The sequence below is a fragment of the Calothrix sp. FACHB-168 genome, from assembly GCF_963889195.1.
Classification (GTDB): Bacteria; Cyanobacteriota; Cyanobacteriia; order Cyanobacteriales; family Nostocaceae; genus Aulosira; species Aulosira anomala_A.
On the sequence record NZ_CAWPNJ010000021.1, the window covers coordinates 57672 to 147049 of the forward strand.

The 89378-nt window shown below is 41.5% G+C and carries 59 protein-coding genes, 5 tRNA genes and 2 pseudogenes; 21 read left to right on the top strand and 45 right to left on the bottom strand.

The window, feature by feature from the left end:
- Positions 1-111: 111 nt before the first annotated feature.
- On the top strand, positions 112-3411 hold the full coding sequence (gene rpoB, locus AACW45_RS13600; RefSeq protein WP_190633134.1) for a DNA-directed RNA polymerase subunit beta: 3300 nt from the start codon (positions 112-114) through the stop codon (positions 3409-3411).
- 112 nt (positions 3412-3523) lie between these two features.
- Positions 3524-9565 (top strand): annotated as a pseudogene (locus AACW45_RS13605) (DNA-directed RNA polymerase subunit beta'').
- A 55-nt stretch (positions 9566-9620) separates the two neighbouring features.
- On the opposite strand, the gene AACW45_RS13610 reads toward AACW45_RS13605, so the two are convergent.
- A complete protein-coding gene (locus tag AACW45_RS13610) occupies positions 9621-11138 on the bottom strand; it encodes a cellulase family glycosylhydrolase (protein WP_373462089.1) in 1518 nt (505 codons plus the stop codon).
- A gap of 519 nt (positions 11139-11657) precedes the next feature.
- Between AACW45_RS13610 and AACW45_RS13615 the strand changes: the two genes are divergently transcribed.
- Positions 11658-12476, top strand: a complete 819-nt coding sequence (locus AACW45_RS13615; RefSeq protein ID WP_190633138.1) for a hypothetical protein — start codon at positions 11658-11660, stop codon at positions 12474-12476.
- A gap of 452 nt (positions 12477-12928) precedes the next feature.
- Here AACW45_RS13615 and AACW45_RS13620 read toward each other — a convergent pair whose 3' ends face one another.
- On the bottom strand, positions 12929-13717 hold the full coding sequence (locus AACW45_RS13620) for a hypothetical protein (RefSeq protein ID WP_242045653.1): 789 nt from the start codon (positions 13715-13717) through the stop codon (positions 12929-12931).
- 215 nt (positions 13718-13932) lie between these two features.
- Between AACW45_RS13620 and AACW45_RS13625 the strand changes: the two genes are divergently transcribed.
- From AACW45_RS13625 to AACW45_RS13655, 7 genes are all read left to right on the top strand, one after another.
- Complete coding sequence (locus tag AACW45_RS13625) at positions 13933-15675, top strand: carbohydrate porin (protein WP_190633139.1); 1743 nt, start codon at positions 13933-13935, stop codon at positions 15673-15675.
- A complete protein-coding gene (locus tag AACW45_RS13630) occupies positions 15672-18029 on the top strand; it encodes a tetratricopeptide repeat protein (protein WP_190633140.1) in 2358 nt (785 codons plus the stop codon). The genes AACW45_RS13625 and AACW45_RS13630 overlap by 4 nt, the downstream gene beginning before the upstream one ends.
- 170 nt (positions 18030-18199) lie before the next feature.
- Positions 18200-19459: a glycosyl hydrolase family 8 gene (locus AACW45_RS13635; RefSeq protein ID WP_190633141.1), complete on the top strand. Its 1260-nt coding sequence runs from the start codon at positions 18200-18202 to the stop codon at positions 19457-19459.
- A 136-nt stretch (positions 19460-19595) separates the two neighbouring features.
- Complete coding sequence (locus AACW45_RS13640; RefSeq protein ID WP_190633142.1) at positions 19596-21953, top strand: cellulose biosynthesis cyclic di-GMP-binding regulatory protein BcsB; 2358 nt, start codon at positions 19596-19598, stop codon at positions 21951-21953.
- Positions 21954-22046: 93 nt separating this feature from the next.
- Entirely contained in the window at positions 22047-24659 is a 2613-nt protein-coding gene (gene bcsA, locus AACW45_RS13645; protein ID WP_190633143.1) for a UDP-forming cellulose synthase catalytic subunit, read from the top strand.
- Positions 24660-25003: 344 nt separating this feature from the next.
- Entirely contained in the window at positions 25004-25549 is a 546-nt protein-coding gene (locus tag AACW45_RS13650; protein WP_190633144.1) for a GIY-YIG nuclease family protein, read from the top strand.
- A gap of 451 nt (positions 25550-26000) precedes the next feature.
- Positions 26001-27056 (top strand): S-layer homology domain-containing protein, encoded by a 1056-nt coding sequence (locus AACW45_RS13655; RefSeq protein WP_190633145.1) that lies wholly within the window; start codon positions 26001-26003, stop codon positions 27054-27056.
- A gap of 338 nt (positions 27057-27394) precedes the next feature.
- Here AACW45_RS13655 and AACW45_RS13660 read toward each other — a convergent pair whose 3' ends face one another.
- From AACW45_RS13660 to AACW45_RS13670, 3 genes are all read right to left on the bottom strand, one after another.
- Complete coding sequence (locus AACW45_RS13660) at positions 27395-27829, bottom strand: CAAD domain-containing protein (protein WP_096648046.1); 435 nt, start codon at positions 27827-27829, stop codon at positions 27395-27397.
- A gap of 757 nt (positions 27830-28586) precedes the next feature.
- Positions 28587-29042 carry a pentapeptide repeat-containing protein gene (locus AACW45_RS13665; protein WP_190633146.1) on the bottom strand — a complete coding sequence of 152 codons (456 nt, stop codon included), beginning with the start codon at positions 29040-29042 and terminating at the stop codon, positions 28587-28589.
- A 309-nt stretch (positions 29043-29351) separates the two neighbouring features.
- Positions 29352-30218 carry an alpha/beta fold hydrolase gene (locus tag AACW45_RS13670; protein ID WP_190633147.1) on the bottom strand — a complete coding sequence of 289 codons (867 nt, stop codon included), beginning with the start codon at positions 30216-30218 and terminating at the stop codon, positions 29352-29354.
- Positions 30219-30443: 225 nt separating this feature from the next.
- Between AACW45_RS13670 and AACW45_RS13675 the strand changes: the two genes are divergently transcribed.
- Genes AACW45_RS13675 through AACW45_RS13685 form a run of 3 tightly spaced genes read left to right on the top strand, consistent with a single transcriptional unit; the run spans position 30444 to position 32862 of the window.
- Positions 30444-31259: a DUF1206 domain-containing protein gene (locus tag AACW45_RS13675; RefSeq protein WP_190633148.1), complete on the top strand. Its 816-nt coding sequence runs from the start codon at positions 30444-30446 to the stop codon at positions 31257-31259.
- A 12-nt stretch (positions 31260-31271) separates the two neighbouring features.
- The gene (locus AACW45_RS13680; RefSeq protein ID WP_190633149.1) at positions 31272-32426 is read left to right on the top strand and encodes a glycoside hydrolase family 10 protein; all 1155 of its coding nucleotides are present in this window, start codon (positions 31272-31274) and stop codon (positions 32424-32426) included.
- Between the two features lie 19 nt (positions 32427-32445).
- Positions 32446-32862, top strand: a complete 417-nt coding sequence (locus AACW45_RS13685) for a DUF2358 domain-containing protein (protein ID WP_190633150.1) — start codon at positions 32446-32448, stop codon at positions 32860-32862.
- Between the two features lie 25 nt (positions 32863-32887).
- Here AACW45_RS13685 and AACW45_RS13690 read toward each other — a convergent pair whose 3' ends face one another.
- The 3 genes from AACW45_RS13690 to AACW45_RS13700 all read right to left on the bottom strand — a co-directional run bounded on the left by AACW45_RS13690 (position 32888) and on the right by AACW45_RS13700 (position 36868).
- A complete protein-coding gene (locus AACW45_RS13690; RefSeq protein WP_190633151.1) occupies positions 32888-33880 on the bottom strand; it encodes a metal ABC transporter solute-binding protein, Zn/Mn family in 993 nt (330 codons plus the stop codon).
- A 482-nt stretch (positions 33881-34362) separates the two neighbouring features.
- A complete protein-coding gene (locus tag AACW45_RS13695; RefSeq protein ID WP_190550806.1) occupies positions 34363-35394 on the bottom strand; it encodes a hypothetical protein in 1032 nt (343 codons plus the stop codon).
- Positions 35395-35581: 187 nt separating this feature from the next.
- Positions 35582-36868: a hypothetical protein gene (locus AACW45_RS13700; RefSeq protein ID WP_190633152.1), complete on the bottom strand. Its 1287-nt coding sequence runs from the start codon at positions 36866-36868 to the stop codon at positions 35582-35584.
- 180 nt (positions 36869-37048) lie between these two features.
- Between AACW45_RS13700 and AACW45_RS13705 the strand changes: the two genes are divergently transcribed.
- The gene (locus AACW45_RS13705) at positions 37049-37528 is read left to right on the top strand and encodes a hypothetical protein (protein ID WP_096646928.1); all 480 of its coding nucleotides are present in this window, start codon (positions 37049-37051) and stop codon (positions 37526-37528) included.
- Between the two features lie 194 nt (positions 37529-37722).
- Here AACW45_RS13705 and AACW45_RS13710 read toward each other — a convergent pair whose 3' ends face one another.
- The 21 genes and pseudogenes from AACW45_RS13710 to murA form a co-directional block, all read right to left on the bottom strand.
- Positions 37723-39930, bottom strand: a complete 2208-nt coding sequence (locus AACW45_RS13710; protein WP_190633153.1) for a GumC family protein — start codon at positions 39928-39930, stop codon at positions 37723-37725.
- 732 nt (positions 39931-40662) lie between these two features.
- Positions 40663-40734, bottom strand: a tRNA-Gln gene (locus AACW45_RS13715).
- Positions 40735-40858: 124 nt separating this feature from the next.
- A complete protein-coding gene (locus tag AACW45_RS13720) occupies positions 40859-42193 on the bottom strand; it encodes a hypothetical protein (protein WP_190633154.1) in 1335 nt (444 codons plus the stop codon).
- Between the two features lie 209 nt (positions 42194-42402).
- The gene (locus AACW45_RS13725; RefSeq protein WP_190633155.1) at positions 42403-43566 is read right to left on the bottom strand and encodes a glycosyltransferase; all 1164 of its coding nucleotides are present in this window, start codon (positions 43564-43566) and stop codon (positions 42403-42405) included.
- A complete protein-coding gene (locus tag AACW45_RS13730) occupies positions 43567-44820 on the bottom strand; it encodes a glycosyltransferase family 4 protein (RefSeq protein ID WP_190633156.1) in 1254 nt (417 codons plus the stop codon).
- A gap of 2 nt (positions 44821-44822) precedes the next feature.
- The gene (locus AACW45_RS13735; protein WP_190633157.1) at positions 44823-45977 is read right to left on the bottom strand and encodes a glycosyltransferase family 4 protein; all 1155 of its coding nucleotides are present in this window, start codon (positions 45975-45977) and stop codon (positions 44823-44825) included.
- 39 nt (positions 45978-46016) lie between these two features.
- Entirely contained in the window at positions 46017-47225 is a 1209-nt protein-coding gene (locus AACW45_RS13740) for a glycosyltransferase (RefSeq protein ID WP_190633158.1), read from the bottom strand.
- Positions 47226-47240: 15 nt separating this feature from the next.
- The gene (locus AACW45_RS13745) at positions 47241-48020 is read right to left on the bottom strand and encodes a class I SAM-dependent methyltransferase (protein WP_190550785.1); all 780 of its coding nucleotides are present in this window, start codon (positions 48018-48020) and stop codon (positions 47241-47243) included.
- Between the two features lie 183 nt (positions 48021-48203).
- Positions 48204-49355, bottom strand: a complete 1152-nt coding sequence (locus AACW45_RS13750) for a glycosyltransferase family 4 protein (RefSeq protein WP_190633159.1) — start codon at positions 49353-49355, stop codon at positions 48204-48206.
- Between the two features lie 34 nt (positions 49356-49389).
- Entirely contained in the window at positions 49390-50334 is a 945-nt protein-coding gene (locus AACW45_RS13755) for a glycosyltransferase family 2 protein (RefSeq protein ID WP_199331125.1), read from the bottom strand.
- A gap of 87 nt (positions 50335-50421) precedes the next feature.
- A complete protein-coding gene (locus AACW45_RS13760) occupies positions 50422-51348 on the bottom strand; it encodes a glycosyltransferase (protein WP_190633160.1) in 927 nt (308 codons plus the stop codon).
- An 86-nt stretch (positions 51349-51434) separates the two neighbouring features.
- Positions 51435-52580: a polysaccharide pyruvyl transferase family protein gene (locus AACW45_RS13765; RefSeq protein ID WP_190633161.1), complete on the bottom strand. Its 1146-nt coding sequence runs from the start codon at positions 52578-52580 to the stop codon at positions 51435-51437.
- An 89-nt stretch (positions 52581-52669) separates the two neighbouring features.
- On the bottom strand, positions 52670-53779 hold the full coding sequence (locus AACW45_RS13770; protein WP_190633162.1) for a nitroreductase family protein: 1110 nt from the start codon (positions 53777-53779) through the stop codon (positions 52670-52672).
- A gap of 85 nt (positions 53780-53864) precedes the next feature.
- Positions 53865-55349 (bottom strand): lipopolysaccharide biosynthesis protein, encoded by a 1485-nt coding sequence (locus AACW45_RS13775; protein WP_190633163.1) that lies wholly within the window; start codon positions 55347-55349, stop codon positions 53865-53867.
- A gap of 396 nt (positions 55350-55745) precedes the next feature.
- Entirely contained in the window at positions 55746-56528 is a 783-nt protein-coding gene (locus tag AACW45_RS13780; protein WP_242045654.1) for a WecB/TagA/CpsF family glycosyltransferase, read from the bottom strand.
- Positions 56529-57453: 925 nt separating this feature from the next.
- Positions 57454-57675: a hypothetical protein gene (locus AACW45_RS13785; RefSeq protein WP_190633165.1), complete on the bottom strand. Its 222-nt coding sequence runs from the start codon at positions 57673-57675 to the stop codon at positions 57454-57456.
- A gap of 531 nt (positions 57676-58206) precedes the next feature.
- A tRNA-Leu gene (locus tag AACW45_RS13790) sits at positions 58207-58290 on the bottom strand.
- Between the two features lie 59 nt (positions 58291-58349).
- Positions 58350-59450, bottom strand: coding sequence for an alpha-hydroxy acid oxidase (locus AACW45_RS13795; protein WP_277880389.1), 1101 nt, complete (start codon positions 59448-59450; stop codon positions 58350-58352).
- A 156-nt stretch (positions 59451-59606) separates the two neighbouring features.
- On the bottom strand, positions 59607-60479 hold the full coding sequence (locus tag AACW45_RS13800) for a M48 family metallopeptidase (RefSeq protein ID WP_190633166.1): 873 nt from the start codon (positions 60477-60479) through the stop codon (positions 59607-59609).
- Between the two features lie 87 nt (positions 60480-60566).
- A pseudogene (locus AACW45_RS13805) lies at positions 60567-61855 on the bottom strand (RNA-guided endonuclease InsQ/TnpB family protein).
- A gap of 128 nt (positions 61856-61983) precedes the next feature.
- Positions 61984-63363 carry a UDP-N-acetylglucosamine 1-carboxyvinyltransferase gene (murA, locus tag AACW45_RS13810; protein ID WP_190633185.1) on the bottom strand — a complete coding sequence of 460 codons (1380 nt, stop codon included), beginning with the start codon at positions 63361-63363 and terminating at the stop codon, positions 61984-61986.
- 308 nt (positions 63364-63671) lie between these two features.
- Here murA and AACW45_RS13815 point away from each other — a divergent pair.
- Positions 63672-63753: transfer RNA gene (locus AACW45_RS13815), tRNA-Leu, on the top strand.
- Positions 63754-63982: 229 nt separating this feature from the next.
- Positions 63983-64765, top strand: coding sequence for a TrmH family RNA methyltransferase (locus AACW45_RS13820; RefSeq protein ID WP_190633168.1), 783 nt, complete (start codon positions 63983-63985; stop codon positions 64763-64765).
- A 5-nt stretch (positions 64766-64770) separates the two neighbouring features.
- Here the strand turns inward: AACW45_RS13820 and AACW45_RS13825 are convergent, their stop codons facing one another.
- From AACW45_RS13825 to AACW45_RS13835, 3 genes are all read right to left on the bottom strand, one after another.
- Positions 64771-65094, bottom strand: coding sequence for a hypothetical protein (locus AACW45_RS13825; RefSeq protein ID WP_313933777.1), 324 nt, complete (start codon positions 65092-65094; stop codon positions 64771-64773).
- A 98-nt stretch (positions 65095-65192) separates the two neighbouring features.
- On the bottom strand, positions 65193-65630 hold the full coding sequence (locus AACW45_RS13830) for an acyl-CoA thioesterase (protein ID WP_190633169.1): 438 nt from the start codon (positions 65628-65630) through the stop codon (positions 65193-65195).
- A gap of 98 nt (positions 65631-65728) precedes the next feature.
- Positions 65729-65983, bottom strand: coding sequence for a hypothetical protein (locus AACW45_RS13835; RefSeq protein ID WP_190633170.1), 255 nt, complete (start codon positions 65981-65983; stop codon positions 65729-65731).
- A 258-nt stretch (positions 65984-66241) separates the two neighbouring features.
- On the opposite strand from AACW45_RS13835, the gene AACW45_RS13840 reads away from it, so the two are divergent.
- Entirely contained in the window at positions 66242-66559 is a 318-nt protein-coding gene (locus AACW45_RS13840) for an S-layer protein (protein ID WP_242045655.1), read from the top strand.
- Positions 66560-66973: 414 nt separating this feature from the next.
- On the opposite strand, the gene AACW45_RS13845 is transcribed toward AACW45_RS13840, so the two are convergent.
- Both AACW45_RS13845 and AACW45_RS13850 read right to left on the bottom strand, forming a co-directional pair.
- A complete protein-coding gene (locus AACW45_RS13845) occupies positions 66974-68326 on the bottom strand; it encodes a tetratricopeptide repeat protein (RefSeq protein ID WP_190633171.1) in 1353 nt (450 codons plus the stop codon).
- A gap of 348 nt (positions 68327-68674) precedes the next feature.
- Complete coding sequence (locus AACW45_RS13850) at positions 68675-69493, bottom strand: type 1 glutamine amidotransferase (protein WP_190633172.1); 819 nt, start codon at positions 69491-69493, stop codon at positions 68675-68677.
- Positions 69494-69915: 422 nt separating this feature from the next.
- On the opposite strand from AACW45_RS13850, the gene AACW45_RS13855 reads away from it, so the two are divergent.
- The gene (locus tag AACW45_RS13855; RefSeq protein WP_190633173.1) at positions 69916-70317 is read left to right on the top strand and encodes a hypothetical protein; all 402 of its coding nucleotides are present in this window, start codon (positions 69916-69918) and stop codon (positions 70315-70317) included.
- A gap of 278 nt (positions 70318-70595) precedes the next feature.
- On the opposite strand, the gene AACW45_RS13860 is transcribed toward AACW45_RS13855, so the two are convergent.
- Positions 70596-71942: a MurT ligase domain-containing protein gene (locus tag AACW45_RS13860; protein WP_190633187.1), complete on the bottom strand. Its 1347-nt coding sequence runs from the start codon at positions 71940-71942 to the stop codon at positions 70596-70598.
- A gap of 331 nt (positions 71943-72273) precedes the next feature.
- On the opposite strand from AACW45_RS13860, the gene AACW45_RS13865 reads away from it, so the two are divergent.
- A complete protein-coding gene (locus AACW45_RS13865) occupies positions 72274-72858 on the top strand; it encodes a thylakoid membrane photosystem I accumulation factor (protein ID WP_190550271.1) in 585 nt (194 codons plus the stop codon).
- A 221-nt stretch (positions 72859-73079) separates the two neighbouring features.
- Positions 73080-73688 (top strand): hypothetical protein, encoded by a 609-nt coding sequence (locus AACW45_RS13870; protein WP_096648033.1) that lies wholly within the window; start codon positions 73080-73082, stop codon positions 73686-73688.
- Positions 73689-73972: 284 nt separating this feature from the next.
- Here AACW45_RS13870 and AACW45_RS13875 read toward each other — a convergent pair.
- From AACW45_RS13875 to AACW45_RS13905, 7 genes are all read right to left on the bottom strand, one after another.
- Positions 73973-74046 (bottom strand) — tRNA-Glu (locus AACW45_RS13875).
- Positions 74047-74406: 360 nt separating this feature from the next.
- Positions 74407-74478: transfer RNA gene (locus tag AACW45_RS13880), tRNA-Gly, on the bottom strand.
- 116 nt (positions 74479-74594) lie between these two features.
- Positions 74595-75785, bottom strand: a complete 1191-nt coding sequence (locus tag AACW45_RS13885; protein ID WP_242045656.1) for an SDR family NAD(P)-dependent oxidoreductase — start codon at positions 75783-75785, stop codon at positions 74595-74597.
- A 66-nt stretch (positions 75786-75851) separates the two neighbouring features.
- Entirely contained in the window at positions 75852-76943 is a 1092-nt protein-coding gene (locus tag AACW45_RS13890) for a pentapeptide repeat-containing protein (protein WP_190633174.1), read from the bottom strand.
- 63 nt (positions 76944-77006) lie between these two features.
- Complete coding sequence (locus AACW45_RS13895; RefSeq protein ID WP_242045657.1) at positions 77007-78191, bottom strand: vWA domain-containing protein; 1185 nt, start codon at positions 78189-78191, stop codon at positions 77007-77009.
- 67 nt (positions 78192-78258) lie between these two features.
- Positions 78259-79260, bottom strand: coding sequence for an ATP-binding protein (locus AACW45_RS13900; RefSeq protein WP_190633175.1), 1002 nt, complete (start codon positions 79258-79260; stop codon positions 78259-78261).
- A 907-nt stretch (positions 79261-80167) separates the two neighbouring features.
- A complete protein-coding gene (locus AACW45_RS13905) occupies positions 80168-81346 on the bottom strand; it encodes an HhoA/HhoB/HtrA family serine endopeptidase (RefSeq protein ID WP_190633190.1) in 1179 nt (392 codons plus the stop codon).
- Positions 81347-81596: 250 nt separating this feature from the next.
- Here AACW45_RS13905 and dnaA point away from each other — a divergent pair, with 250 nt between their 5' ends.
- On the top strand, positions 81597-82979 hold the full coding sequence (dnaA, locus tag AACW45_RS13910; protein ID WP_190633176.1) for a chromosomal replication initiator protein DnaA: 1383 nt from the start codon (positions 81597-81599) through the stop codon (positions 82977-82979).
- Between the two features lie 828 nt (positions 82980-83807).
- Here the strand turns inward: dnaA and nblS are convergent.
- The 3 genes from nblS to purD all read right to left on the bottom strand — a co-directional run bounded on the left by nblS (position 83808) and on the right by purD (position 88848).
- On the bottom strand, positions 83808-85697 hold the full coding sequence (gene nblS, locus AACW45_RS13915; protein WP_190633177.1) for a two-component system sensor histidine kinase NblS: 1890 nt from the start codon (positions 85695-85697) through the stop codon (positions 83808-83810).
- A gap of 414 nt (positions 85698-86111) precedes the next feature.
- Complete coding sequence (locus AACW45_RS13920; protein ID WP_242045658.1) at positions 86112-87368, bottom strand: RNA-guided endonuclease InsQ/TnpB family protein; 1257 nt, start codon at positions 87366-87368, stop codon at positions 86112-86114.
- A 202-nt stretch (positions 87369-87570) separates the two neighbouring features.
- Positions 87571-88848: a phosphoribosylamine--glycine ligase gene (gene purD, locus AACW45_RS13925; protein ID WP_190633178.1), complete on the bottom strand. Its 1278-nt coding sequence runs from the start codon at positions 88846-88848 to the stop codon at positions 87571-87573.
- Between the last annotated feature and the right edge of the window lie 530 nt (positions 88849-89378).

Genomic DNA, 89378 nt, shown 5'->3' on the forward strand with positions numbered 1-89378 from the left:
GGTGGCGTTTAAGGAGAAGTTCCCAAACAGCTACGGACACTGGCTAGCGGTGGGAACCGTCAAAAAGCAGTGTCCAATGGTAAGTTTAACCAGGTTGACAAAGGTAGAGGCATGACGAACGAAAATTATATGGAACCCGCCTTTCTGTTGCCCGACTTGATTGAAATCCAGCGTTCTAGCTTCCGTTGGTTTTTAGAAGAAGGGTTAATAGAAGAACTTAACTCCTTTAGTCCGATTACAGATTACACCGGCAAACTAGAACTGCACTTTTTAGGTCAAAACTACAAACTTAAAGAACCAAAGTACAGTGTCGAAGAAGCCAAACGGCGGGATAGTACATACGCTGTACAAATGTACGTCCCCACACGTTTGTTGAACAAAGAAACCGGGGATATCAAAGAACAAGAAGTATTTATTGGCGATTTGCCCTTGATGACCGATCGCGGCACCTTTATTATTAACGGAGCCGAGCGAGTGATCGTCAACCAAATTGTGCGATCGCCTGGAGTTTATTACAAATCAGAAATTGATAAAAACGGTCGCCGTACCTATTCAGCCAGCTTAATTCCTAACCGGGGCGCATGGCTAAAATTTGAAACAGACCGTAACGATCTCGTGTGGGTACGGATTGATAAAACCCGCAAACTCTCAGCCCAAGTACTTTTAAAAGCTCTAGGTTTATCAGATAACGAAATCTTTGATGCCTTACGCCATCCTGAGTACTTCCAAAAAACCATTGAAAAAGAAGGGCAATTTTCGGAAGAAGAAGCCCTAATGGAGTTATATCGCAAATTGCGTCCTGGTGAACCACCCACAGTCTTAGGTGGACAACAGCTATTAGATTCGCGATTCTTCGACCCCAAACGTTACGATTTAGGGCGTGTCGGACGTTATAAGCTCAACAAAAAATTACGGCTGTCGGTTCCCGACACCATGCGCGTCTTAACTCCTGGGGATATCTTAGCCGCAGTAGACTACCTGATTAACCTAGAATATGACATCGGTAACATCGATGACATTGATCACTTGGGTAATCGCCGAGTCAGAAGTGTCGGTGAATTGCTGCAAAACCAAGTCCGGGTAGGTTTAAACCGCCTAGAGAGAATCATTAGGGAACGGATGACTGTATCCGATGCTGAAGTTCTCACCCCAGCTTCCCTAGTTAACCCCAAACCCCTAGTAGCTGCAATTAAAGAATTCTTCGGCTCCAGCCAATTAAGTCAGTTCATGGATCAAACCAATCCCCTAGCAGAACTGACTCACAAACGCCGTCTATCTGCTCTAGGCCCTGGCGGTTTAACTAGAGAAAGAGCCGGGTTTGCAGTCCGGGATATTCACCCCAGCCACTACGGACGGATTTGTCCCATTGAAACCCCAGAAGGCCCCAACGCGGGATTGATTGGCTCTCTAGCCACCCATGCGCGGGTAAACCAATACGGCTTTTTAGAAACACCCTTTAGACCGGTGGAAAATGGTCGGGTAAGGTTTGACCTGACGCCAGCATACATGACAGCCGATGAAGAAGACGACTTGCGCGTTGCTCCTGGTGACATTCCTGTTGATGAAAATGGCATGATTATTGGGCCTCAAGTACCAGTACGCTATCGTCAGGAATTCTCCACCACCACCCCAGAACAGGTGGACTATGTAGCAGTATCACCAGTACAAATTGTATCGGTAGCTACTAGTATGATTCCCTTCCTGGAGCATGACGACGCTAACCGGGCGCTGATGGGTTCCAACATGCAACGGCAAGCAGTACCCTTGCTCAAGCCAGAACGTCCCTTAGTCGGCACAGGACTAGAAGCCCAAGGTGCAAGAGACTCCGGGATGGTAATCGTCTCCCGTACCGATGGCGATGTGGTTTATGCTGATGCCACAGAAATCCGTGTCCGGGTCAAAAACACCACAACTGAAATTAAATACACCCTTTCCAAGTATCAGCGTTCCAACCAAGATACTTGCCTCAACCAAAAACCCCTAGTCCGGATAGGCGAGCGTGTAGTTGCCGGTCAGGTATTAGCTGATGGCTCCTCCACAGAAGGTGGAGAATTAGCACTTGGTCAAAATATCGTCGTTGCCTACATGCCTTGGGAAGGCTACAACTACGAAGACGCGATTTTAATTTCTGAAAGATTAGTTCAGGATGATGTTTACACCTCAATTCACATTGAAAAATATGAAATTGAGGCCAGACAAACAAAACTAGGCCCTGAAGAAATTACGCGAGAAATTCCCAACGTTGGGGAAGATGCTTTACGCCAACTAGACGAACAAGGAATTATTCGCATTGGTGCATGGGTAGAAGCTGGGGATATCTTAGTTGGTAAAGTTACACCCAAAGGTGAATCTGACCAACCCCCAGAAGAAAAACTACTGCGGGCGATTTTCGGTGAAAAAGCACGGGATGTGCGCGATAACTCTCTGCGAGTGCCCAACGGTGAAAAAGGTCGCGTCGTCGATGTGCGTTTATTTACCCGCGAACAAGGGGACGAACTCCCACCAGGAGCCAACATGGTAGTCCGGGTGTACGTAGCGCAGAAACGCAAGATTCAAGTCGGCGACAAAATGGCAGGACGCCACGGTAACAAGGGGATTATTTCCCGGATATTGCCGTTGGAAGATATGCCTTACTTACCAGATGGTTCTCCAGTAGACATTGTTCTCAACCCCTTGGGCGTACCCAGCCGGATGAACGTCGGACAGGTATTTGAATGTTTATTAGGCTGGGCTGGTCAAAACTTGGGCGTGCGGTTTAAGATTACTCCCTTTGACGAAATGTATGGGGAAGAGTCATCGCGCCGGATTGTACATGGCAAATTGCAAGAAGCAAGGGATGAAACCAGCAAGAATTGGTTATACAACCCTGATAACCCAGGCAAAATCATGGTATTTGACGGACGTACAGGCGAACCCTTCGACCGTCCGGTAACCGTGGGTGTAGCTTACATGCTGAAGCTGGTGCATTTAGTGGATGACAAAATTCACGCCCGGTCTACAGGCCCCTACTCCTTGGTTACTCAGCAACCCTTGGGTGGTAAAGCTCAACAAGGTGGTCAGCGCTTCGGAGAAATGGAAGTGTGGGCATTGGAAGCCTTTGGTGCAGCTTACACCTTGCAGGAATTGCTGACTGTTAAATCTGACGATATGCAGGGACGGAATGAAGCGCTCAATGCCATTGTTAAAGGTAAAGCAATTCCTCGACCAGGAACGCCAGAGTCCTTTAAGGTATTGATGCGAGAACTGCAATCCTTAGGTTTAGATATTGCCGTCCACAAAGTAGAAACCCAAGCAGATGGCAGTTCCTTAGATGTGGAAGTCGATTTAATGGCAGACCAATCAGCCAGACGCACACCACCGCGACCAACCTATGAATCTCTTTCCCGTGAATCACTGGAAGATGATGAATAGAGGCTAGGGGCTAGGGGCTAGGGGAGGTAGTCATGACTAATCACCAATGCCCCATGCCCAATTTTCAACAAAAAACTAAATATACTCATAACTCAAAACTCAGCACTTAAGTATGAGAAACGCCCAAACCAATCAGTTTGACTACGTAAAAATCGGCTTGGCATCACCAGAACGCATTCGGCAATGGGGCGAACGCACCTTACCTAACGGTCAAGTTGTTGGTGAAGTTACCAAACCAGAAACTATTAACTACCGGACTCTCAAGCCAGAGATGGACGGTTTATTCTGCGAACGCATTTTTGGCCCAGCAAAAGACTGGGAATGTCACTGCGGTAAATATAAAAGAGTGCGCCACAGAGGTATTGTTTGTGAACGCTGTGGTGTAGAAGTTACAGAATCACGAGTGCGGCGTCACCGCATGGGATATATCAAGCTGGCAGCACCAGTAGCTCACGTTTGGTATCTCAAAGGGATTCCTAGCTATATTTCCATCCTGCTAGATATGCCTTTGCGGGATGTAGAACAAATTGTCTATTTCAACTCTTATGTTGTTCTTAGCCCAGGCAATGCGGAAACTTTAACTTATAAACAGCTATTGAGTGAAGACCAGTGGCTGGAAATTGAAGACCAAATTTATAGTGAAGATTCCCAACTACAAGGCGTAGAAGTAGGTATTGGTGCTGAAGCACTGTTGCACTTACTAGCTGATATTAATTTAGAGCAAGAAGCCGAAAGCCTGCGGGAAGAAATTGGCACGGCTAAAGGACAAAAGCGGGCAAAGTTAATTAAACGCCTACGGGTAATTGACAACTTCATCGCTACTGGTTCCAAACCAGAGTGGATGGTAATGGCGGTGATCCCGGTAATTCCCCCAGATTTACGCCCAATGGTGCAACTGGATGGCGGTCGGTTTGCTACCAGCGATTTGAATGATTTGTATCGTCGGGTAATTAACCGCAATAATCGTCTGGCACGCCTCCAAGAAATTTTGGCACCAGAAATTATTGTCCGCAACGAAAAGCGGATGTTGCAAGAAGCAGTAGATGCTTTAATTGACAACGGACGCCGGGGACGCACCGTAGTCGGTGCCAATAACCGTCCTTTGAAATCCTTATCGGACATTATTGAAGGTAAGCAAGGACGTTTCCGGCAAAACTTGTTAGGTAAACGGGTTGACTACTCCGGTCGTTCTGTAATTGTGGTGGGGCCAAAATTAAATATCCACCAATGCGGTTTACCCAGAGAAATGGCGATTGAGCTATTTCAGCCCTTTGTGATCAATCGCTTAATTCGTAGCGGGATGGTCAATAATATCAAAGCTGCGAAAAAACTGATCTCCCGTAATGACCCCAGCGTATGGGACGTACTGGAAGAAGTGATTGAAGGACACCCAGTACTACTAAACCGGGCACCAACACTGCACCGCTTAGGGATTCAGGCATTCGAGCCAATTTTGGTAGAAGGTAGAGCGATTCAACTCCATCCCTTAGTCTGTCCAGCATTTAACGCTGACTTTGACGGTGACCAAATGGCGGTACACGTCCCCCTGTCTTTAGAAAGTCAGGCAGAAGCCCGATTATTAATGCTGGCTTCTAATAATATCTTGTCGCCAGCAACCGGTAAGCCAATTATCACACCCAGCCAAGACATGGTTTTGGGAGCATATTACCTAACCGCAGAAAACCCAGGTGCTACCAAAGGGGCGGGACGGTATTTTGCTTCTCTCGATGATGTAATTATGGCTTACCAGCAAGAGCAAATTGACTTACACGCCTATATCTACGTGCGGTTTGATGGTGAAGTCGAATCAGACGGGCCAGATACAGAAGCGCTAGAAGTTACAGAAAATACCGATGGTACCCGGACTCTGCTGTATAAATACCGCCGAGTCAGAGAAGATGCCCAAGGGAATTTGTTGTCTCAGTATGTCCGCACGACGCCAGGTCGCGTGATTTACAACAAGGCAATTCAAGAAGCACTAGCTAGTTAGAAAGTCAAAAGTCAAAAGTCAAAAGTCAAAAGTATTTAACTACTGACTACTGACTACTGACTACTGACTACTGACCATTGACCATTGACTAAGGACTATTGACTAATGACTAACGAAAAGGCAGTTTTTCGCAATCGCGTAGTTGATAAAGGTCAATTGAGAAATTTGATTTCTTGGGCCTTTGTAAATTATGGTACGGCGCGTACCGCAGTGATGGCGGACAAATTGAAAGACTTGGGATTTCGCTATGCTACTAGGGCAGGGGTGTCTATCAGTGTAGACGATTTGATGGTACCACCTTCTAAGCGATCGCTCTTGGAAGCTGCCGAAGAAGAAATTCGCGCCACAGAAGCCCGCTATCAACGTGGTGAAATTACAGAAGTAGAACGCTTCCAAAAAGTAATTGATACCTGGAACGGTACCAGTGAAGCCCTGAAAGATGAGGTAGTCGTTCACTTTAAAAAGACCAATCCCCTCAACTCCGTATACATGATGGCATTCTCCGGCGCACGGGGTAACATCTCCCAAGTCCGGCAGTTAGTAGGGATGCGGGGACTGATGGCAGATCCCCAAGGGGAAATTATTGACTTACCCATCAAAACTAACTTCCGTGAAGGACTCACCGTCACCGAATACATTATTTCTTCTTATGGTGCGCGGAAAGGCTTGGTAGACACAGCCTTACGGACGGCTGACTCTGGTTATCTCACCCGGCGTCTGGTGGACGTATCCCAGGATGTGATTATCCGCGAATTTGATTGTGGTACTACCAGAGGTATTCCCATTCGGGCAATGGTAGAAGGTGGCAAAACAAAAATTCCCCTAGCTACACGTCTACATGGACGGGTAATAGCGGAAGATGTGCTAGATCCTAAGACCAAAGAAGTGATAGCCCCGCGTAATACCCCAGTTTCCGATGAATTGGCGGCAAAAATTCAAAAATCTGGGGTAACTGAAGTCCTCGCGCGATCGCCTCTGACTTGTGAAGCAGCCCGTTCCGTATGTCAACATTGCTACGGCTGGAGTTTAGCCCATGCCAAAATGGTGGACTTGGGCGAAGCTGTGGGAATTATCGCCGCTCAAAGTATCGGTGAACCTGGTACTCAGCTAACCATGCGGACATTCCACACAGGTGGTGTATTTACCGGGGAAGTCGCCCAACAAGTACGTTCCAAAACCGATGGTACTATCCGCCTACCCAGGAAATTACGCACCAGACCCTACCGTACCCGCCACGGTGAAGATGCTTTATTTGTCGAAGCCAACGGCGTAATTGTCTTGGAACCGAAAAAAGATAGTGCTGATAGCACAGGCGGAAACCAAGAAATTAATGTTACCCAAGGTTCCACACTATACATCACCGATGGTCAGCAGGTAAAAATTGGGCAGTTACTTGCAGAAGTCGCCCTTGGTGGACGGACAACCCGTGCGAATACGGAAAAAGCGGTAAAAGATGTAGCCACTGACTTAGCAGGTGAAGTCCAATTTGCCGAAGTTGTCCCCGAGCAAAAAACAGACCGCCAAGGCAACACCACCACTACAGCCGCACGCGGTGGATTGATTTGGATTTTATCTGGGGAAGTGTATAACCTGCCACCTGGTGCAGAATTGGTAGTGAAAAATGGAGATGCGATCGCCTCCAATGGCGTACTCGCAGAAACCAAACTCACAACCCTACACGGTGGTACAGTCCGCCTACCAGAAGCTACTCCCGGTAAGAGTACCAGAGAAATTGAAATTATTACCGCTTCTGTAGTCTTAGACCAAGCCACAGTTACCGTTCAAAGTTCCCAAGGACGCAACAGCTACCTAGTTTCCACTGGTAATAACCAAGTATTTAACCTCAGAGCTACCCCAGGCACAAAAGTGCAAAATGGTCAAGTAGTAGCGGAATTAATTGATGACCGCTATCGCACCACCACCGGGGGCTTCCTGAAATTCGCTGGCGTTGAAGTTCAGAAAAAAGGTAAAGCCAAGCTGGGTTATGAAGTGGTACAGGGAGGTACCCTGTTGTGGATTCCCGAAGAAACCCACGAAGTTAACAAAGATATCTCCTTGTTACTGGTAGAAGACGGACAATTTGTCGAAGCTGGTACAGAAGTTGTCAGGGATATCTTCTGCCAAAACAGTGGTGTGATTGAAGTTACCCAGAAAAACGACATCTTGCGGGAAGTCGTAATTAAACCAGGTGAACTGCTGATGGTAGACGATCCCGAAGCAGTCATCGGTAGAGATAACACCTTTATTCAACCTGGTGAGGAATTCCAAGGTACAGTCGCCACCGAATTGCGCTACATCCAGTATGTAGAGTCTCCCGAAGGGCCTGCTTTATTAAGCCGTCCTGTAGTAGAGTTTGCCGTTCCCAGCAATCCTGATGTACCTTCTACTACATCAGTGAGTCAACAAACTGGACGTTCAATTCAATTGCGGGCAGTACAAAGACTACCTTACAAAGATTCTGAACGTGTCAAGTCTGTGGAAGGGGTAGAACTGCTACGTACCCAACTAGTATTGGAAATCGAGCAAGAAGGCGAACAAGACCACAACGCTTCTCCTTTAGCCGCCGATATTGAATTACTACCCGATCCAGACAACTCAGAAGTTCAGCGCTTACAGCTGGTAATTTTGGAATCCTTGGTAATTCGTCGCGATATCACGGCTGATGCTACCCAAGGTAGTACTCAAACTTCCCTGGAAGTACAAGATGGATTAACCATCGCCCCTGGTGCAGTCGTCGCCCGTACCCAAATCTTGTGTAAAGAAGGGGGTATTGTGCGGGGCGTCCAGAAAGGTACAGAAACAGTACGCCGTTGTTTAGTCTTGCGTCCAAGCGATACTATAACAGTGAATACTAGTGCCCCAGCAAAAGTCAAAGCGGGTGACTTGATTGTAGCTGGTACGGAAATTGCTCCTGGCGTCTTCAGTGAAGAATCTGGACAGGTTGTAGGCATCAAAAATGCTGCGGCTACAGCAACAACTCAAGATTCTGCCCTGAGTACACAAAACTATACAGTTTCTATCCGTGTTGGTCGTCCCTATCGAGTCAGCCCTGGTGCTGTATTGCAAATCGAAGATGGCGATTTAGTACAACGCGGTGATAACTTGGTGTTGCTGGTATTTGAACGTGCCAAAACTGGGGACATTATCCAAGGTTTACCCCGGATTGAGGAACTACTAGAAGCCCGTAAACCCAAAGAAGCTTGTATTTTGTGCCGTCGGGCTGGGGAAGTGAAAGTAGTTTACGGCGATGGTGATGAAGCGATCGCAGTTAAAGTAGTAGAACCTAATGGAGTAGTCACCGATTATCCTCTCGGCCCCGGACAAAACTTAGTGGTAACAGATGGTTCCCATGTAACAGCAGGACAACCCCTCAGCGATGGCCCTTCCAACCCCCACGAAATTTTGGAAGTCTTCTTTAGCCTGGGTTCAGAAGATGGCGTCTACGCTTGTGCTAGCCATGCTTTACAGAAAGTGCAAACATTCCTGGTGAATGAAGTACAGTTGGTATACCAATCCCAAGGTATTGATATTGCCGACAAACACATCGAAGTGATTGTTCGCCAAATGACTAATAAAGTCCGGATTGATGATGGTGGCGACACCACCATGCTTCCCGGTGAGTTGGTTGAATTGCGCCAAGTTGAGCAGGTGAACGAAGCAATGGCGATTACAGGCGGTGCTAGAGCGCAGTATACCCCTGTATTATTGGGTATCACCAAAGCATCCTTGAACACCGACAGCTTTATTTCTGCTGCTTCCTTCCAAGAAACCACCAGAGTCTTAACCGAAGCCGCCATTGAAGGTAAATCTGACTGGCTGCGGGGGTTAAAAGAAAACGTAATTATTGGACGATTGATTCCTGCTGGTACTGGGTACAATGCCTATGAAGAAACAGGAGCAATTGATGACTATGCTGCTTTAGAAAGTAGCAGTGTCTTAGATGAAGTTGACGATCCTTTAGACATGGTGCTAGACGATCGCACAGCACGTGCCTACAATCTAGATGCACCTTCTCTCACCGAACATACATTTGGCAGTAGACGTGCAGAACGTTCTATTCTCGATGACGATGACTTGATAGCTGATGAAGTCATCGATCTTGTAGAAGAGGAAGAAGACGAGTACGAAGAAGATGATGATGACGATGATTTTGATGAAGAATAATCTTCAAAACTAATAGTTAATTTAGGCAAAAGAGAATTCTCTTTTGCCTTTTTTATTATTGGGTAATTTTCACTTCTATATTTTGTAATTGGTAATCTGTACCCAATTTTTGCGCGCAAAAACCAATATCCCGCGATTGATTTGGTTCAATTACCCTTGCCCAATCCAAAGGAGTGACAATATATTCTGTACCTTGCTGTTGAAAATTAGCGTTCCAAGAATTATTAATCCTAGCTTGATTCATCCGAAATGTCAGTTGCCAGTTGTTCGCTTTACTATTGCTGGAATTGAAAATTTTCAAGTTAGCACAAAGTCCTGTTTCCCAATTAGCATAAATATTCGTCGTGACTTGTAATTTTGCTGTATTTGTAAAAGTTGCAGGTATAGGGGGATTGGGAGATGCGGCGACATTCTGGTTATTAACTGCCATCGATGGTAGCAGTTGAGATAATAATTGCTGCTTGGCGCGATCGTAATTTTGCCAGTCATCGAGTAAGATACCCCCTGTATCAGCGCTATTCGGATTCCAACTCCAGTAGGCGAAGCTTAAATTATGCTTCTGGATGTATTTCACAAATTCATTTTGCCAAATACCTTCTGGAGAAATATTGTCTACTTGTCGTCCCCCAAACTCGCCAATTAAAATTGGTGCAATATTTTGAGTAGAAATATAGTTAAAGCCGATTTGCCAACGCGGAATGAGATTTTTGGGAAAGTTAGACTCGGAGAAGTAAGGCTGATTGAAAACTCCCGGGCCATATTCATGGGGAGAATAAACTAATTTACGGCGATTAGTTAAGCGTACTGGATAGCGCTTGACACCCTCTAGATTACCACCTTGCCAATGATGCTTGAGTTTTTGACCAGGAACATTGTTTTCGACGCCTTCAACGATAATTAACCAGTTAGGGTTAATACTGAGAATGGCATTACCTGCACGTTCTGCTGCTAGTCGCCAATCGGTAGCTAAGTCGTTAGTACCCCAGCTAGCGCGTCCATGCGGTTCATTTTTTAAGTCTGCACCAATGACGTTAGTTTGATTTTTATATCTTTCTGCTAACAGTTTCCACGTATCAATCCAGTCGGCTTCTGTAAAGCCGTCTCCATACCACAGTTCGGGAATCCTTTGATCGTTGAGGCGATGGCTATCAAGCAGAATGAATAATCCTTGTCTTTCTGCTTCTTGCACAATCAAGTCCATCACTTCTAACGGCGTTTTGCCTTGAAATTCGATATTGCTACCAATATTAAATTCAACACCATTGATATCAGGCGCTCTCAATCCTGCCACAGAATAAGGCAAGCGAATCAGATTGTACCCCAGCATCTTCATCTGGGCAAGCATCTCTTTATAATCGCGCTGCCACAACCCATGAGGTACATGTGTCTCTGTTTCCATCCCAAACCAGTTGACGCCTCGCAATAGCACCTGCTTACCTCTAGCATCAACAATCTTTGCACCCAAGGTTGACAGTGGTAGTTGGATTGCAATCGCCGCACTAGCTACATTGAGATGGCTTTGAGCAGGTAGTTGGATCAAACTCCCCAGTAAGCACAATAATAAAGTTGACAAAAATAAAATAAATCTTTGATAAAAAATGAATTGTTTTTGTGTATTTTTCAACAAGAAATATCGCATATTTTTGATGATTTACTTACGTAGATTCACTATCTGTTAAAAATGGTTATAGCCACGAGCGAGAGGTGATTACGAATTAAAAATTATCCATAAAAGTACTATCTCCTAGAGAGATATCCTTAGCATCTAATGTTCCCTATTTTGTCAGAAATTTATCATCATCATATCCTGAAAATATATATAAAATAAGCTTTATCAAGCTTTCTCTGTATATTTATGAATCTTTTGATACTAGTACTACAGTAATTAAATTTACGAAAAATTTAATTAGTTCTCCGAGTTCTTCATGAGTCTCATATTGCATATTAAGCATTAAGAGAATAATTTGGATACTAATGCAGTAAAAATTATTCACTAACTGCTGAACAGCTATCAAAGCTAAATTTCATCAGTAGTAATACCATGCTGCAATTTACCTCTTGTTTTTGTAGACAAACAACCCAAATTTCCTCTATGTCTCTATCTGCATTACAGAAATTCTTTCTACCACCAATTGTTGCTTCCTGCGGTGTATTTTCAGTAATGTCATTTCCTCTAGCTACACTAGGGGAAAAGCAAATAGCTATTAAATTTCAAGAAGAACCTATTTTTTACGGCAAACTGAGAGATGTTGCAATTCCCTATGTCATCTTATCAACCACAATTAGTATAGGTGCTGGGATATCAGCAGCTGCTGTCTGTGGATGGAGACACTCTTCTCGCAAATCCGCAAAATATGAGCAAAAATTAACTTATTTAGAGCAACACATACAGGAAAAAGACGCCTTACTTAAAGAGCTAAAGCACTCAGAATCTCGCCTACAAATATCTGGATTGAAGGCTTTCTTGGATGATGACGTACCTTTAAATCAAGCTCTTTTTGCTAACACCTTACCTAATACCTTTTCCGAACCTGTTGTAGTGCAAACTCAACCAGTAGTATATCAACAGCCTGTTAATTCTCTACCCCCTGTTGTCAACCAAGACAATAATCACAAAACTGTGAAAACTGCTGCTGCAACTTCTAAATTTGCATCTGCGCAAACCTTCCTCAGCTATTCTCAAAATCACACAAACAATCGACCAGAAGCTGCTACTGCAAATCCAGTCAGTAAAAGCACGATTACAGCCAGTGAGTTTGAAGAGTTACAAAAACAACTCAGAGAAATGATGTTGCAAATGCAAAAAATGCAGCAAAATTTGCAATTTATTCCTCAAGCACCAAATCCTGCGCCAAAAACACCAAATAAATTGCAAGCTTTCTATGAAGTTTCCACTAGTAATCCGTTTTAATCATTAACTTACAATAATCAAATAAGCTGCATAAAAGCAGCTTACTTGATAATCTTGATTGGATTATGACTTAAGCAATTAGCATAGTTATCAATCAAGATTATGTTTGTCAAGAGAACATAGGGAAAGTTTGTCAGATATACTCAGATCGCTTTTAAGTTGTTCCACATTTAACTTGCATATTAATTCGATGAGACTGTTGATCGTTGACCGTTGACCGTTGATAGTTAACAGTCAACAATCACTACGAGTAGTTATGTAATTTAGATGTGCATTACCTGACAAAGATATCTGAGTACAATCTACCTAGATAGCAATCCTACGAATATTGACAGCCTCAACTATCAATTAAAAGATAATAGCCTCAGTCCTTGTGATTTATATTTAGTTACTTTAGTGAAACACACCCCACCTAAATCTAATTAAGGTGGGGTTATCATCAAAATTTCTGGTTAACGCAGAAATTCAGCAGGAAGCATAGAAGCATTAGTCTGTCTAGTTTTAGCTGGTGGTATTGATGTCGTACTCGCAATTCTCGGTTCTGGGAGAATTTGATATCGATTTCCCCAGCCACCATTCATCTCTTCTGGTAATAAACGCGGTGGTGTTGTTTTACCTGTAGGTAGAGGAAGCAATAAAGTTTGACTTGCTTGTGCATACTTTTCACCTTCATTAGTGAAGCGCACTAACTTACCATTCAGTTCTGGAGTGACTAGCTGTGGCGTTTCTGCAGATTTTTGATTATCTGATTGTTCCCACTGACCAGCCGGATCGAAAGTTGCAATAAAGGTCACGCCACTTTCAGGTGTAAGTTTCATCTGTGCTTGATTCCCTTGCCAAACTTCCTGAAAACGACCATCTGGCGCGACTTCCCACAACTTCAGATCGGCTTCCCACTTTCCTTGTTTAACTTCAACAATTTGGCGCGCCAGAATTGAAAGTTGAGTACTGTTACGAGAGTTCAATAATACTCCTGTTTGTCCTGCTGTCGGACGTAAATAGCGGACTGCGGCGACACTAATGCGACTGGATTCAGGTAAATTTGTATTGCCAGTAATTTTGTATAATCTATTACTTTCTGTAGATTGAACATTTTGAATCTCTAACTGGGTTTCTACTGATGCTTTTTTTTCGCAACCGTAATTACTAAACAACAGTATGAGACCAATAATTGCTAAAGGAGAAGCGGAAAATGAGTCTTGCATTTTCTGGCACAAAACTTGTAAATTAAGTATTTTCATGGATAAATTGGGCTGAAGTGGTTCTTTACCTTTTTAGTTAAGGTTTTTATTTATTCTGCCCAATTTACTGACAAAAATTGCAAGGTTTATCAACTTTTTACAAAACGTTTTTAGCAAATACAAAGTTTGTCAATATTGATGTTATTACTCAGATTATTTGCTAAAGTAGCAACATTAAATAAAGTAAAGACTTACTAGTAAATCCAACTAGGCTCATGAGCCAAAAAGTATTCAATAGTCCGAGACTTACTTGTTCAAAACAGCCCCAAAAGGTGTACTTACTGCTGAGTAATCTCGCAGTCTCGATTTTTTGGGTATTGGCTGTGAGTGAAGCATCGTTAGCCCAAGTGAACGTGGTTCAACCAGAAACTAACGATCTGCATCTAGGTGATACAAACTTGTTACCAGTACCGCCATCTTCCGTACCTGTGGGGAAAGCAGTACTGGGATTACAAACAGTACCTCCGCCACCAACAACAGATAGGGTAGATGGGATAGCTATTGCACCTATTGGTAATCCTTTACCAGTAGTAGCAGCGCCACCAGTTATCAATCTCCAACAACAGGAGAGTGGCTTTATTCAACAGCAGGTGAGGGGAAGAAGTAATTCTGCTCAACCCCAGGTACAAAAGCCGAAGACTGTATTGCAAACAGCAGTAGGTGGAGATAATTCTGACTTTGGTTTGGGATTGGTGAAACAGGGAGAAAATCCACAGCCACAACTACCGCCACTTCCCGGCCAAGTTGTCGCCCAAGAATTTACCGCACCAACAACACCAACATTTAACCAAGTACTCAATTCCCAAGTAGCTCCCTTACCACCGCTTCCTGGGACAACCAGCAGCATACAATCTAACGTCTCCACCCCGACGCCTACTTTTAATCAATTACTGACTACGCCGACTCCGGCTGCACCCATACAACCAAAAACCATTGTTAGTCAACAACGGCCTCAGTTTACTAGCAGTGCTTTAAAAGAACCCTATTTACAAATCCAAGGCGTCTATGTGACTCAAGGCGGTGATACTTCAGCAAGGGCGAGAGTCACGGGAGTCTATCCCATCTCTCCGCAAGCCTTATTTGGTGCAACTATTGACTTAACTAGTGAAGGTAGCAGCTTTGATGATTCTAGACGCGAGGGTTTGAACATCAACGAGCTTTATTTAGCCACCTCTATCGCCGGTATACCGAATCTGCGATTTGTGGTAGGTCAAATGGATTTAACCTCTTATTTTGACCGGAATAGCTTTGCAAAAGATGGTGCTAGCCAATTCTTTAACCCCGTATTTCAAACCAACCCCGCATTAGCCGCCACGGGGATTGCTTCTCGTCCTGGCTTGTTAGTTAACTGGAGTGTGACTGACAATATCGAAGCTAAAGCTGCTGTTTTCTCTTCATCAGACAAAATCAGTGACTTTTCCTTAGATGGCTTTGCGGGAGAAGTTGGCGTTCGTTATGGTAACGCGATTATTCGGGGTACTTATGCTTCCAATCGCGATGGTGGTGTTCGGGATAGCTTTGCCGAAAGTTACAGCATTGCTAGAGGAAATAACCAATTTGGGCCTATTGAAAGCGATCGCGAAGAAGCATATGGTTTGAATGCTGAAGTCTTTATACCCAATTTAAAATTAGGCCTTTTTGGCCGCTATGGTCGCTATGAAAACCGCGACTTAGGACAAGGTGCAGATACCTATGTTTTAGGAGCCACCTTATTAGATTTATTTACGCGAGACGATCGCCTGGGACTAGCTTACGGACGAGCCTTATCGAACGAAAGCCTGCGTCGTAGCGATCAATCTCGACCAGATGTAGTGGAACTTTATTACGATTTTCAACTTATTCCCAATCTGCGTCTAGGTTTTACCGTTCAAGGACGGGATAATTTCTCGGAAACAGTTGTAGGTGTGAGAGTAAAATCCGAGTTTGATGTGACTCCAAGAGGGAGAAATGCTCGATGAGGCAACATAAACAAGGCAAAAGCCAAAAGTCAAAAGGTATATGCATTCAATATCTTTCTCTTTTGACTTTTTCATTGCCCCTTTTTACTTATTTAATAGCTGTGCCACCTTTAGGCAGCATTGCCTCTGCCCAAGCACAAAATGTATCGGCATCTGTAAAAAAGGGTTTTACCTTGTTCAATCAGGGGTTAGTCAATGATGCTATTAGTACGTTTCAACAAGTACTTAAGAAAGAACCCTCTTCTTTACAAGCAAGGTTAGGATTAGCGATCGCCTATCGTCACGCCGGACGCATTTCCGAAGCCTGGAATGCCTATCAACAGGTACTAGCGATAGATCCGAATAACTCATTAGCTTTAAAAACTGTCGGGTTGTTAGGTACTTACCGTCCAGAATGGCAAGCACAGGGGATTACAGCTTTAACAACTCTTCTCAAGTCAAATCCCAACGATATCGAAGCTCTTGGTTACCGCGCCCAACTCTATTCTTACCAGGGAAGGTTTGCCGAGTCCCTCGCAGATTATCGACTGGTACTAGCTAATAACCCCACGCCAGAAGTCGTCATTGGTGCGGCGCAAGCTTATAGCTACAGTAACGATTTTCCTAAAGCTTTGGAGTTATTTAACCGCTATCAAAGTACGGGTAAACCCATAGTTGGCTATGCGGCTGTAGCTTACGGTCGCACTTTAAGAGAAACTGGTGATAGTAGAGGGGCGGTACAAGTTTTAGAAGCCCAGTTAAAGCGCTCCAGTAGCCTAGATGCCCTAGCTATAGAGACTCGTAAGGAACTAGCTATTGCTTACCTTGCCAATCAACAGCAAGCACAAGCCTTAGCCATATTAGATCCATTACAAGGTAGAGCCGATGCGATTTTACCCTTAGCGCGATCGCTCAATGAAATTCGCAAGCGGGTCAACAATCCTACTCTGACACAGCAAGTTATCAGTCTCTATAATCAGGCTCTCAGTAATAATCCCAATCCTTCCCCCACATTACTACGAGAAGTTGCTGATGTTTTTAGCGCCTTTCCCCAAGGAAGACAAACATCTCTGAAATTGTACCGACAAATAGCTTCTCAATTTCCAGGCGATCGCGGTTTGCTAGTACAGCAATTAGCCTTGGAATCTCAACTAGGAATGGTGGGTAAAAATGAACTCAAGCAACGTTTAGCGGGTATTTTGCAACCGCTACCCACAAACTCTGCCCAACTACAGCAACTAGCTAACGCTTTAGTTAGTATCAATACTCCTGATGCCGAATTTCTACCTGTTTACCAAGCTATTTTGCGATCGGGAGTCAATGCACCATTCTTGAATTTTCGGATAGCTCAGATGTATATCCAGCAGAATGACCTGAATGGTGCTAGGCAAGCCTTAGCCGCTTATACAGCTAGCAATACAAATTCCCAGGATCTAGCACCACAATTGCTGGCAGCAGAAATTGAGCGCCGGGAAGGTAATTTAGAAGCTAGTGCCCGACGCTACCAAGCCATACTGACTGCTCGTCCTGATAGTAATGATATTATTGACGGCGCTTTGCGGGGACTGGCTGGTGTGCGGTTGCAACAAAAAAATCTTGATGAAGCTGTAGCCATATATGACCAATTAATCAATCGCAATCCTCAAGATTTACCAACTCAATTAGGACGCGCCAGTATTGCCTATCAAGCTAAACGGATTTCCCAACCAGAAGCAGAAGCAGTTTTGAATAATTGGTTAGCAACCCAACCGGCAACTAATACACCTTCAGAACTATATAGTTTGGCGGGCGTGCTACCTGCCGACCCCCAACGAGAAGCTTTATATAATTACCTATTGCAACTCGATCCCAGTTATATCCCTCTGCAACTGCGCTTAGTGCAGGTGATAGCCCAACGCAATCCTGCTCAAGCGCAAGCTAGGGTCAAACAGTTAATTGCTCGTTTAGCTAATAACTCAGATGCCTATCAGTTACAGGCAGAATTAGCTCGTGCTGTTGGTAATTTGGATTTAGCCAGTGTGGCTTATGAAAATATTCTGGCACAGCAACCAGATAACATTGATGCCTTGGCAGCATTGGGCGGAATTCAGTTTGAACAACACCGCTTTGAGTCAGCCCAGGAAATTTACAATCAGGTGTTGGCACAAAAGCCAGATGATAAAGATACCAGACGGGCTTTAGCTGGATTGAGTACGGTTCTCGATCAACCCTTATCAGCATTAACCCAGCTAGAAAAACTACAAATGGAAACTATGGCTCAAGGATCTGTAGATACAGATATAGATCGCCAGATGCGACAAATCCAAGAAGACTTTCTGCTGCGGCGAGGGTTTCAACCTGCTTGGGAAGATTCACAACGCAGAAGTAAAAATTAGCGATCGCCCAGATTTCTTTATCAAAGATTAGCAATGCGTAGTTAATTGTGAACCACTTGAGGGGAAAAATAAGTGCAGGTTTCGTGAGTATAAATAACCAAATATCTAGGTTTTCTTTGTTCACTTCCTGCACCCTTTGTCAACGTTTCACAAACCAAACAGTTCTTAGGATGCGGTACCTCTCAAAACTGGCAGTAATTGTCTGCCCGCTCGGTCTATCAGCTTGTGTCTTAGTAGTGAATCCCAAAACACCAAACGATTTACCTACTCCAGTACCAAATGTTACTCCTGTAGATGGTAGCGATCAAAAGTCAGTATTTTTGGCTGCTTTACCTGAATCAACCCCAAATCGACAATTACTAGTTGAAAGCTGGGATAGCTACCGCCGCAAATTTATTCAAGGTGATGGACGAGTCATTGATTATGAAGCGAGCGATCATTCCACTAGTGAAGGTCAAGCTTATGCAATGTTGCGAGCTGTGTTCATTGACGATCCAGAAACATTTGCTCTGACTTTAAAGTGGGCAGAAAGTAATCTGCTAAGGCAACAAAATGGCAAACCTACAGATAATTTGTGGGCTTGGAAGTGGGGCAAAAAGCCAGATAATAGCTGGGGTATTATCGATAGCAACTTTGCCAGTGATGGTGATATAGATGCCATTACCGCCTTGATTTTGGCCTCACGGCGTTGGCAACGTCCAGAATACATGGAACTGGCGAAAACCAAATTACGAGATTTGTGGAACCTGTCTACTATTTCTGGAACTGAAGGTAAACGCTATCTGCTACCGGGCCCCACAGCCGCCTTTGTCCCCAATGAATCCACCCTCTATCTCAACCCTTCATATCTTGCTCCTTATGCTTTTCGCATATTTGCCCAAATTGACCCTGGACGGGATTGGTTGAGTTTAGTCGATAGCAGTTACCAAATTTTGGAAAACTCTGCACGGCTGTCTACTGTGGGTTTACCTAGCGATTGGGTAGCGTTAGATCTCAAAACCAATCAATTCCAAACTATGCCAAACTCTAGTGCCCTCAAGAGTTTGTATAGTTTCGATGCTTACCGCGTTTGGTGGCGGTTATCACTGGATGCTGTGTGGTTCAATTCACCCCAAGCCCAGCAATATTTACAGCAATCTACTCAACACTTACAAAATCTATGGACGCAAAAATCCTATCTTTCTGCACGTATAGATCTCCAAGGAAATCAATTAGTAGATTACGATGCTACATCTCAGTACGCCATGTTCTATGCGGCCATGCGCTTGGTTAAACCTTCAATAGCATCAGAAGTACTGACAAAAAAATTGCTACCGCAATACAAGCAAGGAATTTGGGGAGAACACTCTGCTTATTACACCCAAAATTTAGCTTGGTTAGGGTTATGGTCTCCAGATTCACTACCAAGGGAACTGATTCTAGGTAAGTAGCCCCAAGTTTGTAGTTTAGCCATCAAACAGAGGAGTGGAAAGCGATCGCGCATATGTAAATACTAACTTATCTCGTATTGTTTCATAAGTAATTAATTAAACACAAAAACTAAGAAAATCTACCATACGGCATACCATGAAGCAGTTGTTTCATCTTTTACCCACTGGCACAACAATAGTCGTTGCGACTTCCTGCTATTTATTGTTTCCTGATGCATTAGCCAGGGTTAATGCTCAGAGCAAAGCTGACAACCAGCAGCCAGTTATTTTATTAGCGCAAGCAGATACAGAGGCTAAGAGTACACAAAAGTCACCAGCCAACTCTTTATCCGAAGCAACTGATGCCAAAAATCTCATCACTTACAATCTAGAATTTAATCGCAGTCCGGTTGTTGGTAACCGGATGCGTTTACGAGGGGTTTATTCTGAAGGTCGCCTCGCTTTTACCCGTCCCCGTAATTGGAAATTGGATAAAGGACAAGTCAAAGCCTTAATCCGCTTTCAACATTCTCCAGCTTTATATGCCAGTCGCTCTAATTTGACAGTGCTACTCAACGGTACCAGCGTCGGTAGCGTACCACTTAACCGCAAACAGTCGCAAATCGGTCAAGTGTTGTTAAATATACCGTCAAATTTAGTTCAGGACTATAACGAATTAACAATTGTCGCTCAACAAAGCAACTCTCTAGAATGCAGCAATCCCAATAGTCCAGATTTGTGGACAGAAATTCTGCCCGATTCTAAATTGATTTTTAACTTCCAACAGCAGCCAATTCCCCTCAACTTTAGTCGCTATCCTTATCCTGTCTTTGATGAACTGGGCTTAGATACCAACCAAATTGTTTATCTGCAACCTAACCAAGTAAGTCAAACTTGGCTAACTCCAGCAGCTCGCTTACAAGCTTCTCTAGGAAGAACAGCAGATTTTCGCCCCATGCAAACAAGCTTGGTATCGGATGTATCAGATGTCAAGGCAAACCAACGCTTAGTCATTATTGGGACTCCCAGCGAACAACCTGCTCTGGCTAGTTGGAAGAATTTACCTTTGAAAGTTGTTAGCTCTCAAATTCTCGATCGCGATAATAATCCCATACCTGAAGATACTGGTGTATTGCTGATTACCCGCACTGAGAAGAGTAACGCTCCCGTATTAATTGCGACTGGCAATAGCAGCCAAGCTGTAGCCAAAGCAGTACAGTTTCTCACACAGCCTGACGTGCGGAAAATGGGTACAGGTCAGGTAATTTTAGTTGATAAACTTCAAGATACAGCCACACCTGGAACCCGCCAATGGCCGCGTTATTTACCAGAGAAAAATACATTCCAACTCAGCGAGATTAAAACCCAGGTAAACGGTCAACCTTTTACTGATGTGACTGTACGTGGTGCAGCTGCGCCAGCAATTGATATTGATTTTCGGGCTTTACCTGACGATCGCTTTCTGCGCGGTAGTTCAATGAACCTGGTTTATAGCTATGGGCCGCAAATGAACCCCAGAACCTCAGCCATAGAAGTACTGCTAGATGGGGTATTCATCGGTGGTGCGCGTCTGGATTCTGAATCTGGTGCAAATCGCAAAAACCTGAAAGTTAATTTACCAGAAAACCTGGTTAAGCCTAACTCTCGACTGCAAGTGTTTTTCCGGATGAATTCGCGAGAACCATTCGATCAACAAAACTGTCTCCAACCACCGGATCAACAACTCACAGGGACGGTGCATTCGGATACTAGTTTTGACTTGCGACGAGAAATTTCCGCAGATTTACCAGATTTGAATTTGTTGAAATTTGGTTATCCATTGGCTGCACCTCAAGATTTATCGAACACCGCGATCGTTCTACCCCAAAACCCCACAGCTACAGATGTGTTAACTTTGCTAGCTTTGAGCGAACGCTTAGGAAGAATCAGCCAAGCAGATACGGTCAAATTAGATGTTTATACTCCAGATTCATTACCAGAAACAGTCCGCAAAAATAACAATTTAGTGGGAATTGGTACTAGAGAAAAGTTTCCCCTTCCTGATGTATTTCAATCTGGTGGCTTGAATTTGAGTCAAGCATTTTCTCGCTTATCCGCCCAAGCAACGGTGCAAACTCCACAGGACGCCCAAGGGATGATTAAGCAAATTATTTCCCCTTGGAATAAAGAGCGCGTGCTTCTGGCTTTGACAGCTCAATCGGATACTGGTTTAGAAAGAGTGCGTCAAGTGTTCAATCAAGATCCGTGGTTCTTCCAACTCAAAAAAGACACGGTGCTGATTAGCAGCGATCAAAAAGACCCCAATCCCTATGATGCTGATGCTTACCAGCTAGATTTTTTCCAAAGCGCGCCAAAGGTGAATCGCATCGAAAAGACCACGCTCTTAAGTAAGGTGTCGCGACTCATCCAAGAAAATTGGCTATTACTACCTCTAGGAATTGTGGGTTTATCGGTGCTGCTTTACGGCATTTCTCAGTTGTATATCAAGCGGCTAGCTAATTCGGAAAAGAAATAAAAAATTCCCATGCACGCAGGAAAAACTAAAAATTCTCTGCGTGCAATGACAAATGCTCTCTCAAATCTCACATCCAAAATTTAACATCAGATAATGTCTTCTTCTTCTTATAGACCACCGCGTAAACCAGGCGATCGCCAGCGCCCTAAATTAAGTAACTGGTTGATTGACCTTACCCCTAAATTCTTTGAGCGTCATCTTGAAAAAGTCGGTCTCAAACAGTTAAAGTGGCTGGCTTTGCTGCTATTAATAGTTTCCGTGCCGTTAGTTATTACGCCGATACAAGTTTGGCAGCAAGGTGCAGTTGCTGTTTTTTTAATATTACTTGGTCAGTTAGTTGTCCAAGCAGAAAATGAAGAATCTTCTCCCGAAATCAGCCAGTATTATCATTTATTTATGATCTGGCTGAGTTTGGTGACAACACTGCGTTATTTATACTACCGTCTCAGCTATACGCTTAATTTTGACGGTTGGGTAAATAGTATTGCTTGTTTGCTGCTATTGACGGCGGAACTTTATGCTATTTTGACCTTGGTATTGGCATATTTTCAAACTCTGAAAATTAAAGAACGTCAACCTGTTAATTTATCTAATATCCCAGAAGCTGAATGGTTTAGCGTTGATATCTACATTCCGACTTACAACGAAGATGTGGAAATTGTCCGCAAGACGGCGTTAGCAGCCTTGGCTTGTGACTATGCTCTTGGGAAAAAGAAAGTTTATATTCTTGATGATGGTCGTCCGGAAAGATATTCAGAAGGCGATCCGCGTCGAGAAAAGTTCCGCGCCAGACGGGAACAAATCAGGCAAATGTGCCAAGAACTCGGCTGCATCCACATGACGCGGAATAATAACGAACATGCTAAGGCGGGTAATATTAATACCGCGTTTTACAAAACTGATGGGGATTTGGTGCTGATTTTAGATTGCGACCACATTCCATCGCGCCAATTTCTACTGCACACCGCAGGCTTCTTTTATGACCCGAAAGTCTCCTTTGTGCAAACGCCTCACTGGTTCTATAATCCCGACCCCTTTGAGCGGAATTTGCTCACCGATGGTAAAATTCCGGTGGGTAATGAACTGTTTTACAAAGTACTGCAAAAAGGTAATGATTTTTGGAATGCTGCCTTCTTTTGCGGTTCAGCAGCATTGATTCGGAAGTCCCACGCTTTAGAAGTTGGGGGAATTGCTGTAGAAACCGTGACAGAAGACTGTCATACTGCTTTGCGGTTGCATTCCAAGGGTTACAAGTCGGTATACTACGACAAAATTATGGTGGCTGGTTTAGCACCAGAAACCTTCTCTTCTTATGTAGGGCAACAAGTACGTTGGGCCCGGGGAATGGCACAGATATTGCGGTTAGAAAACCCTTTATTTAACCCTAAACTGAAGTTAACATTAGCCCAAAGGATTTGTTATTTCAGCGCCACGTCGCACTTTTTATATGGATATCCTCGATTAATATATGCGATCGCTCCTACCCTATTTTTATTATTTGGCATTAACTCCGTCCAAGGTTTAGGTTTAGAAACTTTAGCTTACGCTATCCCCCATATACTTCTCTCCCTATCGGCCAATTACATCATCTACAAACAAGTCCGCTTCTCGTTCTGGAATGAAATTTTTGAATTTGCAATGGCTTTCCAGGCTGGGTGGGTAACTATGTTGGCGCTAATTAATCCCAAGATGGGGTCGTTTAACGTCACGGATAAAGGTGTGTCTGTTAATAAACGTACCTTTGACTGGCAATCAATGCGCAGTCTGTTGTTAGTGACGTTAGTGGTAGTTGCTTCTTTAGTGGCTATCCCCTATTGGCTATTGCTACGGCCTGAAGATTGGCAAGCTGTGCTAGTCAATACCATGTGGTCTATTTTAAACCTGATTTTACTGGTAGCTGCTTTGTTAGTTGGCTTTGAACAACCGCAAATCCGTTCTGCACACCGATTACAGCGACGCCTAAATGTGGTTATTTCTAGTAACGACCAAGTAGTAATGGGGGAAACAATCAATATTTCCGAAACTGGGGCGTTAATTTCTTTGGAATCTTGGCCGAATTTAGCCGATGAAGTCGAAATTGAGGTGATGGGCGACTTTACTGCTAGCGCTACCCTCACAGCCAGAATTATCCGGATTTCTCCGTATAACGATACAGAAACCCATTTAGCAGTTGATTTTATCAATACTACTCCGGCTCAACTGGATGCTTTGACTTTGGTGTTGTACTCGGATGTCCGAGAATGGTATTCCCAAAAACGCCAATATATAGATCGGCCAATGGCTTCCTTTGGATTTTTGGCGACTAGTTTGCGGCGTTCTTTACGGGATATCAAACAACCCAGTCGCAAAAAGGTGCGCAAACAAGTCCAAACTATCGGTCAACTTTATTGGGATGGTCATTTTTTCTCTGGAGTCGCCACAGAATTAGGGGTAACAGGTTTACGCTTGGAATTAGAAGATACAAAAGCTGTATCCTCTAACCGCATATTACGAGAGCATGATTGGCATACTATGCGCACAGTCAAGCCTTTGGTGGGATTGCTGTTGAATCGGGATGGAGATGAGCTTTCATCTAGCCGATTTGTGGCAGAAATTACCTCGGTAGAAGAACAACCCAACGGTAAAATTGCGATCGAGTTGAATTTCCCGGATAAATTTAAGCAGCGCCAAGACATCAAAATTAAACAACTTTTACAAGTCTTGTAGTTACAACTACAGAACGACCATAATTTTAGCTTCTAGTCAACACAAAGCGCGCTTTAGCACCAGCTAGAGCCGCTTTTTCATATTATTTTTTAGTTTATTGCTGTGGGGACTATTATTAAGTACCTTAATCCCATACACTGATTTTAGAGTATATAGCAATCTGTTAAGGATTTGTGAAATATTAGATGTAGGGTTCTTGACAGTCAACAGTCAACAGTCAACAGTCAACAGCCAAAACCAATATTTTTAACAGATAAAATAGGATTGCTATATTAATGTGTATCGCTACTAATTTTAAATTAACCAATTATCAAATTTAGGCTATAAAAATACGAATTGAATTTATGAGTAATGAGATAAATCTTCCTTTATTAGAAACGCTGGAATATGTTACTTACATTGACGAAGATGGACAATTACCTGAACAATTTCAGGGGAAAATAGGAGTATATGCTATCTTTGATCAAGAAAAATTATTGCAATTTGTAGGTTATTCTCGTGATGTTTATCTAAGTTTGAAACAGCATTTAGTACGTCAGCCACAAACATGCTATTGGGTTAAAGTTCAAACTATTGACAGACCAAACCGCACTCTTTTAGAAAGTATCGAACAGGCTTGGATTACTGAGAATGGTAGTTTACCTTTAGGTAATGGAGAACATAAAAGTCAGTGGGTACAGCCTATTGATGTTAAAGCAAAAATGACACCTGAAGAACAAGAAAAATATCAAAATCCTCTCAATGATGAAGTGACACAAATAAAAATTCTTAAAAATGTAGCGCGGCGAGTAGAGGCTGAGATTTTAGCTGTTTTAGAAGCCCGTGGTTGTCAAACACAAATCCGCTTTAATCCTAAGTTGAAAGAAGAAGGATTGCTGGATTTGAAATAGTTGGTAATTTGTATGGCTGTCCGCAGGTTCTGAATATATTTGTCGCTCACTCTCTCCAAAGTTAAGCCGCGCTTAACTTTTGTTGGGGTGAATCTCTGTATCGCCGCTATCCTCCTCACCCGTAAAAGTTGGCGGGAGTAATACCAATTCCAAAAAAAATGAGACAGATGCGTAGGTTAGGTAGAAGGTGGTGAAACCCAATCATTACAAGACGTTGGAGTGTTGGGTTTCGTTCCTCAACCCAACCTACATCCATCCTCCTCATCGGTAAAGGTTGGCGGGAGTAATCCGGAGGTTTAGATGGGAGCTGGGGGAGATGAGGCTTGTTGCTTATGAGGTAACATTTTATGCAGATGATGCAGCCAAAAAGATCCTGAAAATTAATTTGGGTATTAAGATTTGATTGTTCAATAGATTTTAGATACCTATTTCTCCCTAGTAGGGTGCTACGATGACAAACACGCCACCTCCCGATCCTGAGTCATCTTCAAAAAATCCCCTTGGCTTTGATGAATTTATCGCCGTTCTGGTTGCTTTTAGCACGATTGGCGTGATTCTTTTTTGGTCGCTGTCTCGTAAGGATTCAGACTGGAATGTAGGTGAGATATTTTCTTTATCTCCCGCTACTTCACCCAATATTCAGCAAAATCCAGGGTTACCTTCTCCTGTTCCCCAAGTGCAGCCTAATACAGAAACAGAGACTGTACCATCACCTGTACCGACACCTAATGTTGAATCTAGTACGGCACCATTAACTAGCGATGAGGTACCTTCTACCTCTGTTTTACCACCAATTGCGATCGCTCCTGTTACTCCGGCGCAAGTACAAGCACCTTTGTCTGCTAGCAAACCTTTGACACCACCGTTCTCTTTGGTAACGCCGGCAAAGAAAAAGTCAGCTATCCCACCACCAATCGCCTTTAACGATGTACCTGATGATTTTTGGGGTCGGAAGTTTATTAATGTTCTTTCTGCTCGCGGTACGATTAAGGGTTTTCCCGATTACACTTTTAGACCGAATCAGCCTGTAACTCGTGCAGAATTTGCAGCGATATTACAACAAGCTTTTGAAGAGAAGCCTGTTGATAATCCGCCCAAATTTAAGGATATTCAAGATAAATTCTGGGCAATTCCGGCGATTAACCAAGCTATTAGTACAGGATTTTTGAAAGGTTACCCTAACCAAACTTTTCAACCAGAACAAAAGATTTCTCGCGTACAAGTGTTAGTGGCTTTGGTTAGCGGCTTGAATCTGAAAACCCCTGCGTCGCCAGAGCAGGTGTTAAAAATATACAAAGATGCTAAAGATATTCCTCAATATGCGACTGATAAGGTAGCTTCGGCAACAGCTAATGGTTTGGTTGTCAACTATCCTAATTTGGAAGTTTTTGCGCCTAATCAAGAAGCTACTAGAGCTGAAGTGGCGGCCATGGTTCATCAAGCTTTAGTTTATCGGGGACGGTTGGAAGCAATTCCCTCAAATAACATTGTTCGCTTACCTAAGTAAGGTAATGCGTGTCTAAATTGCATAAATACGCGCTCTGGGGCATGGCAGTGCCAATGCCCCCACAATTAACGATTATCTTGTTAACTGTTAACTGTCAACAGCCTTGACGATGGATTGTGGAAATTAAAAGCAGAATAGCTTAAAAATCCCCTGACTGGACAAATTTCGCGATGCTCATTTGTGGGGGAAAGTCAAGGGATTCTTAAATCTGTAGCCGCTACCAATCAAGGTGCGGCTACAGTTTAATAAAATTTATTGTGACCAGTTTGACTGATATTTCTTTCTAATGACAGCACTGAGGATGCTGATTAGGCAGAAAAACTGTGTTCAGCAATACATTACTCTGGAGCGTTTTTGCCCACAACTTGTGATTTGAGTGTGGTGATTTCGTTGGTTAATTCTTTCCTGGTGGAAGCTTTGAGTAGATAGCGATAAACAAACCAGGCGGAGTAACCGATACCAATTAATTCAAAGGTAGGTGCTACTAAGGGAATGTCGTTGAGAGAATCTAGGATTGCCAATAGTACCTTAACGGCAACAACTGCTCCGACGATTAAGCCGATGGAAACTAGGGGCTGCTTATACTGATTAAAGAAGTTTCCTAGATATTCAGGTAGCGTCCCTAAAAAGCTTGAGATTTGTTCTCCATATTTTAGCCATTGCTCTTGAGACTGCGCGGGTGGCTGGAGTTTAGTGATGGTTCCGCTTTGATTGTTGATGTCTGTCATCGTGGTCTCTGAAGACTTGGTTTCTGTGAATTCCGGTTCTTGCATTTTCGCTTCCATAAATTGTAACAGTTGAGTTTCTCTAATCCGGACAATTACAACCTCAAGGGTGTTGATTAGGTGATGCTCTTGAGCATCGTTACAACTGAGTTTGGGTTCAAAATGGTTTTAGTGTCCTATCACCATAATTGTCCTTTAACTACTACTCGATCAACTACCAGGTAGCAATTAAGTAGGAGGATAGAAGTCAGATGGCAGCAGGAACTATAAAAGTCAGCTTTCTGAGTTCTGTTTTTAAATCAACTGGAATCCTCAGGTTGCTATTATCCCATGTCATGTCAGTTGCCCATTATGGTACTTAATTAGAAGTACAAATTACGCAAAAGTCAGTCCACTCCTTATTTATACAAGCCTCAAACCCGATTTAGCCGGATATTAAAGCTATCTTAAGCAGTGTGAGTCAATTAAACCATTGCTAGTGATATTAATCTGTAATAAAAGTTTTTATGTGTTGAAATAGACTAGACAGAAAGTTATTTTTATGGTATTGCATCTATGTAGATTGAGCGATCGCCTAAAAATAACTTTGGCTGAATTTTTTGTCATCTGTTGACTATGGACTCCTACCTATTTTCTGTTGATTAGCCCTTGCTGGCAAAATTCAATGTCTACATGTCAACGACAAAATTCTGAGAATCTTTTACTCATTTTTGGAGAGAGATTTAGGATTTAGATGGTTAGGATTTAGTTTTTCTTATCCTAAATCTACAAACTCCAAGTTATGCTAATACTTCATCAGTTTAGCTTATTTCCAATCGGGAATTTCCGCATCTTCGCCACCAATACCGATTCCTGTGTGATAGATTTCGGCATCAGTGATGGTGAGATTATTCATTGATGCTTGATAAACATTAGAATCGTAAATCTTGGCACGAGTTAAATTGGCGTTATTGAGGTTGGCTTGCTTCAAATTCACATTGGTTATGTAAGCTGAAGTTAAGTTTGCTCCTGTTAAGTTAGCACCAGTGAGATCGGCACCTTCAAGGTTAGCTTCACTGAGATTAGCATTTTGGAGATTTGCACCTCTGAGATCGGCTCCAATTAAATGCGCGCTACTGAGATTTGCACCTCTTAAATTACAGTTAATACATTCCCCAGTTGTTAACAACTTTTGTAAGTCTTGCGGGTTATCAGCTTTGACTGCGGTAGTGAAAAAGAGGGGAGTGGCTAAGGCTAGAACTGCTAATAGCTGGAGTTTCATAATATCCCCCTTGGTACTCAAGTAAAATCCGTTCTTTTCCTCACAGTTCTATTATCTCACTAATTTTCTGCAATTATGTTAATTGAGTACATAAGAGATTTGGGTAAGGCAGTTATTTGCTGTCCATGAACTGCCGATTTATCAAGGTTTTGGTGGCTTGATGAGGCAGAAAATTTAGCAAAATGATGCCTATTAAATTACTGTTAATTCTTGTAAAGCAATTGCCTAAATTAATATATTTTTTTATGATATTTTAATATAACTTATGCAATTGCTGATTATGAGCGGAAAACAAGCATTTTTGCGCTTTTAAAGCCTGAGAAAATCTCGCATATAATGATTGACTAATTTTGGCTGTTCTTGCTGAACCCAATGACTACAATTGGGGATATATTTGATTTGCAAATCTTGAACATAGGTTTCTGTACCGTAAGTAAGTTCCTTCCCTAAAGCCGTATCATTTTCGCCCCAAATCATCAAAGTTGGTACAGTCAAAATTTCCCAATTGCTTTTAAATATTCGCTGCCGCAAAGCGTTGCGATAATAATTTAAACTCGCAGTCAGAGCGCCAGGTTTAGCAGCAGCATTTTTATAAGCGTCGATATCGTTTTGTGTAAAAGTACTCTTGTCAACTGCCATACCTTTAAATGCTCGTTTAATGGCTGCATAGTCTGAGCTTTTGATGAGTAATTCTGGTAGCCAAGGTAGCTGAAAAAAGAAAATATAGGAACTACGAATTAATTGTTGCAGAGTCAGTAAGCCTTGAGCAAATTTTGCTGGATGGGGCAAGTTAAGAATAATTAATTTTTCTAACATCTCTGGATAAGTATAGGCGAAATTCCAGGCGATCGCACCTCCCCAATCATGTCCCACTAATACACATGTTTCATAGCCTAAGCCTTGAATTACTCCCGCAATATCTTTGACAAATTCATCCATCACATAAGCAGATTTCTGGTTTGGCTTATCGCTATCGTTGTAACCACGTAAATCTAAGGCGACAACTTTAAAATATTGAGCGAATTCTGGGATTTGATAGCGCCAAGAATACCAAAATTCAGGAAACCCATGTAACATCAACAGCAAAGGGCCTTCACCTTGGGTAACGTAATGCAGTTTTACACCATTGGTAGTGATATATTCGTGAGTCCAAGAAGGTTGGATTACAGCAGTCATCAATCTTACCCCACTAGATAAAATACCGTAAAAATCTATCACAGATGATTGAATTATGCTGATGTTTTTCTCATGAAAACATCTGTTAAAAGAGAAGTTTTATTAATAGCTTTTTTGTTAAAAATCGATAAATATATTTCTTTAGTATTTACTAAATTAATCAATAGATAGATGTAGATGCCTGTTAAATCTTGCTAAAAAATATTATTTCTATCGGCAACTAATATGACACAACATCTAATGCATCATCCTTCAGGATGGGTAGAAAGATTAGCAAGGTTTGGTTATGCATCTAAAGGAATAGTTTACAGTATCGTTGGCTTACTAGCGGCTCAGGTGGCTTTTGGTACTGGTGGGCGAACAACTGATACGCAAGGAGCTTTACAAACTATTGCACAACAAGCATTTGGTCAGTTTCTGCTGGTTTTGGTAGCAATTGGCTTAATTGGATATGTGCTGTGGCGTTTTGTGCAAGCAATCAAAGATCCAGAAAATAAAGGTACTGATGTTAAAGGCTGGGCACAACGAATTGGTTATATAATTAATGGTTTTTTATATGGAAGTTTAGCTTTTAGTGCTGTACAAATTATCTTAGGTTATGGAGGTAATAATAATAGTAACTCTACTCAAGATTGGACAGCGAGATTACTTGATCAACCATTTGGTCAATGGTTAGTAGGAACTGTGGGAGCATTTATTATTGGCTTAGGCTTTTATCAGTTTTATCAAGCTTATAGTGCTAAATTTCGCAGAGAATTAAATTTAACTGAGTTAAGCTATAAAGAACAAAAGTGGGTGATGGGTATTTGTCGATTTGGGTTAATAGCTAGGGGAATTGTATTTTGTATTATTGGTTGGTTTTTGATTCAAGCTGCAACTCAATCTAACGCGCAAGCTGCTGGCGGTTTAGATGAGGCGTTACAGGCTTTAGCGCAACAAGCTTATGGCGCTTGGCTTCTAGGCTTTGTAGCACTGGGTTTAATTGCCTATGGTATTTATATGGTGGTCAAAGCGCGGTATAGTCAGCTAGTCGTGAATTAAAAATTGCGGCAGATGAGCTTGATAGAAATACGCGGTGTTTGGTTAACTAATACCGATAGTAAAGTACTGAGGTCTCAGCAACGCATTGCTGAGGCGATGAATTTTTTGGCGGAGACAGGATTTAATGTGGTGTTTCCTGTGGTTTGGAATCAGGGAGTAACTTTTTACCCTAGCCAATTGATGCAGCAAACATTTGGTGTAGAAATTAACTCTAATTTTATTGGACGAGATCCTTTAAGAGAATTAATTGTTGAAGCGCGAAGGGTGGGGTTAAAAGTTATACCTTGGTTTGAATATGGCTTTGCCAGTTCTTACAATGCTAATGGCGGGTTGCTGTTGCAGACAAAACCGGAGTGGGCGGCGCGCGATCGCAATGGTAAACTACTGCAAAAGAATGGTTTTGAGTGGATGAATGCCCTCGATCCGCAAGTGCAAGAATTTCTGTTAAATTTAGTCTTGGAAGTTGTCAAGAATTATGATGTTGATGGCATTCAAGGTGACGATCGCTTACCCGCTTTACCTGCTGAAGGTGGCTATGATGAGCAAACTATCGCCCTTTACCGTCAACAGTTTCACCAAGATCCGCCAGTAAACCCCCAAGATAGACAATGGTTACAATGGCGTGCAGATATTTTAACTGAATTCTTAGCCCGTCTTTATCAAGAAGTAAAAGCCATTAACCCAAATTTAATTGTGTCTATGTCCCCCAATATTTATGATTGGGGATTTAAAGAATATTTGCAAGATTCAGTTACCTGGCTCAAGCGGGGAATAGTCGATATGATTCACCCGCAAATTTATCGTCGCGATTTTCTCAGTTATAAATGTATTATTAATCGCTTGATAACTGAACAATTTACAGATGCAACATTAACCAAGTTAGCACCAGGAATTTTGATGAAACTTGGTTCCTATTGTATTAGTCCTGAATATTTAATTAAGGCAATTGAATGTAATCGCAAAAGAGGAATTAAGGGAGAGGTATTCTTTTTTTATGAAGGTTTACGAGAAAATGATGGCGCTTTAGCGAAATTACTGCGTAATAAACTGTATGCCCAATCGGCATCGTTTCCCACTTTAGCTGATTTGCATGTAGGTGCTGTAAATAGCCAAAGAAGTTTATCTTGGTGGCAAAAGTTAGAACGGTTTTTGCGAAATCTTTTTTAAACAGGTGCAGGGTAAATTAATGCAGATAGAACAGGTAATTACAATTCTCAAACATGATTTACCGACGTTGTTTGAAAAAGATATTACTTACGATATATATACCCAGGATATTTATTTTCGCGACCCAGTAAATAAGTTTAAATATAAATTTAACTATCGAATTATATTTTGGACTTTACGCTTTCACGCTCAATTATTTTTTACACAAATTTACTTTGATTTACATGAAGTGTATCAATCAGCAGAAGATACGATTTTAGCCAAGTGGACAGTGCGTGGGGTTTTGCGCGTTCCTTGGAAAGCGAAAATCTTTTTTAATGGGTATTCAACTTATAAATTTAATCAAAATGGCTTGATATATGAGCATATAGATACTTGGGATCGCCCGCCTACAGAGATTTTACAGCAGTTTCTCAAAAAAGGTGGAGAAAGTTAAGCAGGCGATCGCATCTTTTATCGTGTTAGTTTGCAGTCTTAGGTTGAAATATGAGGTAAGTTCCACCTAAACCTTCAACAATTGTCCGCGTATTAGCTGTAATCATGGTTTGATAGGTTTCTACCCCAGTTCCACCTTCTCCTAAACCATCAGTATAAAGCTTGCTCTCGGAAACTTTAACTGTGGCGGCTGTGGCTACTGATTCTATATCATTAGAATTAATTGCTGTTTCGTTAAATATTGTTGGTACTTTCTCTTGCTTAATTTTTTTCGCTAAGTTTCTTATTTGTATAGATGTTGGTGTTTTATTAGTGCTAACACCTTGTAAAGTTCCCAGTAATGAAAGACCATAAGCTTTAGCATAATAACTCATGGCATTATGAGGAGTAACTAATATACGTTTATCCTCGGGAATGCTAGCAATTCGCGTCTTAATCCATTTATCTAATTGAGTCAGTTCGGCGGTAATTTTTTGTTTATTACTATTATAAGTTTGGCTATTATTGGGTTCGATTTTTGTTAGGTTATTACTAATTACTTCTACCATTTTGATCCCATATTTGACATTGTGCCAAATGTGAGGATCTGCGGCTATATTTTTACCTTGGCGGAACTTTTGTGGCTGAGGAACTGCAATTTGCGCTACAGGAATTTTCGCTGCTGGGCTGTCAGTTGATTTAATTAGTTTGATTAATCCTGGTTCTAAATTATAGCCGTTATATAGAATTAGATTTGCTTGTTCTAATACTGTTCTATCTTCCGGCTTTGGTTGGTAAAGGTGAGGATTTGTACCTGGAGGAATTAAACAAGTTAGGTTAATTGTATTCTGAGCAATTTGTTTAGTTAAATCGCATAAGATACTCGTAGTGGCGACAACTCGCGGTAAATTATAATTAACTCTAGTGGTGCTTTGACTGAATGAGGTACTTGTGGCTTGATTTCCACAACCAACAACTCCAATGGTCAAAGTAAAGATAACAGCAGGTAAACAATTAATTTTACGTATTTTTTTTAACATTATTCACTCCGGCTGATTATAATCTGTTCTTAGGAAGTCGGTGTAATTAAAGATAAATGGTCAATAGTCAATAGTCATTGGTCAATAGTCAATAGTCAATAGTCATTGGTCAATGGTCAATAGTCAATAGTCATTGGTCAATGGTCAATAGTCAATAGTCATTGGTCAATGGTCAATGGTCAATGGTCAATGGTCATTTGTTAATAGTTTTAAGTCTATTGAAGTTTGGGAATATAGTTTGGTTTATTTACTACTGACTTGCTTAAGGCTTAACTTTTAGCGTGATGGGGGTGAATTTATATAAGTTGGAAGTTAGAATTTCTGTGTTGTAAAATACAGGAATAAAGTTATAAATATATGTCAACAGTCAACAGTCAACAGTCAACGATCAACGGTCAACAGTCAACGGTCAACAGTTCAGAAATTCTCAACTCTTGACTATGGACTCTTGACTATGGACATTTGACTATGGACTCTTGAGTCTAATTCATTTCCTGGATTTGCAAGCGAATGGTATGTTCGATAGTGCCACTCAGTTGTAATTCCATGATTTCGCTACCTAGAGGTTCTATGCTGCTGAGAAGCGATCGCAAATTGGGTGTACTTGCACCTGTATCTACATATAAGCGATCGGCTAAATTACTAATGCGCTTCCAAGTCATGTATAACTTGGCGATGGTTTGTTCCATTTGCGATGCTTGATTGACTAAGTCAGCAGCTATGGTTAAACAGCCAACTCGTTGCGCTTCTTCTAAGGCGGTTTCTATATCAATGTCGGCTTGGGTTAAGGCTTGGACTTGCGCCGCAGATTTTAAATATTTTGCTAAATAGCGGGCTTCGTTGGTTACCTGCTTTAAGGTATCAACATCTGGGTTAGCAGCAATTTCTTTTTGTAAATATTTTTGGTGGGGTTCGGGGAGTTTTTCCAGTTCCTTCACCAATGGCGCGATGTAGCGGGGGGGAAGGGTGTTATCTGCGGCTTTTATCTTGACTGGTTCGGGTAGCAATTCTGACGACATGGCTGTCCATTCGTCGGTGAGTTGACGAACTTCGCGCCGAGTGATGCGATCGCCTTTTTGCGCTGCTTCACTCACCATTTGTTGTACTTCCGGGGAAGCTTTGGAAGTTTCGACAAAGGCGCGTTTACTAAAATTATTGACTGCATTGGGGTCAAGTTTGCCTTCTTCTAGCAGCGTATCCGCACTGTTAGCTAGCTGAATCCAGGCGTAGGCTTGACTTTTACTGATTTCTCGTTCTTTGAGCCATTTGAGAAAACCAGTACCGCGACTATCACCGCCTTTCTTTTCGCGATCGCGGATGGCGCGTAAAATTCGCCCGCGCCAGATTTCGGTTTGTAAATCAAAGCGATCGCAAACCTGCCATGCTACATCTAGCTGCTGTTGAAAATCCGATTCTGGAATCTGTTCGTCATCTGGATCGGGCAGTTCAAAGTTAAGATCGGCTGGCTGTTGTAAAGCAGCAGCAAGGTCATTGATCGATTCGTTATATTCCACGACTAGTTGCCGAGTATTGTATGCGTCGGCTTATTATGCCACAATCCGTGACTTTCGCGGTAACTCAAACTTTGAGTAAATATTAAAACCTTTTCTTTTACTGATTGTGTCGATGGGTTCTCTCGAATTTTACTAGACTGGGCAAGATGCCCAGCCATTGTTTGAGTTTGGCTCTTGTCTGAATTACTTATGATTGATCCAATCGCTTTTGCCATTCTGCATCAATCTGTGCTGAACGCTCAACTTCCTGTTCTAGTAAGTCAGTTTCGCTAGAGTAAACTATATCTTCTTTGCCGATGACATTTTCAGCAGCAAACTGACGAGCGTAATCCAGTTTATTTTGTAAGCTAGTATCCACATCTGTTAATAGCCTAGCGCGAGACAGGCGATCGCGATTACGTGCAGAAATTTTACTATTCCGCCATTGAATCCAGAAATAACGGGCTAAGGGTATACCTAAAAAACCAATACCATAAGCTAACAATAGCCAATAAATTCCTTGGACAAAAGCTACCAAGCCACCTATTTGAGCCGCAACTGTACCATCTCTGAGCAAACTTCCTAATACTAAAGCGCCAACAAAATTCACTACCCCTAAGCCAGCACTCAGGAGATTTTGTCCAGAACTAGCTGCACTAAAACGCCACAGAGATTCTTCTAAATATACTGGTACAGATTGATGATATTTTTTGCTAGCTTGCACCTGTAATTCTGGGAAGTAATAGACAATTTGCCCTTCTGGACTCACCTCTGGTTTTCCATTAAATCTTAACAGCACAGGTAACATATAATCTTCATATTCTTGTTGATATTTTTCACCAATATCATCTAAATAAGGTGCTATTTGTTCGGCAACAACTGCACCACCATGATTGCGAATTACCGCCGCAATTTCTTGCCAACGCCTTTCTTCTAGCTTGCTATTTGGGTTACCATCACCAAATAAAAATGAAAATACTGCTTCAAAAAAATTCAAATTGCTACTTTCATTTCTGGTGCGTCTTCTTTCCTGATATTCAGTTTGATAATTGGGGCTAAGATACCAAAATAAATCGGGGAAATAAAAGAAGCCACCCCCATAATTACTGCTGCGATTGTCATTATCGCGATCTGAGTTCATCGCTGTAATGATGATAAAGATGCTAATCGTAATTAAGGCAATCGAAGCGATTAAAAATACCCCAAAAGAAATGCGAATTAGGTAAAATAAAACACCCCAAATTTTCTGCCACCATTCCTGGAGCCGTAATTGCAAATATTTATTACGTAAAACATTCCGAAAATTACGCGGAAATAAGTAGACAATATCACCTGATTCTGCTACTTGCAGATGTCCGCCAGCATCAGATGCTAAAGCTAATAAACCTTGTCCCGCCTCAGCGATATTTAATCCAGCTTGAGTGGCGACATCACCAACAGTGACGCGATAACCCAATTGTTCCACCGCTTGCATAATGCTGGGATTGGGAGCCATTGTCCTCCCCTCCTGTTAACTTTTTTTTACTCTCTTTCTCAAGTATAAAGTTTTATTTTCAGTGGCTGGGGTGGTAGCTCGACAATTAAATTTAGAAATAATGTTCGCTATTTTTGGCAACTATATCCATGTTAAAATTAATCCCTGGCTTGGTTAAACAGCAATTTATCTGCCTAAAATATGGTTCAGTACACTATCCCTCAAAGTCCAGACCTTATTATCACTGTTCCTGGTAAAGATTCAGCCAAAGCCCGTGATAAAGCAATGGATCGGCTGATGGAATTGATGGATGCTGGCCAGTTACCCACAGAACTTGAAGAGGGATTCGGCCCGCAACAATTAATTGAGGTGAAAGAACCAACCTCTGAGATTAGCAGTGGTGAAGATGCTATTACTCAAGCTGTTCAGGTTCTCAGTAACTTGGCTACACTCAAGCTCAAGGTTCAAGAGTCGCGTACTGAAGCTTTAGAAATTCGCCAAGCGGTAGATGTGCTGTTTTCAGATGATTCTGTCACAGAAGAGGAAATTTCTCGCCTCAAAGAAGGTTTTAAATTATTGAAGAATTTCGCTCAAGCGAATTTACGCTACCAAGAAGCGCGAAGCAAAGCTGAAGAAGCACGCCAAATTTTAGATCGAGCATTAAAATCACCCGATCAATAGCAACCTACATTTATCCTTAACTGAACCGTATTATCCCATACCCGATATATCGCCTACAGGCTGGAAGCCTGTGGCTATCATTACAAAGCCTGCCAAAAGCAGGCTTCGTTCAATTAGCCGCACCCTTCTAGGGTGACGGCGGGATTGCGGGATAAGCGAATTAACAACCCCTACATTGACTACTATGCTCTCATTTAGCGTTTTGGATTTTTACTGATAGTAGAAGCCATCCCTGCTGATTTACCATTGGTACTGGCGATATCTACAGATACCCTCTCAGCACTAAGACTCTGTCTGTAATACTGTTGATAGTACTGGTAAGAAACAGGTACAGCATCTTTAGATTTATTCGCTACTAAGCCTAACAAAGGAGTACCAGAAATCTGGATTTGTTCTAATGCTTGCTGTAGTGCAGTCCGCTTCAGCTTACCTAAACCAGCAACCAGTACTAAACCATCTGTATTCGCCGCTAACAAGTAAGCATCAGCGAATCCCAATAGAGGAGGTGTATCATAAATTACCAAATCAAAGCTGACTTGCAATTCCTCCATCAAGTTATGCATTTTTTGCGATGCAAGTAACCTGACTGAATCTGGCGGAATTGGCCCTGCTGGCATGACAAACATATTATCCTCTAAAGGCGATGGCTCAATGACATTATGCCAATCGAGGTCTTGGGAAATCACATCTGTCAAGCCTTGAATGTTCATCAGTCCGACGCGATTGTGTAAGCTGGGAGCGCGTAAATTAGCATCTACTAGCAATACTCTTTGTCCCATTGCCGCAGCAGCTTGCGCTAGCTGGGTAGCAATTGTTGATTTACCGTCTCCTTGAAGGGCGGAACTAATAACTAAAGAGCGAATCGGCGTATCCGAACCCAACAGCAAAATATTGGTGTAGAGAGAACGAAAAACTTCAAAGAAAGAGGCTCCATCGGTATTTTGCACGCCTTTGGAAAAGTTGTCTTTCACTGCTTCTAGTTCTTTTCTTAAAGGAACGATTCCCAGTAGGGGTAGTCTGGTAGCGTCTTTGAGTTCTTGAGAAGAGTAGAAGATATTGCTGAGTTTATCTACTACTAAAGCTGTACCTACACCCAATAACAAACCTAAAAGACCACCTAATGCTAAATTGCGTTTAGCACTATCGGAGATTGCTAAAGGTTCATTGACTTTAGTGAGTGTGGGATCGAGTAATACCCAAGGTTGTTGTTTTTGGGCTTTCTCGATCTGTAGAGACTGCTGTTTAGTTGTAAATTGGGTGAGGGCGGCGTTAGCAATTTGTAATTCGCGCTGGATGTTGTCGTAATTGCGGCTGATTGTGGCTAACTTTCTAATCTCGCTATAAACATTGTTGATTTTCTCATCCAAAGAGCGATCGCGCGCTGAAAGTTGTTGAATGCGGCTTTGATAATCTTTTTGTACCCTTGCTTCTTCTTGCGCCAGTAATGGTAGTAAAGAATCTTTCTTTTGTCTGAGAGTCTCCATTGCTGGGTTTTCATCTGTAAATACAGCTGACTGTTGTTTAGTCGCAATATCTGCTGCTTGGATTTGGTCTAAAATCTTTTGGTAGCGAGCGTTATCACTCAGCAAAGAATTACCTGCTCTCTCACCAGGTGCTTGCGCTAATTCTCTTTGTAATTCTTCATAGCTAGCTACCATTTGCTCCAACTGGACTCGATTCTCAACTCGTTGTTGTCTTAAACTCGCTAGTTGAGTCGATAATTCTTGCGCTTTTTGTGCTGGTTCAATCAAGTTATTATCTAGCCGCAGATTGCGCAATTGGTCTTGCCAATATTTTAGGCTCTTTTCCAGTGGCTGTTTTTGTTTATCAACAAACTCAATTGCCTGGTCTACATCCGCTCGTCGCTCCTGCAAACTATATTGCAAATAAGCATCAGATAGCAGCTTTAAAACATCGCTAACAAACTTTTGATCGGAACTGGTATATTGAATATTTAAGATATTTGGCTTACTGGATGTAATTACTAAATAGTAAACCAGCGTGTCATAAGTCAGACCTGGGTATTGCGCCTGCAGTTTTTCCACAATCGGATTTAACACTCTCGGACTGCGTAATACTGCGATCGTTGTCTGAACTTCTTTGGTTGACTCAGGAGCCGCTACATCTTGACCACTGATAGTTTGGGGAATGTTGGCGATGACCTTATCTTCCCCGGTCACTGGCTTAGTTAAAATCTCAAATGTACCTTGATATACTGGGGGATCTGTTTCTGCTTTGAGGACTGCGGCTGTCGCTACTAAGGCTGTGGTACCACCAATTAACAATAGTCTGCGCCGGAGAACAGCCCCAACTTGACCGAGATTTAACCCCCCTTCATCATCATTGAATTGGGTAAAGTTTGCTTGTGATAACGGGTGAGAATTTTTTTCTGACTTCAGCATAGCATTTGTCAAATAAACTACTTATATTCCTTACACAGGTGAATTCTTCGATTCAATCTTGGTATAGGTAGTTAGATTGCTCCGAAGTTGGCTAGTCTGTCTCTGCACCCTAGTAAATCATCAATATATTTACTGAATAATTGTTTAATATTAACAATGTTATATAAAATATCAGCAAAAAACTACAAATGACAGATTTTCATCTGGGGCTACACCAGTGAAAACGCAGCCCAACTGAAACAAATTCAGTACTACTACAGTAGCATCACGTAAACCGGATTGGTGAAATTAAATAAATTATGAATCAGGTTAGCGAAAAGATGTAGAATTAACTGCTGACAACTATGATCTAAGACTAGTATATAAATTTTTTTTAGAGCAGGTAGCCAATCTCCGCATAACTACATATAGGTACAAGATACACTTTCACCACATTGTGTTCCGCAAGCCGCACTCAGCATTTCCCAAAAGTACAGAGTTAAGCTCATTCCACCCCCAGAACGGTATGGGATTTTATGTTGACGGTTGACGGTTGACGGTTAACCGTCATCAGTCATCAGTCAAGGCTGTGGGGGTATTTTTCATCCCATCCGCAGAAGGAATGGGTTTTACCGACAGCTTTATATAATTAGGCACCATTAAAAACAAAACCAAGCTGATCGCCTGGCTTTCAAGAATTTGAAGATTACAAGTTAGCCATATGAGGCTTTTCTTATCTTCATTGATATTTAACTGGGGCGCTAGGATTCGAACCTAGGAATGGCGGGACCAAAACCCGCTGCCTTACCACTTGGCTACGCCCCAAAACTGAACACTTTAGATAATATAGCAGTCACTCCCCAGTAGATGTCAAGTAGTTTGAGCATTGTTTTTGCAGAAATCTCAATTTTTTCCTCTACTGGAGCCAGATGCCTAATTTGCTAGGTAATTACCCGCGTTGTAGGCTTCTGGTGCGTAAGGCAAAACTAGGCATTGACTGAACTTTGGGCGTAGCAATTTGTATTTCCTGCCATCGTAGACCAATAATTGCTGCTACAGAGATGACATATCCTGGTTCTTCCATTTGCGTAAAAATCAAGCCAAAACTCGCAACACTCAGGAGAATCAACCGAGAAGCATCATCTATACAAAACCTACGCCAAGCAATATACATCACCAACAAAAAAGCGGCTAAACCTAATAATCCCCAATCTCCCCAGATACCAGCCCAACCAAAGAATGGAGACCACAGACGACTTCTCGGGCCAATCCAAGTAGACCAAACAGCATCCCAGACTTGCTGGCTGACGGGAGATATTGTGGCTCCTAAGGGAGATAATAAACTGGCATAGTCTTTGAGAAACCATCCCCCTAATCTGCCAACAGTGTGTCCCGGCCCCAAACCAAGGAACCAATTTAAAATTGTTTCATAGTGAGAGGGAATAATCCGGAATACGCATGATTTTAAGCTCCAACCATCTTGCATTTTCTCAGGATCGGCAAAAATTAATAGCGATCGCGCTACAGTTTGAGATGCTATGTAGACTCCACCAGCAGCAAATGCAGTAATTAGTCCATATTTAGCAACTTCAGTAATACTTTTGATACTTAATTTGACTTTAGTTAACATTAAGAAGAGAAAAGCAATTAAAAATACCAAAAAGTGTGATTTTGCATCAGTAATAAAAATATGAATAATGGCTGCTATGCATACAGCTATGCGTATCCATAGGGGATTTTTATTTGAACTTGTAAAATAATAAATTGCAAAAATAATGGAAACACCGGAGGATACGTCACAACCCGCCCCTTGTCCCAAAAATACGCCAGTTATATAGTCACCGCCTGCGGCTTTACCTGCATCCCAACGCAGAATAAATTTTTGGACATAGGCAAAAAAGATATTGATAAAAGCAAATGATAAAAACCAAAAACGTAAAGCTTTTAAACTTTTGGCTGAGGGATTAATACTAATTATTGCCAGCAAAAATATCAACCATTCAGCACGTAAAAGAAAGTCGAGTAAGACGTTAATCAAGCCTGCTTTATTGAGTAAGGCGCTAGCAACTACAATAGTGAACAATAACATCAAGCCTGCGAGCATTTCCAAGACTCTATTCACGCGCAATCTGGTATGAGTCTTGGCAATTATGTAGAAGGAAATTAAGGGAATTAATATGAGGTGAGCAAAATTTATTAATGCAGGAAATCCAGCAGCATCTAGAAGTCTTGGAAAAAAAGCACTAGCAAAGGCTAGGACTATAATTACAGAATTTTTTAGCATTAGGAGGGGCTAGTACCGCTATGCGGAAGTCAAAAGTCAAAAGTCAAAAGTCAAAAGTCAAAAGTCAAAAGTCAAAAGTCAAAAGGTTAATTAGAAGTGAAAAATATTTATCTTCCTTGTCCTCCTTGTCTTCTTTGTCTCCCTTGTCTTCCTTGTCCCTTTTATTCGCAGATAAAATAGAATTGCTAGATGTATATGATGGTGACTATTTAAACTTTGCGAACTAGATCGTAGATTTCTAGGAGTTTGTGATAATTTTGTTTGATTGTATATTTTGTTTCGTATTCTATTCTAACTTCTTGGCGCATTTGATTTAATTCTTGGGGATGTTCTAGGAGCCAAGTAACTTTAGCTGCTAAATCTGCTGAGTTGCTGGGCATAAATTTGAGTCCGGTACGATTATGTTCGACTAATTCAGCGATCGCGCCAATATCAGCCGCTATTACTGGGGTTCCCTTAGCAAAGGCTTCAACTGCTACCCTACCAAAGGTTTCGTACCAATTGGAGGGAAAGATTAAAAACTTTGCTTCGCCAATTAAGTCATAAACCTCTGACATAGGTTTGCGTCCCAATAACTCAATTTCCGGGATATTTTGGGTATCTGAGGTCAATTTGGCCGTTAAAGGCCCGTCGCCAATAATTTTTAGCGGTAGTTTTACGGGTAATTGCTGCCAAGCTGCTAGTAATGTATCTAACCCTTTTTCTTCAGATAACCTACCGACAAAGACAGCATAGTTTCCCTTCCCCTCCCCTGGTTGGGGATCGGGATGAATAAAGTTAGATTTGACGAAGATTTTATCTGCGGGTAAACCCCCAGCAATAAATTTCTGGCGGGCAAACTCGGTTAAGGTAATGAAAACATCGACCATTTTTGTCCAAGTCCCCAGAGTCCGGTGGACTGTTAGCATGGTGGCGACAGTGGCGCTGGCGAGATGGTTATCGCGGTAACAACCATGTATAACTCCCGGTAAGGGGACAAATTTCCCCATACAGTCCTCACAAACCTGCCCATCGCGAAAAAATAAACCATTAGGGCAAAGTAAGCGATAGTTCCGCAGGGTTTGGACTACAGGTACACCCTCAGCTTTGGCAGCATAATAAATTGAAGGAGAAATTAAGGGAAAGAAATTTTGGACATGAACGATATCCTGGGGCTGTTGTTTGAGTTGACTTTGGACAATTTGATAGGCTTCTGACGACCAAATTGTCCGGGATGCTACTTGTAACTGACTCATCTGGGCAACGCGATCGTTGTGTTCCTCATAGACTGTTACCTGATGCCCCATTTCTCGCAGCATATTTTCCTCGGCTTGGCGAGACTCATCTTCGCCACCGCGAATTTGATAGCGGTTGTGTACGCTGAGAACCCGCATTTAAGCCCCCTGATGGATGATTTCTGTATAGATTTTCCGGAAAAACTTACCTTTCATTTCCCAACTGTAAAGCTGGTTAACTCTTTGCCTACCTGCTGTGCCCATGCACACTCTTAAGTCTGGTTCTGCCGCTAAACGTTGCATGACTTTGGCCATGTCTAAAACGGCTTGTTGGGGGTTGTGGGCGGGAATTTTAAATCCAGTTTCGGCGGTGATTTGAGTTGCCGGGCCGCCTAGTTCTAAACAGATGACTGGGCGATTAGCTGCCATTGCTTCTAAGCAAACTGTGGGGGAAAAATCATGCAAGCTGGGGTGTACGAGAACATCGCATTCGCCCAATTTAGCTAGGGTTAAATCTCGTGGTAGGTTGCCAAAAAAACGCACGCGATCGCTAATTTGCAATTCTTGACACAGGGCTTCTAAGCGCTTTCTTTCCGGCCCGTCGCCAACAATCCAAAATTCGCCTTCTGCTAGGTTAGCTTGCGCAAAAGCCCGCAAACCTAAGTGAAAGCCTTTCCAATGTAATAATCTGCCAATACTAATAAAGCGAATTGCGGTTGCCGATGAACCTACTGGTAGCTGTCCCAACTTTGTAATTTCTTGTTGATTAATACCAGTTTGTCCGTAAATTACCTCAATTCGCTTGGCACCAAGGGCACTAACGCGGGCGGAGGTTTCTGGTGTGGCAACAATTGCTACTTGGCTGCGCTTGACTGTGAGATGCACAAAGGGGTCGCGCTCGCCTACCCAGGCAGCAATATTGCGGAATATCTCGTAAATTTTATTACCGGGGCTAAAATCTTGCCAGAAAGGCTGGGGTGCAGATTCACCACCGCCTACAGGCCCCCAAACAAATGGTATGGGTAGTAAAGAGAGAAAACTGGGGGCTGAATACCTACCGTAGGTAACATGATGTACCAAATCAAAATTAATTTGGCGATGTAAATTTTGTACCAAGAAGTAAACGCCAATTTGCCAGAGGTAATGGTGCAAATGTACGCCTCGGCTCTTGCCTTTCCACCACCGCGCCCAAGCTGGCAAATCGTAGTAAAGTACTGTTAAATTGGGAATCGGATTTTCTGCCAGTTCCGCCTCAATCGGGGGGCGATTTTCGGCACGAGTGATCACCCAAATTTGGTTATCTTTCACCAATTCTCGCGCCATATTCCAACCAACACCCGGTTCCGAACCCATATCCGGACGGCAAGCATAGGCAGAAAGGAGAACTTTTAAGGGTTTTTGTGGATTTTCCATATCTAGACTAGAGATTTTTGTAAAGAATCATCTGACTGCAAACCCAGCAAACTTTCGTAAACTTCAGCCACTTGAGCAGCTGCTTTTTCCCAGGTAAAGTTTTTTACCCTGACTAATCCTTGCTGAATCAGTTGTTGATGGTAATGAGAATCTTGCTGAATGCGTTGTATGGCTTCAACCATAGCTTGCACATCTAAAGGCTCAACTAAAATTCCTGCATCGCCAACTACTTCTGGTAAGGAAGTCGCATTAGAGCTAATCACGGCTGTTTTGCAAGCCATTGCTTCTAAAATAGTGATGCCAAAACCTTCATATATTGAAGGTGCTAACAAAATGTCAGCTGCATTATAAATTTGTCTGAGTGTATTTTTATCTGGCTTACCTAAGTAGGTGATACAAGGGGTAAGGTTGTGTTTCTGGATAAATGTTTTTTGTTCGTTGGTAAAGTCTGCGCCTGTTTTCCAAAAATGAACATCCATCCCTTGAGAATTCAAGATTTCTAAAACTTGGAGTATGGTTGTCACATTTTTGCGGGGATGATTTGAGCCGACGTTGAGCAAACACAGGGTATTTGGTGTTAATCTCTGCTGCTGACGAAAAGCGGCGATTTCTTCGGCAGGTAAAGGATAAAAATCTGGCTCCACCCCATTGTGGACGACTTTTAAGCGTTCTGTTGGTGTATGTAACAGTTGCGTTGCATCTTTGGCTGTATGGTTAGAGACGCAAATAATGCGATCGCTCTGTTTGAGTCCTTTGATGGCATACTTCCAAGCAGTCATGCTCACAAGTGGTAGTTTGGCCTGATCTTGAATATTTTCTGGATAAATGAAATTTATCAGGTCGTGACAAGTAACCACTACAGGTTGCTGATTTCCCTGCAACCACTGGACTATATGGGCATCACTGTGGTCAATAATATGAAAAATATCAGCTACCTGTTGTTTAACTGTGGCAGGATAGCGCCAATAACGCTCATAATATTTCTCAATTCCTTGGAGCCAAGAAGTTTTTTTGTTAGTCAGAGAATAAGAATTAGGAGTTAATTCAATAATTTCCCAATCTGGGCGAACAGCTTTCAGTCCGCTCACCAAACCATCAGCATAAACATCCATACTAAAGGAGGCTTTAGGTAGTCTGCGGACAATTACTACACGCATTTTAATTCTCTTGCTGGTTAATTTTAGGTATTGTACTGCTCAAACAGTCGCTCGGTCGTGGTTTTGTGGATCTTGTTGTACTACCTGTGGATGATCTAGATCGATGATCTGATGCCAGAGGTTAATTAATTTTTGGGCAATACTTTGGTGCGTATAGTGTTGTTCCACTCTTTGCAAACTGTATTGTCCTGCTGCTTGCCACCAATTGGGTTCACGCATCATGCGTTCTAAAATAGCTGCTAGGGCTGCCGCATCTCCTTGGGGAAACACTAAATCAGGACGACCAATTACATTAGGAATTTCGCCGCAAGTTGAGCCAACTACGGGAATTCCCATCGCCATTGCCTCAATCAGTACATGACCAAATTGTTCTTTCCAGGTGGGGATACTGCGAGAGGGTAACACCAGGACATCAAACTGATTCATCACCTGGGGTACTTCATCATGGCGGACTGCACCTTGCCAAACTACCAAGTCTTCTATTTGTTGCTTTTGTGCTTCTTGGCGGAGTTCTGTTTCATAAGTACCAGTTCCACACAAAACAACTTTGAATGCATAACCGCGATCGCGCAGTTGTTTGGCAGCTTGTAAGATTAAATCAATGCCTTTTTCATAGACCAAGCGACCAACAAAACCTATACGGAATTCCCGATCGGGTTGTTTGTTTGCTTGGGGGGCAAAGAACGTGTTATCTACTCCCAGCTGGGGCATGACGGCAATTTTACCCTGATAGCCCCATTTGCGAATAATATCTGCACCCTCTTGGTTACCAGCAATAATCAACTTGGCTGATTTTAGTACAAAATTATACATTAAAGCGCGATACCAAGGCAAGCGACGGTCAATATTTTCCCAACAAAACACAACCAATGCTTTACCTGTGAGTCTAGCCCACAGTGCCATCTCAAATGCAGATACTGCCAGTATTTCTTGTTCAACTTGTAAAATATCTGGTTTAAAATCGCGGATGGCGCGTAGAGTAGCTAGTGGTGGATGAAAATATGCCGTACTACGCCCGTCAAAAAACACCTTAGTCGGGAACATCCGAATGCGGGGAAAAGGCATTTCCAATTGCATCCGCTTTCCCCAAGCAAAAGCTTGCCATGTACTAGGTGCGAGCAAACCCACTTCTGCTTGACCGGTGGATGCGATCGCATCTAATTTACCTTGATTAACGCCCACCATATAGGTATGGCTAATAAACAGTACGCGGAGTGCAGACACGTTCTCAGCGATAGCTTGCTTCATGTTCTGATCGCTCCTTTATTTAGTACAAAAATAAATATCTTCGGTGTTAGTATCTTCACTCACCAAGCGATATTTCTCGGCTAAATCTGTGCCTATTTCTTGAATGTAATCATGTACTTGGACTTGAAAACCTGCTGCTTCTAACCTATTTTTATAGTCTCGTCCGTAAAGCCGCACGTGGTCTTTTTGACCGTAAAATTTGATTCTATCTGACTCAGAAGTAATCTGCGGATCTTCCAATGTTTCTGCTAAATTATTATCTAGGGGTACTTGGAGAATAGCCCAACCATTTGGTTTGAGTACTCTGTAAAGTTCCCTCATTGCTTTGCCATCATCGGGGATATGCTCTAATACGTGATTGCAAAGAATTGCATCAAAAGATGCATCAGGAAAAGGTATACTTGTAATATCTATATTCACCATTACCCTTGGTGCTGATAAATCAGCCGTGAGGTAATCAATATTTGGTAATTTGCGAATCAATCTGTAGAGTTGAAATTCTGGTGCAAAATGCAGCACCTTCAAATTTTCCGATAATAAATTGGTACGATTTTTCAGATATAGCCACAACAGGCGATGTCTTTCTAAAGAAAAGCATTTAGGACATTCAGCATTTGGCCTGTTATTAATACCAGCTTTTAAAAATGTCCGAAAACTGCTTTCACAACAAGGACAAGTATATTCTTGTCCGGCATAGGTAACAGATTGGACTGCTGAGATACAACTTTTGGCAATTTGTGACAAGTAGTATTTTGTTTCTTGAATACCACTATGAGACTTTAAATCAATCATCATTCTCCTTGAGATTTCCAGTAACTATGACTACAAAATTAACTACACAATGAACTTAGTGAACTCCGAATATTTTTGACTGTTGACTGTTGACTGTTGACTGATAACAATAGCAATGGAGTATTTTTTTACCTGGCGAGCAATTAAATAGGATTTCTGTGATGGTGGTAGATGAATAATTCGCAACTATTGAGCCACTGATTTTATTTGCTGCTGTGCATTCTCAATACCTGAGATGATTGCTGTAGCAGTTTGTTCCCAAGAGAATTTTTGCATAACGCGATCGCGTCCCGCCATTCCCATTTGAAAAGTTTTATCTGGATTTTCCATAGCTTCTATAATCGCATCAGCCAGTAAATCTACTCTCTCGCCTGGTACTAGCCATCCTGTTACCCCATTATCCACAATTTCCGGGATAGAACCGCAATCATAAGAAACCACTGGTAATCCCGAAGCTTGAGCTTCCGCGATCGCTCTGCCAAAAGATTCCATACGCGAAGGTAAAATTGCTAACTCAGTATTAGTCAATTCTCGCACCAGTTCTCGCGAATTCAACTGTCCTAGCATCAAGACTTGGTTTTCAATGTTATTTTCGGCGATCGCTTGTTTAACTTCTTGTTCGTAATCCCAGCCGGCTAATTTGAGATTCCAGTGCTTGTAACCTTTAGCTGCGACTTTACCTAAAGCCGCGATCGCATCAAAAACTCCCTTGGGGGGAGCGAAAGAACCGTAAAAAATCAAATTAGATACTGATTGTTTTGGCGATCGCGCTACTTTGCTAAATTCATCATCTATTCCGCGATGAGTGATTTGAATTTTTTCCGCCTTGACTGCAAATAAATTCAGCAATTCTTGGCGCGTAAAATTTGAGGAGACAAAAATCACATCCGCACATTTAAAAAGTCGCCAACGAAACCAGCGATCGCTCAACTGCTTCATAAAACGAAATTTCGTTTGTCGATGTACCCATGTTGTATAAGAAGGATGAGCAGCAATCATCCCAAATACAACTTTTTTCGACTTTAATACCTCCGGTAAATATGCTGCTTCATGTTCCCAACTTAAAACCGCATCAACTTGCTTTTCTTGCAGCAGCTTGTTGACAATTTTTGCAACTGGAATAGAATCTAAAAAATGATGTAAGCGGCTAGGTTCTGCTGGTAAAACTTGTACTGGCTTACCTTTTAATTTATCAGTAGCAGCATCAGAGGAAACCGAGACAATAATTACTTCATTACCCATCTGTTGTAGCTGATGAGCAATTTGCAAACAACTCCTGGTTCCTCCACCGGGAGTACTCAGAGAGTGGGGATACGTGATAACAATGCATTTACTCATCTTTTACTTAGCTCATGTATACAACAAATAAATTTTAATTAACCTTAGGAACTATGGATTTTATATAGTAATAAAATGCTCTTAAATTAATTTCAAATTGTTCTAACAATGAAGTTAAATTCATATATTTATTAAGATAGTCCTGAGTGACAAAATATTGAGTTACAAAATCTTTTTTATCGTTTTGCCATTGCAGAGAAATACCAATAGAAACTAGCTTATTAGCAAATTTCCTAAAAATTGGAAATTCCTCTTTAATCCACGATCCATTAATTATAAACTCTATAGCCCTTACAGCCAGAAGGTTTTGCTTATTATTGATTAAAGTGGCTGCATTACTACCATGTATTCTGTGAAATGCTAACACCTTACCGAGGAAGGAACCTTTGCTCAGTGCTACTGCCATATATTTGACATAAAAATCAGTAGATTTAACTGCCTTAGATATCGGCTTAGGCAAAAATTTTGCTAATAGCGATCGCCTGAAAGATAAAGCAGATGATGCAGGAAGAGGTGGGGGAAGTTTACCTGATTTGAGGATATCTCTAAAGTCACATTCAACAGTAGGGCGTTGAGTACTTAATTCGGGTAATAATTCAGCATTTTCATTTACCCACCGGAGATTGTGAAAGCACCATTCAATTTCTTCAGAAGACTTAAATATTTCGACAACTTCTGCAACTTTTTCTGGTAAATAAATATCATCAGCATCTAAAAAACAAATAATTTCTCCGCAACTAGCCTCAAAACCTGCGTTAAAACATGAACATTGTCCCCCATTTTCTTTGAGCAGAGGCACAATGCGATCGCCATAACTTGCTATAATTTCTCGAGAATTATCTGTTGAGCCATCATCAACAACAACAACTTCAATATTTGGATATGTTTGCTTTAATGCACTATCTATTGCTTCTTTAATAAAGCGTCCATAATTATAGTTACTTATGACAATGCTAACTAAAGGATTATTGTCTATCATATATTTTTTATTGACCCGTAATTAATATGTCTTCACTCCACATATTCTTATCTAAGAGTATCAAATATTTAATTTTCCCGATTCAAACTACTCTCTTCTAGAAGTACCTCCCAAGTAAAGTCGACACTTTTCAGATATAACTACATACCTCAAAAAAAACATTGCTAATGTATACTTTAATTTTTGCTTAGTTCCATGCAATTGGGGATTTTTAAATATTCTGTAAAAACTTCGGAATGGTGGTTTTAATATTCCGACAAAATCTTCAACTATTTCCCATAGAGAAGGATTTTGTCTCATAAATAAATCATGTTTACCACCTACAAAGCGAGCAACTCGTGTATAAAGTTGAGAAAATGAGTATCGAGCAGGATGTTTAATACAAGCATCATCAGCATAGACTTGTTTATAACCCGCTTGAAAAACACGCTCTCCCCATTCGCGATCGCCACCTGATTTTAGTGTTGCATCAAAACCACCAACAGTATCGATAACATGTTTAAATGTGAAAAGGTTAGCAGTAGCACTAAAATGTTGATTTTTGACATCACTTTCCTGCGTAAATTTCAAGGCAATACTATCATAAAGCTCTACTGGAGTTGGTTGTTCGGGATTACGGAAGAAAATATCAATTCGACCACCTACTAATCCACAATTAGGGGTATTTGTCAGACTTGTTACGCCTTTTTCAATCCAATCTGATTCGGGAATACAATCTGCATCTGTAAAGGCTAAAATTTCACCTTTGGCTAATGATATTCCCTTATTACGAGCTGCGTAGGAACTAGGAGTAGCTTCATAAGCGAACTTTGCTTGACTAAATTGACTAACTACACTTTTGATATCTTCTTGGGAGGCATTATCAACAACAATTACCTCATATAAATCTTTTGAGTAGGTTTGATTTTCTAGAGCTTGTAAGCAAAGCTTCAGGCGAGCGGAGTCATTGAAGACTGGAATGATTATCGAGATAAATTCTTGGGCTAAGTAACTAGTAGTAGATATATTTTTCATTTGGATCAATGACAAAGATTATTGGTATCAGTAGCACAGATATCTATTACTGTGCTTTGACGTTTATTTCTTCAGTCAATACATTGCTAATTAGACAATATATTGTAAATTTCATCCCACATATTAGATACAAGCTTTTTTTGCTCTATACTTGCAACTTCCAATTTTTTTAATAATAGGGAACGATGTGGTTCATCAGTAATCATATTAATTTTTTGCTTAATTTCGTCTTTTGAACTCACTGAATCAATCAAGCATTCTGGGCAATTATAATCTTCTAGTAGCATTTGATATTTATGGCTCCATCCGGTTGCCACACAAGGAATTCCTTGCGAAAGTGCATTAATTAAACCATGAAATCTAGAACTAACCACTGCATAACAATTACCAAGTATACCTTTGATATACAATGGATTACTTTCGGAAATAATTTCCAGCGAGTTTCCGAACTTTTCCTGAATACGAAATGCTAAACTACTATCTTCAGTATCATGAACTAAAATAAATGGCTTTAATTCTTTTTGAAATAAAATATCTGCACAAGTTTCTAAAAAGTAAATATAGCGGTTTTTTACTTCTTCAGAGGTTTTATCAGTCATTCTGATATTAGGAATAATACAAGCACGTTTGAAGCTAGTGTCAAAGTAATCAGGTACAGTTCCTTTGACTAAATTAGTAAAATCTGGTGCTATCTTGATGTGGGAAGATTCAATTCCTAACTCCATGAGATATTTGTAAGAAATAGCTTCTCTTGCAAAAATCAGATCAGTGTTTTTTACTACTTCTATAAAAGCTTTTTTCACTTGTGGGTTTTCAAAAGGTCCAAAAGCTTGAGGCATTAAAATAACTTTTTTGCCCTCTTTGCGACACTTTTTGGCTAAATCTGCCATTACCTGTGATTTCTTAGATCCCCATTGATCGGAATAAGTAAAACCTGAAGCATCTAGAACTACATCAATTTGTGAATAAGTTACTAACCCAAACGAATTTTTTGTTTTTTCAGGAATTAGATTTAGTAATGAGTTAAGCGATGAACCAAAAAGTGGAAACTTTTTATCTGACCATATAAGTTGGTAAAGACCTAATGGGGATCTTTGACGAAAAGAACCAATTTTAGGTCGAATCGCCACAATATTTTTGTCATTCCATTCAGACATTTTTTGAACAACTGCATGGAGCATTAATTCAGCTCCTTTGTTGTCAAATTCTACTCCTCTAATTTCAGTAATCATTTTTTATTCTCCGTTTACTACAGTATATTTAGACTAACATCAATTAATTGCATCAACTGATTTATTTATTCTTCACTAATTGCTAACAATCAGTTATATTTACGAATTTGTTCTAGAGGTTTTTTTTGCGAGTAAGCAACCATGCCCTCTGGATCGGGATAACCGACGGAAATCAACATAATTACACGTTCATCAGGTTCTAATTTGAGTAGGGATTGCATTTGTTTTTCTAATGGTTCGATGTCTGGCCAATTAATCGGACATGAACTTAAACCTAGTGTTTCAAAGGCATACATTAATGACATAGAAGCAAGAGATGCATCAATATATATGATGTGGCGATCGCGCTCGCTAAAGTAAGCCCTTAATTTACCAATTACAACAATAATGGCAGGAAAGTTGTGACTGAAGCCTTTAGTACCCATAGGTATTGAGGCAACTTGTTTTACAAGTTCTGGCTCGTCAAAAATACGAAATTCAAAAGGTTGACGATTGCAGGCGCTGGGAGAAAGAGTTGCTGCTTTGATAGCTTTATCTAACAAATCTCTAGGCACTGGCTTTTGCAGATACCAGCGCACCGACCGACGTCGATAAGACAAAGCGAGGAACTGGTCATAGTTTACAGGAAGTTGGCTAGTGAGGTCTCTCTTATAAGGAACAGATTGGTTGTTGCTATTAAGAGGTGGTAGTTCTAAGAATATTTTTCTGGCTTGGTCAATGGTAGGTTCTGAACCAACAATGCTGAAATACTGTTTGAGGACATCATATGCCCAGTGTAATTCACTGTCATTACTGAGAACTACATTTTGCTTGGCTAGGAACGCATTTTTGTAGCTATTTACTGTTTCATGAATGTAGTCCTTAGCAAAAATATCACGTAGAGGTTTCATAAGCAGACCTTTTTCCAAACGGTGGATATTGCGTCTAAGCAAAAAGTCACTGTTTTTTGCTAAGTTTAACTCCTTTGAATACTTTAGTTTTCCCCATACAACGCCATGATGTTCTCTACGGAAGGCTGATGAAATAAAGACATAATAAAGTGAACTTAAGAATGGAGAGCGAACACATAAAGGCAAAATTAGTTCTGGAAAATTTTGATAAATTTGTTTTAACTTGATGATTCCAGATTCAGTAATTAAATTTTTGACTATATGTTTAGTTAGGTGTAAAATTTTCACAAAACCAGCTTGAGTTTCCATAGTTACTCTTTTTAATTATTACAGTAGACAGTTAAAATCAAGTTTTCAATTAGTTTAAATATATTCAAATTATACCAGTTTTAATTTAACTTTTCTTCCACATAAACTTTGGTAGAACTGAACTAAAAAGACCTGTTGCTTGTTTATAAAGTTGAGGAGCAATTAACATAATAGTCAAGATATATACAACGGTACCGAGTCCTATGCAAATAGTTAATAATATCTGCAAGCTCACTATTTGACTAAGGAAATGTTTCACTGCAAAGATACTTACTACCATAGCTAGCGATGCCAACAGTGGGGCGGCCTGTTGTTTAAGATAGGTACTAAAGTTGATACGAATTAACTTATGGACTATCCACAAGGTAATTGGTGCTGTTAAATAGGCACGAATCAAATAGGCTAACGCAACCGCTATTATTCCCCAACGAACTGCTATGGCAAAGCCAATTACATTGCCCACAGCTTGCATCAAGTTAAGACCCAAGCCCCATGCAGGCTTGCCTAGTGCCATAATTATTGGATTGTTATAGTTGAAACTAGCGTAGAGCAAACCGATGAGATTGAGAATTTGCATTACTGGTATACTAGGCTTCCACTGTTCGCCAAACATAACAATTACTAATTCAGGTGCCAATGCAGATAGCCCTATAAATACTGGAAAAGCAACTAAAGTGGTTAATCCAATAGCAGTGTACAAAGCCTGTCGTAATCTTTCTGGTTCTGCTTGTAACCGCGAAAAAACTGGTAGTGCAGTTTTTTGGATAGTTCCGACCATTAATTGGTTTACTATCAGTAAAATGCGGTAAGCAACAGTGTAATATCCTAGTGCTACAGAACCGAGAAAATATCCGATTAAAAAATCATCAGAACGGGTGTTGAGAAAATTCAATGCATTCATTCCTACTACATTAATTCCAAAGGCGAATAGTTCTTGAAAGTGCTTTTTAGAAACATTAAAGCCTGGTCGCCAATTACTACTCCACCACAAAACCAAAACCCCAACTAACCCATTCGCCAACTGTTGACCGACTAAGCTCCAGACACCAAAGCCTAAAAGTGCCATAGTTATACCAACTACACCGCCTGCAACAGTTGCTATCAGCGTGCGTAAAGACAGAGATTTAAAGGCGAGGTTGCGACTAAGAATTGCGCTTTGTACGCTATTGAGAGCAGCAAACAAAAAACTTAAAGAAAGCCAACGTATGATTGGTATCAGTTGCGGTTCTTTAAACAAGGTGGCGATAAACCCAGCGCCAACTACGCTCAGTCCTAAAAGTAGGAAAGCAATGGCGATATTAGTCCAAAAAGCAGTATCTAAGTGTTCGTTATTTAAGTCTTTGCGTTGAATAATAGCTTGACTAAATCCTTGGTCAAGAAATACCTGCATAAAAGCGAAGAATATGCTAGTTAAGGCTACCAGACCAAAGGTCTTCGGTTCCAATAGACGAGCTAGCAGTAAAAAAACAACAAATGATATTACTTTGCTGCCCCAATTCTCAATTGCTGTCCAAATTACACCTTTAACTGCCTTTGTTCGTAAATCGGATGACTTTTTGGGTGATTCCATTACAGTAAGTTCCTACTAAATAAATAATGCATCTATTACCCTACCTCTATAAGTAACCAGAAAAAATCAATTACAATTGAATAATTATGGTAAATGCACCACATCTCACAAACAGGCTTTTCAAATTGCCCTGAAGATGATTTGTACGGAAGTAATGTATGTTCTTGTAGCTAGAAGCAAGATTTTTCATGAATCATGACTAGAGGAAAAATTATTGGTAGCTTCCGTATGGTTTGAAAAATTGAATATCTAGCAATTATTGCCCTTTAGTTGTCATGGATGGGTGCAGGATACCCAAAAGCATGGATTTCCTGGATGCTTCACCCAAAATTGCTACAATATGGCAATGACTCCATCTTTAGTCGTCTTAACTCAGAGTTATGCAAATTGAATGATTCAGTCTCCAGTACTGTCAACTAAGACTTCTGTAGCACGGTTGGATGAGAGTATTTGTTTAATCGCCAGCCACATAAAAGGCGGAATTGTTTTCAGATAGCGTCCCCATAACCGTCGCGGTTCTTGAATCCAGCGATAAAGCCACTCAAATCCTAATTCTCTGACTATTTTTGGCGCTCGCTTTTGAATACCTGCATAAACTGGGAATACTCCCCCAAGACCAATCATCACAGCCTGGATTTTCCCTTTATGTTGCGCCATCCATTTTTCTTGTTTGGGACATCCTAAACAGACAAATACCAAACCAGCACCGCTAGCATTTATTTTTTGATTCAAAGCAAGGTCTTCAGCTTCCGTCAGGGGACGAAAAGGTAAAGGTTCCATCGCTGCTATTTTCAATTTGGGAAATTCTTGATCTAATCTTTTTCGCATTCTCGAAAGAACTTCTGTGTGCGAACCGAGAAAGTAGACGCTTAAATTTTTTGCTTGAGCTAGCTGACATAATTCTTGGAGGATATCCATCCCTGCTACGCGATCTTGGGAACGCGCACCCATCAATCGCATCATCCACACTAAAGGCATACCATCAGGAGTAACGACATCTGCATTTCTGACTACAGTAGCAAACTCTGGATTCCAGTGAGCTTCCATGAGCATGTGGACATTGGCTACGCATACTGTTCTACTCTCGCGGGCGATCGCCCATTTGACGATGGCTTGCATCTGCTCTTTAAATCGTAAGGCAGTAATCGGAAAATCCAGAACTTCTTTTGTTGGCAACATCGCTATCTCTCCCATAAATTCCTCCTGTGTCAAAGACAAAATTATCAACATCAACTAGTACATTTCCTACGGGAACAATTAGGTGGTACTATTGCTGATTTTCTTCCTAAGCTTATGGCATGGCCTGGCACACATACATGGAGATGCAATAGCTTTATCAGTAAATTCTGGTAACCCTGGTATTTTAAAATAAATTACCACCGTATATAAGCTTACACGCTGATATCAGGATTTTCCCAATACTCAGAACAAACTTTATAGTTACTTTATAATTGATTCATGTTGTCTTGATGTAAACTTCATATTTTTGATAAATTAAATTTCATGATTTATTTTGCTTAATTACTTCTTGGTTATTTAGCGAATTAATATTTAATTTTTTCAGCAAATGTGTTAAATCTGTAAATTTGGTTAAGCCATATACCTTATATCAAAGAATAGGAAATTAGGTTAAATCTTGGTTAAAGGGAATAGCGATCGCTAAATATTTTTGATTAGGATAAAGGCTGTTTTTTGACTGATTTATGAGTATAGATGGCAATAATCTAGTTATTAAAAGTTGTAATTACAACCAAGAAAATATATTTACTGGGAGAATTCACCTATATCCAGAGATTTATGCACCTGAACTCGATCATTAATTAGAATATTTAATATCTCCAATTTTTAACATCTCTTGATTATATGGGCTGAAAAGCCTTATATATCAATGATTACAGCGCATAATTGCGAATTATAAAACCTAATTTTTCAGGTTTTTACAATCAGATAATATTTCTGTACAATACCTAACTAAATATCGGCATCTATCCTAAAGGGGATAAAATCAAGTAATCAAAAATTCGATTTATTAACAGCAAAATAATAATATTAAGTTATATTCAACGATTATTTGTTACTTATGTAACAGGGCAAGAATTTACATTTAAAATAAAGATTTTTCTTCTTGAATAAGAATAAAAAAAGAGAAGATTGATTTATCTTCTCTATTGCCATTATTTTTTGTATCGTCTGCTTTATTTTCTTGCTTAAGTTTTTGCCGTAACATCTGCCTTTGTTTTTTCAGTTGCCGTTTTCTGGCCGAGCCGCCTTTACCCTTATCGTTTCTTCCTTCTCTGCGAGGAGATTCCCACCTTTTTAATCTCATAGTTTCACCTTTTATGATTAATTACAATTATACATTGTTCATATCTTGATTAGCAAATTTGAACACATAACCCATTCTTAATACGCAAAAAGTGTCAGTGTTAGCACGCATATAGCACGTAAGTTTTATACACAAATATTTGCTGGACACAAAAATAAGAGTATAAATTTTAACTAAATAGTTATCTAGGTGCTAGATAAAGCACTTCAATAAAACTCATGGCACATTTTGCAAGTTGTGATTATTTACTGGTTAAATCTTCCATTTGCTCAACCCTAACTGGAATTTTGGCGAATTACTGAATATTAAAAGTTACAGGTTGAGCTTTGGATATTGACTCATGTTATTTCATACAAGACAATAGACACGTTTCCCGGAAATTAAGTTCCTTTTGAGGAAAAAATATTTGGCAACTGCCAAAACTGCATCAAGAAACCAAGGTTTATAGATGTATACCTTAGGTCTGTACTATATAGATAATGCTAGAGTTAGTGAAAAATATATGGCGCTAATAAATTAGCTTTTTAACAGTGGGCAGGAGGAGAATCGAACTCCTATGACCGCAAGGTCGCCACATTTTGAGTGTGGTGCGTCTACCAGTTTCGCCACCCGCCCTTGGATGCAACTTTCCTATCATAATATATTCATTTGGTTTCTGACAAGTACTTTTCTAATTATTTATAGCCATGAGGAAGAGTAATTAAAGAAGAATCGATATCCTGTAGCTTTTGACAGCCGCTCAAAGCCATAGCTAGGCTGAACTCATTTTGTAGCAGTGTGAGGATATGAGATACACCGACTTCTCCAGCCACAGCTAGTCCCCATAAAATTGGGCGGCCGATGAGTACTGCTTTTGCGCCTAATGCTAAGGCTTTGAGAATATCTGTACCCCGGCGGATACCACCATCTACTAGTATTTCCGCTCGATTATCTACAGCCGTGACAATCTCTGCTAAAGCATCTAAAGATGCAATCGCACTATCTAATTGTCTGCCACCATGATTAGAGACGACAATGGCTTGAACTCCGCACTCTACTGCACGCATAGCATCATCTCCGCGTAAGATACCTTTTATTACCAAGGGTAGAGGACAAATTGATTGCAACCATGCTAAGTCTTTCCAAGTCAAAGCGGGGTTGAGTTGTTCGGCAAAGTAAGTAAATAAGCCAGATTCCCCTTGGGCGTGGGGAATATCTAAGTCTTTGATAGTTGCAATATTGGCAGCCTGTAAACCTAATGGTAAAGAAAATTCGTTACGGCGATCGCGTTCTCTTTGTCCCAATAAAGGTGCATCTACCGTCAGACATAATGCTTTGTAACCTGCGGCGTAAGCTCTTTCAACTAAAGCGCGAGTTAAACCTCTATCTTTATGTATATATAACTGAAACCATTGCAGAGCGTTGGAAAAATTTTGCCGCACGGCTGCGACTTCTTCAATTGTTTTTGTCGCTAAAGTACTCAAAACCATGCCAACACCTGCGGAAGCGGCTGCTTTGGCTGTGGCGATTTCGCCATCGGGATGGGCTAGACATTGAAAAGCCATCGGTGCGATGAGTAAAGGTAGTGCTAGGGGCTGTCCTAATATAGATGTAGTTAAATTGCGATCGCTCACATCAACTAACATACGCGGGCGTAATTTCCAGCGTTCAAAAGCGGCGCGGTTATCTCGTAATGTAATTTCATCCCACGCACCGCTACTGTAGTAATCCAGCGCCATTTGTGAGAGGTGCTGTGTTGCTAGCTGTTCGTATTCAAAAAGGTTAATCGGTTGCAAGTAATTTTCGCCTCGATGTGAAATATTTTTAGGATCTCACAAAAAGGCAAGCCAGTGCGTTGGGCGGCTCCGCCGACTTGTAGCAACTGGCGCGCAAAGACGCAAAGAAGATGTTTTCTGCTATTGACTATTGACTATTGACTATTGACTCTTAACTTACCAATTCCGCCATCCCCCTTTGGAGGTAATTTCTTTGGACTTCTGCCCGTGATTGTGCAATAAATTTTGATATTCTTTACTACTCGCCCAACGGTCGATTTCTCTGGCGCGTAATACTGGTACGGGGTGAGTTAATTGGGCGGTGCGGGCGGCTTTGACCATTTCGCCTAGTTCGGTTTTACTAATATCATCGTAGGCGCGGGCTTGGGCTACGAAAGCATCAAGGTTAAGTTGGGGCGCTAAGGTGGGGGAACCGCCAGCCAGCTTCATTAAGACTGACATGACGACTTTGGGATTTTGGGTAGCTAGTAAAGCGGCGCGATCGCAGGTAAACTCAGCACAGCGTACCCATTCTAACAGCTGTGTTTGGATGGCTTGGGCAATGACTGCCCCTACATTGGGAACAATGGCGGCGGCTAAAATTAATAAATTTACCGGAGTTAGGTAAACGCTGTGGTCACATTTGAGGTGTCCTAACTCATGGGCGATGACTGCTTGAATTTCCTCTGGTGTCAGCATATCAATTAATGAGGTATGCAATACCACAAACGGTTGCTGACCCCGCATCGCAAAGGTGTAGGCGTTAGGGGCTGGATGTTGCCTAACGTACAATTGGGGAGGCTCGATATCTAATACTTTGCAAGCTTCTACCAACAGTTTGTGTAAATCTGGCAGTTGATTTTCACCCACAAGCACGCTAGAAGCAATATTTTCTACATAAAAAATCTGCTCTGCCATTGGCCCAAGCCAATTCCGTACCATCATATCCAAACCTGGTATTTGCTTGAGAGTTTTGGTAGCTTCTAAGTCTAAGGGATGACGAAAGGAGTCAGCTTTTAAACCAATTAGCGGCGTTTTGAAGAATGACATAGTGTAACGAGCTTGAAAACAATACAATTATGGAACGCAGTTAATTAAATCAACAGCCTCCCTAAAGCTAGTTTGACACTCTCCGACCTAAAGGTGCAGAGATTCTACATTCACAGACTCGCCGTTAGACAGCAGGCTTGCGCCCTTACGGGTGCGGCAGTCGCTCATGGGGGAGACCCCCAAGACCGCGCTGCCTTACCAACTGCCCAAGAGGGCAAATCTCCTGTAGCGTAAGTTCCCGTGTGCCCCACGGTACTGAGTCCTAATCTCAAAATATTGATTGCTGCATTGATATCTCTGTCCTCTGAGTAGCCGCAATGAGGACAAACGTGAGTCCTAGTAGATAGAGATTTTTTCACCTTTTCGCTACAGTTAGAGCAGTTTTGGCTTGTGTTATGGGGCGGAACTGCAACAGTCACCTTCCCATATTTATGCCCAAAATACTCTAACCAACTGCGGAAAGTGTACCAACCAGCATCACTAATTGATTTAGCTAGATGTCGATTTTTTACCAGCCCTTTAACATTTAAATCTTCATAGGCTACCAAATCGTTAGATTGGATGACGGAGTACGCTAATCTCTTGCAATACTCTTTGCGTTGCCTACTTACTTTTAAATATTTACGGGCATATCTATTTCTAGCCTTGTGGTAATTGTTTGATTGCCGTTGTTTGGCTTTCTTTTTTTGTTGGCTGAACTTTTTAGACTTCTTGCGATTGGCTCGTATAAGATGTTTTTCTGATTTGCGGTAGAACTGGGGTGAAGGTTCTACATTGCCTTTATTGTCGGCAATGAAGTACTTTAATCCCAAATCAATACCTACTACTTGATTAGTCGGTTGAGTTTCTATCCTGACATTAATATCTATTGCAAATTGGGCATAATACCCATCTGCGCGACGAACTAAGCGCACACGCTTAATTTGCTTGATGTCATAGTAATTAAGATCGTAGGTTCCCTTTAATTTCAGAGTCCCAATACCTTTCTTGTCAGAGAAGGTTATAGCTTTCCTGCTTTGTGAAAGTTTCCATCCAGATGATTTATATTCAACTGAACGGCAGTTTTTCTTAAACTTCGGAAATCCTTTTTTACCCTTAACCTTCCGCTTGCAGTTGTCGTAAAACCTAGCTATTGCAGACCAAGAACGTTCAGCAGCAGATTGCCTAGCCATCGAGTTTAATTCATCAGCGAAAGGGAATTTAGCAGCTAACGCAGCACAATATTTATTCAATGCGTACTTATCTACCTTTGAATCTTTGTTATCCATCCAATAGCGTAAGCATTTATTTTGAATGAATTGGCTAGTACGAATTGCTTCATCTATCGCTTGATATTGCTTGTCCTTTCCCTTGACTTTGAACTCGTAGACAATCATGGGTATCGACCAATTAAGCACATCCTTATGCTAGCACAAAAAGCATAAAGCCGTCGGAGAACGACGGGGTTTTAAACCCATTTTTCTGATAACGATTTAGTAAGGGTGGGCATTGCCCACCTACCAAACTATGTCGTTATCGATGCAGCAGAGTTGTTAGTGCTGGCGGTCAGTTCTGCATTGGTAGTTGGTTCATTGACTCGCAAGATTTTTGCGCCCAATTGCTGCAACTTCAGATCCAGTTGATCGTAGCCGCGATCGAGGTGGTGCAATCCCTGTATTATTGTTGTGCCTTCTGCTGCTAAACCAGCTAAGACTAAAGCTGCGGATGCCCGCAAATCTGTAGCTAATACTGGTGCGCCTGATAACATCGGCACTCCTCTAACAAAGGCTGTATTGCCTTTGACGCGAATATCTGCGCCTAAGCGGTTTAGCTCAGAAGCATGACGTAAGCGATTTTCAAACACAGATTCGTTGATTAGGCTGTCGCCTTCTGCTAAAGTCAGCAAGGCCATAAACGGCGCTTGCATATCTGTGGGAAAGCCGGGATGGGGTAGAGTTTCGATATCGGTGGCTTTGAGGCTACTGGCGGGGAGAACCCGTAAGGAATTCGCTCCTTCCTCGATAATAGTCACGCCAATATCGCGTAATTTGGCAATTACGGGAATTAAATGATCTGCACACACGCTAGAGAGAGTCAGTTCTGAGCGTGTAATTGCGCCTGCGACTAAAAAAGTACCAGCTTCAATGCGATCGGGAATAATGCTGTATTCCACTGAATGCAACTTATTTACGCCGACAATGGTAATTGTACTGCTGCCAGCACCTTGAATTTTGGCTCCCATCGCGTTACAGAAATTAGCCAAATCGACTACTTCCGGTTCCCGCGCTGCATTTTCGATGATGGTTTCGCCATCCGCTAGGGTAGCCGCCATCATCAATGTTTCGGTTGCGCCCACACTGGGAGTATCTAGGTATATTCTGGCTCCTTTTAATCTGCCATTGCTGCCAGGAACATAGGCATTACAAATACCATGTTCAATTTGGACTTCTGCTCCCATCGCTTGCAGTCCCCGGACATGCAAATCTACAGGTCTAGCGCCAATGGCACAACCGCCGGGTAATGGCATCTGAGCTACTCCTAGTCGCGCCAAAATTGGGCCGATCGCAAAAAAGCTCGCCCGCAGTTGGGTAACTAATTCGTAGGGGGCTTTAGATGTGGTAATTTCCCTGGCATCAATGTCTAAAATGTCACCATTTCGGCTCAAGCTCACGCCCAAAGCTGATAAAACTTGACCCATGCGTTCCACATCCGCTAATAATGGGACATTACGGATGCGGCAATCGCCTGAACATAGCAAGGTTCCAGCCATGATTACCAAGGCTGAATTTTTTGCCCCACTAATTTTTACATGACCTCGCAAAGGATGCCCTCCCCAAATTTGCAAGACTGCGGAGTCTGCTTCAAGGGGGGACTTGGCATCTGGTAAGCTGCTAGAAGGATTAATAAGCCTACCTCCAGAATAAATACGTCAATTTTAAAGGGTTGAAGTTGGTTTTGATTCTACAGTAAAGATTTGATTTGTCTACATTTTGTCGGGGAATCGGGGGTCAATAAAAGGTGGTTTTGCCTGGGTGGTGAAGGCTAAAAACTATTCAGGGTAAGCTTTTGGGGAATTAAAAAATTATTCTGACAAGATCGCTACGAAATTCTGTCTGGGGCAAAACTCTATACTCGGTAAGCGATGGAGCAATGACTTGACAAATAGAGATAAATGAGTAATAGTTAGGAATTGTCGATTGTAAATAATTGCCAGCGGAACTGGCGGAATTGGCAGACGCGCTAGATTCAGGTTCTAGTGCCGCAAGGCTTCCGGGTTCAAGTCCCGGGTTCCGCATATCAATTTTGGATTTTGCGAAAAGTCGAGCCAGCGCTTTGGGCGGGTTTGCCGACTTGAGGCGACTGGAGTCGGAGCGCCGGAAGTCGGCGATATGAACTTTTCAAGACGGATTGTCGATTTTGGATTAATCTAAGATATCGCCAGTTGTAAAGCCAGGGAAGCTGACTGCAGTTGATTCAAGTCAGGCGACTGAAGGCAATGGCTGCAAAATTTAAAATCTAAAATCGTGTTAACCAGTTTACAAAATTCCTTAGTCAAGCAAATTCGCAAATTGCACTCCGCGAAGGAGCGACACAAGCAGCAGCTATTTTTATTAGAAGGGACACATTTGCTGGAAGAGGCTTGTGCGGTGAATTATCCGTTGCAGGCGGTGTGTTGTACCCCAGAATGGCAAGCAGATCATTTTGGACTGTGGGAGGAGGCTTGTAGGCGCTGCGATCGCGCGGAAATTGTCAGTCCGGAAGTTCTCGCCGCGATCGCTACGACAGTGCAACCAGATGGTGTAGTCGCCACAGCCAAAAAGAGCGATCGCACTTCCCAATTACCCATGAATGGTGTTGTCCTAGCCGTGGAAACTTTGCAAGATCCCGGTAATCTGGGGACGATTATTCGCACTGCGGCGGCAGCTGGAGCTTCAGGATTATGGCTGAGTGGGGATAGTGTCGATTTAGATAACCCAAAAGTTTTACGCGCTTCTGCTGGACAATGGTTTCGTCTGGCAATGGCAGTGACAGAAAATTTAAAACAGACAATTCACACAAGTCAGCAAGCGGGTATGCAAGTTATCGCCACCTTACCTAGTGCAACTTTAACTTACTGGGAAGTAGACTGGCGCAAACCTAGTTTGATTTTATTGGGAAATGAAGGTGCTGGTTTATCAGCAGAAATCGCCGCAATGGCAGATCGGCAAGTAAAAATTCCTCTAAGTCCAGGCGTAGAGTCTTTGAATGTGGCGATCGCAGCAGCTTTAATGTTATACGAAGCCCAAAGGCAAAAAATGCATGAATAGCGCATTTATCGGTAGCGTTCGGCTAAATATTGCTCAATATCTGCCACTGCATCTTCAAAGGCGGCGATATCAATAGATGCTAAATCTTGTTCTTCTTGTGCTAGTTGGGCATCGCTAACGCTGCCATCATAGAAGCTGCCCTTGGTTTGATCTTCAGGACGCTTGTCTTGTAAAATCTCTTCCAATTCATCCAAGGCTGCTTCAAACTCTTGCGCCGCAGTTTCTCTTTCTTCTTGTTGGTTTTGCTCCATCATCTTGACCTGGAAATCTGAATTTACTGGCATAATCTTGAGTGGTGTGACTACAGGTTGATATGTTGTATATTTCACATCATTATCTCGACTATCGGGATCGATTTTACTAACTGTATCAAATTTACATAGTAAAGTTGAAAAAGTCTAATATTTTTTCCAGAAATATAATTAAATTATCCTGGAAATGTAGGGCTAAACTCCTGGTTGCAAGATTGTTGAAATTTATCTAATATCAGACTGGGAATTGGTCTTGGACGCATTGTTTTCCCCTCTACCCACACCCAAAGTGCTTCGGCTGTAACTAACAAATCCGCTTGGTCTTGTTTACGAATTTCGTATTTGCGGAAAGCACGAGTACCCCGTATTTCCCGCAGCCATGTTGTAACTTCTAAAGTATCACCTGCAACGGCTGGACGCAGATAATCAATTTCTACTCGGCGCATCACAAATACACCACCTGATTCGCGGTAGACATCGAAGGTTAAACCCAAATTTTCTGAATGTTCAATAGCTGCTTGTTCTAGGTAATTTTGGTAGACAGCGTTATTAACATGTCCAAGGGCATCCATTTCGTAGTGACGAACCCGGAGGAGAGTTTTAAATATTTGCATGATGGCGAAAAATTAACAATTTTCGTGAAAGTGTGGGAGAACAAGCTCAACAATTTTATCCTCAAGTTTAAACTTAAGCGATCGCTTTTCTTGTCTAGTTATGATTCATCTTGTGTTGGTTGAGTTGGCGTACACCAGGGAGTAATCAATTCAATTTTTGCTAGCAACATCAATTCCTGAACTTGCGCAGAATTACAACCATAGGTAGATGCTAATAATTGTTCAGCTTTTCTTTTAACTTTATGCTGAGACACACCAAAAGTCATAATTTCTTCTTCTTGGTTACCAGTTAGGCTCTCAATCGGAATCATGCAAACGTATTGTGGTTGATTATATCTAATTTGTTGCACCATAATTTATTTACTTAGCTCATAGTTTAGAATTAGCGTATAGTTAAGCTATTGTTCATCTAGTTTAAGAACGATATTTTGTAACCAATAGGCATATAGTAAAGCTGGGTACAATTAATAGAGTTTTAATAATGATTTCCCTAGAATAACCTTGATATTAATCTATGTTTACTCCTGTTAATTTTGGGTGTTAGCAGCTAATATTTATAAATTGAAGTTACATAAAAAAGCAGATTTATTCTGAATTTATTTAGGGTTTATATGATGAATAAAAAACTTTGGCTATCAGTTTTATTAATTGCTAATCTTGGTTTTTGGAAACCTGTGCAAGCTCAAGAATCGATGAATAATGAAGCGGCTACATCCAATCCAGTAATTAATGCTTGCATTGAAAATAAAGCAGAGACTTTACCCAATCCTTTTAGTGATGTACCTTCAGATCATTGGGCTTTTAAAGCAGTGATGACTATGCACTATTGTGGAGCATTTCGTCAAGCTACACCACCCGCTTTATTTCCCCGATTTAAACCCACGGAAGATCCGCAGCAATTACCCAAACAACAGCAGACTCAACAATAATATATTGCTGTAGATTAGGCAATGCCCACCCTAATATTCTAGAGGACATGGCAATGCCATGCCCCTACCATCTGTTCCATGATTTTTTCAAATTGGTATCATAACCAAACTTGAAAATCTCTCTTTCCCATGCTCACAAAAAGGACAAAGAGAACAACAAAGATAGGTGTTTGTAACTCGTCAACGGATTGCTATATTCTGCTTTGAAGTTGCACAATCCATCATGAGGGTGGTTGACTGTTGACTGTTGACTGTTGACTGTTGACTGTTGACTGTTGATTGTTGACTGTTGATTGTTGACTGTTGACTGTTGACTGTTGACTGTTAACTGTTGACTGTTGACTGTTGACTGTTGACTGTTAATAGCCTTTATTAGTAGTTATGCAATTTAAATGGACATTAGCATGAACTAAATTAAAATTTAGCTCCTAATTTGTGGAGAAATTGCCACATTTGTGCTGCTTGGATTTCGTCTCCTAAAGACTTATAAAGTCTATAGGATTGATAGCCATAATAAATTGCTTCTTGATAACGGTTTAACTGTTGCAGATTTGTACTGAGCATCAGGGAGATTTGCGCTTCTTCATAATTATTTTTTCTGGCTTGAGCGATAACAAGCGCAGATTGTAAATAATCCCTAGATTCACAGAATTTACTGTCATAATAATAGATAAGACCGATTTTAAATAGTAATTTCTGCTGACTATGTTTAACTCCCAGATCCTGCACAATTTGTAAAGATTGTTGATAGTAGATTAAAGCGCGATCGTTTCTCTCTAACTTTTGATATATAGCACCTATCTTAGCTAGTGCAGAGGCTTCGCCTAATTTATTTTCTGTTTGGCGAGTAACGCTTAAAGCTTCTATATTGTATTCAATTGCTTGCTGTAGTAAATTTAGTTGACTACAAACATCACTTAAACCTTGCAAAATTGCACTGCGGACTCGTTGCTCGCCAATCTTTGCAGAAATCTCTAGGGATGTTCGCAAAAATTCCATTGCTTTTTCATAATCTCCAATCTCTTTATGTGCTTGCCCGAGAATGTGGAGACTAATCATTACAAGATTTTGCTGGGAAATTTCTCTAGCAATCAAAAGTGATTGATGACAATAAATAATAGCTTTTTGCCAATTTTCTAACTGGAGATAAATTCCGCCAATGTTGGCGAGCGAATCCCCGATTGCTTGCATATCTTCTATTTCTTGAGCAATCAGGAGCGCCTTTTGTGCATAATCCAGTGCTTGTTGATAATCTCCAAGACACTGATAAACATTGGCTAAAGAACCTAAAGCACTTTTTTCATAAATCTGTTGATTAATTTCACAACTAATTACCAACTGCTGTTGAAAATATTCAATCGCTTGAGGATACTTACCAAGATTTTGATAATTAGTTCCTAATCCCCAGATAGCTGATATTTGTAAGACTCTATTACCTGTTTTGTAAGTAATTTTTTGTAGTTGGGTAAAATATTTAATTGCATCCTGATATTGGCAGAGTTGTAGGTAACAATTGCCGATGTTGTATAGGGCGACTTCTTGCCAATCTATAGCATCTATTTGCTGGGATAGAGCCAATAAAAGCTTATAATATTGTAAAGCTTGAGAAAACTCAAATAATTGTTCATATATGGCTGCTAACTGGCTTAAGCAAGTCAGTTCTTCTTGCTGATTTTGGCTTTGTCGGCTCAGGGATAACTTCTCCAGGTAATGTGTGAGTTTCTGCTGGAGAATCTTTTTAAGATTTTGTTCATTTTCCTCTATCATGTTAAGTATTACAGAATATTAACTACCTTAAACATGACTGTATTGGGATGCAGCCAAGATTATTTACAGTAATACCTAGCATTTTCTAGGTATAAAGTTCTGTGTTAATTTGATAAAGATTTTGCGTTTTTAATTTAAAGCTGATTTTTATACGTATAAAACTGGGTAATTAATTGTAACAATAAATACATTATTGCCGCTTAGATAGTTCTAGTTTAGGGCTGAACAGAAATAGAGTATTGAGCGATCGCTTGTTGTAATATCTTCTTGATGTAGCTTCAGATATGGTCGGTGCGTTATGGCGGAATGCCTAACACACCCTACGTTAAAGACTATATTTGGGGAATTTTAAACCTTCGCGGCTGCTGGTGTGGGTAAATTTACTTTCAACCGCTTAAACATAGCTTCCCGTGCTTGCATTGCTAAGGTATCATCCAAGGGTTCTAGGGTAATTGGCTGTTGATACTTCAGCCGCAACGCTGTTTGAATTAACCAATCTGCAACAAAGGGATTTTTGGGTAACAAGGGGCCGTGGGAATAGGTAGCGATCGCATTCTGATAAAATGCTCCCTCAGTACCATCTTCACCATTATTGCCCAAACCGTAAACGACTTTTCCTAAAGCTTCCACTTTCCCCAGCTTAGTGCGTCCGCCATGATTTTCAAAGCCGACTAAATAAGGCGTGCTACCTGTCATTGCTTTTAAATCTTGGGCTAGGCGTGAGGCTGTAACTTCAATTACCAAATTTCCGATGCAGCGTTTAGTATTTTCACCAGGATGGACTGAGACTAAATCTAAAATTCCTAAACCTTCAATCCGTTGTCCTAATCCTGGTTCATAATAATGTCCGAGTAACTGAGGCGAACCACAGGTAAAGACTCCCGGCGTACCATTTTCTATTTTTTCACGCATAGCATCGGCTTTAGCACCTTGCAAATCGCGCATGACAATTTCTTGCTGTCTGTCTTGCGCACCACCACCGACAATCAAGTCTACAGATTTAATTTCATCGGTGGTAGTATTTTGATCCAATGGTAAAACTTTGACACTGTATCCCCGCCATTGAGCGCGGCGTTCTATAGTAATTACATTACCGCGATCGCCATAGGTACTCATCAGCGTCGGATATAACCAACCAATTGTAATTTCAAATTTTGGAGAAGTCATATAATTTGGGAAATGGGGCATGGGGGAGCCACTGCGTTGGACGGGTTTCCCGGCTTGAAGCAAGTGGCGTCATGGGGCATTGGGCATTGATTTTTATACTTTGGTTGTGCGATGTAGCACATAACCATCTAACTAAAAAGTGTTTATGCTTAGTTATGTTTCTTGAATAATTGAATCATTCATATATTTTTCAATTTAGGATTGGCGAATCCGGTGTATATCTAGATTTTGGGTAAGCATATCGCACATTGGTTTTAAATGCTATGTTTATTCGTAGTTTATGTAACAGTTTTGCAGTAACATTTTGCCGATAATCCCAAGAGAGTTATCAGGGAATTGCAAAAGTTCAGTTTCACTTTTCCTGTTGAGTCGTAAGATTACAGATTGTCGAAGGTTTGTTTAACAAACTGAAATATTACTATATGGATTGTAAAACTGCTACATTAGTCTACCAAACAGAGAATCATCTCGAAAAAATTCGGGAGATTTTCCCAGAAGCTTGGAATTTTTTGCAAGAACAAGCTTTTGCTTATGTTCAAGGTAAGAAAGATAATTTTGATTCTGCTGTTAAAAATTTAGTCGGTGAAACCAATTTTAAATATAGAATGGTGCACCGCGATGATAAAGACCAACTCACCAAAGATTTGGGAGAATTATTAGGAGATATTACTTCTCGTTTACTTTTACAACAGTATTTTTCAGAATTAGTTGGTCAAAAAGTTTTCTTTAGTACAATTTGCTGTAGCAGTCATCTCACAGCTGACCATGAGATGACTTTAGAAGAAGTATTACCAATTCAGCGCGCAGCTGTGAAGTTGCAGTAAGGTAGAGGCTAAGACTTTTGTTAAAATAACAATTTCTCTGGCATACCCGAAATAACGCCCGCAGGCTCGAAGCCTGGGGCTAATGTTGCAAAGCCTGCCGTTGCAGGCTGAATTTCTAGAGCCTGCAACGGCAGGCTTTGTTCAATTAGCCGCACCCTTATAGGGTGACGGCGGGATTGCGGGATAAGCTAGGGATATTACTCTTGGCAACAGGGGCAAAGAAAATAAATGATTTACTATCAATGCCCAATGCCCAATGCCCAATGCCCAATGCCCCATTACAAAATCTTCCGCCCAGTTAAGACTTCACGTACACTCAACATGGCTGTATATGTGGGTAATATATGCAGGGTTTCGTTGTTGGGTGTACGCTCTAATGCGGTGTTAATGGCATCGCGTAAATCTTCTTCCACAATTAGGTTAAAATTATGATTAGGCTGAGGATCGCTGTAACGCAGACGTAAGGCCATGTCATAAGCGCGATCGCCACTCACAACTAAAGTACCTCCACGCTGGACTAATTTCTCTGTATCGACATCCCATATCCAAGATACATCTTCACCATCTTGCACTCGGTCATTTAACACCAGCAAAGTAGTTTTATCTGTACTTTGAGTAACGACACGAATGGTTTCATTCGTCCCCACAGGATTTTTTGATAATAAAATCCGTACCTTTTTCCCGTTAATTTCCAATTCTTCCGCCCGCCCAAAAGCTGCTTGGAAGTTGGGAATAGTCTCGCGGATAGTCGCCGCATCAACTCCTAATTCTTGGGCAGCAGTGGCAGCTGCTAAGGTATTGTATTTGTTATATAACCCGACAAGAATTTGCGGCCATTCGCTGCTGTTGAGACTGGGTTGACTGCGACTAAAGCCGCAATTACCACAACTATATTCGCCCATGTGGGACAAATAAACGCCTTCGTAGTTGAGAGCTTGTCCGCATCTGGGACAATAGATAGAATCAACAGCATGGGGAATCGCTTCTAAATAATGTTCTGGTTCGCTCAAACCGAAAAACGAGACGCGCTGTTGAGTTAATTGTTGACCGAGATAGCAGATAGTAGGATCGTCAGCATTAGCAACTACAATAGTCTGAGGTGATAAAGTTGCGATCGCTTTACCCCAGCGTTTACTAATAGTATCAACTTCGCCGTACCTATCGAGTTGATCGCGGAACAAGTTTAAACACAGAATCAGCTTTGGTTGAATTGGTGCTAATACCTTGGGTAGGATATTTTCATCAACTTCTAAAATCGCGTAATCCACATCCAAGCTACCCGTGAAGCTAGCGTTATCCATCAGCGCCGTCATCAACCCATTTTCCAAATTCGCGCCTGTGGAATTATGCGCCACACGGTAGCCCTTGCGCTCTAAAATTTCTCGTAAAAGTAGGGATGTGGTAGTTTTACCATTAGTGCCAGCAATGAGAATCGCCCCGTGTTTTACCTGCTGACTCAACAATTGCAACAACTTCGGTTCAATTTTACGCGCAATCGACCCTGGTAATACACTAGCAGCACCGAGACGGAGCGATCGCACCATCAAAGTCACGCCTTTCGCCACCGACACCGCCAAACCTAGTTTGATTCTATCTATAAGATGTAATTTGTTTGCCACAGTAATTAATAGCTTAAATTAATTTTGTCAATAGTTAATAGTCAATGGTCAATAGTCAATAGTCAATAGTCAGTTGTCATTGGGCATGGGGCATTGGGCATTGGGCATTGGGCATGGGGCATTGGGCATGGGGCATTAAGTATTTATTTACCCCCTCTGCTTCCTCTGCTTCCTCTGCCTCCTCTGCCTCCTCTGCCTCCTCTGCACCCTAACCTCTAGCCCCTAGTCCCCATAGGCGTTATCTTAAAAAATGGTGCAAGGACGTAATCATATATCCAGCGCTACTTGCTGAATTCAGCAAAAACTCACAAAACAGTAGCTCACAAGGTTTCTTTTGATGAATGGCTTAAAGTTTCCTTTTTTACAGAAAAAAACTCATTGGCAAAAATTGATTTCTAAAGCTTTGGTGCTGCTTGCGTGCTTGTTGATTCTCAATATCCAACCAGCATCTGCTGGTATTAAGGAAGACAATTATGAAGGCAACATTTTCGTTGTTTATGCTGGTAATGGTTCGTTAATTCCTCCCAGACAGACATTAGCACAGTCTCTACAAGAGCATAAACCAGTGTTTTTGGCTTTTTATGTCGATGACAGCAAAGATTGTAAGGAATATGCCATTACAATTTCGCGAGTACAGGAATTTTACGGTAAAGTTGCAGAAATTATCCCCATTAGTGTAGATACCTTCTCATCTCAAAAAACTAATGACCCTACCGATCCAAGATATTATTATTCTGGCGCAGTACCTCAAGTTGTAGTCTTCGATCAATCCGGTAAAGTAGTTTTAAATAAACAAGGTCAAGTACCTTTTGAAGAAATCGACGATCGCTTTCGTGAAGTGTTTGATTTACTACCTCGTTCCGAGTCAGTACAGTTAAAGCGGCGTTCCTTCAATGAATTCAGTAGTGAGTTAAGTAAGTAACCTTGAGGGTAGACCAAATTGGTCTGCCCTAATTTTTAGTCATATCTGATACTACATTGTCAATTTCGTCAAGAGATAATCTGTAAATAATCTGATTTAACAAAAAAACTTAATTCATCGTCAATAGTTCAATGGCACACTAATTAAGATGGCACAAAGATGGGGAAAAATTAATAACCGACAACTGACAACTGACAACTAACTAATTAGAGCGTGTTCTGATGTCAAAGGTTTATACTACCGAAGAACTCATCCAAATTTTAGCAGCCGAACGTCAAGCTTGCTTGAAGGGGGAACGCCTAAAATTAGAAGTAACAGTTTCTGGCAATCCGATAATTGACCAATTTATCAGAACTGATGGACTGCAAAAGTTTACTGCCTATCAAGATTTTAAAGCTGCTATTCACGACTATCAAAGAGAAAATCACGTGTCAGGTATCATTTGGCATGAAGTAAATGTCAAAGGAAAAACTGTACATTATCCGAAAATAGATAGTGAATTAATTGCTTTAAATCATGATTTAGAAATATTACAATCCGCCAAAGATTCAATCTTAGAATTTTGGTATGAAGTTACTTCGGATATGGATTTATATCTGAGTTTTAATAATAGCAAACAACACGAACGCATTCATAAAATTGATGTCGAAAGAATTGCCCAAAGAACAGAATGGGCTAGTTTATGGAAATGGGAAAATTCTAACTTTTTAGAAATTATTTTACAGTTAGGCTGGGGACAACCACAAGAAGCCTATTATAAACGCGGACGACCCCATTCTGGTAGCGAGTATATTCATGCCGTAAACCCTGGTAATCATCCGATTGGCTAATGAATATGCATTATTTAGTGGTGTTGATGACACCCTAGAAGAAGTCAAGCAGATGATAGCCAAAGGTTTTGACCTCATTTAAGAACAGAATTTCGCGATCGCTGTATTTTTGAATTAAAATCCAGAAATAGACCCTACATCCTCATTAGCGGTTCCTGGGAAGAACGCTTTCATCAAGCTTGTGTTGCAGTAGATAAAATCATGGATTCTCGATAGCAACGACGGGATTCGCACCCGCATCTCCTGGTATACTCCAAGGAATTCTGCTGTTTGAAATACGTTGCTGGTGGCAGTGAACCGAATCAAACGGTCGTCTCCTACTTGAAGAGTAGGCACTTTGCCACTAAGCTACACTGCCTAGTACCTCTGCGGGGAAGTCAAAAGTCAAAAGTCAAAAGTCAAAAGGTTAATACATCAAGGTTTATGAATGTTTGAAATGGTAGCTTTATTTGAGCCTTGCTGTACTAGTTATTGACTTTAGTTAATTATTGTGTCCGGTTAAAACTTACTATTAGGGATGACGCGGGGGACTCGGAAACCGCACAGATTGGGGATTAGGGGCGGCGGGGAAGCGAGGACGCGGGGAGAATTAATAATAAGTAATTACCCGGACTTAACACATATATTATCGCATTTTCACAAAAATAGCAACGGCAGGATTTACACCCGCATCTCCTGGTCTACTCCAAGGAATTCTGTTATTTGAACTACGTTGCTGTGGCAGTGAACCGAATCAAACGGTTGTCTTCGTGTTTGGCAGACACGTGCTTTACCATTAAGCTACACTGCCGTGATGGGTATGGGGCATTGGGCATTGGGCATTGGGCATTGGGCATGGGAAATTTTTCTTCCTTGTCTTCCTTGTCTCCCTTGTCTCCCTTGTCCCCCTTCCCTTATCCCTTTCCTCTACCAGTCTATCTCTATGTAATCTTTAAAGAATTTACCAAAAGGGGTCTTTCCTTGATTGATTCCCAAATAAATTAAATCGCAGATTCGCGCGGCTGCGTCAATAATATCAAAGGGGGGATTTACGCCGCGTTCTTGCATAGATTTAGCTTGGTGATAAGGATGTTGAAAGCTAATCCAACCGGGGTCTACTGCATTCATGAAAATCCGGTGTTTGGCATATTCTTTGGCACAGGTGCGAGTCATTTGGTTGAGTGCTGCTTTTGCCATATTGGTGTGAGGATGTCGCCAAGGTTTATCAACGTCGTTAAATCGTCCTTCCATTGAGGAAACGTTGATAATGTATTTCGCAGTTTCTTTTTGATTGCTCATTAACAGCTTGAGTCTGCTATTAATGACAAAAGGTGCGATCGCATTAATGATATGCACTTCTAATAATTCCAAAATGCTGACTTCATCATCTTTCATCAGCCAGCTATTAAACGGACGCAAATCAAGCTGTTGTCCATCATCGCCATACATTCCCGGTGGGAATAAAGCGGAATTATCTAAATTATCTTCAGGAATTAGGGGAATTTGCGAGAGAAAAGCTGATTTTTCCGGTCTAATATCTTCACTAGCTACCTTTGGCAGCAAATTATCACTTTCTGCGGCGTTTAAACTATGAGTCTGACTCAGCAAACCTGGCAATTCTGGCGGTAAATCTTGCACGGGTAATGATTCAAACTCAATTAAATGCTGATAAAACGCTGGTGGACGGCGTACTGTTTGCGCGGCGTTGTTAATAATAATATCGAGTCGCGGATAAAATTTGAGAATGTGTTGGGTAAATTGCTCAACACTGTGGAGATGTCGCAAATCTAGCCCATAAATTTGTAAGCGAGTTCGCCATTTTTCAAAGTCAGGTTCTGCTGCGTATCGTTTTGCAGCGTCATGAGGAAAGCGCGTTGTAACTATGACAGCAGCACCATCTCGTAACAATTTCAACGCTACAGCATAGCCAATTTTTACCCTAGCCCCGGTGACAACAGCCGTCATTCCTTGTAACTCAGCGCTTTGATGACGTTTGCTGTAGTTAATGTTTCCGCAATTAACACAAACGCCATTGTAAAAATTATGCTCTTGTAAAAAAGTTGCTTTGCAGACGATGCAACGTTGTTGTTTGGGCATTGGGCATGGGGCATGGGGCATTGGGCATTGGGCATTGGGCAGAGACGCGATGAATCGCGTCTGTACAATTGTTATTTGTCTTCCTTCTCATTTATACTTCGTTCCGTTGGGCATAATTGCACCTGACAATTTAGCACTACTGAAGTCAGCACCTAAAATATTTGCACCGGAGAAATTAGCATCATATAGATAAGCTTGGCTGAAGTCTGCGCCTAAGAGGTTTGCTTCTTGAAAATTTGCACTTTGGAGGCTGGCTTTGCGGAAATCAGCGCCAATAAGATTTGTTTTGTGGAAGTTTGCTTGTCTTAAGTTTGTACCACTGAAGTTAATACCACTAAGATTAAATCCACTAAAATTAAATCCCCAAAGTTGAGAGTTTTTCCAATTAGCTCCGCTTAAATCAGCTTCATTGAGGTTAACTGTTTGCAGAATAATATTAAATAAATTAGCTTTGTGAAATTTTGCACCACTAATTTTTGCTTCATACAAATTTGCTCGACTCAAATTTGCTGCTGTTAAATTTGTTTTACTAAGGTTAGCTGCTTTTAAATCGGCTCTTATTAAGTTTAATCCAGCCAAATTTAATTCACTCAAATCTGCTTTGACTAATTTAGCTCCGCCCAGTTTTACGCCAGTCATATCAGCTTCGCGGAAATCGGCTGCTGCTAAATTTGCGCCAGTAAATTTACATTTATTTAAATTAGCTTTTCTAAAGTTAGCTTGGCTGAGATTGGCTCGAAAAAAATTTACTTTATTTAAAGTTGCTTTACTAAAATCAAATTCACTTAAATCAGTACGGCTCAGGTTTGCACCGCTCAGATTTGCTCCTTGTAAAATCGCTGCCGTTAAGTTAGCACCATTGAGATTTGCATTACTTAAATTTGCACCACTCAAATTTGCACCGCTCAGATTGGCTTTATAAAGTTTAGCTCCACTCAAATCGGCTCCGCTTAAATCTGCCCAACTTAAATCTACTTGGCGAAAGTTGAATTTTTTTAAGTTAGCTCCACTGAGGTTAACTTCACTTAAATTCAACACCAAATATTCGCTGAATTCTGTTTCAGATATATACTCTAATAATTTTAAATTTTCTGCTCTCCATTCATTCCAAAAACCTGCACCTTTTCGTATTAGGGACAGCATTTCAGTTTGAGTTAAAGAATCAGGAATATCTGACATAGCGAGATTCATCCAAGAAGGCAGGGGGGACAATTGTAGAGAAGCGATTCATCGCGTCTCTGACTATTTACCATTTGACAACAGCCTAACCGCTTCACCAAAGGGGAATTGATTTAAGTCTAGTCCACCGGGAGTAACTACCCACAATACGGGGAAATTTGGCTGTTGTTCAGGAAATGTACCATAGCCATCTGTGAGGTATACACAAACACTATTACTGTACCAGTCAATTTGGTCGTTAACTTTATCGAAGAAAGGAACGAAGGATGTACCACCGCCGCCTACTGGTTTAGGTAAGGGACTATCTGTGGTAAGTTCGTAAGGGCCGTAAGCTTCGGCATCGGCGTAATAAAGTTGACATTGAATATGGGGGTAAGAATTGAGAATTCCGATAACTTCGCTGAAAAATAGCCGCAGTTCGGCTTCGCCTACAGAACCACTGGTGTCAACTGCCACAAATACTTTGACGCTTTCGCCTTCGAGTGCTTCTAGGTAAAGTCGCTGGCTGATAAAGCGACGGTCAAAGCCTGTAAAATCTGTAGGGGTTCGCACTAAGTAGCGCCACAGATAAGAACGCCAATCTAATTGCCCTTCGCTGAGGGCTGTGAGTTCTCGCTGAATTCCTGCAGGAATACTACCTTGATTATTACAGCTGTGAGCAACTGCGATCGCCTGTTGCATCGCATTGCGCCAATGATTTTCTAAAGTTTTCTGGCGTGCTGCATCTAAACTACCATCAGATTTCCCGTCTTTTGGCTCATATAATAAGTCAGCTTGGCATTTTGGACAATTTTTAGCATCTTTTAGCAATATTTCATAAATTTCTTCCACGCTCAAATGCTCTAGCTCTAAGTTGCGCACGCCACCAGCAGGTAATTCAAAACTTTGTTGCTGGGCAATCATGCCATTAACCACAATATCAGCCGCTACATTCCAGAGATTGCGTTCTCTGGCACCACGGCGGGGAACGTGCAAAAGTGCGGCGTGTAAGACTTCGTGTAATAATAAGCCATCAAGTTGGGAAGAAGAGAGCGATCGCAAAAAATCTGCATTAATAAAAATATCCTCTCCATCCGTCGCTGCAGTGGGAACGCTTTCGGTAATTAACACTCGTGCAAACAAAGCCAAAGTTGCAAAAAACGGCGATTTCATCCGCAACCGCAACATCGAAGCACTGATAAGTTTGTTTAATTGGGCATTGGGCATGGGGCATTGGGCATGGGGCATTGGGCATGGGGCATTGGGCATTGGGCATTGGGCATTGGGAAATTCCTTAATTTTGAATTTTGAATTTTGAATTCTTTCCCCCTGCCTCTTAAACTCCCATCAATTCCTGAAATTCCTGCATAAATTTCTGAAGTTTCGGGTCTTTTTGCACTAGCTGGGCTAATGCGCCAATTTGCTTTTTGCTGCGCATACTGCGAAATAAATCTGTGGCAAATAACTGCACCCATTCCATTGCGGCTGTTTGGGATATCCAATTGAAGGCGTTATGTGCTTGGTTTGCAGATTGAGCGTTAATGGCTAAACCTATGGTTACTGCATAGCGAACTGATGGTTCTGTGGGAAATTTAATTCGCTCGCCTTTACCCAAGAGAATCTCAGTTAAATCTGGTAAGTTTTGATACAGCTTAATAAACGCATTGAATTCTGCGGTGGTTCCTACTCCAACGGCGGGGGTAATATCCAATCCGGTGGCGTGTAATTGACTCGCCATCACCCAAGAACGGGGCGAAGGCCATGATGGCTGTTGGGGGTCGAGTTTATGTAATAAGCTGGGACGGAAGGAGAGAAAGGCGATAATTTGCTCGTGAACTCCCGTAGATAAAGCGTATGCTTTGAAACTATCAAAATCAGTTTCTACTTGTAGATGTAAAAAGCGGTTGGCTAGGGGGGAGGGCATATCAAAGACTGCTGCACGGTCTTCTTTACGGTTCCCAGCTGCCCAGACAAACCAACCTTCGGGAACTACGTATGAGCCGACGCGACCGTCAAGAATTAACTGCTGGGCTACACCTTGCATAGCTGGGGGAGCCATGTTTAATTCATCGAGGAAGAGAATACCCTTACCTTCACGGGGTAAAAATTCTGGGGGATACCATTTAGAAGTACCGTCTTCAGCTACAGGTAAACCGCGTAAGTCGGTAGGTGCAAGTTGAGACAGGCGCACATCAACAAAATCAATTTGATGTTTGCGCGCTAGTTGGGCAACGATGCTAGATTTACCAATTCCCGGCGGGCCCCAAATCATCGTACTGAGAGAGATATTTTTACTCAACAGGTTATCGAGGTAGGCTTTGAGGTCTGCTGGTGTCATGGTTCGGGGAAAATGTCCGTATTTTTATGTAGTATTCCATAGCTTGGTTGGAGTTTTTTAAACGCCAAAACCCAGCAAAATTTAGATATTAACTTGAGTACTACAATTATATTACAGGCAGATATGAACTGTCATCGATGGGATGCAGTTTTGTAGATAAAATAGCGATCGCACTGCGTTTGATCTGATACCAATTGAAAAAAAGAATGGGATAACGGCACTGCTGTGCGGGAGTATCCCAAATGTGCAAAAACGCCCTCACCCTATAAGGGTGGGGCTAGAAATACGAAGCCTGCCTTCGCAGGCTATCAAACTTTTAGCCTGCGAAGGCAGGCTTTGTTGGTATAGCAATACCCTTCTAGGGTATTGCGTCAAAATTGGGATGCTCCCCTGCTGTGCCCTCTAGAATATATTGATGTGTCGCCAACATCATGTGATTTGGTTATGTTGCAAAGCCAAAATTAAGTTTTGCGACTTGTGAATCAAGTATACAAGTTGTAAATCAAGTTTTCTAATTCACAAATCAAGTATACAAGTTGTAAATTAAGTTTTGCGATTCGCAAATCAAGTATACAAGTTGTAAATTAAGTTTTGCGACTTGTAAATCAAGTATACAAGTTGTAAATCAAGTATACAAATCTTGTATTAACTCCACGATTGATAAACCTGCTAATTAAGCTAAATACTGGTAAAAATATAATTAATGCGCCTGCTGAATCATGCCCAGGCGCTAATACTTATTCTCTCTTGTATTTATAAAATAAAATAACTAACCCCTAAGGGACTTCCAGAAAATAAATTATCCAATTTCCGAGAGAAGATATTTTGATTTTCCCCCTGCTCCCTGCCCCCTGCCCCTCTGCCTACACAGTGATAGTATATTTTTTTAGTTGGAAGTCCCTAACCCCTAACTTTCACGCCGCACGGGTAAAGGCGCAGGTTTAACGGCTACTTGGGTAGTTTTTCCGTTGCGTTCTACCTGCATTTGTAAAGGCTCGCCGATTTTGCTATTTTCTACCAGCTTTTGTACGTCTTCGATTTTGGTAACAGGTTGATTATTAATACTGCGAATGACATCGCCGCTTTTTAAACCAGCAATGGCGGCGGGAGAACGAGGTACAATATTGACTAATAATACGCCGTCGTTGGTTGTTAAGGTAATGCGATCGCCTAATTGATTATTAATTCTTTCCCTCAGTTCTGGCGTAAGTGTCACCATTTGCACCCCTAAATAAGGATGATCCACTTTACCGTTAGCAATTAATTCTTGGGCGATTCTTTGGGCGGTGTTGATGGGAATTGCAAAGCCCAAGCCTTGCGCACCGCGAATAATCGCTGTATTCATCCCAATTACTTGACCCCTCACATTTAATAATGGCCCCCCAGAGTTACCGGGGTTAATTGCTGCATCAGTTTGAATATAATCTACGCGCTTGTCGCTAGCACCAATATCGCTGCTAGAACGTCCTGTGGCGCTAATAATGCCAGATGTTACAGTATTGTTTAAACCTAAAGGATTACCAATAGCAATTACAGCTTCTCCTGGTTGCAAAGCATCGGAGTTGCCGATTCCTAAAGTTGGTAAATTATTAGCATCTATTTTAATCACGGCGACATCGGTAACTGGATCTTCACCCAGCACCTTACCGTTAAAAGTGCGACCATCTTTGAGGGTGACGGTGACATCATCAGCGCCGTCTACTACGTGGGAATTAGTCAAAATTTGCCCAGTGGAGTTAATAATAAACCCAGAACCGCTACCCCGTTCTACCCGTTGTCTGGGCTGTGATGGTACAGTATCGCCAAAAAATCGCCGAAAAAATGGATCTTCAAATTCTTCTGACTGGGAAGATACGGTTCTGGAAGAATCAATCCGTACCACAGCCCCACCTACTTTTTGTACCACTCCCACCACAAAATTAGGATCGCCATTAGAGGAAGAAAAAATTGGTGCGGGAACAATGGGGTTTTGGGAGACTACCGGAGACTGAGTTGAATTATTTTGTTGTCTTTCCAGAGTTTTTCCCGGTAGCAAAGAGCAGCCACCAAGGTATATTAAAAAACTTATCTTCAATAGCAGCGACATCACATTGGTTTTACCCTGTTGCTGGAGTAAACCTTGAGTAACAGTACTTTGGGCTGCACAAATCCAGGTGTTTATCTTCATGTGTCGTTGCGTCTCCGTGTTAGTCGGTGGGTGGTAGGATATTGCCTACCGGGTATGTCCCAAAATGATTACAACTTAAAAGCTGCTTCCAGGGCTAGGGTTTATGAATACTAACTTGGTGCTGGCTTATAACTTCTATTGTGACTATTAGCTGCAAAGGTGGTAAAAAATGGAAATTCTCTTAGAAAATTTGTGGAGTCAGGTACTAGAGCGATTGCAAAAAGAATTATCCCGTCCCACTTTTGAAACTTGGATTAAAACTGCAACTGCAGAACGATTAGAGAATAATTGCTTGGTGGTATGCACTCCCGATCCTTTAGCTCGCAATTGGTTACAGAAATATTACATCAATACTATTGCTGATGTTGTGCATGATATTGTAGGTCATCCTGTAGAAATTTACATTACTGTGGCTAAAGGTGATGAGGTTGGACAATTCCATGAGTCACAAGTTAATGGGAAATTACCAGCCCAAAGTGATGTCAAACAGACAATTGCACCCAATCAACAAAGCACTAATGAATTAAATCTAGATTATGTATTTTCTAAATTTGTTGTTGGTGCTAACAATCGCATGGCTCATGCGGCGTCTTTGGCTGTAGCGGAATCGCCAGGAAGAGAGTTTAACCCATTATTTTTATGCGGTGGTGTCGGTTTAGGTAAAACTCACCTAATGCGGGCGATTGGACATTATCGGCGAGAAATTTGTCCAGATTCTAAAGTCTTTTATGTTTCTACTGAGCAGTTTACTAATGATTTAATTACAGCTATCCGCCAGGATAGTATGCAAAGTTTCCGCCAGCATTATCGGGCGGCTGATGTGTTGTTAGTTGATGATATTCAGTTTTTGGAAGGTAAAGAGTACACCCAAGAAGAATTTTTCCATACTTTTAATACTTTACATGAAGCTGGTAAGCAAGTGGTAATTGCTTCCGACCGTCCGCCAAACCAAATTCCCAGTTTGCAAGCTAGATTATGTTCGCGGTTTTCGATGGGGTTAATTGCTGATATTCAACCGCCTGATTTAGAAACGCGGATGGCGATTCTGCAAAAGAAAGCTGAGGATAAAAAAATTCAGCTGTCTTTAGATGTGATTGAATATATTGCTGCTAACTACACTTCTAATATTCGCGAATTAGAAGGAGCATTAACAAAGGCGATCGCTTATATTTCTTATTGTGGTTTACCGATGTCTGTTGCTAGTCTCGCCCCACTGTTAGAAACACCGCACCAGCATGTAGCAGCGACTCCAGAATTGATTTTAAAGGCGATCGCAGATTTTTATCAAGTTTCCATTGAAGACCTCAAAAGTAACTCCCGACGGCGAGAGATTAGCTGGGCGCGACAAATCGGGATGTATCTGATGCGTCAACATACCGATTTAAGTTTACCGAGAATTGGCGAAGAGTTCGGCGGGAAAGACCATACAACGGTGATTTACAGCTGTGATAAGATTACTCAACTGCGAGATAGCGATCGCACTTTAGCAAATACCCTACGTCAATTAAGCGATCGTATCAATATGAATAGCCGTTCTTCGCCAGCAACTTGATGGTTACCTCAAAGTTTTCCACAGCCTTGACTATGAATCATCAGCTTTATTAGCCATTAGTTTGCGAAAAATATTAAGCCCAGTATAAAAATATATTAAAAATTTATTCGCCTGTGGAAAAAAATGATTATTTGGGGAAAATTTTGGGGAAAACTTGATAGTTTTTCGGAAAAAATTCATATAAGTATATTTACCTTGTGGAAAACTTAGGGGGTTTTTCCACAAGTTTTCCACAGAAAGCAAGTTGTGAAACTAGCCAAAAAATCAATTAGCAATTATTTATCCACAATTTCCACAGATGCTAATCCAAATTTCTCAAAATAGGTAGGTTGGTGTAATTAAATATAACTGGTAAGGATTGTCATTGGTCATTAGTCATTGGTAAGGGTTTCAAGTCTATTGACCTTTGGTAATATATTTTGGTTTATTTATATAATTAGGGAATTCCAAAAAATAAATTATGTCAAATTGTAGGGCTACGGTTACCCCAGCCTGTGCCAACTTAAGCTAAAAGCTATATACTGCGCCTGTTGTACAAAAACCCTCGCCCTCATCCCCTCACCCCTTCTCCCCCAGGAGAAGGGGAATTAAATCTCTTGCTCCCCTCTCCCTCAGGGGAGAGGGGCTGGGGTGAGGGCATAACCTAGTCACCAAGCGGGTTTCACATTAAGTTGACACCAATGGGTAACCCCGCCCCTACGAGTTGCGGATTTGGTAAGTTAATGATTGGAATCTTTTTTTATTCGTTCACAGTCAACCGTCAACCGTCAACCGTCAACATTTTTCACAACTGAAATAGAATTGCTAAATTTGAGCTTTGGTAGGTTTTTACTCAAATACGGACAAATCAAACCAAAAAGTTGTACCAATTCCTACTTCACTCACCAAGTTAACTTTACTATGATGGCGTTCCATAATATTGCGGACAATTGATAACCCTAATCCTGTACCTTCTAGGGTGTGGACGCGATTTTCTACGCGAAAGAAGCGATCAAAAATTGCTTGTTGGTCTTCGCTAGCAATGCCAATACCAGTATCAGATATTTCTACGCGCACTGGTGGCGATGATTTTTGCTCTGCGGATTTAGCATTTAATTGATAGGCGCGGATCGCAACTTTACCACCGGCGGGGGTAAATTTAAGCGCATTACCGACTAAATTAGCTAATACTTGCAGTAACAAATCGTAGTTACCCACAACTAAAGGTACAGGTGATGTGACTTCCTGAATTAATTCAATACCTTTATCTTTAGCATTGAGTTGGTAAGTCCGCAGAGTTTGTTCAATTGCTTGACTTAAATCTACACCATCAAAATTGTAAGTCCGCCCAGATTCCAGTTTTGATAAATCTAAAACATCGTTAACTAGGCGTGTCAGGCGATCGGTTTCATGGTTAACTGTTTGCAGAAACTCTTGACGTTGTTCTGTACTTAAATCTTCGCCGTAGTCGTGCAAAGTTTCGATAAAAGATTTGATATTGAACAAAGGCGTGCGCAGTTCGTGAGATACGTTGCTGATAAATTGGCTTTTGGCTTCGTTGAGTTCAACTTCTCTGGTAATATCTTGGACGGTAATGGCGATACCTTTGACACTTTCCCGTTGTAAATCCAAAACTGTGGTTAACAGAATGCGGATAGTACGTTGGGTAGGTTGGTTTAAAGCGATGCGAAATTCCGCACTTTCCGATTCACCAGCAGCCATTTCATACAAGGTACGGCTAGTTTCCATTTGCACGGCTGGCGGTAAGTGATGTAGCACGTTACAGCCGACTACGTCATCACTTTCCCAAGCAAAAATTCGCTTGGCTGTGGGATTGACTAAGATTACCTGCATGTTATTGTCAATCAATACCGCACCATCGGCAATGGTGGAAACGAGAGTTTCTAGCTTGGCTTTTTCGGCTGTGAGTTCTTCAATATTCTGTTCTTCATAGCTTTCTAATCGCTTTGCCATATCATTAAAGCTGAGAATTAACTCTCCTAGTTCGCCGCCTAGGGGTAAGTCAATTCGCTGCTTAAAGTTGCCGGCGGCGATTTGCTTGACACCTACTAACAGTTCTTTAATTGGCTTGGTAATGGTGAGCGCATTTACCACCCCTGCCAAAATTACCATGACCCAGATAGTAATAAATACGGCAATGGTGACATCGCGGGTAAAATTGGTAGAGATAACAGCAGTTTGGTTAGGATTAATGCCAATTGCTAAGACACCCAAATATTTGTGATCGGCAATTAGGGGGACAAACACATCAGTCACCGAACCATCGGGTGTCATGTGTTGGCGTACCATTGGCTTATCGCTTTCTTTAGCGTAATCTTCTGGTAGTTCGATGCGCCGTTCAATGGTTAAAGAGGTTTCTACCTCGGTTTCCCAAAAAGGAATCCCATAAAAAATTTCCCCAGTTTCATCAGCGTAGAGCATATAACGCACGCTTGAGGTGCTGCTGTAGAAGCGTTGGGAAAATTGGGCAACTTCTTGGCGTTTATCTTCAGCAATTAACGGCGTCACATTGGCAGCTAGCAGCAGTCCAAGGTCACGACCGAAGCGGGTATCATTTACTTGTGCATCCTGCTGAATCGTATTCACCGCCCAGAAGGTTAACCCACTCATGGCTAAAGACACCACTAATGTAGCCGCAGCCAATAGCTTAGTCTGGAGGGTGAAATCTGACCACCAATTTGCGATCGTTTCTCGGATTGTTTTCAAAAGAGCCAGCATTTTAAATATAAGTTGTTAGTAGTTCTTGTTTTAACAAACCCTGCGGAAAGTCCCCCAGTAGAGGAATGGAACTGGGGGATAGCTGGGAGCGAGTCTTGATTACACAACGAGAATATAGGAAAATAATGATAGTTTTTCACCTTTCGGCTTTGCTCAGGGTTGACGGTTCGACTCCGCTCACCGTCAAACTGTCTGCTGAAGGCAGACAGCTGTGCAGGTTCTCCCAGTGAGGAGATAAAAATAGTAATACTAGAGACGCTGTGTAAGACCAATTTGTACTTCTACAAAGAAACTACGGCGAGTCAGGCACGAAGCATCAGACTCAGCTTAAGCGGAGTCTGTGGGGCTTCACAACCCAACAACTAAAAAATTGACATCTTCACCCGCGCTATTAAAGGACGGGGATTCCAAAAATCACTTTTTGGATTTCCTGGTTTTGCCCTTACGGGTTTTCGGCACTTGGCTAGATATTTCTATCCCCGCTAGTTCGCCTGCACAGGCAGTTTCCATTCCCCGATTGCCCACGGGTACTAAATCAAGTCCACGCAATAACACCATCTCAGCCGCCGCATGATCTCGATGCGTTCGATAACCACATTCAGGACAAATATGCTCTCTTTTGGAGAGTGGCTTTGTTACAGTCGCTTGACAATATGGACAAGTTTGACTAGTGCCGTTAGGATTGACACGCATAAAAAATACGCCACGTTTCCAACACACCCATTTAAGCAAGTCTAAAAATGCGCCAAACGAAGCATCAACACAGTCTTTGCGAAGCATCCCTCTACTAAGTCCAACCGTATTTAGATCTTCTACAAAGATAGTTTCAGCAGAATCACAAAGCTTGTGAGCGGTTTTGAGATGGAAGTCCTTGCGTTTATCGGCTATGTGATGATGCAACCTTGCTACTTTGATTTGAGCTTTCTCCCAGTTGGCAGAACGGTTCTGTTTTTTTGCAGCCCGACGTTGCAGCAATTTCATCTTGCGGTGTTGGGACTTCAAAAACTTAGGGCGTTCAAAAAAGCTACCATCTGACACGGTTACAAATCTTTCCAATCCAAGGTCAATTCCGATTGCCCTACCATGAATAGGGATATCGGGAACCAAAGCATCAGTGGAAATGCAGATAATCACATACCATTGCGTTCCACGAGCCTTAGACAATACCCTTACTTGTTTGACGCTAAATCCATGAGGGATTGGGCGACTCAGACTAATAGGAATGCTGCCAATCTTAGGCAGAGTAATTTCAAACCCATTGATGGGATTATCTTTGAACTGTGGAAACACGAAAGATTTGAATTGCCCAAACTTTTTGAATCTTGGAAAACCAAAGCCACGTTTTTGAAAGGACTCCCAAGTGTCATGCAATCTGCGAATTGTAGTTTGCAGGACTTGAGAGTGAACTTTTTTCAGTTCTGTCCAAGATTCTTTGAGTTTGGGCAAATCGTTTTGCTGACGATGGTAGGAAGGGAAAGGAGCATCGGCGGGAATAATGTATTCTCGCTCAATTGAACACCTATCTACCATGCACTTGCGCGAATTAATCCAATCTTTCAACTCGCGCAAAGCTCGGTTGTAAATTTTGCGCGACATTTCCAACCATTCAAGCATCAATGCTGATTGGGTGGTGTTTGGATAAATTCGGTAGATGTAATTCATTGTCAGCATAAATCAAATTTACCATTGAAGTGTAGAGTTGGTAAAACCTTGCTAGACAAGAGATCGACCATTTCTCGGACACCCGTAAGGGATGTACACCACAATTTTCCAGCAACCTTGCCACCGTATAGACAGATTAGGAATTGGGCAAAAGAGGTTAAATAAGAGTCAAAAGTCAATTATCTGTTGACTGTTGACTGTTGACTGTTGACTATGGGTTGTTGACTCTATGCCCAATGTCCCTACGGTAATATATGCCTGTAAAGTGAATTGATTCTAAACCTTTGTAGGCTTGGGCGATCGCTTCTGCAAAATTTGCCCCTGTACCAGTGACATTTAATACTCTACCGCCATTGGTGACGATTTCTTGTTGCTGGTTTAATGTTGTGCCTGCATGGAATACGGTGACTCCGGTGGCGGTGACTTGAGTAATTCCCGTAATTACATGTCCTTTTTCGTACTCCCCAGGATAACCGCCAGCAGCAGCAACAACGGTGGCTGCTGCTCCGGGTTTCCAAGTAATTGGTGTTTGGGCTAAACGCTGTTCTACACAGGCTAAAATTAACTCTTCTAAGGGAGTTTCCAACAAGGGTAGTATGACTTGAGTTTCCGGATCGCCAAAGCGACAGTTAAATTCCAACACCTTAAAGTCGCCGTTGGGAGCAATCATTAAGCCGGCGTAAAGTACTCCTCGGTAATCTATACCTTTAGCTTTTAAAGTCGCGATCGCTCTTTCTAAAACTTCTGTTTGCACCCTTGCCATAATCTCTGGTGTGGCAATGGGCGCAGGGGCGTAGGCTCCCATTCCCCCGGTATTATCGCCTGTATCGCCTTCGCCTATACGTTTATGATCCTGGGCGGGTAATAAGGGGCGAATTGTTAAGCCATCAGTTAAGGCTAACACCGAAACTTCTTGCCCAATTAAACATTCTTCAATGACAACAAATTCCCCAGCACTGCCAAATTGTCCTTGAAATATCGCCTCAATGGCACTGTGAGCCTGTTCTACAGTTTCCGCCACTGTGACGCCTTTACCAGCCGCCAAGCCATCAGCTTTAACTACAATTGGTGCGCCCTGGGCGGTGACATAAGATTTAGCAGCTGCGGCTTCGGTAAATACGGCGGCTTTCGCTGTAGGAATACCAGCTTCTTGCATTAAAGCCTTCGCCCAAGCCTTACTTGCTTCAATTTGTGCCCCGGCTCTAGTAGGGCCGAATACCTTTAATCCTTGATTATGAAGAAAATCTGTAATTCCTTTCGCTAAGGGTACTTCCGGCCCTACTACGACAAGATTTATCCCATTATGATGACAATAATTACCAATGCCCGGAAAATCATCTACCGCCAGAGGTATATTTTGGCAATTTGCCATACTTGCCGTACCGCCATTACCCGGTACGCAAAAAACTTGCTCAACTTGGTTAGATTGCAGCAGTTTCCAAGCCAGAGCGTGTTCGCGCCCCCCATTTCCAACAACTAAAACTTTCACGGATATCCTCTTACTTCCCTTGGCAACAGCGAAGCTACTCGCGGATCAATTTTTTCATCAATGCTTGTGTTAATGCAAGGGGCATGGGGCATTGGGCATTGGGCATTGGGCATTGGGCAATTCAATTTTGGATTTTGGATTTGCGATAGCGCAGCGTTAGCGAGTCCGCGAGCGTCTTTTGGATTGAGTTTGAATCTAAAATCTAAAATCTAAAATCTAAAATTCCTTGTCCTCCTTATCTCTTACACCTATTTTCAAGACAGCTAATCACGAGAAAATCTCACAACCAAACATAAAAATATCTCTTCCCAGTCAACAGTCAACGCTTATTTTCAAGTTAGCCATTCACGCCAGGTTTTGGCACAACCAAGCATGAAAATTTGTCTTTCCCATGCCCAATGCCCAATGCCCAATGCCCATTTTCAAGTTAGTCAATCACGGGAAAATCCCACAACCAAGCATGAAAGTATGATATTTTCCCAAATGGTACTCCAAAACGAGGTTGTGGTTCACTAGTGCAACATTAGCCT

Bases quoted from the DNA above. Each gene is read 5' to 3' on its own strand.
- rpoB (WP_190633134.1), top strand. From the start codon at position 112: ATGACGAACGAAAATTATATGGAACCCGCCTTTCTGTTGCCCGACTTG.
- AACW45_RS13615 (WP_190633138.1), top strand. From the start codon at position 11,658: ATGTCTCTATCTGCATTACAGAAATTCTTTCTACCACCAATTGTTGCT.
- AACW45_RS13620 (WP_242045653.1), bottom strand. From the start codon at position 13,717: ATGAAAATACTTAATTTACAAGTTTTGTGCCAGAAAATGCAAGACTCA.
- AACW45_RS13625 (WP_190633139.1), top strand. From the start codon at position 13,933: ATGAGCCAAAAAGTATTCAATAGTCCGAGACTTACTTGTTCAAAACAG.
- AACW45_RS13630 (WP_190633140.1), top strand. From the start codon at position 15,672: ATGAGGCAACATAAACAAGGCAAAAGCCAAAAGTCAAAAGGTATATGC.
- AACW45_RS13635 (WP_190633141.1), top strand. From the start codon at position 18,200: ATGCGGTACCTCTCAAAACTGGCAGTAATTGTCTGCCCGCTCGGTCTA.
- AACW45_RS13640 (WP_190633142.1), top strand. From the start codon at position 19,596: ATGAAGCAGTTGTTTCATCTTTTACCCACTGGCACAACAATAGTCGTT.
- bcsA (WP_190633143.1), top strand. From the start codon at position 22,047: ATGTCTTCTTCTTCTTATAGACCACCGCGTAAACCAGGCGATCGCCAG.
- AACW45_RS13650 (WP_190633144.1), top strand. From the start codon at position 25,004: ATGAGTAATGAGATAAATCTTCCTTTATTAGAAACGCTGGAATATGTT.
- AACW45_RS13655 (WP_190633145.1), top strand. From the start codon at position 26,001: ATGACAAACACGCCACCTCCCGATCCTGAGTCATCTTCAAAAAATCCC.
- AACW45_RS13660 (WP_096648046.1), bottom strand. From the start codon at position 27,829: ATGCAAGAACCGGAATTCACAGAAACCAAGTCTTCAGAGACCACGATG.
- AACW45_RS13665 (WP_190633146.1), bottom strand. From the start codon at position 29,042: ATGAAACTCCAGCTATTAGCAGTTCTAGCCTTAGCCACTCCCCTCTTT.
- AACW45_RS13670 (WP_190633147.1), bottom strand. From the start codon at position 30,218: ATGACTGCTGTAATCCAACCTTCTTGGACTCACGAATATATCACTACC.
- AACW45_RS13675 (WP_190633148.1), top strand. From the start codon at position 30,444: ATGACACAACATCTAATGCATCATCCTTCAGGATGGGTAGAAAGATTA.
- AACW45_RS13680 (WP_190633149.1), top strand. From the start codon at position 31,272: ATGAGCTTGATAGAAATACGCGGTGTTTGGTTAACTAATACCGATAGT.
- AACW45_RS13685 (WP_190633150.1), top strand. From the start codon at position 32,446: ATGCAGATAGAACAGGTAATTACAATTCTCAAACATGATTTACCGACG.
- AACW45_RS13690 (WP_190633151.1), bottom strand. From the start codon at position 33,880: ATGTTAAAAAAAATACGTAAAATTAATTGTTTACCTGCTGTTATCTTT.
- AACW45_RS13700 (WP_190633152.1), bottom strand. From the start codon at position 36,868: ATGGCTCCCAATCCCAGCATTATGCAAGCGGTGGAACAATTGGGTTAT.
- AACW45_RS13705 (WP_096646928.1), top strand. From the start codon at position 37,049: ATGGTTCAGTACACTATCCCTCAAAGTCCAGACCTTATTATCACTGTT.
- AACW45_RS13710 (WP_190633153.1), bottom strand. From the start codon at position 39,930: ATGCTGAAGTCAGAAAAAAATTCTCACCCGTTATCACAAGCAAACTTT.
- AACW45_RS13720 (WP_190633154.1), bottom strand. From the start codon at position 42,193: ATGCTAAAAAATTCTGTAATTATAGTCCTAGCCTTTGCTAGTGCTTTT.
- AACW45_RS13725 (WP_190633155.1), bottom strand. From the start codon at position 43,566: ATGCGGGTTCTCAGCGTACACAACCGCTATCAAATTCGCGGTGGCGAA.
- AACW45_RS13730 (WP_190633156.1), bottom strand. From the start codon at position 44,820: ATGGAAAATCCACAAAAACCCTTAAAAGTTCTCCTTTCTGCCTATGCT.
- AACW45_RS13735 (WP_190633157.1), bottom strand. From the start codon at position 45,977: ATGCGTGTAGTAATTGTCCGCAGACTACCTAAAGCCTCCTTTAGTATG.
- AACW45_RS13740 (WP_190633158.1), bottom strand. From the start codon at position 47,225: ATGAAGCAAGCTATCGCTGAGAACGTGTCTGCACTCCGCGTACTGTTT.
- AACW45_RS13745 (WP_190550785.1), bottom strand. From the start codon at position 48,020: ATGATGATTGATTTAAAGTCTCATAGTGGTATTCAAGAAACAAAATAC.
- AACW45_RS13750 (WP_190633159.1), bottom strand. From the start codon at position 49,355: ATGAGTAAATGCATTGTTATCACGTATCCCCACTCTCTGAGTACTCCC.
- AACW45_RS13755 (WP_199331125.1), bottom strand. From the start codon at position 50,334: ATGATAGACAATAATCCTTTAGTTAGCATTGTCATAAGTAACTATAAT.
- AACW45_RS13760 (WP_190633160.1), bottom strand. From the start codon at position 51,348: ATGAAAAATATATCTACTACTAGTTACTTAGCCCAAGAATTTATCTCG.
- AACW45_RS13765 (WP_190633161.1), bottom strand. From the start codon at position 52,580: ATGATTACTGAAATTAGAGGAGTAGAATTTGACAACAAAGGAGCTGAA.
- AACW45_RS13770 (WP_190633162.1), bottom strand. From the start codon at position 53,779: ATGGAAACTCAAGCTGGTTTTGTGAAAATTTTACACCTAACTAAACAT.
- AACW45_RS13775 (WP_190633163.1), bottom strand. From the start codon at position 55,349: ATGGAATCACCCAAAAAGTCATCCGATTTACGAACAAAGGCAGTTAAA.
- AACW45_RS13780 (WP_242045654.1), bottom strand. From the start codon at position 56,528: ATGTTGCCAACAAAAGAAGTTCTGGATTTTCCGATTACTGCCTTACGA.
- AACW45_RS13785 (WP_190633165.1), bottom strand. From the start codon at position 57,675: ATGAGATTAAAAAGGTGGGAATCTCCTCGCAGAGAAGGAAGAAACGAT.
- AACW45_RS13800 (WP_190633166.1), bottom strand. From the start codon at position 60,479: ATGTCATTCTTCAAAACGCCGCTAATTGGTTTAAAAGCTGACTCCTTT.
- AACW45_RS13830 (WP_190633169.1), bottom strand. From the start codon at position 65,630: ATGCAAATATTTAAAACTCTCCTCCGGGTTCGTCACTACGAAATGGAT.
- AACW45_RS13835 (WP_190633170.1), bottom strand. From the start codon at position 65,983: ATGGTGCAACAAATTAGATATAATCAACCACAATACGTTTGCATGATT.
- AACW45_RS13840 (WP_242045655.1), top strand. From the start codon at position 66,242: ATGATGAATAAAAAACTTTGGCTATCAGTTTTATTAATTGCTAATCTT.
- AACW45_RS13845 (WP_190633171.1), bottom strand. From the start codon at position 68,326: ATGATAGAGGAAAATGAACAAAATCTTAAAAAGATTCTCCAGCAGAAA.
- AACW45_RS13850 (WP_190633172.1), bottom strand. From the start codon at position 69,493: ATGACTTCTCCAAAATTTGAAATTACAATTGGTTGGTTATATCCGACG.
- AACW45_RS13855 (WP_190633173.1), top strand. From the start codon at position 69,916: ATGGATTGTAAAACTGCTACATTAGTCTACCAAACAGAGAATCATCTC.
- AACW45_RS13865 (WP_190550271.1), top strand. From the start codon at position 72,274: ATGAATGGCTTAAAGTTTCCTTTTTTACAGAAAAAAACTCATTGGCAA.
- AACW45_RS13870 (WP_096648033.1), top strand. From the start codon at position 73,080: ATGTCAAAGGTTTATACTACCGAAGAACTCATCCAAATTTTAGCAGCC.
- AACW45_RS13885 (WP_242045656.1), bottom strand. From the start codon at position 75,785: ATGCCCCATGCCCCATGCCCAATGCCCAAACAACAACGTTGCATCGTC.
- AACW45_RS13890 (WP_190633174.1), bottom strand. From the start codon at position 76,943: ATGTCAGATATTCCTGATTCTTTAACTCAAACTGAAATGCTGTCCCTA.
- AACW45_RS13895 (WP_242045657.1), bottom strand. From the start codon at position 78,191: ATGCCCAATGCCCCATGCCCAATGCCCCATGCCCAATGCCCCATGCCC.
- AACW45_RS13900 (WP_190633175.1), bottom strand. From the start codon at position 79,260: ATGACACCAGCAGACCTCAAAGCCTACCTCGATAACCTGTTGAGTAAA.
- AACW45_RS13905 (WP_190633190.1), bottom strand. From the start codon at position 81,346: ATGTCGCTGCTATTGAAGATAAGTTTTTTAATATACCTTGGTGGCTGC.
- dnaA (WP_190633176.1), top strand. From the start codon at position 81,597: ATGGAAATTCTCTTAGAAAATTTGTGGAGTCAGGTACTAGAGCGATTG.
- nblS (WP_190633177.1), bottom strand. From the start codon at position 85,697: ATGCTGGCTCTTTTGAAAACAATCCGAGAAACGATCGCAAATTGGTGG.
- AACW45_RS13920 (WP_242045658.1), bottom strand. From the start codon at position 87,368: ATGCTGACAATGAATTACATCTACCGAATTTATCCAAACACCACCCAA.